This window comes from Halobacillus litoralis, from assembly GCF_009856445.1.
GTDB lineage: Bacteria > Bacillota > Bacilli > Bacillales > Halobacillaceae > Halobacillus > Halobacillus litoralis.
The window spans coordinates 115,343-230,685 of sequence record NZ_WMFA01000003.1 but is presented as its reverse complement, the minus strand read 5'-3'; the positions used below and the strand labels follow the sequence as shown (position 1 = coordinate 230,685).

At 43.9% G+C, this 115,343-nt stretch carries 111 protein-coding genes, 1 pseudogene, 3 riboswitches and 1 other annotated feature (2 of these 116 running past the window's edge); of the genes and pseudogenes, 37 read left to right on the top strand and 75 right to left on the bottom strand.

Annotated features, from left to right (window positions below; genetic code table 11):
- The 4 genes from proB to GLW00_RS11530 form a co-directional block, all read right to left on the bottom strand.
- On the bottom strand, positions 1-701 hold the 5' portion of the coding sequence (proB, locus tag GLW00_RS11545) for a glutamate 5-kinase (RefSeq protein ID WP_160914190.1). The gene continues 430 nt to the left of window position 1, outside the view; 701 of the gene's 1,131 nt are visible here — the first part of the coding sequence; its start codon is at positions 699-701; its stop codon lies off the left edge, out of view.
- Between the two features lie 39 nt (positions 702-740).
- Complete coding sequence (gene proC, locus GLW00_RS11540) at positions 741-1,583, bottom strand: pyrroline-5-carboxylate reductase (RefSeq protein ID WP_160914188.1); 843 nt, start codon at positions 1,581-1,583, stop codon at positions 741-743.
- A gap of 314 nt (positions 1,584-1,897) precedes the next feature.
- Positions 1,898-2,227: a thioredoxin family protein gene (locus GLW00_RS11535; RefSeq protein ID WP_160914187.1), complete on the bottom strand. Its 330-nt coding sequence runs from the start codon at positions 2,225-2,227 to the stop codon at positions 1,898-1,900.
- Positions 2,228-2,284: 57 nt separating this feature from the next.
- Positions 2,285-2,905, bottom strand: a complete 621-nt coding sequence (locus GLW00_RS11530) for a DUF421 domain-containing protein (RefSeq protein WP_160914186.1) — start codon at positions 2,903-2,905, stop codon at positions 2,285-2,287.
- 95 nt (positions 2,906-3,000) lie between these two features.
- Positions 3,001-3,214: a binding site (T-box leader), on the top strand.
- A 39-nt stretch (positions 3,215-3,253) separates the two neighbouring features.
- On the opposite strand from GLW00_RS11530, the gene argS reads away from it, so the two are divergent.
- The gene (gene argS / locus GLW00_RS11525) at positions 3,254-4,936 is read left to right on the top strand and encodes an arginine--tRNA ligase (protein ID WP_160914185.1); all 1,683 of its coding nucleotides are present in this window, start codon (positions 3,254-3,256) and stop codon (positions 4,934-4,936) included.
- Positions 4,937-5,008: 72 nt separating this feature from the next.
- Positions 5,009-5,239, top strand: coding sequence for a hypothetical protein (locus tag GLW00_RS11520; protein ID WP_160914184.1), 231 nt, complete (start codon positions 5,009-5,011; stop codon positions 5,237-5,239).
- A 42-nt stretch (positions 5,240-5,281) separates the two neighbouring features.
- On the opposite strand, the gene GLW00_RS11515 is transcribed toward GLW00_RS11520, so the two are convergent.
- Entirely contained in the window at positions 5,282-5,803 is a 522-nt protein-coding gene (locus GLW00_RS11515) for an AAA family ATPase (protein ID WP_160914183.1), read from the bottom strand.
- A gap of 1,025 nt (positions 5,804-6,828) precedes the next feature.
- Between GLW00_RS11515 and GLW00_RS11510 the strand changes: the two genes are divergently transcribed.
- Positions 6,829-7,311 (top strand): ribonuclease H-like YkuK family protein, encoded by a 483-nt coding sequence (locus tag GLW00_RS11510; protein WP_160914327.1) that lies wholly within the window; start codon positions 6,829-6,831, stop codon positions 7,309-7,311.
- A gap of 318 nt (positions 7,312-7,629) precedes the next feature.
- Here GLW00_RS11510 and GLW00_RS11505 read toward each other — a convergent pair whose 3' ends face one another.
- Both GLW00_RS11505 and eutH read right to left on the bottom strand, forming a co-directional pair.
- Positions 7,630-8,283, bottom strand: coding sequence for a peroxiredoxin-like family protein (locus GLW00_RS11505; protein ID WP_160914182.1), 654 nt, complete (start codon positions 8,281-8,283; stop codon positions 7,630-7,632).
- 24 nt (positions 8,284-8,307) lie between these two features.
- On the bottom strand, positions 8,308-9,420 hold the full coding sequence (eutH, locus tag GLW00_RS11500; protein ID WP_335808471.1) for an ethanolamine utilization protein EutH: 1,113 nt from the start codon (positions 9,418-9,420) through the stop codon (positions 8,308-8,310).
- A gap of 157 nt (positions 9,421-9,577) precedes the next feature.
- Between eutH and GLW00_RS11495 the strand changes: the two genes are divergently transcribed.
- Positions 9,578-9,985: an ion channel gene (locus tag GLW00_RS11495; RefSeq protein ID WP_160914181.1), complete on the top strand. Its 408-nt coding sequence runs from the start codon at positions 9,578-9,580 to the stop codon at positions 9,983-9,985.
- A 35-nt stretch (positions 9,986-10,020) separates the two neighbouring features.
- Here the strand turns inward: GLW00_RS11495 and msrA are convergent, their stop codons facing one another.
- From msrA to GLW00_RS11475, 4 genes are all read right to left on the bottom strand, one after another.
- Complete coding sequence (gene msrA / locus GLW00_RS11490) at positions 10,021-10,494, bottom strand: peptide-methionine (S)-S-oxide reductase MsrA (protein ID WP_160914180.1); 474 nt, start codon at positions 10,492-10,494, stop codon at positions 10,021-10,023.
- 121 nt (positions 10,495-10,615) lie between these two features.
- Positions 10,616-10,737, bottom strand: a riboswitch (SAM riboswitch).
- A 166-nt stretch (positions 10,738-10,903) separates the two neighbouring features.
- Complete coding sequence (locus GLW00_RS11485; protein ID WP_115824281.1) at positions 10,904-11,596, bottom strand: AIM24 family protein; 693 nt, start codon at positions 11,594-11,596, stop codon at positions 10,904-10,906.
- A 33-nt stretch (positions 11,597-11,629) separates the two neighbouring features.
- The gene (locus tag GLW00_RS11480; RefSeq protein WP_160914179.1) at positions 11,630-12,175 is read right to left on the bottom strand and encodes a DJ-1/PfpI family protein; all 546 of its coding nucleotides are present in this window, start codon (positions 12,173-12,175) and stop codon (positions 11,630-11,632) included.
- Positions 12,176-12,177: 2 nt separating this feature from the next.
- The gene (locus tag GLW00_RS11475; protein WP_160914178.1) at positions 12,178-13,053 is read right to left on the bottom strand and encodes an alpha/beta hydrolase family protein; all 876 of its coding nucleotides are present in this window, start codon (positions 13,051-13,053) and stop codon (positions 12,178-12,180) included.
- Between the two features lie 184 nt (positions 13,054-13,237).
- On the opposite strand from GLW00_RS11475, the gene GLW00_RS11470 reads away from it, so the two are divergent.
- Positions 13,238-13,726 carry a DinB family protein gene (locus GLW00_RS11470; RefSeq protein ID WP_160914177.1) on the top strand — a complete coding sequence of 163 codons (489 nt, stop codon included), beginning with the start codon at positions 13,238-13,240 and terminating at the stop codon, positions 13,724-13,726.
- Positions 13,727-13,772: 46 nt separating this feature from the next.
- On the opposite strand, the gene GLW00_RS11465 is transcribed toward GLW00_RS11470, so the two are convergent.
- The gene (locus tag GLW00_RS11465; RefSeq protein ID WP_160914176.1) at positions 13,773-15,257 is read right to left on the bottom strand and encodes a Na+/H+ antiporter NhaC family protein; all 1,485 of its coding nucleotides are present in this window, start codon (positions 15,255-15,257) and stop codon (positions 13,773-13,775) included.
- A 136-nt stretch (positions 15,258-15,393) separates the two neighbouring features.
- Here GLW00_RS11465 and GLW00_RS11460 point away from each other — a divergent pair, with 136 nt between their 5' ends.
- The 3 genes from GLW00_RS11460 (at position 15,394) to GLW00_RS11450 (ending at position 20,527) form a co-directional block, all read left to right on the top strand.
- Positions 15,394-15,891: a GNAT family N-acetyltransferase gene (locus tag GLW00_RS11460; RefSeq protein ID WP_160914175.1), complete on the top strand. Its 498-nt coding sequence runs from the start codon at positions 15,394-15,396 to the stop codon at positions 15,889-15,891.
- A 405-nt stretch (positions 15,892-16,296) separates the two neighbouring features.
- Positions 16,297-19,053 (top strand): phosphoenolpyruvate carboxylase, encoded by a 2,757-nt coding sequence (ppc, locus tag GLW00_RS11455; RefSeq protein WP_160914174.1) that lies wholly within the window; start codon positions 16,297-16,299, stop codon positions 19,051-19,053.
- 187 nt (positions 19,054-19,240) lie between these two features.
- Positions 19,241-20,527 (top strand): GntP family permease, encoded by a 1,287-nt coding sequence (locus tag GLW00_RS11450; protein WP_202412468.1) that lies wholly within the window; start codon positions 19,241-19,243, stop codon positions 20,525-20,527.
- A gap of 93 nt (positions 20,528-20,620) precedes the next feature.
- Here the strand turns inward: GLW00_RS11450 and GLW00_RS11445 are convergent, their stop codons facing one another.
- From GLW00_RS11445 to GLW00_RS11420, 6 genes are all read right to left on the bottom strand, one after another.
- A complete protein-coding gene (locus GLW00_RS11445) occupies positions 20,621-21,397 on the bottom strand; it encodes a 3-hydroxybutyrate dehydrogenase (RefSeq protein WP_160914173.1) in 777 nt (258 codons plus the stop codon).
- A gap of 100 nt (positions 21,398-21,497) precedes the next feature.
- Positions 21,498-22,874, bottom strand: a complete 1,377-nt coding sequence (locus GLW00_RS11440; protein WP_160914172.1) for a Glu/Leu/Phe/Val family dehydrogenase — start codon at positions 22,872-22,874, stop codon at positions 21,498-21,500.
- Between the two features lie 130 nt (positions 22,875-23,004).
- Positions 23,005-23,784 (bottom strand): enoyl-ACP reductase FabI, encoded by a 780-nt coding sequence (fabI, locus tag GLW00_RS11435; protein WP_160914171.1) that lies wholly within the window; start codon positions 23,782-23,784, stop codon positions 23,005-23,007.
- 53 nt (positions 23,785-23,837) lie between these two features.
- Positions 23,838-24,509 carry a Dph6-related ATP pyrophosphatase gene (locus GLW00_RS11430; protein ID WP_160914170.1) on the bottom strand — a complete coding sequence of 224 codons (672 nt, stop codon included), beginning with the start codon at positions 24,507-24,509 and terminating at the stop codon, positions 23,838-23,840.
- 13 nt (positions 24,510-24,522) lie between these two features.
- A complete protein-coding gene (locus GLW00_RS11425; RefSeq protein ID WP_160914169.1) occupies positions 24,523-25,038 on the bottom strand; it encodes a GNAT family N-acetyltransferase in 516 nt (171 codons plus the stop codon).
- A complete protein-coding gene (locus GLW00_RS11420; protein WP_160914167.1) occupies positions 25,035-26,102 on the bottom strand; it encodes a C45 family autoproteolytic acyltransferase/hydrolase in 1,068 nt (355 codons plus the stop codon). The genes GLW00_RS11425 and GLW00_RS11420 overlap by 4 nt, the downstream gene beginning before the upstream one ends.
- A 471-nt stretch (positions 26,103-26,573) precedes the next feature.
- Between GLW00_RS11420 and GLW00_RS11415 the strand changes: the two genes are divergently transcribed.
- Entirely contained in the window at positions 26,574-27,632 is a 1,059-nt protein-coding gene (locus GLW00_RS11415; RefSeq protein WP_160914165.1) for an NAD(P)/FAD-dependent oxidoreductase, read from the top strand.
- Positions 27,633-27,668: 36 nt separating this feature from the next.
- Here GLW00_RS11415 and GLW00_RS11410 read toward each other — a convergent pair whose 3' ends face one another.
- The 3 genes from GLW00_RS11410 to GLW00_RS11400 form a co-directional block, all read right to left on the bottom strand.
- Complete coding sequence (locus GLW00_RS11410; protein ID WP_160914163.1) at positions 27,669-28,613, bottom strand: ATP-grasp domain-containing protein; 945 nt, start codon at positions 28,611-28,613, stop codon at positions 27,669-27,671.
- A gap of 890 nt (positions 28,614-29,503) precedes the next feature.
- A complete protein-coding gene (locus tag GLW00_RS11405) occupies positions 29,504-30,949 on the bottom strand; it encodes a carbon starvation CstA family protein (protein WP_160914161.1) in 1,446 nt (481 codons plus the stop codon).
- Between the two features lie 364 nt (positions 30,950-31,313).
- Positions 31,314-31,481 carry an aspartyl-phosphate phosphatase Spo0E family protein gene (locus tag GLW00_RS11400; protein ID WP_160914160.1) on the bottom strand — a complete coding sequence of 56 codons (168 nt, stop codon included), beginning with the start codon at positions 31,479-31,481 and terminating at the stop codon, positions 31,314-31,316.
- A 276-nt stretch (positions 31,482-31,757) separates the two neighbouring features.
- Here GLW00_RS11400 and GLW00_RS11395 point away from each other — a divergent pair, with 276 nt between their 5' ends.
- A complete protein-coding gene (locus GLW00_RS11395; RefSeq protein ID WP_160914158.1) occupies positions 31,758-32,138 on the top strand; it encodes a RidA family protein in 381 nt (126 codons plus the stop codon).
- A 100-nt stretch (positions 32,139-32,238) separates the two neighbouring features.
- On the opposite strand, the gene GLW00_RS11390 is transcribed toward GLW00_RS11395, so the two are convergent.
- Positions 32,239-32,469 carry an excisionase family DNA-binding protein gene (locus GLW00_RS11390; RefSeq protein ID WP_160914156.1) on the bottom strand — a complete coding sequence of 77 codons (231 nt, stop codon included), beginning with the start codon at positions 32,467-32,469 and terminating at the stop codon, positions 32,239-32,241.
- Positions 32,470-32,585: 116 nt separating this feature from the next.
- On the opposite strand from GLW00_RS11390, the gene GLW00_RS11385 reads away from it, so the two are divergent.
- From GLW00_RS11385 to GLW00_RS11365, 5 genes are all read left to right on the top strand, one after another.
- On the top strand, positions 32,586-33,434 hold the full coding sequence (locus GLW00_RS11385; RefSeq protein ID WP_160914154.1) for a DUF1206 domain-containing protein: 849 nt from the start codon (positions 32,586-32,588) through the stop codon (positions 33,432-33,434).
- Positions 33,435-33,663: 229 nt separating this feature from the next.
- Positions 33,664-34,119, top strand: a complete 456-nt coding sequence (locus GLW00_RS11380) for a hypothetical protein (RefSeq protein ID WP_160914152.1) — start codon at positions 33,664-33,666, stop codon at positions 34,117-34,119.
- 98 nt (positions 34,120-34,217) lie between these two features.
- Entirely contained in the window at positions 34,218-34,967 is a 750-nt protein-coding gene (locus tag GLW00_RS11375) for a YybI family spore inner coat protein (RefSeq protein WP_160914150.1), read from the top strand.
- Between the two features lie 179 nt (positions 34,968-35,146).
- On the top strand, positions 35,147-35,968 hold the full coding sequence (locus GLW00_RS11370) for an STAS domain-containing protein (protein ID WP_160914148.1): 822 nt from the start codon (positions 35,147-35,149) through the stop codon (positions 35,966-35,968).
- Between the two features lie 12 nt (positions 35,969-35,980).
- A complete protein-coding gene (locus GLW00_RS11365) occupies positions 35,981-36,973 on the top strand; it encodes a Gfo/Idh/MocA family protein (RefSeq protein WP_160914146.1) in 993 nt (330 codons plus the stop codon).
- A 39-nt stretch (positions 36,974-37,012) separates the two neighbouring features.
- Here the strand turns inward: GLW00_RS11365 and GLW00_RS11360 are convergent, their stop codons facing one another.
- The 4 genes from GLW00_RS11360 to GLW00_RS11345 all read right to left on the bottom strand — a co-directional run bounded on the left by GLW00_RS11360 (position 37,013) and on the right by GLW00_RS11345 (position 42,080).
- Positions 37,013-37,495, bottom strand: coding sequence for a GNAT family N-acetyltransferase (locus tag GLW00_RS11360; protein WP_272482817.1), 483 nt, complete (start codon positions 37,493-37,495; stop codon positions 37,013-37,015).
- A gap of 102 nt (positions 37,496-37,597) precedes the next feature.
- On the bottom strand, positions 37,598-38,899 hold the full coding sequence (locus tag GLW00_RS11355) for a Na+/H+ antiporter NhaC family protein (RefSeq protein WP_160914142.1): 1,302 nt from the start codon (positions 38,897-38,899) through the stop codon (positions 37,598-37,600).
- 351 nt (positions 38,900-39,250) lie between these two features.
- Entirely contained in the window at positions 39,251-40,579 is a 1,329-nt protein-coding gene (locus GLW00_RS11350) for an aspartate aminotransferase family protein (protein ID WP_160914141.1), read from the bottom strand.
- Between the two features lie 118 nt (positions 40,580-40,697).
- Complete coding sequence (locus tag GLW00_RS11345; protein WP_160914139.1) at positions 40,698-42,080, bottom strand: YjiH family protein; 1,383 nt, start codon at positions 42,078-42,080, stop codon at positions 40,698-40,700.
- A gap of 188 nt (positions 42,081-42,268) precedes the next feature.
- Here GLW00_RS11345 and cypC point away from each other — a divergent pair, with 188 nt between their 5' ends.
- On the top strand, positions 42,269-43,519 hold the full coding sequence (cypC, locus tag GLW00_RS11340) for a CYP152 family fatty-acid peroxygenase CypC (protein ID WP_160914137.1): 1,251 nt from the start codon (positions 42,269-42,271) through the stop codon (positions 43,517-43,519).
- Positions 43,520-43,560: 41 nt separating this feature from the next.
- Here cypC and GLW00_RS11335 read toward each other — a convergent pair whose 3' ends face one another.
- Both GLW00_RS11335 and GLW00_RS11330 read right to left on the bottom strand, forming a co-directional pair.
- Complete coding sequence (locus GLW00_RS11335) at positions 43,561-44,622, bottom strand: AI-2E family transporter (protein WP_160914135.1); 1,062 nt, start codon at positions 44,620-44,622, stop codon at positions 43,561-43,563.
- Between the two features lie 152 nt (positions 44,623-44,774).
- Positions 44,775-45,524 carry an STAS domain-containing protein gene (locus GLW00_RS11330; protein WP_160914133.1) on the bottom strand — a complete coding sequence of 250 codons (750 nt, stop codon included), beginning with the start codon at positions 45,522-45,524 and terminating at the stop codon, positions 44,775-44,777.
- A 275-nt stretch (positions 45,525-45,799) separates the two neighbouring features.
- Here GLW00_RS11330 and GLW00_RS11325 point away from each other — a divergent pair, with 275 nt between their 5' ends.
- The 3 genes from GLW00_RS11325 to GLW00_RS11315 all read left to right on the top strand — a co-directional run bounded on the left by GLW00_RS11325 (position 45,800) and on the right by GLW00_RS11315 (position 46,969).
- A complete protein-coding gene (locus GLW00_RS11325) occupies positions 45,800-45,955 on the top strand; it encodes a Fur-regulated basic protein FbpA (RefSeq protein ID WP_160914131.1) in 156 nt (51 codons plus the stop codon).
- Between the two features lie 28 nt (positions 45,956-45,983).
- Positions 45,984-46,286 carry a MerR family transcriptional regulator gene (locus tag GLW00_RS11320; RefSeq protein WP_160914129.1) on the top strand — a complete coding sequence of 101 codons (303 nt, stop codon included), beginning with the start codon at positions 45,984-45,986 and terminating at the stop codon, positions 46,284-46,286.
- 152 nt (positions 46,287-46,438) lie between these two features.
- On the top strand, positions 46,439-46,969 hold the full coding sequence (locus GLW00_RS11315) for a YceI family protein (RefSeq protein ID WP_160914127.1): 531 nt from the start codon (positions 46,439-46,441) through the stop codon (positions 46,967-46,969).
- A 160-nt stretch (positions 46,970-47,129) separates the two neighbouring features.
- Here the strand turns inward: GLW00_RS11315 and GLW00_RS11310 are convergent, their stop codons facing one another.
- The 10 genes from GLW00_RS11310 to GLW00_RS11265 form a co-directional block, all read right to left on the bottom strand.
- Positions 47,130-47,453 carry a CHY zinc finger protein gene (locus GLW00_RS11310; protein WP_160914125.1) on the bottom strand — a complete coding sequence of 108 codons (324 nt, stop codon included), beginning with the start codon at positions 47,451-47,453 and terminating at the stop codon, positions 47,130-47,132.
- A 22-nt stretch (positions 47,454-47,475) separates the two neighbouring features.
- Positions 47,476-47,649, bottom strand: a complete 174-nt coding sequence (locus GLW00_RS11305) for a hypothetical protein (RefSeq protein WP_160914123.1) — start codon at positions 47,647-47,649, stop codon at positions 47,476-47,478.
- Positions 47,650-47,744: 95 nt separating this feature from the next.
- Positions 47,745-48,938, bottom strand: a complete 1,194-nt coding sequence (locus tag GLW00_RS11300; protein WP_160914121.1) for an MFS transporter — start codon at positions 48,936-48,938, stop codon at positions 47,745-47,747.
- Between the two features lie 15 nt (positions 48,939-48,953).
- Positions 48,954-50,600, bottom strand: a complete 1,647-nt coding sequence (locus tag GLW00_RS11295) for an SLC13 family permease (RefSeq protein ID WP_237417486.1) — start codon at positions 50,598-50,600, stop codon at positions 48,954-48,956.
- A 204-nt stretch (positions 50,601-50,804) separates the two neighbouring features.
- The gene (locus tag GLW00_RS11290) at positions 50,805-52,079 is read right to left on the bottom strand and encodes an exo-beta-N-acetylmuramidase NamZ family protein (RefSeq protein ID WP_160914120.1); all 1,275 of its coding nucleotides are present in this window, start codon (positions 52,077-52,079) and stop codon (positions 50,805-50,807) included.
- Between the two features lie 67 nt (positions 52,080-52,146).
- Entirely contained in the window at positions 52,147-54,249 is a 2,103-nt protein-coding gene (locus tag GLW00_RS11285; RefSeq protein ID WP_160914118.1) for a glycoside hydrolase family 3 protein, read from the bottom strand.
- A 330-nt stretch (positions 54,250-54,579) separates the two neighbouring features.
- Positions 54,580-55,983, bottom strand: coding sequence for a Na+/H+ antiporter NhaC family protein (locus tag GLW00_RS11280; protein ID WP_237417495.1), 1,404 nt, complete (start codon positions 55,981-55,983; stop codon positions 54,580-54,582).
- A gap of 53 nt (positions 55,984-56,036) precedes the next feature.
- Positions 56,037-56,144, bottom strand: a riboswitch (SAM riboswitch).
- Positions 56,145-56,214: 70 nt separating this feature from the next.
- Positions 56,215-57,288 carry an ABC transporter substrate-binding protein gene (locus tag GLW00_RS11275; protein ID WP_160914321.1) on the bottom strand — a complete coding sequence of 358 codons (1,074 nt, stop codon included), beginning with the start codon at positions 57,286-57,288 and terminating at the stop codon, positions 56,215-56,217.
- A 27-nt stretch (positions 57,289-57,315) separates the two neighbouring features.
- The gene (locus tag GLW00_RS11270; RefSeq protein ID WP_160914114.1) at positions 57,316-58,089 is read right to left on the bottom strand and encodes an ABC transporter ATP-binding protein; all 774 of its coding nucleotides are present in this window, start codon (positions 58,087-58,089) and stop codon (positions 57,316-57,318) included.
- Between the two features lie 22 nt (positions 58,090-58,111).
- A complete protein-coding gene (locus GLW00_RS11265; protein WP_160914113.1) occupies positions 58,112-58,933 on the bottom strand; it encodes an ABC transporter permease in 822 nt (273 codons plus the stop codon).
- Positions 58,934-59,055: 122 nt separating this feature from the next.
- Between GLW00_RS11265 and GLW00_RS11260 the strand changes: the two genes are divergently transcribed.
- Genes GLW00_RS11260 through GLW00_RS11245 form a run of 4 tightly spaced genes read left to right on the top strand, consistent with a single transcriptional unit; the run spans position 59,056 to position 61,542 of the window.
- Entirely contained in the window at positions 59,056-59,379 is a 324-nt protein-coding gene (locus GLW00_RS11260; protein WP_160914111.1) for a PadR family transcriptional regulator, read from the top strand.
- Positions 59,376-60,242, top strand: coding sequence for a permease prefix domain 1-containing protein (locus GLW00_RS11255; protein ID WP_160914109.1), 867 nt, complete (start codon positions 59,376-59,378; stop codon positions 60,240-60,242). The genes GLW00_RS11260 and GLW00_RS11255 overlap by 4 nt, the downstream gene beginning before the upstream one ends.
- 14 nt (positions 60,243-60,256) lie before the next feature.
- Positions 60,257-60,505: a hypothetical protein gene (locus GLW00_RS11250; protein WP_160914107.1), complete on the top strand. Its 249-nt coding sequence runs from the start codon at positions 60,257-60,259 to the stop codon at positions 60,503-60,505.
- 8 nt (positions 60,506-60,513) lie between these two features.
- On the top strand, positions 60,514-61,542 hold the full coding sequence (locus GLW00_RS11245; protein WP_160914105.1) for a TolB-like translocation protein: 1,029 nt from the start codon (positions 60,514-60,516) through the stop codon (positions 61,540-61,542).
- Between the two features lie 68 nt (positions 61,543-61,610).
- Here GLW00_RS11245 and GLW00_RS11240 read toward each other — a convergent pair whose 3' ends face one another.
- From GLW00_RS11240 to GLW00_RS11225, 4 genes are read right to left on the bottom strand one after another with little or no spacing between them, the layout of a single operon-like run.
- Positions 61,611-62,318, bottom strand: coding sequence for a hypothetical protein (locus tag GLW00_RS11240; RefSeq protein ID WP_160914104.1), 708 nt, complete (start codon positions 62,316-62,318; stop codon positions 61,611-61,613).
- Positions 62,315-63,064 carry a hypothetical protein gene (locus GLW00_RS11235; RefSeq protein WP_160914102.1) on the bottom strand — a complete coding sequence of 250 codons (750 nt, stop codon included), beginning with the start codon at positions 63,062-63,064 and terminating at the stop codon, positions 62,315-62,317. The genes GLW00_RS11240 and GLW00_RS11235 overlap by 4 nt, the downstream gene beginning before the upstream one ends.
- The gene (locus GLW00_RS11230; RefSeq protein WP_160914100.1) at positions 63,033-63,950 is read right to left on the bottom strand and encodes an ATP-binding cassette domain-containing protein; all 918 of its coding nucleotides are present in this window, start codon (positions 63,948-63,950) and stop codon (positions 63,033-63,035) included. Before GLW00_RS11230 ends, GLW00_RS11235 begins: the two co-directional genes overlap by 32 nt.
- The gene (locus tag GLW00_RS11225) at positions 63,947-64,324 is read right to left on the bottom strand and encodes a GntR family transcriptional regulator (protein ID WP_160914098.1); all 378 of its coding nucleotides are present in this window, start codon (positions 64,322-64,324) and stop codon (positions 63,947-63,949) included. Before GLW00_RS11225 ends, GLW00_RS11230 begins: the two co-directional genes overlap by 4 nt.
- A gap of 168 nt (positions 64,325-64,492) precedes the next feature.
- Between GLW00_RS11225 and GLW00_RS11220 the strand changes: the two genes are divergently transcribed.
- Positions 64,493-65,827 (top strand): short-chain fatty acid transporter, encoded by a 1,335-nt coding sequence (locus GLW00_RS11220; protein WP_160914096.1) that lies wholly within the window; start codon positions 64,493-64,495, stop codon positions 65,825-65,827.
- A 134-nt stretch (positions 65,828-65,961) separates the two neighbouring features.
- Here GLW00_RS11220 and GLW00_RS11215 read toward each other — a convergent pair whose 3' ends face one another.
- Positions 65,962-66,741, bottom strand: coding sequence for an ion transporter (locus GLW00_RS11215; RefSeq protein WP_160914319.1), 780 nt, complete (start codon positions 66,739-66,741; stop codon positions 65,962-65,964).
- A gap of 76 nt (positions 66,742-66,817) precedes the next feature.
- Positions 66,818-68,170: a hypothetical protein gene (locus GLW00_RS11210; RefSeq protein ID WP_160914094.1), complete on the bottom strand. Its 1,353-nt coding sequence runs from the start codon at positions 68,168-68,170 to the stop codon at positions 66,818-66,820.
- Between the two features lie 453 nt (positions 68,171-68,623).
- Between GLW00_RS11210 and GLW00_RS11205 the strand changes: the two genes are divergently transcribed.
- Positions 68,624-69,421, top strand: coding sequence for a CAP domain-containing protein (locus GLW00_RS11205; protein ID WP_160914317.1), 798 nt, complete (start codon positions 68,624-68,626; stop codon positions 69,419-69,421).
- 485 nt (positions 69,422-69,906) lie between these two features.
- A complete protein-coding gene (locus tag GLW00_RS11200) occupies positions 69,907-70,170 on the top strand; it encodes a hypothetical protein (RefSeq protein ID WP_160914093.1) in 264 nt (87 codons plus the stop codon).
- A gap of 64 nt (positions 70,171-70,234) precedes the next feature.
- Here the strand turns inward: GLW00_RS11200 and GLW00_RS11195 are convergent, their stop codons facing one another.
- Genes GLW00_RS11195 through GLW00_RS11185 form a run of 3 tightly spaced genes read right to left on the bottom strand, consistent with a single transcriptional unit; the run spans position 70,235 to position 73,838 of the window.
- Entirely contained in the window at positions 70,235-71,326 is a 1,092-nt protein-coding gene (locus GLW00_RS11195) for a Ger(x)C family spore germination protein (protein WP_160914091.1), read from the bottom strand.
- Positions 71,323-72,414: a GerAB/ArcD/ProY family transporter gene (locus GLW00_RS11190; RefSeq protein ID WP_160914089.1), complete on the bottom strand. Its 1,092-nt coding sequence runs from the start codon at positions 72,412-72,414 to the stop codon at positions 71,323-71,325. Before GLW00_RS11190 ends, GLW00_RS11195 begins: the two co-directional genes overlap by 4 nt.
- Positions 72,415-72,425: 11 nt before the next feature.
- Positions 72,426-73,838, bottom strand: a complete 1,413-nt coding sequence (locus GLW00_RS11185) for a spore germination protein (protein ID WP_160914087.1) — start codon at positions 73,836-73,838, stop codon at positions 72,426-72,428.
- A 201-nt stretch (positions 73,839-74,039) separates the two neighbouring features.
- Here GLW00_RS11185 and GLW00_RS11180 point away from each other — a divergent pair.
- Positions 74,040-75,137: pseudogene (locus tag GLW00_RS11180) on the top strand (oxidoreductase).
- Between the two features lie 58 nt (positions 75,138-75,195).
- Here the strand turns inward: GLW00_RS11180 and GLW00_RS11175 are convergent.
- A complete protein-coding gene (locus GLW00_RS11175) occupies positions 75,196-76,416 on the bottom strand; it encodes a hemolysin family protein (RefSeq protein WP_160914085.1) in 1,221 nt (406 codons plus the stop codon).
- Between the two features lie 306 nt (positions 76,417-76,722).
- On the opposite strand from GLW00_RS11175, the gene GLW00_RS11170 reads away from it, so the two are divergent.
- Both GLW00_RS11170 and GLW00_RS11165 read left to right on the top strand, forming a co-directional pair.
- A complete protein-coding gene (locus tag GLW00_RS11170) occupies positions 76,723-78,375 on the top strand; it encodes a DUF2207 domain-containing protein (protein ID WP_160914076.1) in 1,653 nt (550 codons plus the stop codon).
- 170 nt (positions 78,376-78,545) lie between these two features.
- A riboswitch (purine riboswitch) is annotated at positions 78,546-78,647 on the top strand.
- Between the two features lie 131 nt (positions 78,648-78,778).
- Positions 78,779-79,969 (top strand): NupC/NupG family nucleoside CNT transporter, encoded by a 1,191-nt coding sequence (locus GLW00_RS11165; RefSeq protein WP_160914074.1) that lies wholly within the window; start codon positions 78,779-78,781, stop codon positions 79,967-79,969.
- 161 nt (positions 79,970-80,130) lie between these two features.
- Here GLW00_RS11165 and GLW00_RS11160 read toward each other — a convergent pair whose 3' ends face one another.
- The 3 genes from GLW00_RS11160 to GLW00_RS11150 all read right to left on the bottom strand — a co-directional run bounded on the left by GLW00_RS11160 (position 80,131) and on the right by GLW00_RS11150 (position 82,611).
- Positions 80,131-80,904, bottom strand: coding sequence for a SurA N-terminal domain-containing protein (locus GLW00_RS11160; RefSeq protein WP_160914315.1), 774 nt, complete (start codon positions 80,902-80,904; stop codon positions 80,131-80,133).
- 193 nt (positions 80,905-81,097) lie between these two features.
- A complete protein-coding gene (locus tag GLW00_RS11155) occupies positions 81,098-81,568 on the bottom strand; it encodes an NUDIX hydrolase (RefSeq protein WP_160914072.1) in 471 nt (156 codons plus the stop codon).
- Entirely contained in the window at positions 81,568-82,611 is a 1,044-nt protein-coding gene (locus GLW00_RS11150; RefSeq protein WP_160914070.1) for a MerR family transcriptional regulator, read from the bottom strand. The genes GLW00_RS11155 and GLW00_RS11150 overlap by 1 nt, the downstream gene beginning before the upstream one ends.
- Before the next feature lie 256 nt (positions 82,612-82,867).
- On the opposite strand from GLW00_RS11150, the gene GLW00_RS11145 reads away from it, so the two are divergent.
- Complete coding sequence (locus GLW00_RS11145) at positions 82,868-83,125, top strand: hypothetical protein (protein WP_160914068.1); 258 nt, start codon at positions 82,868-82,870, stop codon at positions 83,123-83,125.
- A gap of 139 nt (positions 83,126-83,264) precedes the next feature.
- Here GLW00_RS11145 and GLW00_RS11140 read toward each other — a convergent pair whose 3' ends face one another.
- Together GLW00_RS11140 and GLW00_RS11135 are read right to left on the bottom strand one after the other, a co-directional pair.
- A complete protein-coding gene (locus tag GLW00_RS11140; RefSeq protein ID WP_160914066.1) occupies positions 83,265-85,460 on the bottom strand; it encodes a Z1 domain-containing protein in 2,196 nt (731 codons plus the stop codon).
- Positions 85,461-85,548: 88 nt separating this feature from the next.
- Positions 85,549-85,986 (bottom strand): YkvA family protein, encoded by a 438-nt coding sequence (locus GLW00_RS11135; RefSeq protein WP_160914064.1) that lies wholly within the window; start codon positions 85,984-85,986, stop codon positions 85,549-85,551.
- 271 nt (positions 85,987-86,257) lie between these two features.
- On the opposite strand from GLW00_RS11135, the gene GLW00_RS11130 reads away from it, so the two are divergent.
- Together GLW00_RS11130 and GLW00_RS11125 are read left to right on the top strand one after the other, a co-directional pair.
- Positions 86,258-87,517, top strand: a complete 1,260-nt coding sequence (locus GLW00_RS11130) for an ATP-grasp domain-containing protein (protein ID WP_160914062.1) — start codon at positions 86,258-86,260, stop codon at positions 87,515-87,517.
- A gap of 30 nt (positions 87,518-87,547) precedes the next feature.
- Entirely contained in the window at positions 87,548-89,509 is a 1,962-nt protein-coding gene (locus GLW00_RS11125; RefSeq protein WP_160914060.1) for a hypothetical protein, read from the top strand.
- Positions 89,510-89,824: 315 nt separating this feature from the next.
- Here GLW00_RS11125 and GLW00_RS11120 read toward each other — a convergent pair whose 3' ends face one another.
- The 3 genes from GLW00_RS11120 to GLW00_RS11110 form a co-directional block, all read right to left on the bottom strand.
- Positions 89,825-90,022, bottom strand: coding sequence for a cold-shock protein (locus GLW00_RS11120; protein WP_089651440.1), 198 nt, complete (start codon positions 90,020-90,022; stop codon positions 89,825-89,827).
- 173 nt (positions 90,023-90,195) lie between these two features.
- Positions 90,196-90,516 carry a hypothetical protein gene (locus GLW00_RS11115; protein ID WP_160914058.1) on the bottom strand — a complete coding sequence of 107 codons (321 nt, stop codon included), beginning with the start codon at positions 90,514-90,516 and terminating at the stop codon, positions 90,196-90,198.
- 51 nt (positions 90,517-90,567) lie between these two features.
- Positions 90,568-91,779 carry a GNAT family N-acetyltransferase gene (locus tag GLW00_RS11110; protein WP_160914056.1) on the bottom strand — a complete coding sequence of 404 codons (1,212 nt, stop codon included), beginning with the start codon at positions 91,777-91,779 and terminating at the stop codon, positions 90,568-90,570.
- A gap of 149 nt (positions 91,780-91,928) precedes the next feature.
- Here GLW00_RS11110 and GLW00_RS11105 point away from each other — a divergent pair, with 149 nt between their 5' ends.
- The gene (locus GLW00_RS11105) at positions 91,929-92,891 is read left to right on the top strand and encodes a sensor domain-containing diguanylate cyclase (RefSeq protein ID WP_160914038.1); all 963 of its coding nucleotides are present in this window, start codon (positions 91,929-91,931) and stop codon (positions 92,889-92,891) included.
- A gap of 17 nt (positions 92,892-92,908) precedes the next feature.
- Here GLW00_RS11105 and GLW00_RS11100 read toward each other — a convergent pair whose 3' ends face one another.
- Positions 92,909-93,772 carry a pirin family protein gene (locus GLW00_RS11100; protein WP_439108894.1) on the bottom strand — a complete coding sequence of 288 codons (864 nt, stop codon included), beginning with the start codon at positions 93,770-93,772 and terminating at the stop codon, positions 92,909-92,911.
- A gap of 48 nt (positions 93,773-93,820) precedes the next feature.
- The gene (locus GLW00_RS11095) at positions 93,821-94,249 is read right to left on the bottom strand and encodes a MarR family winged helix-turn-helix transcriptional regulator (protein ID WP_160914034.1); all 429 of its coding nucleotides are present in this window, start codon (positions 94,247-94,249) and stop codon (positions 93,821-93,823) included.
- Between the two features lie 180 nt (positions 94,250-94,429).
- Between GLW00_RS11095 and GLW00_RS20935 the strand changes: the two genes are divergently transcribed.
- A complete protein-coding gene (locus GLW00_RS20935; protein ID WP_160914032.1) occupies positions 94,430-94,540 on the top strand; it encodes a hypothetical protein in 111 nt (36 codons plus the stop codon).
- 10 nt (positions 94,541-94,550) lie between these two features.
- Here GLW00_RS20935 and GLW00_RS11085 read toward each other — a convergent pair whose 3' ends face one another.
- From GLW00_RS11085 to GLW00_RS11055, 7 genes are all read right to left on the bottom strand, one after another.
- Positions 94,551-95,999, bottom strand: coding sequence for a protein adenylyltransferase SelO (locus GLW00_RS11085; protein ID WP_160914030.1), 1,449 nt, complete (start codon positions 95,997-95,999; stop codon positions 94,551-94,553).
- Positions 96,000-96,151: 152 nt separating this feature from the next.
- Entirely contained in the window at positions 96,152-97,000 is an 849-nt protein-coding gene (locus GLW00_RS11080; protein ID WP_160914028.1) for an amidohydrolase family protein, read from the bottom strand.
- Position 97,001: 1 nt separating this feature from the next.
- Positions 97,002-100,076, bottom strand: coding sequence for a GNAT family N-acetyltransferase (locus tag GLW00_RS11075; protein WP_160914026.1), 3,075 nt, complete (start codon positions 100,074-100,076; stop codon positions 97,002-97,004).
- 252 nt (positions 100,077-100,328) lie between these two features.
- Positions 100,329-101,066, bottom strand: coding sequence for an amino acid ABC transporter ATP-binding protein (locus GLW00_RS11070; protein ID WP_160914024.1), 738 nt, complete (start codon positions 101,064-101,066; stop codon positions 100,329-100,331).
- A gap of 12 nt (positions 101,067-101,078) precedes the next feature.
- Positions 101,079-101,777, bottom strand: coding sequence for an amino acid ABC transporter permease (locus GLW00_RS11065; RefSeq protein ID WP_160914022.1), 699 nt, complete (start codon positions 101,775-101,777; stop codon positions 101,079-101,081).
- Entirely contained in the window at positions 101,764-102,585 is an 822-nt protein-coding gene (locus GLW00_RS11060; protein WP_160914020.1) for an amino acid ABC transporter substrate-binding protein, read from the bottom strand. The genes GLW00_RS11065 and GLW00_RS11060 overlap by 14 nt, the downstream gene beginning before the upstream one ends.
- A gap of 138 nt (positions 102,586-102,723) precedes the next feature.
- Complete coding sequence (locus GLW00_RS11055) at positions 102,724-103,710, bottom strand: DUF3231 family protein (protein WP_160914018.1); 987 nt, start codon at positions 103,708-103,710, stop codon at positions 102,724-102,726.
- A 168-nt stretch (positions 103,711-103,878) separates the two neighbouring features.
- On the opposite strand from GLW00_RS11055, the gene GLW00_RS11050 reads away from it, so the two are divergent.
- A complete protein-coding gene (locus GLW00_RS11050) occupies positions 103,879-104,052 on the top strand; it encodes a hypothetical protein (RefSeq protein WP_160914016.1) in 174 nt (57 codons plus the stop codon).
- A gap of 66 nt (positions 104,053-104,118) precedes the next feature.
- Here the strand turns inward: GLW00_RS11050 and GLW00_RS20505 are convergent, their stop codons facing one another.
- From GLW00_RS20505 to GLW00_RS20900, 7 genes are all read right to left on the bottom strand, one after another.
- Entirely contained in the window at positions 104,119-104,262 is a 144-nt protein-coding gene (locus GLW00_RS20505) for a hypothetical protein (RefSeq protein ID WP_202412465.1), read from the bottom strand.
- A 44-nt stretch (positions 104,263-104,306) separates the two neighbouring features.
- Positions 104,307-104,771: a divergent PAP2 family protein gene (locus GLW00_RS11045; RefSeq protein WP_160914014.1), complete on the bottom strand. Its 465-nt coding sequence runs from the start codon at positions 104,769-104,771 to the stop codon at positions 104,307-104,309.
- Positions 104,772-104,940: 169 nt separating this feature from the next.
- The gene (locus GLW00_RS11040; RefSeq protein WP_160914012.1) at positions 104,941-105,369 is read right to left on the bottom strand and encodes a cell wall hydrolase; all 429 of its coding nucleotides are present in this window, start codon (positions 105,367-105,369) and stop codon (positions 104,941-104,943) included.
- A 71-nt stretch (positions 105,370-105,440) separates the two neighbouring features.
- Positions 105,441-106,136: a phosphatase PAP2 family protein gene (locus tag GLW00_RS11035; RefSeq protein ID WP_160914010.1), complete on the bottom strand. Its 696-nt coding sequence runs from the start codon at positions 106,134-106,136 to the stop codon at positions 105,441-105,443.
- Between the two features lie 304 nt (positions 106,137-106,440).
- Positions 106,441-107,496 carry a M14 family metallopeptidase gene (locus GLW00_RS11030; protein ID WP_160914008.1) on the bottom strand — a complete coding sequence of 352 codons (1,056 nt, stop codon included), beginning with the start codon at positions 107,494-107,496 and terminating at the stop codon, positions 106,441-106,443.
- A 205-nt stretch (positions 107,497-107,701) separates the two neighbouring features.
- Complete coding sequence (locus GLW00_RS11025; protein ID WP_160914006.1) at positions 107,702-108,163, bottom strand: UPF0158 family protein; 462 nt, start codon at positions 108,161-108,163, stop codon at positions 107,702-107,704.
- A 22-nt stretch (positions 108,164-108,185) separates the two neighbouring features.
- Positions 108,186-109,376: a YecA family protein gene (locus tag GLW00_RS20900; protein ID WP_160914004.1), complete on the bottom strand. Its 1,191-nt coding sequence runs from the start codon at positions 109,374-109,376 to the stop codon at positions 108,186-108,188.
- A 272-nt stretch (positions 109,377-109,648) separates the two neighbouring features.
- On the opposite strand from GLW00_RS20900, the gene GLW00_RS11015 reads away from it, so the two are divergent.
- The gene (locus GLW00_RS11015) at positions 109,649-110,707 is read left to right on the top strand and encodes an SDR family oxidoreductase (RefSeq protein WP_160914002.1); all 1,059 of its coding nucleotides are present in this window, start codon (positions 109,649-109,651) and stop codon (positions 110,705-110,707) included.
- Positions 110,708-110,829: 122 nt separating this feature from the next.
- A complete protein-coding gene (locus tag GLW00_RS11010) occupies positions 110,830-112,614 on the top strand; it encodes a S9 family peptidase (protein WP_160914000.1) in 1,785 nt (594 codons plus the stop codon).
- 45 nt (positions 112,615-112,659) lie between these two features.
- Here GLW00_RS11010 and mmuM read toward each other — a convergent pair whose 3' ends face one another.
- The 3 genes from mmuM to GLW00_RS10995 all read right to left on the bottom strand — a co-directional run.
- Complete coding sequence (gene mmuM / locus GLW00_RS11005) at positions 112,660-113,604, bottom strand: homocysteine S-methyltransferase (protein WP_160913998.1); 945 nt, start codon at positions 113,602-113,604, stop codon at positions 112,660-112,662.
- A gap of 292 nt (positions 113,605-113,896) precedes the next feature.
- Positions 113,897-114,481, bottom strand: a complete 585-nt coding sequence (gene srtD / locus GLW00_RS11000; protein WP_160913996.1) for a class D sortase, LPxTATN-specific — start codon at positions 114,479-114,481, stop codon at positions 113,897-113,899.
- A 196-nt stretch (positions 114,482-114,677) separates the two neighbouring features.
- Positions 114,678-115,343 carry the 3' end of an ATP-dependent helicase gene (locus GLW00_RS10995; protein ID WP_160913994.1) on the bottom strand. Its footprint extends 1,524 nt past the window's final position, so the window shows 666 of its 2,190 coding nt (coding positions 1,525-2,190); its start codon lies beyond the right edge, outside the window; the stop codon is at positions 114,678-114,680.

The following is a 115,343-nucleotide window of genomic DNA, read 5'->3' as shown; positions in this document are numbered from 1 at the left end:
AAGGAAGAGATGCCCGATGCCATAGAAATTTTGAAAGCGTCAATCTTGGACTTCATACCGCCTGTGCCGACTGCACTACCAGGGTCACCAGCTGCGGCTTCAATTTCCGGGGTAATTTCGTGGACTTTATCAAGTAGTTTAGCATCCTCATTCTTTCTAGGGTCTGCATCGTAAAGTCCGTCAATATCGGATAGAATGATCAATTGATCGGCATCGACAAGGCCTGCGACTTTAGCAGAAAGTGTGTCGTTATCACCGAATTTCAAACGATCGATCGTAATCGTGTCATTTTCATTGACGATCGGAATAATGCCGCGCTCAAGCAGGACATTAATCGTGTTACGTGCATTGTTATAGCGGTCTTCATCAGAGAAGTCGCTTCGAGTAATGAGGATCTGTGAACCCATATAACCGTGGGATAGGAAAAGATCGGAATAAGATTCCATCAACAATCCTTGGCCAATGGATGCAGCTGCCTGTTTTTCAGGTAAAGAGCTTGGGCGCTCAAGACAGCCGAGTTTACGATAACCTGCGGCTACAGCTCCTGAGGATACGAGTAAAACTTCGTGGCCGTCGTCTTTCAGTTGGACGACTTCATCTACTAATTTCTCTAATTTACGACGGCTAACTTCTCCGTGCATACTAGTTAGGGAACTACTCCCTATTTTAATAACTACCCTTTTTTTATCTTGACTCAACATATCACTCCTGTTTAACATTTTCGCATCGATTTACTTCGTTTATTTACTGCCTACAAGTAGTCCTTCAAGTTCTTTGCTCAATTCTTTCGAACGACTGGCTGCTCCTTTGATCGCTTCAGAGATGGCATAACCTCCGCCAGCCTGATCAAGAGCGTTCAGCCCTGCTGCTGTCGTACCATTCGGTGAGGTCACATTTTCACGTAGTTCTGTCGGGCTTTCATCACGTTCAAGCATCATTTTTGCTGCTCCAAGCAATGTTTGTGCTCCGATTTCACGAAGAGTTTCACGATCCATGCCTTCTGCACGGCCTGTTTCTTCAATGTGTTCCATCAAGTAATAGAAGTAAGCAGGTCCGCTTCCAGCTATTCCTGTAAAGACGTCCATTTTATCTTCTTCGATGATGAAAACTTCACCAATGGATTTCATTAATTCTTTCGCGACAAGTACATTGTCCATGTCCGCGAAACGTCCTGGTGAGATAGCTGTCGCTGATTCGCGAAGCATGCTTGACGTATTCGGCATGACACGGATGACCTGTTGTCCTTCGTTCAATCGTTCTTCCATATAAGATGTTGAGATTCCCGCAAGTACAGAAACAAGCACTTGGTTTGCTGTCAATTTATCTTTCAAATCGGCAAGTACTGCATCAATATCTTTTGGCTTCATCGCCAAAATGAACTGATCGACTTCTTGAAAGTTCAATTCATCTTTTAAAACTGTGCGTACGCCGTATTTATCATTGATTGTGTTTAAACGTTCCTGATTACTTCTATTGGTCACGATGATGTTCTCAGCTGGAATATTACCGGATTCCACCATGCCTGAAATCATCGCCTCAGCCATAGAGCCTGCACCTAGAAAAGCAATCGTTTGTTTAATCATATTGGGTTAATCTCTCCCGTTCGCATTTTTTGTTCGCTTTATTTAAGACGTTTTTCATCATAACACTGGGCAAAACTTATTCAAGGGGTTTTTGGCAAGTCGGGTCTATATACGCCAATTAGTTAGTGTAAACGGTTTCATGGAGAGGTATTTCCAATTCATCGCTTCTCATCGCAAATAATCTCGTCTCAGACATGTATTTGCGGGTTGAATTTTTAAGAAAAGCCGGAGAAAGCAAAATTGAGGGAATTATCAGACTTTATTTGTTCGTATAAACATATAAAAAAACCATCTGTTGAGGGTTCAACAGATGGTCATCCTTCATTAATGAAATGATTCAGTTTGGCCAGTTGCTGATTCAGTTCCCCAATGGGGACGAAGCGGGCTTTACGGAATAGTTCTTTCCCTTCGGAGTAAATCAAAACGGCAGGCACCGTCATGACAGAAAACTCTCCGGCCACTTGTGGAACTTCATCAGCGTTTACATGTCTTGATTCAATTTCAGGGTATTCCTTCAACAGGCTTTCCACTTGCGGAAGCAAACCATGGCAGACCGAACATCCCGGCCTGGAAACATACACTATTGAAAGTGGATGTTCATGAACAAATGCCTGAAGTTCTTCAATGTTGTTTACGGATTCCACTTTTCTCACCTCTGCTCCATTATATCAAGGAATAGATCAAAACGCCTGCAAGAGAACTTAATTCAAACGATCAGGGTGGACCTGCTGATGCTGCTTAGTCTCTACTTCTTTAAATAAATCTTCTGTAGGCGGTTTTTCAGTCGGCAACTGTGTAGCCTGATCGGGATTTAACATCTTTTTTAACGAAAGGATTTCCTGATATAAATCATCAATATCCTGCTTTGTCGCTGGTTTTTTTTGATTTTTCAACTCAAACCCGACCTGCCCATTCGGTTCCAGGGTCGCCGATTTAAGGTCATCAATAGAAGTGACATTACTCTGCCTTAATTTCATTTCAAGCTGATCGACAGTAAAGCGCAGCTTCTTAATATTTTTTTCATTCAGCTGTCCGTTTTCAATAATGGAAACAGACCGTCCTGTAAGAAAACGTTCCATAAAATCAAATTTCACCTGGCTGAATTCCATCACCATCAATGTAAGCACGAGCACTCCCCCCACGCCGAACGTCACCCATATACTTTTTCCAGCCACCGGTTGAATCAGTAAGGAACCAATCGCAATCATAATGACCGTCTGCGATAACGTCATTTGTGAAATGGACTTCCTGCCAGCAACCCGTAATATGATTGTACCGACAATAATAATGAGAACGGCTTTCCAAATCCAATCCATGATCAATCACCTCTCTTCGTATAATCACCTATTTAAACCAGGATATTCTCAAAGAAGGGATTGCAAAAGGAAATGCTTTCCGCTATAATTTTTTCAAATATAGAAATTCTAGGAAAAAGAGAGTAACTGTCTGGAACAGATCAGCGACTCAGGGGTGGTGGAAGCCTGAGCAGGATTTCAGTAGTGAAACGGACTTTTGAGAAGCTTTCCTGAACCATGGAGTAGGGAAAAGCCGGGGATGCCCCCGTTAACAACATCGAGTGGCTATACGATAGCTATAAGAGTGGTACCGCGAGCACAAACCTCGTCTCTTTATTTGAGACGGGGTTTTTTATTTTTATGGAGGTGTCGTTCATGGAAAAACAAATACTTGCCCTGCAGATCGCTCATATCCTTGGGGAAGAATATCCGCGAGAGTGGGTGCAGCAACTTATTGAAGTTCCCAAACAGCAGGACCACGGTGATCTGGCTTTTCCCTGCTTTCCGCTGGCGAAGTCTTTGAAAAAGAGCCCGGGACTGATTGCTGATGAGATTTCCAGCCAAATAAAACACCCGATTTTCAAGGAAGTACAAACAGTAGGCGGCTACATCAATATATTTCTTGATCAGGTGTTTGTCGCTGACCACGCCTTGAAGCAATTCTACCAAGAGCCGGAAGCCTATGGATCACATGAATTTGGAAAAGGAAAGACAGTCGTCCTGGATATGTCAGCACCGAATATTGCCAAACCTTTTTCTATGGGACATTTAAGATCAACAGTGATTGGAAATGCTCTCTCAAACCTTGCACAAAAATGTGGGTATAAGACAGTAAAAATTAATTACATTGGAGACTACGGCACCCAGTTCGGAAAACTATTAGCCGCTTACCTTAAATGGGGGGAAGAAGAAAGTCTCAAGCAGAATCCGATTCAAGAATTGACCCGCGTGTATGTGAAGTTCCACCATGCTTCGAAAGAAGATCCAGCATTAATTGATGAAGGAAGAGAATGGTTCAAAAAATTGGAGAATAACGATGAAGAGGCCGTCACTCTCTGGAAGTGGTTCAAATCCGTATCACTTGAAGAGTTTGAAGAAATTTATAAACTTTTAGGAATCACTTTCGACTTGACCCGTGGCGAAGCCTATTACAATGACAAAATGGGTGCCACCATTGATATGTTGCAGGAAAAAGGATTGTTGGAAGAATCGGAAGGTGCGCAAGTCGTACGCCTCGATGAGGAAAAGTTACCACCGTGCCTGATTCGAAAGAGCAATGGCACGACCATTTATGCCACAAGAGATTTAACAGCTGCGATTGACCGTAAGCAAACGTATGATTTTGATGAAGCCCTCTATGTAGTTGGGCATGAGCAAACCCTTCATTTCCAACAGGTTAAACATGTGTTGAAGAAAGCCGAGTTTTCCTGGGCTGATCAATTAAAACATATCTCATTCGGAATGATGCTGCAGGATGGCAAAAAGATGTCCACTCGTCAGGGGAAGACTGTTTTACTGAAACAAGCATTACAGGAAGCTATTTCAGTGGCAGCTAAAAATATAAAAGAAAAGAACCCTGATTTGGTGAACGCTCAAGAAGTCGCGGAACAAGTGGGGGTAGGGGCCGTCATCTTTCATGATCTTAAACACGACCGACGCAATGATGTAGAATTTTCTTTAGAGAACATGCTAACCTTTGAGGGTCATACAGCGCCTTACCTGCAATATACGTATGCGCGTACCGTCTCTTTACTGGAAAGAGGGAACTTTAATCCCAAACATCCTGTAACAGACGTCCACGCAGAAACCGCTTGGCCACTGATTAAAACTTTCCGCCTTTTCCCTGAAGTCATTGAGAAGGCCTATAAAGAATATGATCCATCCAAACTTGCGAGACACCTGTTAGATGTAGCGAGTCACTTCAATAAATTTTATGCCCATACAAAAGTGTTAGGAAGTGAGGAAGAACAAGCACTCCTCTCCCTGATTTATGCCGTGAACGTTCAATTGAAAGAAGGTTTAACCATTCTTGGAATTCAGGCCCCTGAGAACATGTAGCATAGTGAACTTTAGCACTTCCACCTTACTTCTATTATAATAGAAGTAACAAATGGGAGAGGAGCGCATCCTATGTACCCGATTTATTATGGACTTGCAATCATCGCCTCGTTAGCCGCACTGATTGGCACGATCATTATAGCCCGGCAAGTAACTAGACCGGAAAACACATCTTCACCAGAAGATGATGCCAAGCAGTTGAAGAACGCTGGAAGTGACACGGGGAGTATTCCGCTACTTACGACCATATACGCCATAACGTTTGTCATTACAGCCATTCTTATGTGGATTTTTATTTTTTAACATGTTTAAGGAGAAAGGGTGCGCCTTTTCTCCTTTTCCATTTCAGGATGGGGACTTTACAATCAAATCGGCTTGTCTTTCAGGATCCACCGTTGCGATGTAATAACCTTCCGCTTTCCAGTACCGTTCTTTAAATTTAGTGATCTTCTTACGCGTTCCCTCCCCTTCCCTTGAAAATCTTAATTCTCTTGAACACTGGAGATAGACCACAAAATCAAAAAATCTCCGCCATTCTTCCCTTTGTAGAAAAACGCCTTCCAAAATAACTAATCCACTCTCTTTTTCTAGTGCTTTAAATAATCCCCCCTTCAATGCTTGAACATCCCATTGGAGAAAATAATATTCGTACCATGACTCATATCCTGTGTGATACCTCTTTTCTCTTTCCACAACATAATCATCGATATGATACGTCACAACTGGAAGAGAGGCTTTCTGTAGTTTATTTTGAATTTTCTGCGTAAGCGTCGTCTTTCCTGAGCGACTCAAGCCATCGATTCCTAATATAAATCTTTCTCCTTCATTTAATGAAGGAAGTCTTCGAAGAATTTCCTCAACCACCATCTCTCCCTCCTTTCGCTTAATCTATTCAAGAATATGGCAGGATTGTGGAAGACTCAGTTTCGAGACTTTTCGGGGGGCGTTTGCTTAGCTTAGCGTTAGGGGTGGCTGGGAAGCTACTCGCTTTCCTGTGGGGGAGTGCCGAGCTTCCTCGGGCTACGCCCTGCGGGATCTCGCCGATCTCCTTTCTCCCACGGGAGTCTCGCAGCTTCCCAACCACCCCATTCGATAAGGAGGATAACGAACCCCTTTGCCAAGTTGGAAGGTCTTCCTCTATCCCGATTGTTTTAGGAAATGCTCTGTATCAAGCTTTCAGGGTTTAATCCCCTCAGCATGGGAGTTTCATCCTTATCCTCCCATTAAACTGAAAAGCTGAAGGTTGGAAAGTGGTTTCGAGATAGTTATATAGCAAGGGGCGGAGGGGAATGGCGAGACTCCTATCTTAAGTGTGGAGGCGCCTTGATCAGCGGCGTATGGACTGGACTGAGCTGGCGGAGGTAAAGGAAACACGAAGAACGAAGTGATTCGATGTTGACTTATCGTACAGAAGCGAGGGAAGTCTCACTAGCCGCTAGGCGCCGGAACCGGATATCTAGGAGGAAAAAAGTGCTTGGTGAGACCCCACAGGACGCAGTCCGAGGAGGCTCACCGCGCTCCCGCGGAAAGCGAGTCATTCCCCGCAGCCCCCATCCACTCAACAAAAGTCTCGAAACTGAGTCTTCAACTAAAGGGAGCATTTATTGAACACTTATTTTGAAGGTTTTGTGTCCTACTCCTTCTGGATTTGTGTTGTTGATTCCTCTGTCACATGGGATCATAAGGGATTTTTTAATGAAAACGCACATAATTTTTTCAACACTGACACATACTCTCGATAAATTCATGTTATCTTTCGAGTAGGTCTATGAATATCTTAATAACAGAATGGTCACTAGCTCATTGACGTACAATCCCTTTCTTTTGAAAAATTTAAGGAGTTGGCTAATGTGAACCAATCCCATGTGTTTCAAAATCTCACCCATAAAAAAATGCCGTTCGAAGAAGTGTTTTCTCATATTTTGACCTTTATGAAGAGTGAACCCATCGGAGATTACAAGCTCATGATGGGAACCGACTCCCAAGTTCACCCCTCGCATACCCTGTTCATTACAGGCATTGTCATCCAACGTGTTGGAAAAGGTGCATGGGCCTGTTTCCGAAAAGAGATGGTACACAGACAAATGACTACTCTCCATGAACGTATTTCCTACGAAACATCGTTAACGGAACAAGTAGCTTCCTTATTTACGGAGGAAAAGAAAAATGCCCTCATCGAAGTCGTCCTTCCCTATATCTACAAAGGTGCAACGTTTACAATCGAAGGACATATTGATATCGGGAGTGGAGATCGAAACAGGACAAGAGTTTATGTCAATGAAATGATGGCAAGAATCGAATCGCTTGGAATGGAAGCAAAGATTAAACCCGATTCTATTGTCGCAAGCAGCTATGCCAATCGATATACAAAGTAGTGGGCGGTGTTTATTGATGTATCAAAAGGCCGTTACATCTTGTGTGTTAGGAATGATGTCCATCTTTCTTCCTTTTATCGGCATCCTCTTTGGATGGATCGGGCTCCTTTTTGCCAATAAAGCTCTCGTTGAACTCACCACAGATGCACCAGGATACCGTTTCGCTTTAGGAGGGAAGATATGTAGCGTTGTTGGACTTTGTTTACAGTTCTGCATTCTTATATTCATTCTTGCTGCCTATTTCTTTTTCATGAACCTAAATCTTTTTATGTAAAATAAACAAGCGTCCTCTCTTAACTAAAGAGGACGCTTGTTGTATTACGCATGTATTTTCTTTAATTCTTCTAATACGTCAGATGGCTCAGCTCGATCTTTGTAGTCCGCTTTCGTATAGTCATACACAATCGTGCCATCTGTATCAATAATATATGTTGCGGAAACAGGGAGGGTCCACGTCTCATCACCATTATGTTTATCCACGTGGAGCCCTTTGTCTTTGTACACTTCTACAAGATAATCTGGTAATTGATACACCAAATTGTATTGATTGGCTACTTCATTCCCAACATCGCTCAGTACGTGATAGTTCAGTTCGTTCTTCTCCTGCGTCGTCAGTGACTGATCAGGGGTTTGTGGACTGATGGCCATTAACTCTGCTCCCTCTCCATGGATTTCCTCAAGGATCTGCTGATAGGCTCTCAGCTCCATGTTGCAGTAAGGGCACCAGCCTCCGCGATAAAAAGTAAGGACGACCGGCCCGTTTTTCAATTGTTCATAGAGCTCGACCGTTTCTCCCTTCGCGTCAGGTAAGTTAAAGTTTGGCGCTTTCTCTCCTGCAGACAAACCTTCACCTTCATTCGAAGCTTCCAGTTCATCAATCGCATTCTTCATTTTTTCTTGTACTTCATCAGGAGTTGCTTTCTTGAATTTTTCAATATACTCATGATAATGCTTTCTCATTTCTGTCTTCATGAAAAAAACTCCTTTTCCGTGGATTCACTTTTCATTATATAGGGGGGAAACACGAGAAGAAACTGATTTGCTTTCCCTCGTCATCCATAAGGCAAGGCCCACGGCTAACCCTCCAGCTGTTAACTTACCAATGAGTACAGGAAAAATCATATCCTTGTCTACACTAGCTACAAACGCAAAGTGGCTGCCTATGACGAACGCTCCACTCACAGCAAACGCAGCATTGACCGTTTTCCCTCGTTCATCCATATCTTTCATTGTCGCTAACATAGGTAAATGATGCGCTGTAGAAGCAATCAGTCCTGTTAGAGAGGTCGGTTTCATACCTAGCTTTTCACTCAGTTGTCCAATCCATTGCTCTCCCCGCTGATTGATAAAAGCTACAAGAGGATAAGCACCTGCTAATGTAACGGTGATCCTTCCAACAATGACCACACCTTCGGATAAGGGAGCCATTCCAGGAAGAACAATGAAGCCGGTCAAAGTTTCAATAATAATGAGAGTGAGGCCCGTGATAATCACGATTTCAATGGTTTTTCCGAAATAAGAAAATAACCGGATGGTGGCGTTCGTAAACAGCCATAAACCTACTCCGATACAGGCAGAAAGCAAAATAGCCGGTGTTAAATTACGCAACATCCACACAGCTTCATACCCTGCTAGAGCACCACCGACAAAACATCCGATCGGAACCGTAACTAAACCAGCTAAAATGCCTTTTGAAAAGTAAGGACGATCTTCTTTTTTTACAATTGTTAGCGCAACAGGAATAGTAAAAACAAGCGTTGGCCCCATCATCGTACCAAGAAGTGCCCAGGAAAAGGTGGCCGCTTCTTCCTCAAGGGCTAAGGATTCCGCCAAAGGATAGGCTCCCATATCAATAGCAAGCATCATTGATGCAAACATCGATGGGTCCGCTCCGAACCATAAAAACAATGGAGTGATGACAGGCGCAAGCCACTGGGAGAGTACGGGGGCAAGAGAAATGATCCCTACCATCGAAAGAGCAAGCGGACCCATCATCATAAACGCTTCGTAAAACCGCCATCCCAGAGATAGGCGGTGATTAAGCACATAATAATCCAGTGCTCCCAATACCATGAAGATACACATAACAATTAAAATGGCGTCATTCACCCACAAAAGCCCAGCCCCTTCCTCATATTTCTCTCTTCATTCATGTTTATAGGAACTACTACTCAGGGTAGGAGATTTTCTATAATGGCTTGCTCATCTTTACACGATGGACGCTGACTTAGCCTTTCCATATTTTTTTAAAAAAGGAGAAGAAAAAATGGTACAAGCTCTATTCATCGTTGTGGTTATTTTCATTGCAGCGAACCTCGTGTATTTTTTCACGAATAAATCCTACAGAAAAAGCTACTTCAGCACGGCCCTTTTCTTTCAATTATTTTTTGTACTCACAGGTGTGCTTATTGGATTTACGTTCCTCTACTCTTTGCTATCTTTAAACGGAGTCATTCTTGTTACTAGTTTATCATCAAGGGACCCTGTCGACCCAAACTTTTTGGACTTGCTTTATTTTAGTGGGGAAACGTTGTTGAGCGTGGGTTATGGTGACATGCTGCCTGTCGGGGCAGCCCGTTTCTTTGCCTTACTTGAATCAGGAATCGGCATCCTTCTCCCTACAGCTTATTTCTTAAAAGCTATGGATGCATCCAGGCAAAAAGAAGATTCATAAATATAAAAAGGACCCTTGTGAAAGGGTCCTTTCTATTATCCAATGGAGCATGCAGCAGAGCCATGCTTTTGTAAATATTTCTGGTGATGTTCTTCCGCTTCATAAAAAGTTGTTGCCTCTTCAACTTCTGTAACAATCGGGCGTTTGAAGACCCCTTTACCTTCCCATTCTTTAATTTTCTCTTCAGCAATATATTTCTGACTTGCATCCGAATGGAAAATAACAGAACGGTATTGATGACCAACGTCGATTCCCTGCTTATTGCGGGATGTCGGATCGTGAGCTTCAAAAAAGATATTCACTAGTTCTGCATAAGTGATGACCGTTGGATCGTAGTTCACTTTAACAGATTCCGCGTGTCCACTCTTTCCTGCTTTGACCTGTTCATATGTCGGGTTCTCCAGATGGCCGCCAATATAACCGACCTTCGTTTCTGTCACCCCTTCGAATTTTTCAAAAAATGCTTCTACTCCCCAAAAACATCCTGCACCGAAAATAGCGGTTGCCATTTAACATCTTTCCTTTCCCTTAACGCAACTTCTATCGAGAGCCTTGACGGTTATGGTGCTTACACGAAAAGACCCCTTTTCTTATCCAGTAAGAAAAGGGGTCGCTAATATCCGCACGATCCTCTCATCTCTTAGAATGTTCATACATTCTACAGGAATTGGCACCGTTCTCGTCAATCCGTAGATTGATTCGATGGTTGCCGGGCATCAAAGGGCCAGTCCCTCCGCCTCTCTGGATAAGAAGTTTCCGTTATTTATTTTTGTTAGTACCCATCCTACTACGTTTTTGTAACGAAGTAAAGGATAACAGATTAAAAATTTTCAATAAATGCACATCAAGTTTCTCTTGCTGTCATTGTATTCACAGCATACCATGCTCATGCCTGTCTGTAAAAAAATCCGCTTCTGCTCAGCTCTGCCCTGTTGTATAAACTTCCTCAAACGGCTGGACAATAACGAATCCATCTCCTTCGAACTCCATTTGTATGGATTCTCCGCTTCCCCGTCCAATCAATGTTTTAAAACTGATGTCTGTTCGGAAATTCGGCTCCAAATGTCCGGACCAGGCAACAGTAGCATGCGGGTCAGTAATCACAGGTTCCCCTGGACGGACCAACAATGTCAATGGTTCATAGTGCGACGTTATCGCCACACGCCCACTTCCACTAAGGGTTACGTTGAACAAACCACCAGAAACCATCCCCGCTACTTTCTTCATCAGTTTGATATCCCAGTCAATGCTCGGTTCAAAGGCAAGTAGATCATTTCCATTAACCGTGATGGTCTCATTATCCAGGTCGAAAATAGTAATCTTCTTGCCCTGATCGGCAAGGTAAAGGCGACCTCGACCAGTGGCTTTCATTAGAGAACTTCCTTCTCCGGTCATCGCTTTTTTAAATAAACGACCGACACCATGCTCGAGAATGCCCTCTCTTTCAAATTTAATGTTTCCATTATAGGAAATCATCGCTCCCGCCTTGGCCCACACTTGATCGAGAAGATTCACTTCGAGAATCCGCGGAGTCTCCAATTCAAAGTAGTCGTTTTCTGATTCATCCTGCTTTGTCTTTCTAATAAATTCATCAATAGAGTAGTCGCTCATTATCTGTTCCTCCTTATCGTATTCTAAGAGTATCTATGCTTCTAATTGACTATACCACGATGGATCAAAATCGAGTCCTAAAGTTCTCCCAAGCCTCAAGCCAAACTCTACAAAAGCGGATCCCTTGGCAGTGATCAGGCTTTTTGAAACAACCACCGTTTCATCCATATACGTATTCTCATTGAACACATTTAAGAAGACTCTCTGCTCTTTTGTAAGGCCTGTTGTATAGGATTGATGATTAAGGACTCCTGACATGGCAAGGAAATATGGGGCACTTGATATAGCACCGATGAGAACATCTTCTTCACTGGTTTTTTGTATGAAATTAATGAGCGTTACATGATCAACAAGATGTTTGAAATCATCGACCCCGGGCAGAAGTATGCAATCATAACCGCCAGGGCTGACCTTTTCCACTGTTTCATTTACTACACATTCAAGTCCTGATTCACCAGTGACTCTTTCCTCATCCAAACCTATATAGGTAACCTTTTGCTCTGCCTGTTTAAAGACTGAAAGAGCTACAGTGATTTCATATTCACTAAATCCAGGGTATAGCACTACGCCGATGGGCATGATTATCCTCCCTCCAGATGCTTTTCAAACCATTCCAACACCTCAGGTGCATACGCTTTAAAATGCAATCTCAAACCGTGATCCCCATTCTCATATTCAATATATCGATGGAGGTTATGCTCACGTTCCATCAAGCTTGCAAAGTATCTTGCCTTTTCCACAGGTACGGTCCGATCTCTTCCTCCGTGAAGCATTAATGTAGGGATTCCCACTTCCTCCACCCATTGAATGGGAGAAAGCTCACGATACCAACTATGTTCTCCTCCAGGTGGCCCCATTAATTGTTCGATTTGTTTTTGAACAGATGCAGGTTGGCTGGTGTAAAGATGCTCCAAGTCAGTAATGGCACCAATGACAGCGACAGCATCGACATCCATTTCCTGTTGAACCGCGAGCAGACTCATCCACCCTCCACGGGAATATCCGAGCATCACGGTACGATCTTCATCCACATGGTCCAACTCTGCCCCAACCTTCTTTAAATCCAGCACATCTTGGACAAAGTCTTCTTTTTTGTTTACCTTAACGTTCTCCTCTGCATTCTCCCTGTAGTGTGTCGCTAAAACAACATATCCCTGCTCTGCCCAGTAGGATAGATTTTTAAGTTCTTGCGCATCTGTCAGCGAACTTTCTCCCACCCCTCCTCGGTTATGAATAAGTAAAGGCAGGCTCTCCTCAATATTCTCCGGCTCAATCCAAAGACCCGGAATATTGGTACCCCCGCTTTCATATGTAATGGAATATCCTGTAACACCTGGTACACCAATTTCTACCTCTTTCTTACTCTGCAGGACAGGATCTTCGCTGTCCCCAACAAAGAACACAACGGCTCCCATAAAACTAAGGAAAACCAAAAAAGCTCCCAGCAGCTTCTTCACCTTATCCCTCCTCAATAGTCAATTGGAATAATCTGTATGACCTGGTCATGAAATATTTCCCATTTACTATCATTACATACGGAAGGGCTTTGGAAAGGTTTCATTTTTAGAGGGGCTGGGGAAAGAAACATCTATAGGAATTGTGATAGACTCTAGGTAACTTCAATTGAAAGGGAGATTTTGTATGTATGGCTTAGATGAAAAGAGAAAAGAATTGCTCGATTTTGTAGACCAAGTGCCAGAGCAACAAGCATCAGTTAAGCCTGAAGAAGATCGTTGGTCCATCCTTGAAGTTTTAGAACATTTATACTTAATGGAACAATTAATCGTTTATCAGATTAACCAGGCCCTTAAGCAGGGAGACACTCAGCAGGCAACCGAAAAACCGATTCATAAGACGACCAACCGTGATTATAAAGTCGAAGCGCCGGAGGCCGTTCGCCCGAAAGGGGAATTTACGACTTTGGATCAAGCAAAAGAGGGTTTGAAAAAGACGCGGGAAGCAACTTTATTCCTTATTCACAATAAGGAGCAGGAAACATTGCAAAACCGTGTATTCCCCCATCCCGCTTTCGGAGATATGAATCTGGAACAGTGGGTAGAGTTTATCGGTTGGCACGAACTACGCCACCTCGATCAAATGAAAGAAGTAAAAGCTCACATTCATACGTAAGACAAAAACCCCCTGAGTTTATTACTCAGGGGGTTTGGCATACGACTTATTTTTTATAATCCTGTGGTTTAACTTCCTCACCATCTTTACCAGTGTAACGAAGTCCCCAGCCTGTCCATGCCGCAACAAACATAACAATCAATAGCAACCAGCCCTGAAAGACGAACGGAAAAACTTCTCCCGGTCCGACAACAGGTAAGAAGTCGTATTGATCAGCAGCTCCCTGGACGGTAGCCCATGCGAGCAAAACCCCGCCACTCCAAGGGAAAATGTAGCCAAGTGAAGAGGTGACGGTATCCAGGAAGTTCGCTCTACGATACGGATGGATGTTCATTTCTGTCCCTAATTTCCGGACAAACGGTGCTGCAGCTATCTCAGCAGCTGTATTAATCGTAATAAATACATTTAAAAAAGCGACAATTCCGAAAATAGAAAGTTCAGCTCGGCGCACGACATTATTAATTAACTTCAAAAAGAAGTTTTTAATAACATCCATGGTACCCGCAACTTCCAACAGATAGGCGGCTGCTAAAATGAATAAAATCAAAATCGCCATATTGAAGTAGCCACTTATTCCATCAATCAATGCCCCTTCAATTACGGCTTCCCCGGCATCGTTCTTATGGATATACAGGACTTCTTTCAAAGAATGACCAGTAAAGAAGATGAACACGCCTGCTGCCAGAATTCCGTAAGACAATGAAGTCAAAAGGTGATGACCACTTAGGGCTAAATATAAAACTAATGCAAATGGAGCTAACATGAGCAGGCCTTCAGGTGAAACTTCATTTTGAAGCTCACTGACCACTTGCTGACTTCCCATCTCTCCACCACCGCCGAAAATTACAAATAAAATAAGAGCTGGAATGGCTGCTGTGATGGAATATTTAAAGCGGGAACGCACAACTCCTGGTACGTCAGCATCCTGAGTTGTTGCAGATACAATCGTCGTGTCTGATACAGGTGCCAGATTATCTCCAAAAACAGCTCCACTTAAAATCGCAGCGAGGAGAATAACAGGATCCGCTCCCAGGATGACCCCTGCCGGATACATTAGAACACCAAAAGTCGCTACTGTACCATAGCCGGTACCGACAGCTGTTGAAAACAATCCTGCCAGAAGGAAAGTGATGCCAACAAAGGCTCCCCCTTCAAGCCCGGATTGAAACCCGAACCAAATCAGGCCGTCTACTAATCCACCTGCGGATAACATGTTTGCAAACATCCCTGCCCAAAACCAGGCAATGATCGCAACGACCCCTACTGGCTGGGCCATTCCTGAAATCAAGCTCTGTGCATAATCTGACCATTCAGACTTACACAAGAATAGTCCGATGGCAATTCCAATAACCATTCCTAATACTAACGCTTGTTCTGTCACAAGACCTGTGACACTTAATACAACTGCCCATATGATGAAAAACACCAAGGGAATGGTAGCAGCAAAAACGCCGCCGCGAAACTCTAGCTTCCGTACTTCTTTTTCTCCTACCGCTTCATCAATGACTTGATCTTTTTTTTTATCTGCCACTAGTTTCCCTCCTCTACCAACGTTAACTGTACAATAGTTTATCATCCCATGTGTATAGATGTAATGTCACGAATTTTTTCATAATTTTTCAAAAGTAGTGTATCATCGGAAAAAAAGCAAAGTTAGGAGAAAGACCATGCTGCAATTGATCCCTTTTGAAGAAAAAGACTTTCCAACCATATTAGGGTGGGTCGAATCCCCCAGATTTCTGATGCAATGGGGAGGTCCGATGTTTAGTTTTCCATTAACCCACCAGCAGCTGATGGATTACAAAAATACACAAGACCGACGAACCTTCCAAGTCTATGATCCATCAGTAGAAAAAATAATCGGGCACATTTCCATAGGACGTATAGATGAAGATAAAAAACAAGCACGTATTGGAAAGGTACTCGTTTCTCCCGTACACAGAGGGAAAGGATATGGAAAACAGATGATCCAGCTGATATCCACGTATGCCTTTCAGCACCTCGAACTAGAGAAAGTGACCTTAGGTGTTTTTGATTTCAATAAAAGTGCCATCCGGTGTTACGAGAATGCTGGTTTCACCAAAGACCGCTACCTCAAAAACCATCGCCCTTTCGAAGACGAGTATTGGAGTCTTTATGAAATGAGTCTCCATAAATATACATAAACCATAAGAGGAGAACATCACGCGTTCTCTCCTCTTACTTTTTCATACTGCCCTCATTCCTATACACCCCCACCCACACGTAAGCTCCTACAGACCTTTTTTTCTGTAAATGATTGGGTGACCAGGTCATACATATTTTCCCAAAAAGCGCATCTAGGTTTTTCATTTTGTGTTTTATGGGGAAAGAATTTAAAATAAGAGAAGTATGTTTATGCATGATTATAAGTTAACGCTTACATTCATTGTCATTCTTATGTTTACCATTTTTTTCTGTTGACTGTTTTCGGGTAACCATTGATGATACCACGGTTCAAAGTGTTTGACTATGCAAATTATTCTGATAACATTATGAAACACATAGGCAATTTTATCTTACTTAAATTGATCTGACAGGAAGGTGAAAGTATGACTACTGTAAAAAATACTAACGATCATACAACTCCCTTACGCCGGGACATCCATGCATTAGGAAATATGCTAGGTGATATTCTCGTCCACCACGGCGGGGAGGAACTACTAAATAAAGTAGAAACGATCCGACAATTAACGAAAGACTTGAGGAAGAACCCAGATACCTCAACATACAACCAACTGAAAAATGAGATTCAAAACCTCGAACCACCGATGCGCTCCCAAGTCATCCGCGCATTCTCAATTTATTTCCACCTCGTAAATATCGCTGAACAAAACCATCGTATTCGCCGTCGCCGCGAATACCAACTGCGCGAAGATCATGGTGCACAACCATTCTCGCTCGAAAGCGCTGTTCAGAACTTGAAAAAAAATGACTTTTCCAAGGGTGCAATTCAAGAGGTCCTGGATAAGCTCTCTTTGGAATTAATCATTACGGCCCACCCTACTGAAGCTACGAAGCGGACTGTACTTGAAATTCAGAAACGTATTGCAACACTCCTTAAAAAGCTGGACCATCCACAATTGACGAAGAGCGAACGTGAAAGCATTCAGGACAGCCTGCAGAATGAAGTGACCGTACTTTGGCAGACCGATGAATTGCGCGAACGGAAGCCAACGGTTATGGATGAAGTGCGCAACGGCCTTTATTATTTTGACGAGACTTTGTTTGATGTACTGCCGGATATCCACCAGGAGCTCGAAGCTCGGTTGGAAGATCACTATCCAGGTGAAGATTGGAACGTTCCGAACTTCCTTCGTTTTGGTTCTTGGATCGGCGGTGACCGCGACGGTAACCCAAACGTAACCCCTGACATCACATGGCAGACCCTTCAGAAACAACGAAAACTTGTTTTGAAGAAATATGACGCCGTTCTTGTAGAGTTGATGAAAAGATTCAGTCACTCTTCTACTCAAGTGACCGTCACCGATGAGTTGAAAAATGCGATTGAAAAAGAAGAACCTATGCTTCCAAAAGGTAAGAAATGGCGTGTGGACCGCGAAATTTACCGCCGCAAATTCGCCATTATCCTAGAGCGCCTGCGTCAAGTAGGTAAGTCTGATATCGGTTACGGCTATGCAGACGAGCTTATCGAAGACCTGCGTCAAATTCGTGACAGTGCCCAAACGCACCAGCCGAATAAACGTGAGCTGAAAAAATTACGCAAATTGATTCGCCAAGTGGAACTATTCGGTTTCCACCTCGCAACACTCGATATTCGTAACCATAGTGGCGAACATGAATCAGCAGTCTCCGAACTTCTACAAAAAGTAGGAATTGTCGAGGACTACGCTTCCATGAAGGAGAAAGAGAAGCTTGATATCCTGCAAGACGTCTTAAAAGATCCACGTCCGATTTCATTACTGAACGAAGACTATTCTGAAGAGACACAAAAAATGCTGAATGTTTTCCAAATGATCCGTAAAGCTCACAAAGAATTCGGTGAGCGTTCGATTGAAGTTTACTTGATTAGTATGACGGAATCTGCAAGTGACCTTTTAGAAGTCTTAGTATTAGCGAAAGAAGCCGGCATTTACCGTCTGCATGCGGATGGCACAGTGGAAAGCAACTTGAACGTCGCACCACTTCTTGAAACCGTCGACGACCTTGTAGCAGGCCCTGACATTTTGAAAACTCTATTTGAAATGGATGTCTACAGCAAACACTTGGACAAGCATGGAAATCATCAGGAAATTATGCTTGGCTATTCTGATGGAAGTAAAGATGGCGGAACACTCACAGCCAACTGGAGACTTTACAAAGCCCAGCAGGAGATTCACGATATGGCTCACGAATACAATGTTGGATTGAAGTTCTTCCATGGTCGTGGAGGTTCCCTTGGCCGTGGTGGCGGACCGTTGAACCGGAGTTTGCTTTCTCAACCAGTGGAAACTCTTGGCGAAGGTGTAAAAATCACCGAACAAGGAGAAGTCCTCTCTTCCCGTTACCTGCTGAGAGACATCGCTTACCGAAGCCTTGAGCAAGGCGCTTCTACCCTTCTGGAGGGCGCAATGAATATATCGAAAGAGTCCGAACAAGGTCACCATCGTGAAGAGCTATGGGAGCAAGCCCTTGAGGATATTTCTGAAGTATCTTTGAAAAAATATCAATCACTTGTATTCGGTGATTCCGATTTCTTGACTTATTTCAACGAAGCAACCCCGTTACAAGAGATCAGTGAACTGAACATCGGCTCACGTCCAATGAAGCGTAAAGACAGTTCCAAATTTGAAAACTTAAGAGCCATCCCTTGGGTTTTCGCCTGGACGCAAAACCGTCAGCTTATCCCTGCATGGTACGCTGCAGGTACAGGACTTGCGAGTTATGTTGAAAATAGTGAAGATAACCTTGCTGTTCTTAAGCAAATGTATGAGAACTGGCCGTTCTTCCGCTCTACCATCAACAATTTACAGATGGCTCTGACTAAAGCGGATATTCAAACAGCTAAAGAATATAAAGCGTTGGTCAATGATCAAGAACTCGGGGAACGGATCTTCCAAAACATTGTGGAAGAATATGACCGTACCAAAGACATCTTGCTTCAAATCACAGGAGATGCCGAACTTCTTGATCATCAACCGACAATCAAAGAATCTGTACGACTTCGTAACCCTTATGTGGATCCATTGAACTTCCTTCAAGTGGAGCTTATTAAAGAATTACGTCAAGTCGACGATCATGAAGATATCTTGACTGAAGTTCTTCTCACCATCAGTGGAATTGCAGCCGGTCTTCGTAACACAGGCTGATTACCAAAAAGGAGTATAACCCCCCCGAGGGGTTATACTCCTTTTTTCATTCAACAAAATGGGAGAGTTATTGAAGATTCACGAACGCTAAATTCCTTTTAATCATTTGAATTCATATACAATCCCTCATTTATTTTTCAGTTTTGGACAAAGTAAAACTGATATTAAACAAAGTGAGGGATTCATCATGATCAGTATCCTAATTGGACTCGTATTACTTATGCTGTTGGCTTATCTCGGATGGTCCATCATCTGGATTGCGCCACTTGTATCAGGCATTGTCGCGATTTTAAGTGGTATGGATATCCTACCCGCTTATACAGATACCTACATGCAGGGATTTGTAGACTTTGCCAAAGACTATTTTCCGATTTTCCTTTTCGGTGCGATCTTTGGTAAATTGATGGAAGATACAGGAGCTGCACAGTCGGTTGCCCATAAGATTTCGAGCATCATTGGTAAAAAACGCGCCATTCTTGGAATGCTTTTATCGGCTGCAATTCTTACGTATGGCGGAGTTAGTTTGTTTGTTGTGGTCTTTGCTGTGTATCCATTGGCTGTAGCGATGTTTCGCGAGGCGAATGTTTCAAGAAAGTTGATTCCATCAACGTTCGTACTTGGTGCTTTTACTTTTACAATGACAGCACTTCCTGGTACACCTCAAATTCAGAACATCATTCCGATCAACACCTTTAAGACAGACACGATGGCTGCACCCATACTAGGTATTGTTGCTGCATTGATCATGGCTGTCGGTGGATATTTTTATTTGAAATTCCGTGAAAAACAACTGATTAAGAAAGATGAAAAATTCACGGAGCCTGAAGGCGATAACCAAGTAAAAAGTGTAAACGAAGAGGAACTCCCAAACTGGATTCTTTCCACCATTCCGCTGATTGCTGTTGTATTGACACTGAACGCATTTGACATCAGTATTCTAGCCGCCTTGCTCATCGGGATCATTTTAATCATGATCTTTAACTGGAAAGATTATAAAGATTTCATTAAAGCAATCAATGGAGGGGCTTCCGGTTCGGTTATGGCTACCATTAACACGAGTGCGGCTGTCGGGTTTGGTACTGTAGTTACCGCTTCACCTGGTTTTGACTCGGTAAAGGATTTGATTTTCAGTATCCCTTTGAGTCCGTTTTTCTCAGAAGCCTTTGCCGTCAGTCTCCTTGCTATGATCACAGGATCCGCATCCGGTGGTATGGGGATTGCCCTCGAAGCACTCGGACAGGAATATTACAATATTGCTGTCAATCAAGGGTTGAGTCTTGAAGCTTTTCACCGTATAACATCAGTAGCATCCGGAGCTTCCATACTTCCTCATAACGGGGCATTATTGACGTTATTTACGGTTACAGGGCTGACTCACAAAGATTCTTACAAGGATGTTTTCGTTGTCGGTCTTCTCATTCCGATGATTGCCACCATCGCGATTATTTTCCTTGCCATGATGGGAATCAACTAACTAACAAAAGCTTCCCTCCTTAGGAGGGAAGCTTTTTATTTGATAGAGGAAATAAGAAAACGTCCCTTTTATTATAAAGGGACGTTTTTTTGTTTATTGTACTGTATATCCGCCATCGATGACCGCTGCTTGGCCTGTGATGCTTTTCGCTTTTTCACTGACCAGAAATATCGCATAGTCTGCAATTTCCTGGACTTTCAACAACCGATTTTGTGGTACGAGTGGATAAATAACCTCTTCCAATGCCTTTTCCTTATCGATATTTCTCGACTTTGCAAGGTCTTCTAACTGGTTTTGGACAAGTGGAGTATCCACATATCCCGGGCAGATTGCGTTTACCGTGATCCCGTGGTCCGCGGCCTCTAGAGCGGCTACCTTCGTTAAACCGATCACTCCGTGTTTGGCACTGTTGTACCCGGCTTTCCCTGCGAAACCGATAAGTCCATTGATGGAAGCCATGTTCAAAATACGGCCATAACCTTGTTCCTTCATGTGTGGGAACGCATACTTCGTCCCATAGAACGGTCCTTTAAGCATAATATCCAGGATTAATGAATATTTTTCACTTGGGAATTCCTCAATTGGGGCGACATGCTGAATCCCTGCATTATTGACTAAGATGTCAATTTTCCCGAATTTACGAACCGTTTCTTCAATTGCATTTTTTACATCTTCTTCTTTTGCTACGTTCGCGACGACCCCTTCAACCGTATGTCCTTGGGATCGTAGTTGTTCTACTGATTTGTTGAGGGTCTCTTCATTGATATCATTAAGCATGACCTTCGCGCCTGCTTTTGCAAATTCTGTTGCGATCTCAAGTCCGATTCCCTGTCCCGAACCAGTAATTAAAGCTGATCTACCTTCAAGCATTCCAACTCCTCCTTTAAAATAAGCACTCTTCCTTTAATTTTCCCTTTTCTACGAAAATATGTACAAAAAAACTCAGCCTATGGAAGGCTGAGTTTTTAACTTAATAAAGTTTTCCTTGGCGGTACATAATCGTAGAAAGTTTTGTGACAGAATGGATGTAACAATTCTGTCTCAATGGGAACGGATCTCCAAAAAATTGAGGCAGTATCGTATCCATGGTACCTTTCAGCTTATCAAAAAGTCTTTCGAACACCTGATCCTCCGTCATGAACTGTGCCTCTCTTCCCTGAACCCACTCGTAGTAGGAAACGATGACACCACCCGCATTAGCTAATATATCAGGGACGATCAATACACCTTTATCCGCAAGGTATCGATCTGCTTCTTCTGTAATTGGTCCATTAGCACCTTCGACAATGATTTTCGCTTGAATGTTCTTCATATTATCTTTATGGATTTGATCTTCCAACGCTGCTAAAATCAGAACATCAACATCCATTTCCAGTAAATCATCTCTGTTTTTAATCTCTGCTACAAGCTCATGTTCGTTCAAGTCCTCTTCAGTTGAAGGCAGGTCGCCATCATGCTCTTTCGCAAACTGAACAAGTCCCGGGATATCCAGGCCATCTGAATGATAAAGCATTACATTTGCATCGCTCACTGCCACTACCCGGTTTTGCACATGATTACATTGGTAGGCCTCAAGAGCAGCAACTGAACCAAGGTTACCAAAGCCTTGAACCGCTACTTTTAACTTTTTGCCGGCATGATCAAGAGCCGTATGAGCAAAAGTATTTTCCGTATCGCCCAACCATTTTTTATGTTCATTGACGAAATCATGCAACATGTAACGGAACGTATAGTAAACCCCTTTTCCGGTTGCCTCTCTTCTTCCGAGAGATCCGCCATTTACGATGCTTTTCCCAGTGAAACTGTTGCGATAGGGCTCTCCGGGATGGATGTTTTTGAACTCTCCCATCATCCAATCCATTTCCCGCTCTCCAGTACCAACATCCGGAGCGGGAATATCCTTGTCCGGCCCTAGAATATCATTAAAATATTGAACGTATTTCTTACAAATTAAATTCAGTTCTTTTATGCTGTACTCTTTAGGATTGATGACCACTCCACCCTTACCTCCACCAAAAGGAAGTTCATGCAGAGCATTTTTCAAAGTCATCAGTTTCGCTAAATTAGAGACCTCATCTTCATCGACCGATTCATGAAAACGAATCCCGCCTTTATAAGGCCCGACAGTATCACTATGTTGGACACGGAATGACGGAATCCTTACGATCGTTCCATTTTCAGTAGTGATGCGTAGAAAAGATTTGTGGATATGATTCGGAGTTGATAGAAGCGCGACCAGTGAGTTATAGGCTTGCTCCCGCGTTTGTGCTTTCAAGTCCGGGAGAAAATCTTCATCCTCCATGATGGCCTTTAATGACTCTTCGATAATGGTTTGTTGTCTTTGCATAATCCGATAGCCTCCGTTCTAATAAATTGGTCCTGTGTGGATTTCCTTATCTAAGAGTCCATTCCCCAAACAGAAGCTGTAAAACGTTTTCAGCAAAGAAAAAAGCCCCCTGCTTGAGGGGACCTATCCATTAACCTAAAATATTGTAACCTGAGTCAACATAGACAATTTCTCCTGTCACTCCACGAGATAAGTGGCTCATCATTGCCAGGGTCATGTCTCCGACTTCTTCTTGTGTCACGTTCTTTTTCAGTGGAGCTGTTTCTTCAATTTTGTGTAAAATCTCATTGAAACTTGGTACCCCTTTAGCAGCGAGTGTACGTACCGCACCAGCCGAAATGGCATTGACTCTGATTTGATTTTCACCTAAATCGGACGCCAAGTAACGAACCGTGGCTTCAAGAGACGCCTTCGCCACACCCATGACGTTATAGCCTTCAACCACACGTTCAGCCCCAAGGTAACTCATAGCAATCATCGATCCGCCTTCTGTCATATAAGGCTGACTGGCTTTCGCTACCGCAATAAGTGAATAAGCACTTGTATCCTGTGCAAAAGCGAACCCTTCACGTGAAGTATCCACAAAATCCCCTTTCAAATCCTCCGCATGAGCAAAAGCGATGGAATGACAAACCCCATGAATCACACCGACTTTCTCACCAATTTCCGCAAAAGCCTGTTGAATACTTTCATCACTGTTTACATCACATTGAACGATGGCTTTCGCCTCTAATCCACCGTCCGCAAGCAACTTCTCAAGTTTCTTATAACTTCTGTCTTTTCGATATGTAAAAATAACGTTGGCGCCTGCCTGATAGAGGGATTTAGCCACACCCCAGGCAAGGCTTCGCTGGTTCGCCACACCCATGACAACGATGTTTTTATCTTTCATTTGTAAAATATCTTCCATAGTAACCTCCAACATGTGTTTTCTTAGTTATACCTTATTCCGAAGAGGGTTGTCTACTTCTCCTTCATTTCTACGTGGGAAAACCTTCCCCTCCATGTCTCAAATCGCTTCCCTTGCTGAATGCTCAAAGGTGCGTCAAACAGAGGACCACCCCAAACGAAAGTGTGAAACTCCCCGTTTTCTCCGCAAGGATCAACTTCAGGGGACAAGGAATGCAGAAATTCCTGATTATAGAGAACCCCGGGTAAGCTTTTATCCAACTTCTTCGTATCAACGGTTGTGACCACTGCCTGAAATCCCTTTTCAATGATTTCATCTGCTACCTGGTGAGAACTTATTCCCCATAATGGGTAGGTCCCTGTCATTTCATTCTTCCTCAATAAAGCATCGCGAAACGCTCGGATATCTTCAAGGAAAAGATCGGCGTAAACCACTTTGTGAATGTTTCTGTCTTTAAAGTCCTGGAACATCCTTTGCATTACCTTCTCATAAACCTTATTTGATGCATTCTCCGGAACCGGGACAATTTCAAGTGGGAGTCCCAGGGCCTCCGCCTGCTTCATCAGCAGATTCTCCCCGACTTCATGGACAGGTAATCGCAAAGACTGCTCAGAAATGGTTGAAAACAGACCCTCGACCTCGTACTTCTCATCTTCCATCATCTTTTGTAAAGCAAGGGCGGAATCCTTGCCACCACTCCAAGAGACTATGACTTTCTCAGGCACTCATCATCACTCCCTATTTAGAACGTAAATGCAGAGCCATATGAATCAGGTTTTCACTCCTGCCGTTCTTCCGAATATAATCTTTGAAGCGTCCTTCCTTTTGAAAACCGAGATCCTCATAAAGGTGGATGGCTCGTGCATTGGACTCCATTACATGCAGCCGGATAATATCAATGCCTTCTATTCGCAGACATCTAGCAGTCATCGCCTTCACAAGTTCCCGGCCAATCCCTTTGTTTCTTGCATCCCTTTTCACATTAACACCGAATGTGCCCTGATGTCTTGTAGAAGAAAGAGCACCCAAATCAAAGTTTAAAAAGCCGACCACCTCATCTTCCATTTCGGCTACGAGAAAAAACTCAGGGTCTTCATAACGGCTGATCCATGATTTTTCTTTTTCCAAGGAATCATGGAACTCAGACAGGTGTTTCAACCCATAGCCCTCCGCTAACATTTCCTTAGCCAACGCCATCGTATGAGGCGCATCTTCTGGTTTCCCCTTACGAATCACACATTTCTTCGGGGTCATTTTTTCCCACTCCAATAGGCGCCGTCCTCCATGTGAGCAAAAGGAATATCAGTATCTACTTCCCCGTGTACCTTTTCTTCTTCAAGATCCTCTCCATTCAACCATTGAGAGAAATCAAATTCCACAGGTTTCTGATCTCCACCTAAAGCAAACCATGCCTTGTTTTCTTTTGGTAAATACCCGGAGGTGTGAATCGTTCCGGCCCAGTTGCTGTACAGCTTAGAAAACACACCACGATCGGTTTCGTTCATTAAACGGAAGGCATCATATGCATTCTCAATCTTTTCACGACTCGATTGGATCGCATCCATACGCTTCATAGAATCCACGAGGTGATTCCGATTTTCCTTTTTCATGATTTCAAAATGGTTTGTACAAACATCTGATTCCCTTACCTCTACCCCACGGGGAGAGGCTTCCACTACATAGGTCATATTGCTTTTATCGAAGACGGTGTAACTGAATGAATGGCGATGGGGGATGTCACGGAGCATTTGAACAGCTTCCGTTACATTCGCGCAAGACTCAAGCACAAGGCGGCCAATCATACAGCAAATAAACCCGTCCCCCGGGCGCTTGCGGTGCATGAAGTTATATCCCATCACCAGACCCTTTTCATTCATCCCATCCATACGGCCCGTAATACGCTGCGTCGGTCCTATAATGCTGTATCCTTGGTCGGTGGGCTGAAAAAGGCTGTAACGCCCCTCGTATGTCTTTGGCATGTAATCGTAATTTCGAATAAAATAACCGTCTCCAGTCATAATCGAACATCCACTTCTTTTGTAGTCGATTCGATATCCACCGAATTCCATCATCACTTTTTCCATCGGCCATTCCAAAGCATCTCTCAAACCAAGAAGCTCCTCCCATACACCTGGGGAAAAACGTGTAATCGCTTCTTTCACTTCCTGTTCTTCTACAATAAAACGAGGCTTCCTCACCCGCCATTGTTTTTCTCTATTCTTTACTGTCCACGAGTCTTTCAGCCGCTGTCCTTGATCAAACCCAAAATCATAATGCGTGCCTCTAAATTGCAATATTTCGCTATGTATTTTTTTCATCATCGTTTCCTTTCTAACCATTTCTGCCTTCAATGTACCAGATTCCAGTTCAAAATTGAACTATCCCTTCCTGTTATTAAACATAATGGCAGGATTGTGGAAGACTCAGTTTCGAGATTCTAGGGTTCGTTGCCAGGGTTGAGCGTCAGGGGTGGCTGGGAAGCTACTCGCTTTCCTGTGGGAGAGCGCCGAGCTTCCGCGGAAAGCGAGCTATTCCCCGCAGCCCCCATCCACTCAACAAAAGTCTCGAAACTGAGTCTTCAACTAAAGGGAGCTTATGTGAATGAATTTGTTAGGAAAGTTTACATTTAGACTTTTAAATATTTATGGAGAGGGAATCGAATAATAAGGAAAGATGAGAGAATTTGCTCAATCATTCTAGTTTTTCGCCAGTAATTTTGGTACTCTAAAGGTTGTAACAATCAGAAAGCGTTTTCGAACAGGGGATTAAGAAAAGGTGGTGGAACAAAGATGAAAGAAGTCGTTATTTTGGGGGGCGGCTATGGGGGTATGAACACTTTGCACGGGTTGCTCGATCAAATCCCAGAAGATGTACATATCACGGTCGTCGACAGGAATCCTTACCATTCATTAAAAACTGAATTTTACACCATAGCAGCAGGAACGGAGTCTGACCGTCACGCGCGCGTTGATTTTCCTGAACACGAGCAAGTCACTTATGTCTTCAATGAAGTTGAGAAAATCGACACAGAAAATGAAACCATAGTAATTAAAGGCGGGGAAAAAAACCTTCCCTACGATTACTTATTGATTGGTCTTGGCTGTGAGGATAACTACCACGGCATAGAAGGCGCACGAGAATTCACCGAAAGTGTACAGACGTTCTCGAAAGCAAGGAGTGCAGGCTTTGCCATTAACAACCTAGGAGCGTACGGAAAGGTAACCGTTGTCGGTGCCGGACTAAGCGGGATTGAGGTCGCTTCAGAAGTCAGGGAAAGCAGGCCGGACTTGAACATTCGCTTGTTGGACCGTGGAGAAACGGTTTTGAAAGCCTTCGATTCCAAAATCCAGGATTATGTGGAGAAGTGGTTTAAGGATAATGAAGTGGAAGTCATCCACGGCGCAAACGTAGAGTACGTTGAAAAAGACGGTGTATGCAACAATGGTGTTTGTTATTTGAACGATGTCACTGTATGGACCGCCGGGGTCCGCCCGAATTTCCTTGTCAGAGAGCTTCCTTTTGAAAAGGATGACCAGGAAAAAGTGATCGTCAATGATTTTTACCAGGTACCCTCCCATCAAAATGTCTACGTTGTAGGTGATTGCGCAGCCTCTGAACATTCTCCCAGTGCACAGCTTGCCGGTCAGCAAGGTGAGAAGGTAGCCGCTGTACTTAATGCCATACTTAGAGACCGTGTCCCTGAGCGTCCATCTGAGGTGAAGTTAAAAGGTGCACTCGGTTCTCTTGGAAAGAATGACGGATTTGGCAACATGCTTCAAAAACCAATGACAGGGGTCCTCCCCCGCCTAGCTAAATCAGGGGTTCTTTGGTTGAGCAAACGTCACTAAAAAAGATCGATCACATGGATGTGATCGATCTTTTTATTATACGAGTGACTTTTGTAAAAGACCTCCAAGGTATTTCGCCAGCTCGAGCATACCATATATCCCTGCTTTTGCTTCAGCATCCGAATTGTAATTAGTATTCGTGTTCACATCATAGGTGTAAAACCGACCTTCTCTATCCTGAATGGCTTCTATTCCGGCTACGTCAATGTGGTTTTGCTGTAAGAACTTTTCATAATCATTCACGATGGGTGGCCGGTAATTTTCAAGAACTTCAAACTTCGCTTTTGGTGTTTGCGCTCCTGCGTCCGTCGGGCAATACAAATCTTCAATCGAGCAAGCGTCTGCCGGACACAGTTCAAAACCTTCAGACGTATCGACCTTTACTCCATATACAAACTTTCCGCCTACAAATTCATGTCGTACAATATAGGGCTCCGGTGCTTCAATGTATTGTTGAATGAGTGTAATCCCATCAACCGGCTCCTCGAAAGCGTCACTATCCAAGTATTCACGCAACGCTTCTGTGGAATGGAAAAGCTGAACTCCCTGCCCTTTTCCAGCACGGTTGTGTTTCGTTATGAACGATTCCATGTCCATTTGCCGCGCAGCCTCAAGAATATTCTCTTTCCCCGCAACAGTGATCGTTTTTGGTGTGTGAATGCCAGCTTGATTGAGTGCCATATATTGATTGACCTTGCTTACTTCAAGTCTTAAAGCCCGGCTGCCATTTACTATGGTCCGTTCATGACGTTCGAGCCATGCAAGGACAGCTTCAGTAAACTCAGGGGCGTAACGGTGGTTTCTTGTATGAGAAGATGCACTGATACGGTTGTAAAAAATTCCTTCCGGTGGCTCGCTTGTCAAATCAAGCGTCCCCTGATCTAAATGCCAGAGCTCATACGGAAGATTGAGCTCTTCTAAACGCTCCGTCAAATGATCGGTCCATTCATCGTTCTCATGCAGAATATAAATTTTGCTCATCGAACCGACTCCTTTCCATTTCTTCTTGTTATTTATCATATCATAAAAAACCGATAAGGTTACTAGGAATAAGCTCACCATAATCAATTAACCATTTCCACTAACGCTCCCGTTTGTGGAAGACTCAGTTTCGAGATGTTCGTGTCATTCTAGGGGCTCCGGGAAAAGGTTCGCTTTCCATGGGGCGGGCGGTAAGCCTCCTCAGGCTCCGCCTTCCGGGGTCTCACCTGCCCACACGTCCTTTTGGTTATCCGGTTCCGGCGCCTAGCGGCTAGTGAGACTTCCCTCGCTTCTGTACGATAAGTCAACATCGAATCGCTACGCTCTCCGTGTTTCCTTTATCTCCGCCAGCTCAGTCCAGTCCATACGCCGCTGACCAAGGCACCTCCACACTAAAGGATAGGAGTCTCACCGTTTCCCTCCGCCCCTTTACCTTATAAGTGTCTCGAAACTACTTCTAAAATGGTCAGCTTGAATGATTGAGGGAAGTGGATGATTCGAACAGCTGTATTCATAAGTAATGTTCCAATTCTTCTCCCCTAGGCGGCCATATAGTGCGTTGTATCAAGCATTTGCGTACAATAGGGTAGAGTTTATATCATTTCACCTCTCATAACTATACAAGCTGAATTTTTAAGAAGTGGTTTCGAGAACCATACTTGGTTAAGGGGCGGAGGGGAATGGCGAGACTCCTGCGGGAAAAAAGTGCAGGGTGAGACCCCACAGGACGCAGTCCGAGGAGGCTCACCGCGCTCCCGCGGAAAGCGAGCTATTCCCCGTAGCCCCCACCCACTCAATAAAAGTCTCGAAACTGAGTCTTCAACAATCCTGCCATTATCTCTAATAAATATTTAAAAGCCGCTTAACCATGGGGTTAAGCGGCTTTTGGATTATCCTGCTTTTGATGTAATGATTGGATCTTCTTTTCTTACTTTTTGTTTAATGACTTGCCATACAAACCATGTTGCGACAACAATCCAGATGATGGAACCTAAGATCATGGACGTAGAATACTCCAATCCAAAACCTTCAGGAGCGTAGAAAATATAAGAACTTACTACAGCTGTCATGAAAAGAGCGGGGACACTGCAGATCCAGTGGAACTTGTGGTTCTTCAATAAATACATAGCTCCTGTCCAAAGCATGACTGTCGCTACCACCTGATTGGACCAACCTACATATCTCCAAAGGAAGCTGTAATCCATTTGTGTTAACAGGAATGTTGGAATCGCAACAGGGATCGCGAAGAATAGCGGTGTCCACTTTCCTTCAAATTTCTTTTTACTGACCTGACGCGCAAAGTCCACAAGCATCATACGCGAAGATCGCAATGCCGTATCGCCCGTAGTAATAGGCAGGATAATGACACCTAGAACGGCCAGAATACCACCAAGCGTGCCCAGGGTAGTACTGCTGATTTCATTGATAACCCCGGCTGGCCCTCCTTCAGCTAGTGCTGTTTGAAGTCCACCTGTATTACCGAAGAACGTCATGCCGGCAGCTGCCCAGATCAAGGCGATAATTCCTTCAGCAATCATCGCACCATAGAATACTTTTCTTCCTTCACTCTCTTTTTTCAGCGTTCGAGCAAGAATTGGACTTTGAGTACTGTGGAAGCCGGATATAGCTCCGCAGGAAATTGTCACCATCAGCATCGGCCAGATCGGTAGTTCATCTGGATGGAGGTTGCTGACCGTCAGATTAGGAATCGGATGCTCAAAGAAGAACATTCCTACTCCGATGGAGACAGCCATGAAGATTAAGATTGCCCCAAAAAACGGGTACACTTTCCCAATAATTTTGTTTATGGGTAAAAGGGTTGCCACAAGAAAATATGAAAAAATAATTAAAACAGATGTAAAAAATCCCAGGGGCGTGATTTCTGCCATTAATTGAGCCGGGCCGGCTGTGAATGCTGCGGCAACCAAGACCATAAGACCAATAGATAGAAGATTGATCACCGACCGGGCAGGGCGGCCTAAGTATTTTCCGACAAGCGTCGGGTATTGGGCACCATCGTGACGAAGGGAAAGCATTCCTGAGAAATAGTCATGGACAGCTCCTGCAAAAATGGAGCCCACAACGATCCAGATAAAAGCTACGGGACCGTATAACGCTCCCATCACGGCTCCGAATATAGGTCCAAGCCCAGCGATATTTAATAGCTGGATAAGACTCGCTTTCCACCAGCTCATAGGCACATAGTCAAAACCATCGTTCTTTTCATATGCAGGTGTGTTTTTTTGATCATTGATCCCAAAAATTCGTTCAACCACCTTTGCATAAAAAAGATATCCGACGACAAGTAAAACAATAGATGCGATAAATGTGATCATCGCTGAGCCTCCTTTCAAAATTGAATGTAAGGAGTATTCTAGCGATGATTATGTCGAATCACAACCCTTTTTCTGAATATTTATATTTTTATCTTTTTTTTCTTAAATATAAAGCGATTCCATGAAAATTCCCTTACTTATAGGAATCATCCTGATTCCAATGCGATGCATGGCAAGGTTAATTGAGCACAAAAAAACTCCTGCGATTTAACGCAGAAGTTTTCAGGTTTGTTATGTAACCTGCCACCCTATAGAAATGGTTAAGTTTCCCGCAGTCGTTTCGATTGCAAGGGTGGCATTGTTTTAAAGATACCATAGTGACTGCAGCGTTTCAAACACCTAAGGCCCTATGTATTCATATCATTTAATTAGAGCATTGGTATTGTCTATGTTCACTAAAACGATTCAGTAGATCATCTAACTCTTGTGAAATTCTCAATAGTTCAGCATCCGTTGGATTATTGTTATAAATCTCATACATGCGCGTTCTTAATTCTTCTATTTGCTTTTCTAAACGTTCTTTATAAGGCATGATCTCAGCTCCTTCACTCGTACCTTACCCTAAATAAACCACTCTAAACTACTATTTAAAAATATTTTCCAAAAATAATTATTCTTCCTATTAATTACCTTTTTCTCTACATATAATATCGGACAAAAATATTCCTGTATAAGTCTTTTTCGCCATTTTTCAGTACTTTCATAGAGATTACAAAAAAATTGTCGACATTTCCCGGGGAATGATTCTATTTCTCTATCACAAAAATCATGATAGGATGAATAAAACCTACATAAAGGAGTGGCATTCATGTTTAAAGCTGTTTCTACAAATCAAGCACCAAGTGCGATTGGTCCATATTCTCAAGCCACAGACCTTGGACATATCGTATTTATTTCTGGTATGATCCCTCTAGATCCTGAGACAATGGAATTTGTTTCTAGTGATATTACAGAACAGACACACCAGGTTATGAAAAACATTCGTGCAATACTGGAAGAAGCAGACCTCTCTTTCAAAAATGTTGTAAAAATGAACATATACTTGGACTCCATGGATGATTTTGCAGTGGTCAACGATGTGTATGCGAGTTATTTGGCTGAACCGTATCCTGCCCGTGCAGCTGTAGAAGTTAGCAAACTCCCTAAAGGAGCAAAAGTGGAAATAGAAGCGATTGCTACGCGAGAGTGAATCTGCATTCATAATATTCGAACATCAACGTGTTTTTGTGTCCACTTTATTCCAAAAGAAGCAGAGCTCATCAGGCTCTGCTTCTTTTTTGTTTTAATCATTAATCTTCATCTTTAACATCCGGATCCTCAGGGAGTGGTTCACTCAAATATTCTTGAATCATTTTCCGGTAGTTCTCTATCTGTTCCAGATGATTGTGGAATTGGTTCTTATTGATTAAATACTGCCTTCCATCATGGATGGCTTTAATTTTATGATTCAAAATCAAATGCCTGAGGTAGTCTTCAGGAAGATCGAGATATTCTGCTGTTTCTTCAACTGTTAAATACATAACCTGTCACCCTTCTTTCCCTTGCATTATATCATTTCTTTTTTTACGGAAAGTTTCTTTTTCTATAAATGTGGGAATTACATTAGAAAATATATCAACGAAATGAGAGGGATACTATGGCTTCTACGATGGCCACAAACAAAAGTAAGCGTTCAGAAGCAAGTGAAGAAATCAAACCTTGGGTAAGGAGGTTCGGAAGAATCGGGTACATGGCCAAGGGGATTGTTTATGCCCTGATTGGGATATTAACTCTGATGGCCGCTATTGGCGTGGGCGGAAAAACTACCGGAACGAACGGATTGTTCCGCTCCCTTGCCGGTGTCGCTTTTGGAGAAATATTACTTTGGATTATTGGTATTGGTTTGGTCGGATATATTTCCTGGCTCGCTACAAAATCCATCATGGACCCCAACAACGAAGGAACAGATGGGAAAGGATTGATTACTCGGTTCGGGTACATTGTTGGTGCTGTCATTTACGGTTCCCTGGCTTTTAATGCCATTAAAATCGCACTCAATGCTGGTTCCAGCAGCGGTAACTCAGAGCAGACGCTCTCAGCTAAACTCTTATCCCAGCCTTTTGGCCAGTGGCTTGTCGGACTTCTTGGAGCTATTGTTATCGGGTATGGTCTTTATGAAATTTATCAAGGCAGCACAGGGAAATTTATGAAAAAAATGAATACAGGTGAAATGGACCGTCATAAAAGGAATGTAGCCGAAAAATCCGGAAAATTCGGATTATCCGCACGGGGCATCGTACTCGGGCTCATCGGATTCTTTTTCATTCAAACCGCCTTGACTGCAAACCCTGATGAGGCCAAAGGGCTGGACGGGGCACTTTCTGAAATTGCCCAACAGCCTTTCGGGCAAATATTACTGGGAATAGCTGCGGTTGGATTAGTTTTATATGGCGTCTACCAAATGGTGCGTGGACGTTACGCACGCATGAACTTCGGAAAAAAATAAATCCCATTAGAAAAAGCCTTTCCTCAGTGAGGAAAGGCTTTTGATTTTTGTCGCGAATATACCGACGACCACATTCGTCGTTTAGCTTTATAAAAAGCATGTACTTCGTCTTACACAAACAGCTCATCGCTCAAATAATATACCATAATTATTATCTGAAAGCAACAAAGCGTTTACGCCTCTCCTTATGCTATACTAGGGCTACTAAAAAACACCTCAGGAGGAGCTTATGCTTACATTTGAAGAAAAACTGAACATCATTGAGGAATTTCCTGAACTTGATAAGAAAGAGATTTCTCTCGAAAGAGTGAATTTCCATTATGAAGAGAGCGTCTATGATAAAAAAATTGTGGTCTACCGCCTCCACCCGAATGGCAACGGTTTTGTTTATGCCGGGGAAATGGATGGTTATAATACAGACGACAAAGGGATGGTCAATATAAAGGAGATCGGCCGTGATGAACTCCGCACGTTGATCCGGGATGCGATCGAATCCTTGTCCCTCTCCCCTGCTGAAAAAAATCCAGTCATGGAGGAATGGCTGAACGACAACGACCAGTCCCTGGTTCTTATGCGTGAAGAAGATGGCTTTCATGTGTACGCGGAAGAACAGCTGGAAGGCACGTTCAATTCCTACGAAGAAGCAGTAAACTTCCTTGAGCAGGAAGGCTTCAACCGCCTTTAATGATTCCTGAGCCGTTATATACGGCTCTTTTTTATATCTTGCATAATTGTCACGTCACGCCCATTTTGCATAAAGTATTAAAAAAAGGTGGTAGTCTCATGTACACGTACCCCTATTTTTACAGGCAGCAGCAACCCTCAGCAACTTCAAACATTCTTTCCTATGCTAAGGGTGATGTAAATGGAGACTTTATCGAAGATCAAGTTTATCTAGTCGGTGAAAAAACACCGGACAGTCCTTATATTATAAACATCACTCTGATCATTCAGGATGGCCATACAAACCTTTTTTATAGCGTCCCGTTAAAAACGAACACGGCTTATCAACCACGACTTTTTCTTGGGGACTTCACAGGGAATGGCGTCGATGACATTTTGATTAGCATGGACTCTGGCGGTAGCGGCGGTTATGGATTCTATTATTTGTATTCTTTTTTAAACAACCAAGCACAAGTCCTCTTCGACTACGAAACATTTGATGAAACATACGAATATGAAGTCAACTATCAAGACCAGTATAAAGTCGAAGTCCTGAACAAGACTCTTGGTCTAACTTTTATTATCAACCTTAGCAACAGAGACTCAGACTATCTATCAGAACTTTATAATAAGGATGGGACATTAAAAGCACCGCTCCAGGGCTCCGTCTCCGGATTGAATACCCTTTACCCTGTTGATTTTGACGGTGACGGGGTTTATGAGTTGTTCGCTTTCCAGCGAATTATCGGACAATATAATGCAGATGGACTGGGTTTGGTTCAAACCCCGCTGACGTGGAAAGACAGTGGTTTTGTCCCTTTTTTTGATAATCAATATGTGGCAGTTTTAGGAATGAGCACGGACGTGTAAACCTGGCACTAATCCCCCTTGTACCTGGTCCTTTATTCAATCTTTCTGGTACCAGGTACATGATTGATTCCCTGGCACTTCAATTACTGAAGAAATTCATGATGAAAATTTCACATTCATCGTTATACTAAGATAAAATGGGGTATAAGAAAAACTAACGTTAATGGAAGGAGAACGATATGGAACGATTAAATGAACGTTTAGCCCAATATTTTAATGATAACCAAACCACATTGGTGAACGAATTACTCCCAAAAACCTTGGACAAGCTTCAAATCAACTATACAGATCAAGATCTGAATTACCATTTTGAAATGCTTCGTCTACTTCTTGACCGCGTAGCCAAAAGTCTTCTGCAGCACCCGGATGAAGCGAATGCAGCTGCCATTGGTTACGACACCGAAAATTACCTCTACTCTAAAGGGGTCCTTTTAAAACAAACCGTAGATGTGCTGAGTGTTTTCCGTCTTTCTCTTATGAAGCACATGAGGAGTTCCAACCTCATTCAGGAGGCAAAAATAGAAGAAGGCTTTGTCGTGGCGGAAGAAGTTGTGAACGCCTTTGATGCTGCGATTCGAGCTACGACAGACAGTTATAATAAAACAAAAGAAAGAGAACATGAAGAAATGGAAAAGCATTTGAATTCCGTTTCCACCCCTGTCGTTCTAATCGATGAATTTCAAGCCGTCCTTCCATTAGTTGGAGAATTTTCCACGGAACGTTTTGATGTGGTCAAGGATCATACGCTACATAAAATCAAAGAGCATGGATTAAGGCTGCTTTTCATTGATTTTTCAGGAATCGCTACGTTCAATGAAGTTTTCATAAATGATTTGTTCAATTTGACAAAAACCATTAAATTACTGGGAACGAGAACGGTGTTGACCGGGATAAGAACAGAAATGGCGATTGCAGCTATCCAGTCTGAAATGAACTTCGAGGAACTTGAGACCTTTAATGATCTTAAGCAGGCTTTAATTACCATTAATGATAACGATTAAGGAGCTGAACCGATGATTCGCGTAGCTTTATTAAGCAAGTGGCACGTGCATGCGGTTGATTATGCACGTGAAGCCTCCGAAAATCCTTCTGTTTCCATTTCGAAAGTTTGGGATGAAGATGTAGAGCGGGGGAAAATCTGGGCAGAAGAACTCGGAGTACCTTTTGATGACCAACTGGAACGCGTACTTTCAGATCCAGAAATTGATGGTGTCATTGTCACAAGTCCAACAAACGCCCATAAGGAAATCATCACGGCCGCCGCAAACCACGGAAAGCATATTTACACAGAGAAAGTCCTCTCCTTCAATAGAACGGATGATGAAGAAATTTTCTCTACTATTGAAAATGCTGGCGTGAAATTTATGATCTCCTTACCGAGATTAACTTCCCGTTATTATCTTTATGCTCAAAAAATCATCAATGACGGTACACTGGGAACTGTCAATATGATCCGCTGCCGTGTGGCCCATAATGGAGCGGTACCCAATGAAGACCATAAAAACGGCTGGCTCCCAGAACGTTTTTTTGACAAGGACCAATGTGGAGGCGGTACATTAATCGACCTTGGAGCCCACCCGATTTATTTAGCAAATCGCCTTGCCGGAGAACCCAAGGCTGTGTCTGCCCAGCTGCATTCACTCATGGGGCGCGGTGTGGATGACCACTCTATCGCCACGGTAGAATATGAATCTGGTATCCTGGCAGTATTGGAATCAAGTTTTGTATCATCCGGAAGCCCTTTCCAGCTCGAAATTTACGGAACGAACGGGACACTTATGGTGGAGGGAAGCGAAGTGCGGATCAAAAGCCGTACCCACGGAATGGATGAGTGGACGTCCCCTGACCTCCCTCCCGCCACGCGCTCTCCTATGCAGCAATGGGTGGATGATATCCTCCTTCAAAAGAACCCGGACATTACGAAAGAAGATGCTCTTCGCTTGACCTCCGTCAATGAAGCAGCCGCTCTTTCACACAAAAATGATAAGAGAATAATCATTGAATAAAAAAACGCCTGACCCATCATGTACATGATGGATCAGGTGTTATTTCAGCTCTTTTTTTAATGTTACTAATGGCCTTTTCTTACCTCGAAACCATTCCTCTATCATTTCCCCAGTGGGTCTAAATCCATTCTTTTCAAAAAAGCGTAAGCTTCCCTGATTATCCTCATAAACTTCAGCGAAAACGTTCTCCATGCCAAAAAGAGTCTGAATCTCTTCAAGAAATAAATGCAAGGCCTCAGTTCCAACCCCACAGTTCCTCTTTTCTGCGATCACCATACCGATAAAATCCCTCTCTGGCGTTCGAAACAATTCCACTTTTCCAATTAAGCGTTCACCCAAAACCACAGCTTTCATGTACAAATTCGGTTTTTCACCATTGAAGTAGGCTTCATAAGCATTAAGAAATTGCTCATATGTACGTGGAACATCCACACCTGTCTGCACTTGTAATTTTTCATCCATTTCCCACTTATGCAACACTTCAACGTGACTGTGGTTAATGTCTTCAATGGAAACTTCCATAAATCAATCTCCTCTTTAAGAATAAACCCGGAACACATAAATTCAGTACCAGACGGAACGCCTGGTACTGTGATTATTCCCTATTCTTTTATTTTGAACCCATTAATTTCGGACTGTAAATTTAGGAAAACGAAACACGATAGCCAGAAGCCCGGATATTGCAAGCAGGATAGGATAAAAACAGTAAGGGACAATACTGACAGGTGATAGGCTGGCTACTCCTGCTACGGACAAGATTTGAGCACCATAAGGGAGCAATCCTTGAACAGAACTTGAGAAGATATCCAGTAAACTCGCTGACCTCTTCGAGTCAATCTCAAACCTTTCTGAGATTTGTTTAGCAAGCGGCCCAGCTGTCATGATCGAGATCGTATTGTTGGCCGTCGATACGTTCACGGCACTTACCAACCCTGCAATGCTGAATTCTCCACCTCGATTCGAATGAGCACCTCGACTTATCTTTTGAAGAAGAAAATCAATGCCCCCGTTTTGACGAATCAATTCCACAAGGCCGCCCAGCAGAATCACCAGCAAAGCTAATTCCTGCATGCCTGCAAAACCATCTCCTACAAGGGTCACAAATTCCATCACTGAAAAGTCTCCCATAATGAGGCCGATCAAGCCTGCAAAGCCGATACCTCCCATAAGGACATAGATGACATTGATTCCCATAATGGCAAAAATAAGAACTCCAAGATACGGCAGTACTTTTACAATGTTGAACGGGTGGTCCTCCTGAAGCGTGGACGCTGCATCCGTTGTCAACACACCAAAAATAACAGCCGTCACAATCGCGGCAGGAAGCACGATAAAGAAGTTTGCTTTGAACTTGTCCTTCATTTCTGTTCCCTGGGTACGGACGGCGGCAATCGTCGTATCAGAAATAATGGAAAGGTTGTCACCAAACATCGCTCCACTGACAATCGCTCCCATCGTCAGTGCCACCGCAACATCTGTCTGCTCTGCAATCCCCATGCCAACAGGGGCAAGAGCAACTATTGTCCCCACAGAAGTCCCCATGGAGATAGAGATGAAACAGGCGATAATAAACAAGCCAACGATAAGCAAGTTGCCTGGCAGTACACTCAAACCTAAATTGACAGTTGAATCAACAGCTCCCATCCCTTCAGCGACTGTAGAAAAGGCGCCGGCCAATAAGAAGATGATCACCATCAAAATGATATTGGAATGCCCTCCGCCTTCCGTCAATTGTTGCAGCTTCGTTTGAAAAGCTGTTTTTCTATTCATGAAAAGGGCAACGAGAATAGCAGCAAAAACAGCCACCAAAACAGGCATTTTATAAAAGTCACCGGTCAATATTCCTGACCCGATGAACAACAGGATGAATACCCCGAACGGAATCAATGCCCATCCATTCCCCTTATTCAAATCTTTCTTTTCCATAAAAATCCTCCTTTGTCAGGATTCGTTCATAATATCCACTTAAGAAGCAAAATGACCTTGATAAGCTCTTTCATACTCTACAACACGAGAAGATGAGATATCAAGTCTGAGAAGCTTTCCCAGCCTACAGATTCACGATTCTATCCGAGTACAGGGTACATCTTCCACTATCCCTCCCCTCCCATGTCAGCCGCTCCGATCTTCCATGTTTTTTTGATCGATACATTAAACAACGTTAAGGACTATCCAAAACCCCCAAAAAGATGAAGGAATGAGCGAAACTTATGCATGTAATGACCTCCCCTATTGTAAATAAATGAGGCGTAGCTGAATGTTCAGCTACGCCTTTTTTTATCTTACAGTTATAGAGGAATGTCCTATCTCTATTTCGTAGGCAATCAATGCTTCTTCAAACATCTTCAACCCTTCGTCAATTTGCTCCGCTGTTACAGTTAATGGCGGGATCATCCTGATGATTTCCGTTTTATTGCCACCAAAATAAAACAGGACCCCATGTTCCAGTGCTTGATCCAAAATTTTAAAAAGCCCTTCACTGTCGGGTTTCTTCGTTAAAGGATCAATAATTTCAATCCCGATCATCAACCCAATCGCTCGAACATTTCCAATTACGGGATGGTTGGCCTGCAGCTCTCTTAGCTTATTTGCTGCATGCGCTCCCTGCTTTTTTGCATTTTCCAGCAGGCTCTCTTCTTCCATTACATCGAGAACGGCATTGGCAGCAGAACAAGCGATGGGGTTCCCGCCGAAAGTCGTAGCATGACTTCCAAGGGGCCATTGATGCATCAACTCTTTGGAGGCCACCGTTGCACTCAAAGGCAGTCCATTCGCAATTCCTTTAGCAATAGCCATGATATCCGGAACCACACCGAATGTATCAGCTGCGAACCATTCACCTGTTCTCCCAAAACCTGTCTGAACTTCGTCAAAAATGAGTAAAAGATCATAGGTATCGCATAGTTCTCTCAGCTTTTGCAGCCACGCTTTCGGAGGTACAACATACCCCCCTTCGCCGAGTACAGGCTCTACGATGACCGCGGCGACCTCCTCAGGGGTTACCTGATGGTCAAACAACCGTTGAAAGTCCCGCTCTAACTGACGGACTACATAGACTTCCGGATCTTCTCCATTCGGACAATCTTCAACCCTTGCAAAAGGAATAGAATAGGAGCCTTGAGGTTGCAGAAACTGACGGTATTTACTCTTTGAACTTGTTACACTTAAAGCTCCCATTGACCTTCCATGGAACCCTCCGATGAAAGAAACGATATAAGGCCGTTTTGTTACATGTTTAGCTAATTTGATAGCTCCCTCTACTGCTTCCGTTCCGCTATTCCCAAAAAAGAAACAGTCCAGGTTTCCAGGCATAATTTTAGCAAGGCGATCAGCCAACTTAAGGATAGATTCATAGATAATGACGCCTGAAGGTCCATGCGCAAGATTGTCTGCTCCCTCTTTAATGGCTTCCACTACCTTCGGATGACGATGACCGACATTTGTCGTAGCGATTCCAGACGTAAAATCCAAGTACTTCTTCCCGTCTACCCCATAATAGTAACAACCTTCTTCTTTTACTACTGGTAAATTAGGATGATCTTTAGCCATACTTGGTGCGAGCCTCTCCGACATCCGTTCTAATCGATGTGTCCAATGCTGTGTCATAATGTTCCTCCTGATGTTAAATGAAAATTTCATGGTGTTTTACGTAATTCTCATTAGGAATGGTTTCTAGAATGTTTGTTTTAGGGTTAAGACATTCTATCCTTTCCCTGGAAAATTGTTAAAAGAATAATAGATGAGCTAACAGAGCAGCAATTGGTAGTGTAATGACCGTACGCTGCAGGAAAATCACAAAAAGCTCGAAGAAGTTGATTGGAATTTTGGACTTAATCAATAGAATTCCGATTTCAGACATGTAAATCAACTGCGTTAGTGACATGACTCCAATAATGAAACGGGTAAGTTCTGATTCAATTCCACTCCCTACCACAGCAGGCAGGAACATATCTGCAAATCCAACGATCATCGCTGGTGCTGCCTCCGCGGCTTCTGGAATTTGCAACAGATTCAAAAATGGAACGAATGGGTAGGAAAGCCATGTGAATACAGGTGTGAATTCGGCAATGACCAGGGCAATGGTTCCAAGAGCCATCACCAGCGGGATGAGACCGAACCAAATGTCCGCTACATTGAAAATCCCTTTTCTCACGATTGATCCAGCGCTTTTCACTTGATCCGCTTTAGCTACCGCCTGGTCAAGACCGAATTTAAATGTCGACGTCCCTTCTGGCACGATTTCATCAATCTGTTTTCCGACCGGCTCATGGTAGGTTTCTTTTTTCAAGGAAAGCGGCGGGATTCTTGGACAAACGACTGCAGCGACAATTCCACAAATCACTACGGTAAAGTAAAAAGATACAAACATATGGTCAATGGATAAAAACTTAGCAATCACCAGACTGAACGCAATGGACGCAATGGAGAAATTACTAGCCACGACTGCCGCTTCACGTTTGGAATAGTAACCATTCTCGTACTGCTGAGTGGTCAACAGCACACCTACCGTCCCGCTTCCCATCCAGGAAGCCATCGCATCTACAGATGAACGACCAGGCAATTTGAAAAGGGGATGCATCACTTTTCTTACGACCGTGCCGATCAGGTCCATCAAACCGAACTCCAGCAGCAACGGCATAAATAAACTCGCAAAAAGAAACCAAACCATAAGCACAGGAATTAGATCATAGAGGACAACGCCCCCTGTCAGTTCGGAACCGATAAAAGAAGGTCCTGCCTCTGTAAGCGTAAGGATAGCAAAAGCTGCTCCCAGGAAACGCAAAATCATCCAGAACGGTCCAACATCAAAAACATTCGCAATGAATGGATGATTTCTTATTGTATTGTTGGCGCCCTTAATTGCAAGACTACCAATGGCAGAAATAGAGATGACAATGGTCATAAACAAAGGAATCCAGGTACCGATCGCTGCTTGAAGTCCATCTGCCATTAAACCGAGTCCGATCGTCACTCGTCCATCAACAGAGATGGGGACGAGGAATAATAAGACCCCGACCAAAGATGGTAGAAGAAATTTCATCCATTGCTTCATTGTATAGGATGTGGATGTTGGAATAGTGCTTACTTTTGATTGTTGAATAGCCATGATTCGTCCTCCTCTGTCATTTTTATGCAAAATAAAGTATAAATACACAACTCATGATAGTTAGTAACTATACATTTTCATGCATGAAAATTCAATAGGTTTTATCAAGTTTTTTAAGACGGTTTATTCTGGTAAAGAAAAAGGAATAAAGACAATTAGAAGATTGCTAGTATAGGAGGCGTTACATAATGACGGTTAAGGTACCGAAAGACAAGACGATCGATAATACACTCGCCATTTTTAAAGAGGGCTACAACTTCATACCAAAACGCGTGCAAAATCACCATTTGGATGTATATGAAACGAGGGTACTTGGAGAAAAAGTGGCTCTACTGAGCGGAATCGAGGGGGCGAAACTTTTTTACGACACCAGTCTTATGAATCGAAAGAATGCACTCCCTAAAAGAGTATTGAAAACTTTATTCGGTGAAGATGCGATTCAGACGATGGATGGCGAGGCGCACACTCACCGCAAATTGCTGTTCATGTCACTGATGACTCCTGAGGCTCTACAGGAACTGTATGAAATCACAACGAAAAACTGGGCACGTTTCACTAAAAAATGGAGCGGCATGAAAAAAGTGACGCTTTACGACGAGTCCCGTGAATTGTTGTGCCGGACTGCGTGCGAATGGGCCGGCATTCCATTAGAAGAAAAAGAGGTAAAGAAAAGAACCAGAGATTTGAGTAACATGATCGATGGATTCAGTGCGGTCGGCCCGAAACACATCGAAAGCAGAAGAGCGAGAAAACGGTCGGAAGATTGGATAGAAGGCCTCATCTTACAAACGCGACAAGGGGATCTTCATGCAGAAAAAGGAAAAGCTATATATGAAATGGCTATGCATAAAGATTTGGAAGGTCAGCCGTTAGACGCTAGAATGGCAGCCATTGAAGTGTTGAATGTGATCCGCCCACTTGTAGCCATATCCAAATTCATCGCTTTCGGCGGTGTCGCTCTTCATGAACATCCAGAAATTCAGACACGCGTTTCCCTGGATGACGAATATTTATTCCGATTCGCGCAGGAAGTACGGCGCTACTTTCCTTTTGTTCCTTTTCTCGGAGCAAGAGTGGACCATGATTTCACATGGCAGCAGTATCCGTTTAAAAAAGACCAGCTCGTCTTGATCGACATTTATGGAATCAACCATGATCCTAAAGTGTGGGAAAACCCGGATCAGTTCAACCCTGAAAGATTCATCGACTGGGATGGAGGATTGTTCGACTTGATCCCTCAAGGTGGAGGCGGATATTATACAGGGCACCGCTGCCCAGGGGAATGGCCGACCATTGAAGTTCTGCAAGCCAGTTTCCGGTACATGACTAAACACTTAGGGTATGAAGTACCAAAACAAGACTACAGCTATAATTTGAAAAAGATTCCGACTCTACCGAAGAGCGGGTTTACGATAAGCAATGTTCACTTTAAGAATTGATGAACGAAAAAACCGTCCAGGAGATTTCCTGGACGGTTTTTTCAGGGGTGATAAAGACGGTAAAAATCATACCCGTGTTTCAGTAATACTTTTATTACAGAATACGTAGGAACAGCGATGATCATCCCCACCACACCATATAAAGGGGCCGCCACTACCAGTAACAGAATGACTGTTAATGGGTGGATATCCAAACGTTCTCCGAAGATTAAAGGGGCCACTAAATTCCCCTCTAATTGTTGAACGACAATGAACGTGATAATGACATAAATGGCCATGGAGGGTTCCTGCATAAGGGCAACCACAATCGCCGGAATCGCTCCTATGACAGGACCCACAAAAGGAATTACACACGTCAGCATCACAAATATCCCTAATATCAATGCATAATCAAGTCCAATAATCACGTAACCGATATAGGTCAAAACACCATCCACAGCTGCAATTGTCGCTTGTCCGATAATATAGGATGAGACCGTATAATCTAAATCCTTAAGCAGCTTCTCTCCGCGTGGTTTATGTTTCTCAGGCAGGGCCCTTTCTAAAAAAGGAACCAGTTTATGGCCATCCTTCAAAAAGAAAAACAAGACGAAGGGAACGATAATCAGGACCGTAGTCGCTCCTGCAATAGTGGAAAAAACACTCATCATGTGTTCCCCGATTTGTTGAGTCAACCCACCGAAATATTCAGTGACCCGCTGTTTAATCGAAACAACGGAGACCATTCCCATATCGTTTTCCTCAAGTTTCTGTCCTGCTTCTTCCGCCGTCTGTCTTAGTTTTTCAGGCAGTTCCGATATATCCGTAATCTGCTTTTTTATCGTACCTGCCAAAAAACGGATGCCCCCGTAAATCATCCCCCCAATTCCTGCAAAAACGAGCAGAATAGCCACAGGCAGAGGAAAGAATTTTGATTTCGCCATAGCATTCACGAGAGGCCTCAGGATATAAAAAAGGAACCCGGCAATCAGCATCGGATAAAATAAAGTTCCAAAGATCGTCTTGACCGGATTCAATAGCTCTAGCTTTTCTAAGAAATAATACAAGATAAGTATAAGTATAGCTGCTGTGATGTACTTAAAGAATGAGTGTTTGATCCACATGTTCCTCACCGTCCTTTTACCTCAATAATTCACTAAATGGACGGATCGTAAACTCCATGATCAGAGGCACTTAATAAAATTCTTCCATTTTTGATAACTCCCTCAAATTTAATACACATCACAAAAAAAGACCTGCCCATGAGCAAGTCTTTTCAAGAATCATGTTGGATGATATATCGTAATCCTGCATACGTATTCTTGAATGTTTTCAGGCCTTTGTCAAAGTATTGAAACGAAAGAGCCAGCCTTGGTGTGATCCCAACCACGAGACATTCAGTCCCTACTAGTTGAAGCGACTGATTCAGCTGCTTTAAGTGTCTGCTGAACTGGTCATTGAACTTATGGATACCGCTCAAATCTAATAAAGCGTATTGTATATCACCCTCTGTACATTTTTTCAGTAAAGAAGAAATCAGGTGATCCACTCTTTTTTCATCCAAATCACCAATGAGCGGTACAGCCACAGCATGGTCCCACACTTTTAAAATAGGAATGGAAAGCGATTCAATAAGATGGTCCTTCCGCTCCTCTTCTTCAGTCTTTGTCGTTACATCCATTAACATGATGGTATAGTAACTTGTTTCTCCCTCTGCATTTTTCATTGGAGTGATCACGGTATCTGCGACAAATCTATTCTTGATGTTGATTCTCACTTGGTGTTTCTTACTCAGCCCTTCCATAAGTCCCCGTTGTTTAAACGGATAAGAATGGAACTTATCCATATTTACACCAATTAAATCATCAGGACTCTTGTATCCGAATAACGGAGCGATATCTGAGAAAAGATCACGGGCCGCATCATTCATCCACACCAGATCATAATTGTGGTCTGCAAGCAAGATACTCTCTCCTATGCTATTAAGCGCATCTGTCATCGTGAGATCTGAAGTCATTATAGCCATCGTTGCTCCCACCTTATCCAATTAATTTCCTTTATTATAATCTCTTTTCCTTTTCTGAGGTAGAGGTGAAAAAAGTCGAATGTGTTCATGTTAATAAATATAACAACCGAATTATTTTATGTTAGATTTTCTAACATATTAAGTGACATATAGATTTTTTTCAGCTATTCTATATTCATCAGATACGAATAGGAGGAGATCATGGTCCCTTTTGCAACCCGACGATCCATTGCGCCAGAGAATGAAAGATTCTACACATACGGGAGTGAACCTTAATGAAAAACCATTTGAGGACCGCCGTTGAAAGTATGAAAGAACATTACATCCAAAAACTTATTGATGCAGGGATGTATCAAGCCTCTGATGAAATGCTCCAGTCGTTGACATTAACGGAGCTCGAAGCTCTTGCTTCAAGGATTGAACGGCCATAAGGAGGCGCAACATCGAGGAGGAGAAGTGATGTCATCTTACAAGCACAAAAAGGTCATTTCGATTGGTACAGTCAATGAACTCACAGGCCTTTCCCTCAGGCAAATACGATATTATGAAGAGAGGGAATTGATTTATCCAGAACGTACCAAGAGAGGAACACGAAAGTATTCCTTTTCTGATGTTGAAACCCTCTTGCAAATTGCTGACAAACGGGAAGAAGGTGTACAAACCTACGAGATCCGAAAAGATTTACAGTCTTCCCACAAAGGAAAGATGATGGAGCGCATGCTTCGCGGGCAACTGAATGCCCATTTTCGAATGAATAAATGAATTCACTTACAGGCAGCCCGGACACCCCTAGGTCCAGGGCTTTTTTTTGCACACTTTAAATATCTCGACATAAAATATCTTGACTTCAAAATAAATAGAGCGTATAGTTTTATTTAGAATTCAAACTATTTTATTTCAAAGGGGAATATAAAATGACTAAATTAACGTTAGATCAAGTCCACAGCAGCTTGAACTTCCAAATTAAACATATGATGGTATCCAAAGCGAAGGGTGAATTTGAAACATTCGACGTGGAATTTTCCGGTGATCTCAATGATTTATCCTCTGCCGAAGTGACCGTTACCATTCCAGTGACTTCTATTAATACTGGAAACGAACAGCGCGACGGTCACCTTCGTTCCGGTGACTTTTTCGAAGCCGATCAATATCCGAACCTTGTGTTCCGCAGCACTTCCATCAAGAAAATATCAGATGATGAATTTGAAGTTACCGGTGATTTCACAATCAAAGAAATGACTCACACGGAAACCTTCACCGTTGAATATAACGGAACTTCCAAGAGTCCACTGGATGGCAGCACAATCGCTGGTTTCGATGTGAGCGGGAAAATCGATCGGGAAGCATATGGCTTAACCTATAATGCGGCCCTTGAAACTGGCGGAGTTCTGTTAGGGAAAGATGTTAAATTCGAAGGGAACTTTGAGTTTGTTGTAGGAGAATAACGTGAAAAAAAGCTGAGTCCGGTTACAGACTCAGCTTTTTCATGTTTTCAATTTCTTTAATCAAAAAGGTTAAGGGCATAAAGTCCCTTGGATTTAAAACCAGGACCCTCCCCCTGCTGCCTTGCCGAAGATATGAAAACTCCGCCATCAAGATCTAAAGCTACATATCAAAATATAGAGGATAATGCAGTTGGCAGCCTTCATTAAAACCATGCTGACAGACAGGACATTGAGACGATTTCATATATTCATCAATGGTCAACTCATGGTCACAGCTGCCACAGAGAATCGCCCGCTCCTCCCAGGAGCTCTTCGGCCAGCGCTGCGGTTCATGACCCGCCTCTTCCTGATGACAGGAATAACACGCATAATATTCCCCGCAACAGTAAAAACGGATGGCAATTACATCCACCTCACTGTGATAGTGCGCACACCTGGTCTCGGTATCTACTTGATTTCCTTTCACGAGAGGTGCGTCTCTCATTCTATTCTCTCCTTTAAATCTTTTATCTATCTTCATGACGGGAAGCTTGATCCATTTTTTCATGAAGTCGTTCTAAGGATACTTTCATTTCTTGATGATCATACTCCTGCTTTTCGATCATCCCCTCAAGATTTCTTACTTTAAAAAATAAGTAAAGCATAATAGCAAACTCAGCCACATAGATGATCCACCCCACACGAATCCTCCTACTATATCCATCTTCACTCGATTATAACACGATTAATTACCAAAATAAGGTGTACCAGGCCATCCATAAAATGGATAAATCTATCAATCGTTCTGATAATAGGGCAGAAAGATAAATAGAAGGATGAGCAGGAGAGTTACACTTAAAACACCTAGCCAGTGATAGTTCTCCCATAGGGTGCCGATGGCGGTACTGCCGATAGCTACGCCGAGGTAATAGCTGATCAAGTAGAAGCCTGATGCCCCGCTTTTATGATGGATGGCGGATTTACTGACAAGAGCGGCAGCCATGGAATGAGCAACAAAGAATCCCATGCAAATGAGAGACAATCCCAAGAGCACAAACGTTCCAGATGGAAGCGCGGTTAGACTCGCCCCAACAAGGAGGACAGTCACCCCAGTGAACATGACTTTTTTCAGACCAATTACATCAGAGACCCGTCCTGCAAGAGGAGGCGCGAGAACCCCGAAAATATAGGCAAAGTAAGTGAAGGCAATCCATTTCAAGGACCAGTTGAACGGCTCTCCCTGCAAATGAAAAGGGAGATAAGTCCAAATGGCCGTAAAGACGATTTGAAGCAGCACCCCCATCAAGAACAAAGCAAGCATGGAACGACTTTTCAAGTGGACAAGCATCCCTTTCAAATCATCACCGATGGACTGATCTGTTTTTTCGAAAAAGCGTTCTTTCGGAAAAAGGATGAAAAACAGAAGAGCAGAAAGCAGCCCGAAACCCGCAAAGATATACAATGTCGACTGCCAGTTAAGCAAATCCGTCACGTATCCTCCAACTACTCTCCCTCCCATTCCACCGAGGGCATTGCTGGATATGTATAAGGTCATAGCTAGTCCCAGGTGTTTATGAGCTACCTCATCTCCCAAATACCCCATTGCTGCAGCCGGGATGCCCGCTAAAAAGAACCCCTGGATCAACCTAAGCAACACCATCCATCCGAATGTCGGAGTCAATGGCAAGAGGATGAGGGTTCCAGCTGTGATAAACAAAGAAGCTTTCATGACAACAGCACGGCCATATCGATCGGCAGAAAAGCCTAAAACAAAAAGGCCGACAACCATAGCCATAACACAGGAAGACATGAGAAAACTGGACTCCGTAGCCGATACTTGGAATTGATCTGTAAACACAGGGAGTAGTGGCTGGAAAACATACAACGTGGAGAATATGGATAAGGAAGCTAACATCAAAGCGATGGTCACCCGCCAAAATTCACTCTGTTCAGGTGTGTACGGTTGTCTGTTTGGTTGTGCAGCTTCCATATCCATCATCCTTTGTTATGAATTAAAACGGTCTGGGAATGTCGTTAAATCGATTCCCCAAACGAACGGCAGGTAAAAGTAAATGGCGATGGTAATCAACACGACCGCGACAATATTCAACCAGAGTCCGGCCTTAGCCATGTCCGGAATTCTCAAATATCCACTTCCGAAAACGACGGCGTTCGGAGGTGTCGCAACCGGCAGCATGAAAGCACAACTTGCTGCTACACCCGCCGCAATCATTAAACTGTATGGGTGAACCGAAATGGCGCTGGCCAAAGAGGCCATAATGGGGAACATCATCGTCGCTGTCGCTGTATTCGATGTGATTTCCGTTAAGAAGATGACTAGCGCTGCAACGATAACAACGATCAGGATCAGACTGACACCCTCTAAAATCGTCAATTGCGTACCAATCCATTCAGCTAGCCCCGTTTCCTGGAATCCTGCGGCAATAGCCAGACCCGCTCCAAACAGAAGCAGGATTCCCCACGGCAGCCCTTTCGCTGTCTCCCAGTCCAGGAGGTAATCCCCTTTCTTGTTCTTGGAAGGAATGAGAAAAAGGAGAATGGATGCGCTCATGGCGATCATCGTATCGTTAATATTTTCGTTGATATTTACGAGTAAAAATGACCGGGAAATCCAAGCCACTGCTGTCACAGCGAACACCGTCATGACGATTTTTTCTTCTACACTCATGACCCCGAGCGCACGCCTCTCTTCCCCGATGACTTTCCTGCCCCCAGGCAATTCTTTAATTTTCATAGGGTACGCAATTTTCACTAAATAGAACCATGCGAGTGCCAGGAATAGAATCGTCAACGGAACACCGAAAGCCATCCAGCCAGCAAAGCTGATTTCTATTCCGTACGTTTGTTCAACGACAGCTTTGAAAATCGTATTCGGCGGCGTTCCTATCAGAGTAGCTAGTCCCCCAATAGAAGCACTATAAGCGACCCCGAGCATAACTGCTTTTCCGAAATTGAAGTTTTCATGGTCCACGGCTTCCCCTTTTTTCTTCAATTGTTCAGAAGCTTGATAGATGACCGCCATGCCGATCGGGACCATCATCATGGCCGTCGCTGTATTGGAAATCCACATCGACAATGTGCCTGTTGCGACCATAAAACCAAGGACGATTTGTTCTGTGCTTGTTCCTACGGATGCGATAATGAACAAAGCCATTCGCTTATGCAGGTTCCACTTTTGCATCGCAAGGGCAATGAGAAAACCTCCCATAAAGAGGAAGATCGTATTATCTCCATAGGAAGATGCTGTCATCCCCCCGTCCAATCCTCCAGTGAGAGGAAAAAGAATCAACGGCAGAAGAGAAGTCGCAGGGATCGGAATCGCTTCCGTAATCCACCATGTAGCAATCCACACCGTACTTGCCAACACAGCTACGGCGCTTTGCGACAACCCGTCCGCTTCTAAAAACAAAAGTGTAAGCGCAAACAAAATCGGCCCTAAAAAAAGCCCTACTTTTTGACGTGTATCAAAGGACGGACCCGGGTCCTGACCTTCCGTCTTTTGGTTCGTTTCCTTCGCTGCTGATGAACCGTTGGAATTTCCAGTGACTGTAAACCTCAATAAATCCTTCGCTTCGTCGTGCATGGACCAAAGGCGGCTCCATACACCACTTATCAATGACTGCGCACCCATCCAAGTTCCCTCACTTTCTATTAGTCAAATATGTATGAATATTTCCAAATTTTATCATAAAATGTCCCCTCTTGTAACAAATCTGCCTCCACTTAAGACTCCGGAATCAGCACCTGCCGATTAATGGTAAAAATACACACACCAGGTCATCCATATTATGGATGACCTGGTGTGCCAAATTATTCCTTATAGCTTTATTACTTCTTAATATAAGAGGTAGTGTTTTCTTACTTTATTGAATTCTTTCAGTCCATCTTCCCATTGGTCCTTCATGTCTTCTACGGACTCTCCATTTTCAATAGCTTCACGGACCCATCCGTTTCCAATAAGATAATCGAAGAAGGAGACGCCTGCTGAGTTTTCCGCACGGAATTGGAAGTCTTCCGGATACATATCATGAATCGTCTTCACAAGATATACGCCCGTCTCTACCGCGTTGAATTCTTCACGATCGATCACATGGATCTGCACGCCATGCGTCAACTCCCCTGCATGCTTCGAGAAGGATGGTGTAAAGGATGCTGCTCTGAACCTTACCCCTGGCAGGTTGTAGGCGTTCATCTCTGCAGCTAAATCCGTACTATTGATGAAAGGAGCACCAATCAATTCGAACGGTCGTGTGGTGCCGCGCCCTTCAGAAACATTCGTCCCTTCGATCAGCGCCGCTCCCGGATAAACGAAAGCTGTATCCACAGTCGGCATATTCGGTGAAGGAGCGACAAATTCAAGTCCTGTTTCATCATAGTCCATGCTCCGCTTCCATCCTTGCATTTCCACAACCGTCAAATCTGCGCCAATATCAAACTCGTTATTGAATAACTTCGCAAGCTCCCCGACCGTCATGCCATGGCGAAGCGGAATCGGATAGTTTCCGACGAAGGACTTGTAATCTTCATCCAATACCGGACCCTCCACTTTTTCTCCACCCAGCGGGTTCGGACGATCAAGCACGATGAATGGAATATCATTTTCCTGAGCTGCTTCCATCGCATAAGCCATCGTGTAAATGTACGTGTAAAAACGTGTCCCTACATCCTGGATATCAAACAGGAGCACATCAATGTCTTCTAACATTTCCGGAGTCGGCTTGCGCGTCTTTCCGTAGAGACTGTACACAGGAAGTCCTGTCTCTTCATCTGTGTAAAACTCCACATATTCACCAGCCTGAGCACTGCCTCTGACACCATGCTCCGGTCCGTACAAAGCCGTTAGATTTACATCTTCATCATTGTGAAGCAGGTCTACGATACTGTTCAAATTTTGATCAACACCGGTAGGATTTGTAATCAACCCTACATTCTTGCCTTCAATCAAATCTTTTTCTTCATCTAAGAGGACTTCCACTCCAAGCTTGAAAGACTCTGTTTTTTTATCGTGCCCTTTGTGTTTCCCAGGATTGCCGTTATGATCTGCGAAAACAACGGAGAATGTCGACCATGTCATCATCAATACCAAGGCAAGCATCAACCACTTTTTCAAAATAAACCTCTCCCTTTTGATTATATTGAAGAAGGGCGTGAAGCCCCTCTTCCTAAAAAGTCATGTACTAGTAACTCAACCCCGTACCATATTCAAACAAAGTGCCTCCATCAGCTCCTGGAATCGTCACAGGGAGCTGTCCAGTCGGGTTGTTTGCACCGAAAATGGTAGCAGCCGTTGCTTCAAAGCTTGCATCTCTGAATCCGTACTGAGCGATATAAGCATCCACTCCTGGATAAGCCATGACGTCATAAGGGTTTCGAATGCCGACTCCGATTACTTCTGCATTCGTATTTGCCATCACATCCTGCATGAGCTGCATTTGAGGATGAGTGGCTGAACGCGTGTACACATTGTACGTGTACGTACCGAAGATAACCTTGTCTGCTTCTGCCACCGTTTGCTTTTGCTCAGCTGTTAATTCACGTTCCCCTGTTTTGATTAAGGTCGTATTTGAATGATGAGCAGATACAGCCTTTTCAAGATCACCAATAAAGGAGTTTCCAATCACCACGATCTGCTTATCACCCGATGCGTCTGCAGGCAGAACCCCATCATTTTTCACTAGTGTAATGGAACGCTCCGCCGCCTCTTTTTCAACCGCTTTATGGGCTTCTGACCCGACGACTTCCTCCGCTTCTGTAATTTTCTCATCAATCGGCTGAGGCGTTTCTTCTTTAATGATGCCTCGATTCAACTTCAATGTAAGGATTCGTTCAACAGAATCTTCAATCGTAGCCATCGGGATTTCGCCAGACTCGACAGCTTCATAGACACCTGAAGCCACTTCTTCGAGACCTACAGGCATAAGCGCAATATCTGTCCCGGCATTGATTGCACGAATAACAGCATCCACCGGTCCGAAATGGTCAGCGATTGCTTTCATATTCAAAGCATCAGTAACGACGACTCCTTCGTAATTCATCTCTTCACGCATCAAACCTGTCAGTACTTTTTTAGAAAGAGTGGCTGGAAGCGCAATTTCGGAACCATCCTTCTGAGAGATTACTTTCGTATCATCGATTTTCGGGAACGTAATATGCGCAGTCATGATCGCATCAATGCCCGCATCCATTGCTTGTTGGAAGGGATACAGTTCAACTTCCTTCAGCCGCTCAAGGTCATATGGGACTTCAGGAAGACCGAGGTGGGAATCTGTCGCTGTATCCCCATGGCCCGGAAAGTGTTTTGCCGTTGCGGCTACTCCATGTTGCTGCAGCCCTTTCGTATACGCCACGCCCATTTTCCCAACAAGTTCAGGATCTTCTCCGAAAGAACGAACACCGATCACAGGGTTGTCAGGATTATTGTTCACATCCATGACAGGGGCAAAGTTCATGTTGATACCAAGAGAGGAAAGTTCAGCCCCGATCACAGATCCTACATCTTCCGCGATTTCTTCCGAACGAGTAGCACCCAGAGCCATGTTTCCAGGCATGTCCGTTCCTGACTGAAGACGAGTCACAATCCCGCCTTCCTGGTCAATCGTCATAAGCAGTCCATATTTTTCAGAGGCTGCTTGATAATCAGAAACAAGCTTCGCTGTTTGTTCCGTTGTCACAACGTTTTCACGAAATAAAATGACACCACCCAGATGATATTCCTGTACCATTTCTTCGATTTCAGGAAGCATTTCCGTCACGTTTTCACCTTTCCATTTCCTGAAATCAGGCATGAGCATCTGGCCGACTTTTTCCTCCATTGTCATGTTGGAAAGAGCATGTTGGACGAGGTCGTAACGATCACCATCCTGCTTTTTGATGGTCGGTTTAAATTCCGGCTTCCCTTTTTTGGAGTGGTCCGGTTTAAAATCAAGGGCAATCCGATCTTTAAAATCACCGTTCGATACCGTCACCCATGTACGTCCAGGTTTTCCTGTAAAGGTGACTGTACCGTCATCCTCCACAGTGGCAACGTTCGAATTCTTCGATTTCCAAACGAGTCCTTCCTCCACTTTTGTAAAATGTCCGTCTTCATACACATTCAGTGCGGAAAGAGTAAACTCATCCCCTTCCATCGTTAGATCTGCCTGTGGTACGTTCTCAAAGATGATTAAATCCGATAATCCTCCATCTTCAGCCGCTTCCACCTTTGTACCCATCAACCACGACGGCAGCATCATCCCAAGGGTCAGTGTAAAGATAAACATCCATTTCCCCGCCATTCTCATTCACCATTCCTCCTTGATTTATCTATTTGTAAAAGGTGCCTTTCTATCCAAAAAGACCCTTTCGCAAAACATTTTCTAAAAAGCAGTTCTTCTATAAAGTCGGTATAGGAGAAATATTGTTGTAAACGTTTACATTTTGTAATAAAAGCGTAACGGAAATAGATATAGTCGTCTATACCACTTAAGGCCCGAATCGTCCTTTTTCCCTTCGTTTTCCAAAGCTTTCCTACTATTCCAATCGACTCATTTTAAAATAATATGTCAACTTTTCTTAAAATTAATGTAAAAAAAGTACATAAAAAAGGTACCTGGATCAGGTACCTTTCTCTCTTAAGAAGCACTTCTCATTACGGCTTTTCTTTTTTCTACGGTGAATTTTGGGTATCTGAAAGCGATCGCTAAAAGTCCGGCTGCGGCTGTGAGTAAAGGATAAATGCAAAACGGAACAATCGCGACAGGAGAAATACCGGCCACACCTGCCACTGCTAAAATCTGTCCACCATAAGGAATGATTCCCTGAACGGAACTGGCAAAGATATCGAGGATACTTGCGGATCGGCGCCCTTCGATACCGTATTCATCAGAAATCTGCTTCGCCAGCGGGCCCGCTGTAATGATGGAAATCGTGTTGTTCGCAGTAGAAAAATTGACGGCCGTCACAATCCCTGCAATCCCAAGCTCCCCGCCACGGTTCGAGTTCACTTTCCGACTCACGGCTTGTAATAGAAACTCGATCCCTCCATTTGCACGGATCAATTCCACAAGACCGCCGAGCAAAATCGCTATCATTGCGAGCGTCTGCATATTCGTAAATCCATCCCCTACCAAAGTGACGAACTCCATTCCGGAAAACTTACCAAGCAGGAGGCCGACACCTCCGGCGAAAACAATGCCACCAATCAAAACATAAATGACATTCACTCCGGCAATCGCAAAGCCCAGCACGCCTAAGTAAGGTAAAATTTCTACAATGTTGTACGCATAGTTTTCATCCAGGCTTGCCGAGGCATCCGCTGTCATTACAGCAAAAATAACGGCCGTGATGATGGCTGCCGGTAAAACGATAAAGAAATTTGCTTTGAACTTCTCTTTCATTTCCGTGCCTTGCGTACGGACAGCTGCAATGGTCGTATCTGAAATAACGGAAAGGTTGTCCCCAAACATTGCACCACTGACAATGGCACCCATGACCAGGGCAAGGCCAATGTCCGTCTGTTCTGCCACGCCTACGCCGATAGGGGCGAGGGCAACCACCGTACCTGTTGAGGTCCCCATGGAAATCGAGATGAAGCAGCCGATGACAAACAAACCGACGACCATCCAGCCTCCAGGGAGATAAGTCAAGCCGAGATTGACGGTGGATTCAACTGCACCCATTCCGGATGCTACGGCAGCAAATGCGCCCGCCAGCAGGAAGATGACCACCATTAAAATGATGTTCGGGTGCCCTCCTCCTTTCGTCAACTGGGAAATTTTCGTTTGGAAATCCGTTTTCCGGTTCATGGCTAAGGCGAAGAGAATAGCTGCGAATAGGGCAACTAGAACGGGCATTTTATAAAAATCACCCGTGATGACCCCTGATCCGATGAAAAGTAAAATAAAGACCACAAATGGGATGAGTGCGAAAGCATTGCTGCTTGGTTTTGTCATGATTTGACCTCCTTTTTTATATATCTCATCAGAATAGTTGGTTTTATCCCGAGAAAAGTTCCTGATCCAAAAGAAGGAGGCCAACAAAAAAGAGCCTTCTTACATAAGAAGGCTCTTGAAACGTATCCGTTCATTCCTTCTTATCTCTCAAGTGATCATCACTTGCTGGACTTAGCACCGGCCAACCGATGTTGGTGGTTGCTGAAGCTTCACAGGACCAGTTCCTCAGCTTCTCTTGATAAGAAATATTCGATTGAGTTAATGGTAACTTTACAATAAAAAAGATCCGCTGACAAGAGATTTCCAGAAAAAGTGTTATCGATCGTAGCGCCCGATCATTTCCATCGCTTCTTCAGAAAGAGACGTGTCGATGGCATCATTGAAGTTAATATCTCCACTGATAGCACCGTTCGCATCATACATCTCGAACTGTTTCTTAATATCGTCAATAAACATTTCTCCGTTAGGGTCAAGCCCCGTCACACCGACTTTCTTCCAAACTTCTGCGTCCTTAAGCGCCGTATGTTTGGTCATGATATCAATCACTTCATCAAGACCTTCATCATGAAGGAACGCATCATTATAATCACGGACACCCTTCAGATAGGCAGCCATAAAACGGACAGAAACGTCGGTTTCTTTTTCGATGAAATCAGGGGATCCCAGCACCATCGCAATCTGTGCATCCGGAGCGAAATCTGTAGCGTCACCGAAACGAACGTGCAGGTTCTGTGCTTCTCCCTGAGTGATCAGTGGCTCGATCTGAAGAGCGGCATCAATCGATTTGTTCCCCATGGCCGCAAGCATGTTTCCAAAGTCAGACATGAGAACAAATTCGACATCGTCTTCTGTCAGACCGGCATGTTCAAGCATGCGCTGAAAAATATAATCATCCACAGCATTTCTCGATGAAACGGCAATCCGCTTTCCTTTCAAGTCGCTGTACTCTTTGATTTCATCCTGCAGATCTTCACGAATCACAAAACTGAAATAGGAGCTGCCATCGAAATAATGCCCTTTATCGGCAATGATCTTCACGTCAATCCCCTGGGCGATAGCATTGAAGAAGGAAGCCGTGGAAACACCACCGGCAATATCCACTTCCCCTGCTGCCAGAGCTGGAAGCATATCGTCACTATTGGCGAACGTTGTGAACTTGATATCAATGTTGTAATCGTCAAAGTACCCTTTTTCTTCAGCAATATAAAAGCCGGCCCCTGAAGCTGCTCCATCTTCAGCTATTACTACCGTCGCCTTCTTATCTAATGGAGCAAAATCACCGTCTGTGAGGCCACCGCTGCCTGTATCTCCCCCGTCATCACTGGAGGAACACCCGAACAGCACAAAGATAATCAACAAAAAAGAAAACAGATGACATACTTTTTTCATCATGGGATTCCAATCCCCTCTCTTCCTCTATTTACGCGAACGCTGTACTTCTTCCTGAAGATGATTCCAAATCTCCACAAAATGCTCCGCCATCAAAGGGTCCGCCCGTACCTGCTCCATATTTCTCGGGCGCGGCAGATCAATCCGCTTTTCATCGATAATCGTGCCGGGCTGCGAGCTCATTAACAAAATCCGGTCGCTAAGTAGGAGCGCTTCATCTATGCTATGGGTAATAAATAAGACCGTTTTCTTCGTTTCTGACCATATATTTAAAAGTTCTTCCTGCAATATGAATTTATTCTGCTCATCGAGCGCAGCAAAAGGTTCATCCATAAGAAGGATTTCCGGATCGTTCGCAAATGCTCTCGCAATGCTGACGCGCTGCTTCATCCCACCGGAAAGCTCTTTTGGATAGAGCTTGGCGAATTTCTCGAGCCCTACTTTATTCAAATAATAAGCGGTCCGCTCCTTGATTACATCTGCAGGCATGTGTCTCATCTTTAACCCGAAACTCACATTCCCTTCCACGGTCAACCATGGAATGACTCCTCTTTCCTGAAAAACCATCGACTGCAGCGGCCGTTCTTTTTTACTCTTTGCAATCGTGAAGGAGCCACCACTTGGTTTTTCTAACTCCGCCAGAATCCTTAACAGCGTCGTTTTCCCACAGCCGCTCGGCCCGACGAGACAGACAAATTCACCATCCGCAATATCAAGAGAAATCCCCTCTAAGGCCGTCACGCGGGTCTCTTTTTTATAAAAAACCTTTGTTAAATCCTGAATCGATATTTTAGCCTCCATCCCCTGTCGCTCCTTTCATCAGTTAGCGCCATGGCAGCAATTTGGCCTGCAGGCCCCGGAGAATGATCGAAAACAAATAGCCGAAGAACGAAATGAGCACAAGCCCTACAAACATTTCTTTCAACAAAAAGGCTTTATACGACGTCCAGATCAAATACCCGATCCCTGAATTGGCTCCCATCATTTCCGCTGCGACAATCGTAAGCAGCGCGATCGCCTGCCCCATCTGAATCCCTTCGAGCATGACCGGAAGCGAACCCGGCAATGCAATCTTGAAAAAGAACTGCTTCGAATCGGCCCCATAATTCTTTGCCACATCCAAATATATGCGGTCAATGTTTACAACGCCCGCTACTGTGTTTATGACGACAGGAAAAAACACACTCCCCGCAATCGTCACCACTTTGGAAACTTCACCGACACCGAATAAGATGATAATGATCGGCAGGAGCGCAAGGGTCGGGATCGGCATGAGTGCCATGATAAGAGGTGAAAGGAAATGGCGGATGGGTCCATAAAGTCCCATCAAAAGACCGATCACAATCGCCGGTATCACCCCAAGCAGGAACCCGGCAAAAATACGAAATAAAGAAATCCCGACATGATGGAACAGCTCCCCGCTCATCCCCATCGTCCAGAACGTCCCGACGATCTCTGTCGGAGGCGGAAAGAAACGGGCATCAATCAGTCCCGTTCGCGATAAAAACTCCCATAGCAATACAATGAAAATCGGCGAGGATATGGTCAGTATCTGCTTCAGACGGTGCTGCATCTGCCGCTTTTTCCACTCTTGTTTTTCCATTTGTAAAGGGTCTGTCACAGATTCCCTTTGATCATCTTTCATTCTCACCACCTCTACAGCTAATTTATGTGCGGGTGCCCAATTGTGTGAAAAATTAGGACCTTGCTTTACGATGTACATCGTATTACAATTTTTATAGAAATTAATGGAAAAGGAGTGTGAATATGGATAGGGAAATCATGAAAGGGAGCATAGACATTCTCATGCTCAATCTTGTCAACAAGCGGGATATGTACGGATATGAAATCGTCAAACACTTAAAAGAAGAAAGCAATCAATTGTACAACATGAGTGAAGGAACCCTTTACCCTGCTCTCAAGCGTTTGGAGAAAAAGGAGTGGATGACATCCTACTGGTCAGAAACTGACTATGGACGGAGGAAATATTACAGGATTACCGATGAAGGTCGTACGGTCCTCCTGCAAAAGCTTGAGGAATGGAAGAGTGTCAATGACCTCATCACCAAAACGACAGGGGAACTTCCATGAAGAAATTAGAAAAACATGTCAATCAGATCCTGAATCAGATGCAGAGTACTGACGACGAGCGGGATGAAATTAAAGAAGAATTATTGACACACCTAAAAGCTTCTAAGCAAGACTACATAAACAACGGGGAAACAGAGAAAAGAGCTGAAAGACTGGCAATCAACGATTTCGGTGCTCCTGGACTGATCGGAGATGGTTTACAGGAAACCCTCTACCCGTTTCAGCGTGGACTGCTTTATGGAATTGGAGTGGCTACTCTGCTATTAGGCGTGTTCATACACCTGATTATGACCTTTTCATTCGGGGATCCTGAACCAGTCTGGCTCTTCATTCAGCTCGTTTTTGGCAGTTTGGTCACACTAGTAGCGATGAACATCTCCTGGGTCGGAAAATATTTCTGGTCTGTCAATACTGTCGTCTTCCTTTCAGCATTATGGAACGGATTCAACCTTGTCATCATTACACAATTTTATTCACTTCAAGTCATCCTGTTCATGACCTACATTTTCACTCTTGTCCTCTTGTGTCTGATTTTTATCGTTCGTAATTCATACTTCGCTTCCTTAAAAACGAACAACGATCCCAAAGCAAAAACGGTAACGAAAATCAGTCATATCATGAATATTATTTTTGGTGTGATCATCAGCACAGCAGCGTTATTTATGGTCTGGGGAATGCTTGTTTTCACAGGCTTTACGTGGAGAGGTCTCCTTCCAATCGGTTTCATAGTTGCCTGGCTTGGTTTTTATAAGTTCCAGATGTATTTGATTGGAAAGCGTCCGGTTTTAGCGATTTTTACCGGTTTATTATTTATGGCCGCCGCAACCGTCTCTCCTTTCACCATTCTGTCAACATTTATGTAAAGGAGGATATTGGGATGGAAGAATTACTAAACAGTGTTGGCTGGCCTGTTCTTCTAGGTTTTGTGATGATCCATATCCTTCTGTTGTTATTCAAACGCAGAAAGGTTGTCCTGTTCATCAGCCAAGTGATGGCTGGAGCGGGGGCTCTCTTAATGGTTATAGGACTGATTGAGCACCTGCTCCTGGGTGTTTATGGTGCTATCGTTCTGCTCTCAGGGATAGTTTTCCACTTTATGACAAAAGATCAAATGGAAAGTAGGTGAATGGAGCATTGTCTTTAAAAAAGAAAAACTTACTCTTTATAAGTGGCGTGTTCATTCTATACTTATGTCTTTATTGGACAGGGACTTTTGCGGCTACTCCGACCGGCTACACAGGAATTGGCAAGGAACCTGCCCTCTCTCCAAACGACGAGGAACTGACCTTCACTTATTTTCAAAATGATCATGGCGCTCTTTACTCAGCACCAATAGAAGGCGGCATGGCTAAACTTCTATTAAAACCAGAAGAAGGTAAAGATGACTTGCAGCCTGCTTACTCTCCAGACGGCGAGTCATTGCTCTTTCTACGTGAATGGGAAGGCGAAGAGCACATGCACAAACAGCTGATGCTTTATAAAGATGGGGGTTTACGCCCTCTCCTTGGTGAGGAGGAATACGTCCCTTACGCTGCATTCGCTCCTGACGGCGAACACGTATATTTTGTGAAAAACAGCAAGTACACAGAAACATATAATAACCGGACCCAGCCCAACGGCTTTGACATCTACAAAATGAACCTGAATACAGAAGAAATTGAACAGATAACCAACATGAATACAGTCTCGATCTCTTCCCTGCAAATCATCGAAGGCGGAAAAAAACTGATGTACAGCAAAAGCTACGAAACATCCAGCATAAAAATACTCGACCTGGAATCCGGAAAGACTAAAACCATCCTTCCTGTGTCGTCGGATTATTCAAAAGCTCAAAGTCCAACGCTGTCTTCACCAACACGATCACCAGAAGGAAAAGTGATTGCCTTTGCGGATGTTGCATCAAAATCGAGCAACGGTACGTTTCAGTACGAAATTTTCACGATGGATACAAAGGGGGAAAACATTAAACAAATCACTAATTTCTCTGACTACGCCGGCCATCCACGTTTTTTCCAACATTCCAATCATCTGCTCGTAACGGTAGACCGTAACTTTGCCGGCAGGGAACCAGATTATGAGTATTGGGTTGTTGAAAGAGATGGCAGCAATAGAAAAGAAATTCATATTAATATCCCTGAAAAAGAAACAGAACCCCCGTCATAAAAGGAGTTCTGTTTCTTTTATTCTTCAATATTATGAAAAACATACCCTCTCAAGGAGAAGCTGTTTTTCTATGATGGGTCCACTTCGGTATAGTTACTCTGATCAGCAAATACCTCCAGTCCTTCAGGGACACGGATATAAAGCGCAGAGCCGTTCCAGTGCGAAACAATTGAATCCATCCACATCGTCCCTTCCTCTCTGTTAAACATGCGGAAAGGAAACTCAGAACCAAACATTTTATATTTCAGATCCTTTGTCTCTCCTGGATAAATTGTGAGGGTTGTCATGTCCATATGAACCGCCGGTGTGTACTTTTCTTCCACTTCGAACCCGTCAATCATCAACGGTGTCTGATAATAAGAAGCTTCTATAGTATCTGTAAGTCCATCCGTATGTTCGACAAAAATATTGATGCTGTTCACATCATTTGCCCCTACTTGAAGAATCAATTGTTCTTCATTAAAAGGAAACGACCATTCATGGATGAGCCATTTTTCCATTTCGTTTATCTTCCCTTGAAGAACGGCATCATAAAACGCCTGAGACGTTTGTTCTTCCTTTCGCTCGCTCTCCTTTCCTTGCAAATCCGTGTTACCAATAGGAAGCGCAAGGAAAACAACTGCTGACACCACTAACAGGCACGAATAACCGATCAGCATCCAGAGTCCTGCTCTACCTCTTCCAAAACTGAATCGGGAACTTTTATTAATGAGGAGAATCAAACCAATAATAACTGCCAACAATAGAAAAATTGGCAGGAACGCTTCAACAATCATCGTTTCACCTCCAGACGATTAGAAACGAGGACAGCCAGTGCGTAAAAAATGGTGGTCACAGCAATCGTTTTCAGAGTAAAAAGCCATGCCTGGTTTTCTTCAAAAATGAATTGAAAAAAATACTCCTCCACTTGAAAGCCGCCTCTGGATAACAAAATCATCAACCCTACCACAACGACAGGCAGAACGATGACAAGCATTTTGTTTAACTGAATGATCATGCCAGCCAAGTAGCCTAAGCTGCTGAACATAAAAACGATAAGAATGGTAGCAAATATTCCTTGCAGCCAAGTGCCCACATCCCCCATCCCTTGAATGAGAAGCATCTCTTCCCCCGGCAGGATGACATACGCAAGCAGTTTTAAAGCAAAACTGGAGAGCAAAGCCGTCAGCGCGCCGATGACACAAATCATAAACAAGAAAGCAATCGTAGACAGTGTACTCGTTTTCCTGTTTGTTACAAATGCGAAGTCATCTTCTCGATAAGCTTTCGTCGTTAACAGAAAGGCCGTTAGAAATCCCCAGAAAATCGTGAAGCCTACAATGATATCTGCAGTAAAATAGGTGATTTTAACATCGTATCCTGTTCTCCCGCTACCCATCTGTCCTGTTCCGTTCAGGGAAAATAATAAGCCGAGAAGCTGGATAACGACAAGAGATGTGAATACGCCTGTATAAGCCCTCCATTTATATCCGATCTGCCGCTTGACGATTTCAGACGTCTGCACTTCGATCAAAGACATCATCCACACTCCCCTTTCCATTTTGAGATTCAGTCAGGTAGATACATAGATCATTCGCTTTAACGGGGGAAACTTGAACCCCCGATTCCTTCAGGCGCTGATAGTCATCACCCGTAAGATCATTTTTGATCACGGCATAGCATGTATCAAAGGTCTGTTCTTTTTTCCACAGCATCTCTTTTTCTTTCAGAAATGAATCAACCGCATCCTTCTTTCCTGTGAGCCCCACTCCATACTCCTTCAATTCATCCATCGATATGTGCAGACTCAAAGCTCCCTCATGAATCACGAGTACTTCTTCAAGTAAATCTTCCATTTCCTCCAAATGGTGCGTCGATAATAGAATCGTTCTAGGATGCGCCAAATAATCCTTCAGTAACGCACGGTAAAAGTCTTTTCGTACCGCTGCATCCATCCCTGTCGTTGGTTCATCAAAGATGGTAAGCGGCGATCTTGACGCAAGACCTACGATCATATTGAACGTGCTTTCCTTCCCTTTGGATAGTTCATTGTGACGCTGTTTCGGTTCAAACTCGAAAAAATGGAACAAACGGAGGGCCAGTTCATGATCCCAATGATGATAAAAGCGTCTAGCCTCCTCAAGTATTTCTTTTAAGGTGAGCGCTGTAGGGAAATTCATAGCATCATCAATATAAATGGTATTCGCAGACACGAATAAATTGTTAAACGGCCTTCTGCCGAAAACTTCGATGACTCCTGACTTTTCCTTTAATAACCCCGCTAGGATTTTCAAAAGTGTCGTTTTCCCAGCTCCATTTCTGCCGATCACACCGACAATTTTATTCTCATCCACAGAAAAAGAAAGATCATTCAACGCACGCTTCCGATAGAATTGTTTGTTTACATCCTTACATTTAATGGCCTTCATCCTTGTTCCCCTTTCCAAGCATCCCTGACGAGCTTTAAGATGTGTTCCTCAGAAAGCTCCAGTCTTCCGGCTTCTGTGACGAGATCCTCGACTAATTTTTTCAGCGTCTGATTTTTACGCTTTTCGACAATAATCGCTTTAGCGTTGGTCGAGACAAATTTACCAAGTCCTCGTTTGTCATAGAGGACCCCTTCTTCTGCAAGCTTCGTCAGACCTTTGGCGGCTGTTGCCGGGTTGATGTTATATAAGTCGGCCAGTTTATATTGAGAATACACTTTTTCGTCTGCCTGGAAATTCCCATGCAGAATTTCGCTTTCCAGCCACTCAGCAATTTGAATATAGATTGGTTTTAAGCCATCGGTATCGAGAATCAATGAATCACCTTCTCTCTGAATGGGTGCATTAGTGTTGTAATGTAGTATATGTCTTTTTCTAACTTTTGACAAGGAAAAATTTATCTCGGACCTTGAAATTTCCTCCTCACTAAAGGACACTTAACAAGGAGGGTTGAAAGCGATTACATAATTAGGAGGTTGTTTAGGATGCTTCGAGGAATCACAAACTTTTTTGACCGGATGGTGCAGCGTTTCTTACCCGATGCGTTTTTGTTTGCCATCATTCTGACACTCGTCGTTTTTGGATTAGGGATTTTCTTCACAGGCAGCTCACCAGGACAGATGGTGCAATTTTGGGGAGATGGCTTCTGGAACCTGCTCGCATTTGCCATGCAGATGTCATTGATCGTTGTGACGGGATACATACTTGCAAATACCCCTTTAGTTAAAGCTGCTTTATCTAAAATAAGTACGCTTGCGAAAACTCCGGGACAGGCCATTGTATTAGTTACTTTCGTAGCTGGAGTCGCTTGTGTGATCAACTATGGTTTCGGCCTTGTAGCCGGAGCACTCCTTGCCGTTCATGTAGCGAGACGTGTACCGAATGTGGACTATCGTTTATTGATGGCCAGTGCTTACAGTGGATTCATCCTATGGCACGGAGGGTTTTCAGGATCCATTCCATTGACCATTGCAACAGAAGACCATTTTTTATCTGATTCAATAGGTTCCATCGCTATTACGGAGACATTGTTCAGCAGCATGAATATCTTCATCATTGTGACTTTACTTCTCTCACTTCCTCTACTTAACTTGTGGTTACTGAAATCCAGTGGAGACCTCAGTAAAAACAACCTGGACTTCTTAGAAAACGAAGATAAGGCGGAGCAGCAAATGGCCGCAACAACTGCCGACCTGACCCCAGCCGAAAGGATGGAAAACAGCAGGATCATCTCTTATTTAATTGGGGCGCTTGGCATGGCCTTCATCGTGTATCACTTTATTAGGAACGGGTTTGACCTCAATATTAATATTGTGAACTTTATCTTCTTATTCCTCGGAATCCTTTTTCACCAGACACCAAGAAGATTTCTGAACAGCGTAAATGATGGAGTGAAAAATGCCGGCGGAATCATCATTCAATTCCCTTTCTATGCAGGAATCATGGGCATGATGGTTGCTTCCGGTTTATCTGAACAGATGTCGAACTGGTTTGTGAGCATTTCAACGGAATTCACGTTTCCCGTGCTCGCCTTCATCAGTGCCGGCATCGTCAACTTCTTCGTTCCATCCGGTGGCGGACAGTGGGCCGTTCAGGCACCGATTATGATTCCAGCTGCCATGGATCTTGGCGTAAGCACAGCCAAAACGGCGATGGCTGTGGCCTGGGGGGATGCGTGGACGAACATGATCCAGCCATTCTGGGCATTGCCACTTTTAGCTATTGCCGGGTTGAAAGTTAAAGACATTATGGGCTTCTGTGTCATCATTCTGATTTGGAGCTTCATCCCAATCTCTATTGCCCTTTTATTTTTTAACTAAATATACACTGTCCCTTCCCTCCTTACAGAGGAAGGGATTATATTAGTCTCAGGAAAAAAATCAGTGGTTAGAAACGTTTATCAGGAATTAAAAAAGGGTCGCTGTCCAATTACTGGACAGCGGCCCTTTTGGGTTTAACCTGTTTTATTATTCTTATGATCTTGTTCACGTATCATTTGCTTAAGCTCATCAAGGTCATTCATAATCTTCGCCATATCTTTACTTTCTTCCTCCGCATGTTCAGATAGCTGCTGGGCATTGTTAACAATTTCACCAATAATCAGATTTAAAATGATAAAGGCAGAAATAACAATGAAGGACACGAAATAAACCCAGGACCATGTGATTTCAGCAAAAATCGGTCTAAAAACACCACTCGCCCAACTTTCCAGCGTAAACACTTGGAATAATGTCAAAGTACTAAGGCCGACGTTTCCAAAGTATTCAGGAGCGATATCTCCAAAAAAAGTGACTCCGATAATCGCATAAACATAAAAGATGATGGCCATTAGGATCATGACGGACCCGATGGCGGGAATCGCAAGGAACAAAGCGCTTGTCAACCTTCTCAAGGAAGGTACCACTGATATCGTCCTCAATACTCGGAGCACACGCAAAATTCGTAAAACACCAACGAAATGAGTGTTATAGAGCACGAGACTTCCAAATACGATAACAAAGTCGAAGATGTTCCAGCCATCTTTAAAAAAGTGACGGCGATAAACGACAAGCTTTAAAATAATTTCAACCGTAAAGATGGATAAAACTAAAATGTCTAGAAATATGAATAACGACTGATAGTTTTGATAAATGCTGTCATCCGTAGAGATCCCGATAATGACAGCATTGATCAAGATAACCGTTAATATAAAACGTGAAAAACTTTTATGTTCAATAAAATGGCGTAACTTGATTCTCTTCTCCCCACTTTCTTCCCAATATGACTCTCTCGTCTTTTATATAGGATTTACGCCCCGCCGTCAATCACCTTTATGCCCACTTTTGTACATCGACACACAGTTGCTGGTAGGCCTTTGATTCATCCATCATTTGTTTATCCGCATACACTTTCGACAACCACCTCAACGGCTCTGGTGTACTCGGCTTCAGCTCCATCTCCATTTGAAAACATTCGATAGATTTCTCAAGCTGATGAAATTCATAGTACAGTTCTCCGAGCTCCTGCATACAATCGAGGTCTTCGCAAATGTCGTTCATCCGCTCCACTTTTTTCATAAGGGAACTCTTATTCGGAAAAGACTTTAAAGATTCATGGACTTGGACAAGTTCCTGCGTTTGCAGAAGCCTTATAACAAAAGCGTCCAACAGGTCTTTCGATTGCCCCGGCTGTTCGTCTGTGATTCGTTTCATTAAAGGAAGAAGGTTCTCAGGATCCTCTGCAAACCGGTTCTTCTCTAGCAGGGCTTTCAACTGGTTGAATTGTACTTCATCGAGCTGCAGGTCTCGTTCTATATAGAGTTGTGCTGCTGCATGGATATTTTCATTGACTAGATAGTGTTGGAAAAGATCTTCAGTCACTGATTCAAAGGATGGAACAGCTTGAGCCATCTGCTCAAGTAAGAAGGTTCGGCTATCGTTATCGAAATACCTGGAGAATGAGGATCGACACAATTGATAGCTTTCAGAGGTCGGTTGGTTATAAAAATCAGCGAACAGATAAGAAGTCGCTTCAACCCAACGGTTTTCTTTTTCCAAGAGACGTTGGTGGTCTTCGAATGAGGCACACGTTTCCTTAAACAAAGGATCGCGTTCCATGAGTTCATGCGATTGTTCTAAGTGTTGATTGGCATGCTCTCGATAAGAAAGATCATTAGCCATTTCTTTTACGAACCGATTATTAGGCGCGAAGTCACGCATCACGCGGATGACCCGATAGGCACCGGACATGTTTCCTTCCCGACGGTATTGATAAAAAAGAGATTTTATATCTTGGAATAGTTGTTTTTTAGGAATGAATGATTCAAAAAAGGTGAGGATTTTCGCTTGTTCCTGCCTGGAATACGGTCGTGCAATGTTCTTTTTCAGCTGAGGATAGCTGATTTTTTGTAGGGGATGATTCATTTCTATCAGAGCATGTAAAAAAGGATGCGGAGATTCATATATTGTACCTTCCTTGAATGCACGGGCCACATAGGAATGGAGCTTAAGCCGCGTCGTCTTGACGGCTGTTAGATATTTTTGTTTATAAAAGAAAAGCATGTGACATTCAGATTGATCATTGAAGGTTTCAACGAGTTGCATTTGCTCGTAAAAGACAACCCGGGATGGAAGAAGCGCTACATCTTTCTTTTGCTGCTTGACGTGAATGGTCATTGGGTTCATTAACATCCGCCTCCTTCTTTCCTTCACTATACCACAACGAACGTCCGTGTTAAAAATATGCCTCCGGTTCTTCAGCTGTTCGGCTCCGGTCTTAAGTCTTTCCTGAAGCTAGCCTCGGTTGTAAAGAAGCATAACGACGCTTTTCTGCAGTCCTTAATGTCCCACTAATCTTTGTAAAGGTGTTGTCATAATCGTAAAAAACAAACCTTTCTCAAAAGTCTGTCAACCCTGGTAAACTAGTAAAATATAAGTGAACAGGATTTATATTCCAACATGGCTTCTATCATCGAATTTTAAAAATCCTTGAATGCATAGGAAAAAGGCTTCACCTTTGAATCTATTTCTCTTTTCTTTTAATTATATGGAAAGATCCTCCTCCTATATTACAAAAGTTCGATGGTACGATAGAGTCGTTCCAAAAAACAAAGGTTTCAAGGAGGAATTTTCAACATGATGAAAAAGTCATTGATTGTAACAGGAGCACTTGCTCTATCCTTACTAGCATCACCAGCTACTTCCCTTGCATCCACAGGTGAAGTACAGCAAAACGTACAAGTAGAAACAAAGACCATTCAAATAGATCGAGGTCAATTAAACAACTGGATCACTGAAAATGAAGAAGCTTTAAAGAATAACAACCTTCAACAGGTAGATTTCCAATCTTTCTTTGATCAGTTCGCGCAAAAATATCAACAAGTTCCAACCGAACAACCGAAGCAGGAAGAGCCAAAAGCAGAAGCACCTGTAAAAGAAGAACCTAAACAAGAAGCACCTGCTCCACAACCTGAAGCTGAACCAGCTCCAGCACCAGAGCAGCCTGCTGAAGAAGAAGTTCAAAAAGAAGAAAACACACAGGACGAAGCAACATCTGAAGTATCCGCTTTTGAAAAGCAAGTCGTTGAATTGACGAACCAGGAACGTGAAAAACAAGGACTCGCTCCACTGAAACTAGACACGGAGCTAAGTGCCGTAGCTAAAGACAAGTCACTTGATATGCAGCAAAACAACTATTTCTCTCACAACAGTCCGAACTACGGTTCCCCATTTGACATGATGAAGTCATATGGCATTGACTACCGTACAGCCGGCGAGAACATTGCTATGGGACAAACAACTCCAGAACAAGTTGTCCAGGGCTGGATGAACAGTCAAGGTCACCGTGAAAACATCATGAATCCTGACTTCACACACATCGGAGTAGGTCATGCAGAAGACGGGAACTACTGGACACAAATGTTCATCGGTAAGTAATAGAATATAGGGCAGTCGCCACCGGGATGGATCTCCCGGTGGCTTTTTTGTGCGACCCGACCTCTCTTTGGCGCGACCCGACCTCTCTTTGGCGCGACCCGACCTCTCTTTGGCGCGACTCGACCTCTCTTTGGCGCGACTCGACCTCTCTTTGGCGCGACTCGACCTCTCTTTGGCGCGACTCGACCTCTCTTTGGCGCGACTCGACCTCTCTTTGGCGCGACTCGACCTCTCTTTGGCGCGAAAGGCCATCCTCAAATCGGATGACCTTTCGCTTTCTTTGCTACAGAAAAGTTTGGCGAGGATGTTCATCTCACAGCAGCTTTGACATATCTATGATCTATAGAAACATAGGCGTTTTTCACAAATCTGTGAACGAATGACTTTTTTTCTTTTTTATTTGTCCAAAACCTATTGCAATTAGTCTGAATATTCCATAAAATCAATCATAATTTAACTATATCAAATCAGAAGGAAGTGTTCTTTTGAATACAAAAACGGTGAGTCATCTTTACAACGTCTGCCCCCTCTGCCACGGAACCGGGACTTATAAGGAATATGATGACAGCAAAGCAAACATGATCATGGACCACTACAGCCGCGTGAATCATGCCAGTGAAAAGACAGCATGGAAAATGGCGGTGGAAGAAACCAGTTACAGCACGGAATGCGGACGGTGCCATGGAAATGGTCATGTGCTGAACGATGAAGGCGAAGAAATGTACCAGGCCTTAAAACAGTTTGCTTAAACTAAGCTCCAAACCACAAAATAAGGAAATCCTGTGTGTTGCCAACTACACAGGATTTTCCTGTTTAAAACAGCCCCCCTGTCTTTTCAATATCTACTTTCACATCCAACTGAATCTCAACATTTTTATATTCACTCTCCCAGTTGATCCGTTTCCATTCCTCCGGATACTTCGTTGCTACGTCCATCCCGATTCCTAAAGGGTCACTATGGGCTTCCTGAAGGATCGCTACAACTTCCTCCATTCTTTTTGTCATCACCTTTTCGGCTTGGGCTGCCATACTTTTAAGATCTGAACCCCCAAGTGGATTCGCGTTCAGTTCTGTTTTAACTTTTAAACGAAGTGTGCTTGTAATGGAATCGTCCTTTGAGACTTTGGTATCAAGCTCCCTTTTCAATCCCATGATGGATAATCGATACTTTTTCTCTGGATTTTGCTCATAAGGGATAAAGACATCTGCGATATAGCCCAGATCATCCCGCATAATAAGCAAAAGTGTCGACTGCTCGGTGTCCAAATTTTTCCCTGTATATTTGTCTTGATCAAAAAGGGCCAAACCTGCTACTTCCGGCTTGTCATTTGTTTTCTCAAGTAATGGGAGGACCGTGTCTATTCTCTCATCCCCTATCTTATTCCATATCGTGAATAGATTCAGTTCCGGGATAAGTGTGTTCGATTCTGCCGCACGGATCCCGTTCAATACGCGAAAAGCGATTGGACTGTCCTCCTCATTGATACTGAGAATGTCTATGGCTTTCCCTTTGACTATGGCCGCTTTTGAAGGCATATAGCCGAGATTTCCTCGATAAAAGGTCTCCAATAATGGGTCGATACCTTCTTTTGCCAATTCATCCCCTATAAAGATAATGAATGTTTTCGTGACATCCAGACGGCCGGGCAGATTCTTCTTGATCTCATGACCTATTTCTCCTATCGTTGGTTCTTCCGAAGTTAACAACTCATCTTTCACTTCAATACTCCCACCGCCCTGGGACTTTATGTTAAGCGCACGTACGCCCCCTTGAATGAGGTTGGGGTCATCATCAGAGAGATCAAAACTAATGCCATTAATCAGTCTCCGATCACTTAAGTTTTCCTGGTCCCAGCACCCGGTAAGCAGCATCAGCGATAAGAAGAGAAACATCGACTTTATCATGTGTTCACCTTCTTCTTTTTCAAAAGATAAGATAAGAGGAGGAGCATAGTTGGAAAGAAAAATACAACCGTATAAATCACATACTTCAAAATTTGTCCATACAACTGTAAAGCTTCTTCACTATACGATGAGAAAATAGTGGCGATATAAATGATCACACCGCTTAATAGAACGGTTGTTTGAAAAGACTTCCCCTCCCCCATCAAACTTTTACTGGCAATCAACAAGTAAATCATGATAGACGCGGTCATAGGACTGAGCCAAATGAACACAAATAAGAGATCGATACGGTCAACAGCTTTAAATGAAAGGGAACGGATCATATAGAGGACAGGTTCTCTCACTTGCTTTAAAACATCCGGGCTGAATACCATTATACAAAGCACAACGACCACGATGTACAGTAATGCGATCGTAGCGTTTGCTAGGGAAAACGTACGTAACAGCTTTGAATTTTTCATATGTACGTACGGTCCGATAAACAAGAGGATTTCAAACCCTAAGACAGCGAATAAAGCTCCTTCGCTGGCTCGAATGATGGACAAGACCCCTTCTCCACCCACTGGTCTTAAATTACGCGGTTCTAAAGGTATTTGGAACAAAGCAATGATAATTAAAAGAAAGACAGGAATGAGAACCACGGATAAGACGACTAAATACCTTGCAAACACTGCATAATCCTGAACGACCAAATACATGCTGAGTACGATAATTAATAAGGCAATTGCCCAGACAGGCGTAAAAGGGAGAAGCCAGTCATTCACTAACTGAACAAGAAGAATCATAGTATAGGTCCCGATGATCATGTACCCAGCATAGTTGACTATATTAATCGTCTTTCCTAAAAAGGGGCCGGTGATTATTTGCGTAAGTTCATGGTAAGAGCATCCCGGAAAACGTTTAAGTAAAAGCCAATAGATGACTAAAGTCATTTGAACTAAAACGCTGGCTACGAGGACAGAAATCCATGCGTCCTGGTTCACTTGTTTTTCCAGAATATTAGGAAGCGAAAGCATCCCCAACCCTAACTGGGCCTGAATGATCATCAGATAGATTTGCAGTTTTGTGAGCAGCCGCCCGTTTTTCAATGGACTCCCTCCTAGTTTGGAGATGTTCCGTTTTTATTTGGTTTCCTAAGAATAAAATCTCCCATTTCATTTGATCTAAGCGGGGCCAAGGGGGCGAAATAGGGTTCTCCGAACGACTCGAGCTTGCACAGGTGGATGATAATAGCCATTAATATGATGGCTATCCCGAACAAACCGAATAAAAAAGCCGCAATCATTGATACAAAACCAAGCAGACGAGAGATGACAGCCATCTGATTAAATGGAGCAGCAAATGAAGCAATTGCTGTAAGGCCGATAATGACGATCATCGTGTTGGATACAAGGCCTGCCTCCACCACAGCGGTTCCGATCACGAGTCCTCCGACAATCCCGATCGTCTGGGCAATAGGGGATGGCAAGCGAATGGCCGCTTCTTTTAAAATCTCCAAAATGAACTGCATCAATAAGGCTTCTAATATTGGTGGAAAAGGAACATATTCAATAGACGTCCGAATACTGTACAAAAGCCCGAGTGGCAGAATTTCAGGATGAAAACTGACAATCGCAATATACATAGCTGGAAGCGTCACCGCTATCAAAAAGGAGATCAAACGAATAATACGGAAAAACGACCCTACAAGCCAGTGCATGGAATAGTCATCAACCGATTGATAGAAAGCAAAAAAAGTGGTGGGTAACACAAGCACTTCAGGTGTACCGTCAACAATTAAAACTGCTTTTCCCTCGAGCAGATAAGAGGCTGCACGATCCGGCCGTTCTGTACTTAAAGCCTGAGGAAAAGGGGAATGAGTGTTATCCTGAATCACTTCCAGGAGGCCTGTAGATGTCTGCAGGTCCTGAAGGTGGACACCATCTAACTTTTCTTCAATATGATGCAGTACCTTCTGATCAATAACTTCGTCAATGTACATGAGAGCCACGTTTGTATCAGTCAACTCGCCGAACACATATTTTTTCATTTTAAAAGAAGGGGCTTTGATTCTTTTCCTCAAAAGCATCATATTTGTAACCATCGATTCTCCGAAGCCATCGTGCGGGCCGCTGATGATGTGCTCGGAATCAGGTTCTTTGATGGCCCTTTTCTCTTCCACAGGTACTGAAGCTAAAATGGCTGTTTCCTGCCCTTCTAACAAGAAAGCACAGCTTCCACTTAGGAGTTCGGATACAAGTGTATGAACTGTCCCTGTCTGCTTGTCCTCAGAAACTTGAAGAGCTTCCAGAGCATTTTTGACTTTGCTTGATTTTAGAGGTCGAATGATAAACTCCATGACTTTATCTTTATCGACAAGTGAATCGATATAAAGGATTTGTCCCTCTTCGCCCCCAAAGGTGACGGATTCCACAACTAAATCTTCGGTGTGGAAAAAAGCTTGTTGAATAAGCTGCACATTCTGATTCAAATTATCTGTAAGGGTCCTTTCTTCACTCTTGCCTTGAGACATAGTTTCCCCCTCCCTTATAAGATTCACTACTTTTAGCTTGTAACGCGGAAGCAAATTTATGCGATAGTCAGCCGGCTAGTAGTTTATTTATGACTCATAGGACGGAGTACCTGAATCTGGGGAAGCTGAGCATTTATTTTGAAGCTGAGATAAAAATCAAGTAACCTTTAAAACAATGATCAGAAGAAAGGTGGATGTTCCATGTTATTTGATTCATATAAACTAGACAGCAAAAGATTAGACAACCGATATGTGGTAGCACCAATGACTCGCATCAGTGCCGAAGCAGACGGCCGCGCGAATGACCGTATGAAAAAATATTATCAACGATTCGCTAAGGGTGGATTCAGTACCATCATTACGGAAGGCATCTATCCAGACAGGACCTTCAGTCAGGGGTACAACAATCAACCCGGAATGGCTACAGATATCCACGCAGATGCATGGAAACCAATTGTGGACACTGTCCACGAGGAAGGCAGTATCCTGATTGCTCAACTGATGCATGCCGGTGGACAAAGCCAGGGGAATGCATATACGGATGAAACCATCGCCCCTTCTGCCATCCCTCCAAAAGGAGAACAGCTGGGCTTTTATGGAGGATCAGGCACATTCCAGACACCTCGTGCCATGGATGACCAGGACTTTTTAGAAGTGAAAGAGGATTTTGTTGCAGCTGCGCGCCGCGCAAAGGCAGCCGGTTTTGATGGAGTGGAAATTCACGGAGCTAACGGCTATCTTCTGGATCAATTTTTAACAGATTATTTGAATAAGCGAGAGGATGAATACGGGGGGTCTGTCGATAACCGCCTCCGTTTTGTATTGGAAGTCGTGGATGAAGTGCTAGCAGAAGTCGGAGAAGACTTCATCATCGGAATCCGAATCTCTCAAGGTAAAGTTGCTGACCAATCACACTAATGGGCAGGCGGTGAAAAAGAAGCCGAGCAAATCTTCGGTGCATTAGGAAAGACAGGACTGGATTACATCCACGTCACAGATGGGGATGCGACAGCCCCTTCTTTCGGTGAAGGATCCAAGACGCTTGCCGGTGCAGCTAAGACTTACGGCGGCATCACAGTTATTGCAAACGGCCAGCTCCAGGAACAGGAGCGTGCGGAAAGTCTTCTACAATCAGGAGAAGCCGACCTTGTTTCGATAGGTACCGGAGCGCTTGCCAACCCTGATTTACCAAACAAAGTGAGAGACAATGATGAACTGAATGCTTTCGATTTCGAAAAAATCCTGCTCCCACAGGCTGAAGTCAAAGACCACGAACTCGAGGCACCAATTAAAGAATAAACTTCAAAAAAGACCCGGTCACATACGACCGGGTCTTCTCTATTTCCTGCACTCGACATCATTTAATAATCTGCACTTTCCGCACCATACGTCCCTCGATTTCCAACACTTTGAACGTTAGATTGTTTTGTTCCAATATATCCCCTTCATTAGGAAAATCATTGAATTCCTTGATCAGATAACCAGCAAGGACATCTTCCTCTTCTGGAATTTCCGTGTCAAAAATAGAGTTCAGGCGACGCAGTGTAATTTTCCCATCACAGATCAACTCTGTTTCTGAAATTTTTTCAATGATGGAGTCACTCTCTACGTCCATTTCATCTTCTATTTCCAAACCAATCATCGCTTCAATGACATCTTCATGGGTTAGAACCCCCTCGGTTCCCCCATACTCATCCAAAACGATCGCCATGTGCTTCTTCTCTTTCGTCATTTTCCTAAACACCCATTCGATCTTATGGAACTCATAGACGACCAGAGGATCTTTATACGTATAGTCCATAAACGGTTTTTCAGGTTCCATCGCCCACGAAATTAAATACTTCGAGTGGAAAACGCCGATGATGTCATCAATGTCCTCCCCATAGACCGGGTACCTGGTGAACGGGTGTTGCACGACCATGTCCCGGACTTCCTCGAAGGAAGCTTCCTGGTCAATGGCAATCATGTCGACACGTGGTGTTTTCAAAACATCTTTTACGTTCAGATTATAAAAATCAAGCACACCTTTAATCCGGTGGGATTCCGCTTCATTGAAAGTCCCCTCGGAGTCCGCGATGTCCACCATTGTACGCAGCTCTTCTTTTGAAATGGAAGATTCATTCACCTCCCCTTTCGATAAAGCATTTGTAATAAATCCTGTTAACCGATTCAGGACAATGGTGATGGGTTTGAAAAGGATCACAAAAAAACGAATGACTGGATAAACAGTCAAAGCGATGCGATCCGGAAAAGCAGCAGCCACTGATTTCGGAATGACCTCTGAGAAAATAATAATGGTCACCGTCAGGATGGCAGAGGCCAGCCCAACACTGAACCCATATTGGATAGCTAGTGTAGTCACAAGTGTAGGAAGCAGGATATTAGCAATATTATTCCCAATTAAAATTGTAGTGATGAACTCACTGGGGTGTGAGAGTAAATCCAGTAATTTCCCTGCTTTTTTATCGTCTTTCTTTGCTCTCGATTGGAGCTTCATTTTGTTAGCTGCCGTAAGGGCCGTTTCACTTCCTGAGAAGAAAAGCGAAACGAACAGCAAAAAGATGATCGCAATGATCACGGGGCTATTCCTCCTTGAATAATGGACGCATTTTTAAGTGAAGAGGGATGAAAAATAGATTCTCTCCTCTTGTTCACGTGAATTTTTTTGATACTCAAAAAAATTCACACGAAACTTCAGTCTTACCTATTGTACACTACCTCCTTTTCCCTTAGAAGAAATATGAAAACTATCTCTTGCTTCTACTGTGAAAATCATTTTATGAAAGGAAGATCTTTCAAGAAAGAAACTTCTTCATGCGTAAAGTTTTATATGAAACCTTTGACTGTAATGACACGTAAAAGTTAAGGAAAGCAGGTGACGCAAATGAAGAAACTATTGTGGAGTGTGTTTTTGTTTACTCTTCTCGTATTCATCCCCACCCAAGTTTTTGCGGTTGAATTTACGATCGAAGAATCAAACATCCATGCGACTCTAAAATCAGATGGCTCCGTGGAGGTGAAAGAGACACACACGTATGATTTCAGCGACGAGTTTAACGGGATCACCCGTACGCTCATTCCGAAAAAGACCTCCACCATCACAAGTGTAAGGGCTACGGAAAATGGGTCAGAGCTTACGGTTGAACAAGAGGAAAACCTGTATAAAATCCACAGGAAAGGCTCTGACGAAACCATCACGATTGATCTTTTTTACACCATTAATGATGGCGTAGAAGTGTTTACTGATGTCGCTCAATTTTATTGGCCGTTCTTTGATAAAAGTAATGAATCGACTTATGAGGACTTGACGATTACCGTTGAACCTCCGGTACCTACGGAAGTTTTGTCGGCATACGGATTTGATGCTGCTTACGGTACAGCCTCCCCTTCATCTGACGGGAAAGTCGTTTTTCATTTAGGTGAAGTCAGTGATGGAATAAATGGAGATATACGCGTGGCTTATGAAGCCGCCATCTTCTCTGATGCTCCTGTCACGAGTTTTGAACCCATGTTAGAAGAAATACAAGCGGATCAAGCACAATTGGACGAAAAAGTAGCAGCACGAGCAGAGTCGAAGAAGTGGTGGGGAAATTTCGCTGTTTATTTCAGTAGTGGTCTCGCTCTCGTTGCAGTGGGGCTTTTCATCTACGCCCTCCGGAAAAGAAACGAAACAGGTCGAGAAGTAGAAAGGCAAAAAAGCAGTACGGGGAGCTTTCCTAAAGAAAAAATGAGTCTGCCTGCGTTGATGCTTTTTACCAATCATGGACAATTACCCATATCTGCATTGACAGCTGCTCTGTTGGACCTGGTGCGTAAGGGGAATATCCAAAAGATATCGGATCAAGAGTTTAAACTGAGTCATCGGCATACCGATTATCCACACGAACATCGATTGATACAATGGCTATTTGATGACATCGCTGATTCAGATCACCTTCATCTGGAAGACGTTGAAGCCTATGCGGAAGAAAAGAAGAACCATGAGAAGTATCAAATGAGTATTCAAGCCTGGCAGGAACATGTGAAACAAGAATTCCGGCAATATGAGCTTAAGCAAAAAGCACCCGTCCCACGCTGGATTGCAGGTATCGCATCCTTTGTGACGCTTCCATTCATAGGGTTGTTTCCTTTATATGACCACTTCCTATGGATGTTTGTTTCTATAATGTTTTTCACCTTTTTCCTGAGCTTCAGCATCGCTTACCGACCTCTGAACGTGGAAGGACGCAAACTGAAAGAAGAATTAAAACCATTAAAAATCAGTGATCAGTGGAAAGAATGGGAAAAAGAAGACCAGACCCTCGCCCTCCTTTACCAGGTCGGAATGGGAAAACGCAAGCTGACCCATCACTCCCCTGCTCCCCTATCGAACTCCAGCGATGACTGGATCATGTTTCTGGCACTCAGCGCAGCGGTACAAACAAGCTTCGAAAGAGCTAGTGGGCACGCTTCCGTTTCCGCCTCTACAGGCGGGATCAGCGCCGGCGGTGGAGGCGCTGGAGTCGGTGGCGGTGGTGGTGGTTCCGGTGGTTTTTGAACTAGAAATGTCTCTACTTTTTCAAGTAGGGACACCTTTTTATATAGACCAATAGATGGTGTAACCTTTTCAGTTACACCGGCATTTATATTCATTTAGAATATTCCGTATTTTACAACAATACACCATTGTCTTGTCACGCTCTGTTTCGTCTGCTAGAATTTCAAACTATCAACTTCATACGGATTCCTTATATAAATGTGGAAATATGGTCCACAAGTCTCTACCCGGCTACCGTAAATGACCGGACTATAAGGAAAGATACACACAGGCTGTTTATATTATAACCTGTTCTACCTCTTTCCTTTTTTCTATGGAAAGAGGTTTTTTATTTATCATAGGTTGTCAGACATCCTACCTCCAATGAAAGGAATCCGTATACTATTCCAAGGAGGAACACATCATGAACATTCTTACAGGACTACTCTCTTTACTCGTCATCGTTGCTTTAGCCTGGCTGCTTAGCAGCAACCGAAAGATGGTGAAATGGCATACCATTCTTGTCGGTTTAGCTTTGGAAGGGATCTTTGTGTACACCATGCTCAATGTTTCTATCGGACAAAAGCTGTTAAAGCAAGCGGCCCTCTTCATACAAAGCGTGATTGATTACAGCACTGCAGGGATTGAATTTGTTTTTGGTCCACTATTTACTCAAACAGATATCAACTTTTTGTTTGCAATCAACGTGTTAGGCGCACTAATTTTTATATCGGCCCTGATTTCTGCTCTTTATCACATCCGCCTGCTCCCTTTGATTGTGAAATTCTTAGGAACTGTAATTGGAAAGTTGCTGAAAACATCCAAAGTTGAGTCCTTCAGCGCAGTCGGAAATACGTTTCTTGGAGTGGCAGAGGCACCATTGCTCGTGAAGCCTTATTTGGCCCGAATGACTCGTTCTGAAACCTTTGCGATTATGGTTGGAGGAACAGCCTCAGCCAGTGGAGCCATCTTAGTTGGTTATGTGGGAATGGGAATTGATTTGAAATATCTATTAATCTCTATTTTCAGTGTACCTTTCGTATCTTTGGTCATAGCCAAACTGCTTGAGCCGGAAGTGGAAGAATCTGAACTTAATGAGGAAATACAGATGTCAGAATCTGGTCACGCCAATGTATTTGAAGCAATTTCTGATGGAGCCGTTAGTGGAGTGAAACTCGCCTTAAATATCGGTGGACTTTTGATTGCTTTCATCAGTATGATTGCCCTTGTCAACGGACTCTTAGGCTTCATCAACACTGACCTATCGACCATTTTCGGATTCTTATTTTATCCTTTCGCCATTCTCATTGGAATTCCGATCACAGATGCTTTCCAGGCCGCTTCGATCATCGGAACGAAACTAGCAGCGAATGAATTCATCGCATATGGAAATCTGACAGAGATGGTGGATCAATTGTCTCCGAAGACAGTCGCCATCATGTCTGTGGCTCTATGCAACTTTGCGAATCTCTCATCCATCGGCCAATTGATTGTGGGTCTAGGTTCGCTGGCACCTAATAAACAATCCCAAGTAGCCAAGCTCGGCCTAAAAGCCATTATCGGAGGAACACTTGCAAGCTTTATCACCGCCATCTTTGTATCGATGTTTATTTAAAGAGCACAAGTGATCATATGTAATAATATGTAAGACCTGGTCGCCCATAAAATGGGTGACCAGGTCTTACAATTTAAACCAATTTCATCTAATCTCACCTTTGCACTATTGAATACATCAAAAAAACCAGACCTCATGAGGTCTGGTTTTTGTGCTTATTATTAAAGATTAACTGTAACTTCTGCTTCTTCGCGAAGTTTATCGACAAGTTTTTGAGTGGCTTGTCCTTCTTTTTGACGAGTCAACTGCTGCTCGATGGTTGGTTTTGCTTCTTCAAAGGATGGTACTTCTTGTTCGGTATCCATGCTCTCTTGTTGTTCTTTCATTTTGTCATAAGCTTCCTTGACTTCTTCTTCGGAAGGCTTCACATCTCCTGCTTCCTCAGCAATCAGCTTATCAATTTTAACTTGTGTCTGAATTTGAGACCTTACTTCCTTCTCACTCATTCCCTGCTCTTCTAGCGCAGCAAGAAATTCATCAGCGGAACCCACTTGCTGTTGCTTAGCCAATTCCTCAAGTGTCTGGTTTACTTCTTTTTCAGACGCTGAAAATTCACGATTGTTTGCTTCCTGCATCAACAGTTCTTGTCCTACAAGGCTTTCGGCTACCTGCTTCTTCAATTGATCCTGATCAAGTTCCTGCCCTGTCATTTGAGACTGCATCGCTGCTTGTTGGAACTGTCCTTTATAAGTCATTTCAAATTCTTCTTTTTTAATTTCCGTACCATTTACACTAGCAACAACTTCCGGTACACCTTCAAGATCCGGTTCAGGAGCTTCAGGCTGTTCACCAGATTCTGCTTGTTCGGTTTTCTCTTCTTTTTCTTTCTCATTTTCCTTATCATCAGAAGCGCCTTCATCGTTACCGCAGGCGGCAAGTAGAGAAACGAACGCTACAAATAGTAAACTCAATAACCACTTTTTATTCAATGTCATTACTCCTTTATTCATCGTTGTGATAGCCATTGTAACACGGAACTACTTTCTGTAAACACACCCATATCTCCGTTCCCCACTACCCGGCTGCACTCAACCACTTCAAAACCCTGTCATGCCAAGGCTTTTTCAAGGAATATTTTGTCTTTCTTACAAATGTGGAAAATTTGTGGAAAGAATGAAAGGGAATTCATCAGCGGATTACCGGGACGCTTCTCCCTTTTATCCAATCACGTATAAAGGGTGCCTGATGAGGATTTAAAAGATCTTCCTGGATTTCTTCAGCATAGAAAAATTCTTGCCTCTTACTTTCGGAGTTAAGCGATAGCGTTCCCACATAGCACGTACTTCTAAAAACAATTTGCACACTAAATACTTTGTCACCATTCTCATAAGTAGCAAAACCATTTTCACCAGAATAGATGCCGTACAGTTCCAACTCTTCCAAATCGAAGCCCGTTTCTTCCTTCACTTCCCTTTTGACTGACGCCTCGAAAGTCTCCCCGATCTCAAGCAGTCCACCTGGAATTCCCCACAATCCATGATCCGAACGTTTTTGCAGCAGAATACGACCATGGACATCTTCAATGATTGCCCCACAGCCAACAGTCAGCAATGTTTCTTGACCGATCATTTGGCGCATCGTCTGAATATAGTCATTCATTAACTCACTCCCCTTTCCATCTTTTGAGCATAGAGCAAGTGGAGAATGGGATGGAACTGATGAACCTTCACTTCATATCCATGCTCTTCCCACCACCTGATCAAACGTGAACGATCAGCATAGTACTCATCTTCAATCGCTTCTACCGCTTCGTCGTTCCCTTCTTCCTGATAGCTTTCCAGGGTGCTTTTTCTATTTGATTCATCTTTGAACATTAAATCGGCGATCACTACCCGCCCATAGTCACTCAGGACCCGGTCAATCTCTTGAAGCGCAAGCTCCTTATCCTCATCCGGTAAATGATGAAGTGCGTAGCTCGAAACGACGAAGTCCACCTCTTGATCATTCAATGGAAGAGAAAGAAAGTGACCAAGACGTGTCTCCACCCCGGGATGTTTCTCTCCACACACCTTCAGCATCTCTTTTGACTGATCCACGACAGCCATAGAAATACCCTGCTGCAAAAATAGCCGTGTCAAGTTACCGGTACCTGCCCCAATATCTACCCCTCTTTCTTCGTGTGATGCATCCACCCATGTATGTACCTTTTCCAGAGCCTCTTCATAATCCTGATGAACGTTGAAACGATACCCCGTGGTTTTAATGTTGTCATCGTAATCTCTCGCTTGGTGATCAAAATTCCACCGATCGTGCCAGTGGGTCCGTTTCTCTTTCAATCCCTTTAACTCTCGTGCCATATCCATCATCTGTTCCTCCTTTCCTGCCTTCCCACTCACCTCAATCATACGGTCTACCGTTGCCATCATGTCTCTGATTTGAAGCATTTCCTCATTAAGCATTGAACGCTGGGTATGTAGGTATTCCGTAAAATCGTCATTCTGTTCCAATGCCTTCTTAATTTCTTTCGTAGATAAGCCAACCTCTCTCAAAGCAAGGATGGTTCGCAAATCCCTGACCTCTTCTTCTGCGTAGATCCGGTATCCATTGCTCGCTTTTTTCGGTGCAATCAATCCTTTCTCTTCATAAAAACGAATCGTTCTTGGCGTTGTTTCTAACTTTTTTGCCGCTTCGGCAATTTTCATGTAGGAATCCCCCTTTTCAAACCCCACTATAAAGGGTAACGTTACGTAAAGGTAAAGTGTATTTTCAAAAAACATCCTTTAAAAATGACACTTTCTCAAAAACGACTAATAATCTAGTACACATGCTCATAAGCTTTTAAGGTTTAGGGAGAGAGTGTCATAATTTTCGGATAGTAGTTGAAAATCACTGTGAGCTTTTATAGTATAATGGTAACAAACAGTTTCATAGCTTTGATTTCCTTAGAGGAGTGAGCAAATGTTAAAAGAATCTGACTTTCCAACAGAAGAATTAAGAGACCAATGGATCAAGGTACGGAATAAGAAACTGGAGGAAATGGCCCAGTTCATCCAAAGATACTTCCATCTCACAAAAGTCAGAGAAAACCCGGGCAGTTATGAAGTTCAGGGGTATTTCTATCAACCTGGATTTGGTGAGGTCCGTATGGCGTTCGAATTCAGTTACGAGAACGTCGCCAAGTTCACGGATTTATTTGATGAACCCATTGAAAAATAAGAAATATAAAAGAGACCCTTTCACTGGGTCTTTTTTTCTACACTAAAATCAAAAAGTCAACCAAAGCACTATTTTGGAAGACTCCGTTCAATATGTAGAAAAGCCTGTACCTTTTGTCTCTCGGGTACAGGCTTTTCTACTAGTTCTGGATAGTCTTATTCGCATACACAGTTGGAGCTGTCTCGGCCTGGGCAACGAGGACAGGCCACCAGAATGGTGTCCCGCGCCAACCATGTTCTTTCTTTCCTTCCTGACGAAGCATAAGGAAAGCCGGGTGTTGTTGAGCGACCTTCCTTGCCACAGTGAGTTCCCCTGTCCCTTTCCCCGGTGTATCAGGGGAGTTTTCGAACTTTCCATCCTGTTTGAAACGGCGAATGTGCCTGTTCGCTCTTGTAAGCAGCCAGACGAAAGCCTCATCCTGCGCATCAGAACCCAAGTAATCGAGGATTCCTTCATACTCTTCTAAATGAAACTCATGACCGTTTTCCATTTCCAGCGTCTCATGAATCAGACGAAGGATCTCCTTCGCCCTCGTTACCGGTATAAGATACGCCCCATCTTTAGTGGCACGAGCATTATTCTTAGCGTTTTCGACTAGCTGATCGATCTTGCGTACCGTTTTTTCGATATGCGTTTTATATCCCGTTTGGAAACCGACAGGCAGTATACGCTTGTGTGGTTTAATCATCGTGAGGCTGGATAATAAAATTTTATTAGGATTGCATGGCATGATCGTGTCTTTGAGATCTCTTTGAATGAAAACAACACCTTTATGATGGCCGCCGCGTTCGAAAGCGTTCCTCAGTTCCCTGTCGAACTCGTGGATTCGTTTCATGACGGCGTAAATCTTTTGTGTCGTGTAAAAACGAGTGACGGCAAGGTCTGCGGCTGGTCTTGCTCCATACATTCGGGAGTGCTGCAAGACCGTATCCTGTTGAAAAGATTTCGGGTTTCTTCCATAGAAAAAGCCGATGAGGTTGTGAATCGTCACTCCACGGTCAAGGATTTGCCCGCCGATGAAAATATTCATGGGGGCTCTAAGCTTCAACTCTCCCTTATGATCGAGCAGTTCGGTCACATCTTTTTCCGAGTTGACCACACTGCTAACCAAATATTCTTCATCCAAAGAATGCCGGACTTCTTCGTACACATCGTCAAAAGTAGGAGCCGGAGTCTTTTTCAAAGTATTCACTGAACGGATAAGGTCGTCATAAGACTCACGAACAAGCCTTTGAAACTCTTCCGATTCCGACCGGGCGCCTTCGATAAGCAATGTTTCAAAACCCTGGATCAGTTCAGCCTGCCAGGCATGTGCATTTTTCCCGCGCTCTGTGTGAATGATAAAAGAATACTTTTGTTGTCTTCGGCCTTTCATCCGTTGCTGAAAACGACGGATGCTCGTGCCTACAATGAAGTTCACAACCGCCCTCCGAATGTTTGCAATATTTTTCTGACTCAGCAAACGATCCATCTTCACACGACGGCCATCCATCTTTTTCATGACCTCCAACTCTTTTTCCTCGACTTCATGGTAAAGGTAGGAAGCAAGGTGACCGTCCTTCTCACTTTTGTCAAAATAAACATTCCCACCGATATAGCGATCATGTACAGGCACAAGTTCTGTGAACGCCGGGCGGATCGGTTCGAACACCTTCCCTTCATGGACTTTCATTTCTTCCGGCTGCAAATAAAGGGAATAAGGAGTCGCAGTGACTTGTAAAAACGCTGGGCGGTTCAGTGCTTTTCTAAGCTTATTAATTTTTGATGCAATCACGCGCATTTGTTTGATATTCTGCTCCCGCTTGTATTCGTAAGCGACACTTGCAAAGTCTGCTTCGTCATCGATGAAAAGCACGCGTTTATTCTGCAGGGATGGATATTTTTCCATCACCGCCTGCTGCAGCCGATCGAGATTATGAGTTTCCTTTTTGACGATAAGAGCCAGCTTTTGTGATAATTCATATTTTCGTAGATTATCAGGCATGTTCATAATATCAAAAACCTGCAGGGCATCGTGTTCGATTGCCCCTTCGAACTCTTCGTGCAGACGGGCATACGTCTGTTTAACAAGCGCATTCGTCCCTTTCGTCAAAAGGATAACGAGATCAAAACCATGATCATACGCGAGTCCCATCAAACCGATAAACGTACGTGTCTTCCCGGATTGGATTTTCCCAAGAAGCATGCCGGGTCGGTGCTCGGTCGTAGTTGTATCTTGAAGTTTTGCCATCGTCCGCAGCATACACTCCCGGACAGGCTGTTTATATTGATTCTTTTTATTTAAATACTTGAAAAAATCTCCATTCGTTTTCAAGTGTTGGAATGTAGCTGTCATTGTATCTTCTCCCTTTTACAAAACACGCTTATTATACATGATTGTGAAACATGAAAAAAGCAAGGAAACCTGGAAATGGTCTCCTTGCTTACTCTTTTTTCTGTACGGGGTCTTCCAAGTCATCAACGTCCACTTGACCGTTAAAGATTTTTAAGAGTCTTGTTTTCGCCTGTTCCCTCACCTGATCATCTATATGGGAAATTACTTGATAGACAGCATAGATGATGACGGCACTATCATCCGTAAAACCAACGACCGGAATGAAGTCCGGAATGACATCAACGGGTAAGATTAAATACCCTAATGCGCCTGCGATCGTCAGCTTGGCTTTCTTGGGTGTATCAGGGCTTTTGAAGGCATAATACAGAAGCAGGCTGTAATAGACGATTTTAGTCCCGATTCGACTGCTGTACGTACGAAGCTTTTCCCCATATTCTTTCTCAGAGAAATAGGCTCGTCCCCGCTCCACCGCTTTACGTGGATCAAGGTTCTTCAAACGATCCTGATAGGTCTTTTGTTTTGTCATAGGCACCTTCCTTTTTTTCAGTACTATACTTTTTACGTAAATCCCTTTATCTAAACTTCTTGAACGATGATTCGCTTTATTTCCTGGGAAATCGACTTCCCCAGGTTGGGACTTTCTATGACTTCTCCCCTTGTAATCATTGTAGAAGGAACACTAGTTTTGTCGAATACGCGGATAAAGCTTACAGTTTTTGGCCTATTCTGATACTTTAAGAGTAACAGTGTCAAAGTTTCCTATACTTATATTTTCACTGACAAAGGAGAGGTTCGTAATGGATTTAGATCAACTTGAATTGAATGCGACTGTAGATGAGACGGTTCAAACAAAACCGTATTACACGGCTTTAGTCGGCTGGAGTGTGCAGGCCATCGAGGCTGCAGCTCGCATGAACCGTCCATTCGTCGTTGTCGGACCTGCAGAATTTGAGACGTATGCAGAAAAGCACGACATTCCGTTTGTAGGATGGGACTTTAACAAGCTCAATGAAAGCTCTGATCATTTGTATAAGCAATTGAAGGACATGGGTGTAGAGCTTGCTGTTCCTTTATATGAAGAATGTGTGGAATGGGCGGGCGCACTCAATGCTCGTTTCCGTGAAGACCCTCGTGTATTCAACCGTTCCCTATTGCTTCGTGATAAAGGAATGATGAAGCGGAAAGCACAAATTTCCGGCATCAAGGTCGGCGTTTTTGAAGAGGCCCGCGATAAAGATGACGTCCAGCGTTTCTTGAAGCGTGTCAACGAAGCTTTGTTGAAACTTGAAGGAGATCACCTCGATCCGATCCACGTCAAACCATTGGACAAGGCGGGTTCTGTCGGTCACCTGGCCATCTATAATAATGAGGATATTGAACGAATTCAGGATGTTGACTTCCCATTATTGATGGAAAGTCACCTGGATGGACAGGAATTCTCCTGCGAAGCATTCATTCATAAAGGCAAGGTTCGTTTTCTCAATATTACGGAGTATGTGAAGCTTGGCTATTCCAACTTCGTTCCGGCTTCTCCGAGCTTAGAGGAAAAGCGCCCGCTCATTGAACGTGCTGTCCAGCAACTGGTCGACGCTTTTGAAATCGAATACGGTGTCATTCATCCCGAATACTTTATCACCCAGGACGGCACGCTTCACTTTGGAGAAGTAGCGGCCCGTGTACCTGGAGGTCATATTTTCGAGTTGATTGAGCGCGCTTATGGATTCAGTGCCTATGAAGCTCAAATCCTTTGCAGTGATCCGAATACAACAGAAGAGGAAATCCGTGAATTTTTCCCAGATCCTTACGATTACCAAAATTATGCCGGTTGCCTAATGGTTCACCCGAATGTGGATTATGTTGAAGACTTGAAGATTCCTGAAGAACTTGAAGACCATCCGTACTTTGAGAAGCACGATATGTTCACCCCTCCTCAAGGAAAAGTAGCTGAACGTGTCGGTTTCGGAAACCACTATGGAACGATCTTTTTCTATGGCCGTGACAGTGAAGAAATGACCGATTTGCTGAAGTCATACGAGCAATACAACTTTTACGTATAATCGCATGCGATAGAGAAAGGAGAGGTTTTTATGCCTCAAACGACGAGTGCCCTTGTCGAACGTTTCATCTATGCTTTAGATCAATTAGATAAAGCTCCATCCTTTGCCAAATCCAAATACCAGACAGATGTCTATCAGGAAGCGAACCGGCTGATTGAAGCAGAAGATGGCTTTGATAATTTATATCAGCATGCCGGCCGATTGGAAGAAGCGGGTGTATTTCAGGATGGACCTTGGGAAGCAGCGGAGAAGCTACAGCCCCCTCTTGTCGCAGGTTCCCTGAAAGCGAAAGGTCTGCCTATGATCATTGAAGTTCTAAGTGAAATGCGCATGCTCGCTTTAGCTAAAGGAAAAGCGACCAATCCGAATGTTCCTCCTGAAATGGCTGAAGAATTTTTGAATGAAGTGATGGTCCTGAATCTGAACCTCTTGTTCCCGGATGCCAGTGAAAGTTCCCGGATTGAAAAGCATGAGAATGATGAAAAAGCGGGTAAGTTATTCCAATTTTTATCTACTCACCTTTCGTCAACCGCTCTGATCCAAACCCTTATCAATGAAATTAAACGACTCACAGCGCAACGTCCTATTATGGTGAAGCGCATCTTATCCATGATTAGAATGGCTAAGGAAATGCTCGACCACGATTCAGATGAACACGGGAAGGCTGAACTAAAACAATTCATTGCAGCCATCGAAGGTCCTTCTAAACTGAGTGCCCAATTCAACGACGTCCATGCATACCGTTCCCAGTTGAAAACACTCACGCGTACCGACCTTATTTCTGAAAGCGTTGCACTCGCTCAATCCATGCGTGAAACAGGACTTGTCGCCCCTCATCACGCAACCTTAATCCGTTTTTTGAGCAAAAGAAACCCTGCCCTTCTCGTCTATGCCCTAAACCTAAATAGTAAAGGCAGTGCGAACCTTGAAGAGCACCGGGAACTCGTCATCCAGTTGATCCGGGCTTCCATTTTCCCCGGAACCCGCCAGGCGATTTATGGTCTATCCATGTTACTTGAGCGTGGGGTATTGTCACACTCCCCTGTCGCACCGGGCCTAAGGCGATTGGTGGAACTTGATATCCGCCCGGATGTCCGAAATGCACTATACTCAACGACGAATACGGGTGAAGGTGTCACAGCAAACAGTATACTTGTCGCGGGGACGATCCAAGTGCTCGGTCAACCCCTCGGCGTTGGTCAAGGGTTCAATCCGACCTGTCAGGCTGCCCGTGGCATTAGCTTATGGGCACAGCACGCACCGGGATTCCTGCTTGAAATCATTCCGCGTGCGGCACGTGACGGCGACCTTGACTTTACGTTTGAAGGAACACCGATTCATTCCAAAGAGCTAACAGGTGGACTTGCTCCAGATCTTGATAAAGAGCTCGATCCTGTATCCCTTGTCCTCGTTCCACACTTGGACAAGATCTATAGTGAAATGATGACGCGTGTCGCTTTGCGAGGAGAAGACGGTCACCGCTGGGTTAACCCGGCGTTTTATGGAAACTGGGTCCAGAAAGGTTTCAGTTCCGTCTTCGATCCGATTACCGGATACGTGTTGGATTACCCTGGATTCGTTAAACTTTTCTACGCTACCCATCATACAGAATACAATGATGATTATGAATTGATTTATCCAAACCCTGTCGGCATTTTCATTACCAACGTGCACGGCAAACTGCTCGGCCTCCATGCTGTATCAATTACAAGGATAACGAAAGACCCGAGCGGCGAGGAAAGAATCTACTTTTATAACCCGAACAATGACGGTTCCCAGAACTGGGGGCAGAACATTGAACCAAGCGTCATCGGGAATGGCGAAATGGAAGGCGAAAGCTCTCTTCCTTTCCACCAATTTGTTTCCCGGTTATACGCCTTCCACTATAACCCTTACGAACAAGGGGATGCCTATGCAGTGGAAAATTCCATTGTTGATGGCATCCGCCAGCTTGCTCAGGAGAGCTGGGGCAAAGATTATACGTGGGTGTAATTGTCAAAAGCCAGACTCCTTATGGGAGTCTGGCTTTTTTGTTGGAGCTATAGGGCTGTAGGTTTTATTAGCAGGTTTGCGCAAAATATTAGTAGCTTTTGCCCTTTTTTAGCGATTCCCAACCAGATATTATCAATTTCTGATTCTTTCAGTGACTTTTGGCCGTTTATCGGTAGGTTTTCGTCATTTATCAGTTGGTTTGGCGTATTTATCGGTGGGTTTTGCGCTTTTATCAGTGACTTTCACAATTACATCAGTATTTTGCAAAAAAAAAAAAAAAGACTTCCGAACGAGTCGGAAGTCTTTTTTACTTACTTATTTTTGAACGTTAGCCGCTTGTGGGCCACGGTCGCCTTCAACGATTTCGAAAGAAACTTGTTCGTTCTCTTCTAGAGTTTTGAAACCTTCGCCTTGAATAGCAGAGAAGTGTACGAATACGTCGTCTTGACCTTCTACTTCAATAAATCCGAAACCTTTTTCTGCGTTGAACCATTTAACTGTACCTTGTAACATGTTGTTACCTCCTGCGTGGATGAAAGATCCACATTGTATTACTATAATTGCTCTGCCTATTCATTCAAGACGAAAGTCACTTTCAAGTTCCTTTAGCTTTCATTCCTAACCGAACAAGAATAATTAACTTTATTATATACCCATATCCACCACGCGTCAACCTTCTGGCAACACTATTTTTTATCCATTAGCGGAACGGTCTCCTTACCATAGTACGCGCTCAGCAGCTGTTGAAGCTTCACTCCGGGGTATTTCGCCTGTAATTTCCCTTCAAAATTCTTTAAAGAAAGTTTCCTTTGTAAGTCCAAAGCGTACACACTCACATCCATAAAGTCAGCGAGTGCGGCAAGCTCTTCATAGGAAAGTGGAGTCGTATAAATGGTCCCTGCTGGCTCCCCTATCCTTTCATAACGCACCCGGAAAGCCTCTAGCACGTTTGCAAAAGGACCACTTTCAAAGTGCTTTACAGCTGCGTATACCTTTTTCTGTCTCATCGTTCCCTCTCCCTACACCTGAATCTCCATGTTATATAGGTATGGTTTCAGTTAGAAAAATGTCCAGCTTTTCGGCTGAACCGGATGGTGAAACAGGTTCACAGCTCGTCCATCCCTGACAGCCGCTCCACACCTCAACAAACTCGAAAGCGACACGCAGCCCATCATTAAGGAAGAAAAATGGGCGATGTCTACTTCAATGATCACTTCAGCCTCTTCATCGGTGGCTTCCGGTTTTCCATTCGTAAACTGCCAGACCGACTCGTACGTTTCATTCAGGAAAGAGTCGCTCACTTTCCATCCAACCTTGACCGTATCGTTTCCAAAGCTGACCTCTCCCAATTTCTCAAGGAAAGCAGGAATGTCCAGGATGCGATACATCAACCCCCGGCCTTCTTCACTGACTTTATGGTAGATGGAAAAGATGAGCTGTTCATCTAAATGGACAGGATCATTCAGTGAATAAGCAAATTCCTGATCAAACGTCGGGAAATAGATGGAGCGCACTTGATCTTTTTGATTATGTAGATATTGAATAAGTGTCCGATAGGCTTTTGTCGACGTGTAGAAAAAGTTTTTGACATGAACATCGTTTTGCAAAAAGTGATCGCCTTCCCTGAATTCAAGCGTCACATATCCCGTAAGCCTCCCCTGTTCTCTTACGCCAAAAGTGTGAAGCTCTTCTTTCTCAAGGAAAGCGAATCCATACCGAGGAATGGCTGTTGCCCCGTGGTTCTCCCTTGCCCATGTGTCATAACAGGCTTTCACTTCATCCTGATGATGCGTATGCAACACTTCCACCTTCTCTCCTTCATCATAGGCAGGGAGCTGAGAAGGATGGAAATGGTAGGTCGACAACCGCGGGCCCAGTCCAAACCCCATCCGCTTATAAAACGACGGTTGGAACGGATACAGATGGGCGATGACCTGCCCTTTATCCCTAGCCTCTGAGATGAAATGTTCAATGATCCGTTTGGCATGCCCTTGTTTCTTATAAGGAAGATCAACCGCTACGGTCCCAATTCCTGCAGCATCTACTTGCTGACCATATACATTCATGAGGTGATCATAAGCGATGTATCCACCGACAAGCTGTTCATCTTCATAAAGACCGATGGTGTGTATCTCATTCTTCTGAGCCATTTTCCTCCGGTGCTCGGTGTACCTTTCCTGCTCTTCCCGAGTATTTAATTTCATCCCCGGGTAACAGCGTCTCGATAAGTTTGTGAATGCGTAGAAATCTTTTAATTTTTGAAAGCCCATACCTTTTCCTCCTTGGTGAACATTTCTATTCCTCAAGCCTAGCATTTTCCAAATATTTCATCTATTCTATTATAAAGAACATTCTATAGTATTTTTGCTTGAGTCTGAAGACCTCAGAAGTAAAATTCCCTTTCAGGCAGGTGAAGAAAATGGAAGGTCCCATCCCCTGGGCCATGTTAGAACACACGTATGCTCAAGCTTTACAAGCGATCATCCCGGAAGCTGTTGAAGATCATCTACTGGATATGAGCCACATAAGAGAATTTATAGCCTATGTGGAGCATTACCCTGAGTACTCCAGTCACTTGATTCAGACCTTACGGAGATCCTGTGATGCCTTGTTTCTACCAGAAAAAGAATATGACATGTATATAAAGAAAGATTATAAGGAAGGAGTCAGCGTGGGTGCTGCTTTTGCTGAACGCGATTTTTTTACGATTGATTTGATGCTCCAGCTGACACACAGCACCAGAATGTCCAGCATCCAAAGCGTATTGAGAGCCATCACAGCCGTGCAGGCTGACATTGATTCCTCTCCCATTATTGAACGTTTTTTTGACATTACGAATAAGAGGCAGAATTCATTTTTTCAAGGATACATAGAGGAGCAAAACAAAAAGCTAAAGCACCAAATCATGAGAGATCCACTAACCTCGCTGTATAACCGCAGGTATTTTTATCCCTATGTAAAAGAAGAACTGATAAGAGCGCAGAAAGAAGCCTTCCCTGTCACCCTGATCCTTGTTGATTTTAACAATTTTAAAGAAATCAATGATCGCCGAGGCCACCAGGAAGGGGATCGTGTGTTGAAAAAATTCGCGGAATGTCTTTCCAACATCCACGAAGATTTTGACGGAGCTTTCCGGTTCGGAGGCGATGAATTTGTCCTCGTCCTGTCAGGGTACAGGGAAAATGATGCAGAAAAAATAGCTCAGGCCCTTAATGAAACGATTAAACAGGTCGAGGAAGGAGCTTCTATTTCCTACGGCTTGATCCAACTCCCAACGGAAGCTTTCATTGAGGATTTAAATTTGGATTTGTATCTTAATCTGGCTGATGAGCGAATGTATGAACATAAAACAATACGCAAAAAAATAAAGACTCCTGAATAAGCAGGAGTCTTTATTGATCAGACCGCAGGAGGCCCAAATTTCCCTTTACGGAAGTCGTCATAAGCCTGTTTGATCTCTTCCATTGAATTCATGACAAACGGGCCATGTGGGACAATTTCTTCTCTGATTGGTTCACCGGAATAGACAAGCACCTTCGTCCGTCGCTTCTTAGAGATGAGCTTTAATTCACTCGTTCCTTCCCCATCTTCATGAAAAGAAAGGGTACCGACGCCATGCTTCTTAACATTCACTTCATTTTCACCTGCTACCACATCACCAGCAAGGACATAGAGGAAAGCATTGTGGTTGTCAGGCAGTTCAAGGGTGAATGCCGCACCTTCAGATAAAGTGATTTCGCTGAGCGTAATGGGAACAATGGAGTCCAGGGGTCCTTCCACTCCGGCAACATTGCCGGAAAACACTTTCACTGCTCCCCCGTCAAAAGGAACGACAGGAGCTTCTTCTCCATATACATTTTGATAGATGGTTTCAGAGTTCTTCTTATCTTTCGGAAGGTTCAGCCATAGCTGCAGCGTATGCGCGACATCATCTTCCACTCCGTCTTCGGCGTGTCTTGCTGCCCAGCCGGCATTCATGTACTGCACGTCCCCAGGCTCAAGAATATCGCGGCCGCCTGCATTGTCAATGTGCTCCAATCGTCCATCAACGACATACGTGACGGTCTGGAATCCACGGTGCGGGTGATCCGGAAACGTTCCTTTCTTAAACCAATCCTCAGCCATCAGTATAAATGGGTCGAAGTCGCGCCACCTGTCAGCGGGGAGAACCCACCCTTTTTGAATAGCCGGAAACCCCATCTCTTGATATTGAACGTACCAATGATCTTTCACTTCTCTTTGGAAGTTTGCCATTTCAACCATCCTTTCAATTAGTTGCTATAACTACTATATGATGAAAAAAAGGGCTCCTCACCCTTCAATGTTGTTTTGCATTTTCGTAAGGAGCCGGTCCAATTCCTGCAGTTCTTCTTTTGAAATCCCTTCAGTCACCGCGTCATTAAAGGCTTCTGCGACAGGTACCACTTGTTCCTTCAAGTCTCTTCCTTCTTCCGTCAAATAAAGTTCCAAGGAACGTCGATCTTCTGTACAAAAATTCCGTTTGATAAACCCTTTTTTCTCAAGATTCGAAGCCATCCGGGCAATATTCGTCTTATCTTTTTTCAAATGATGAGCCAGCTGATTCTGCGTCATCCCGTCTTTTTCCCAAAGCAGCATCATAATCAAGTTCTGCTCAGGCGCAAGATTGTAAGGTTGAAGCTGTGCTTTCACATAACTTGTCAACTTTAAATCCGTTTGGTGCAGCTTAATGCTGATATAATCTTGAAAACTTAAATTCATAGGCAGTCTCCCTAAATAGTTGCTATACATACTATTATAATCAGACCAAAGTCCTCTGTCAAAAGTTCCGACCATAGATGACCAGAACATCGCTCATTCTCTCCTTGAATGTCAGAAAGACACTTTGTCATTTGAGTTAAGTCACTTTCGCTTCGAGTTCGGGCACTTTCATCTCGGGTTATGTCACTTTCGTCCGGAGTAAGGACACTTTCATCTGGGGTTATGTCACTTTCGTCTGGAGTAAGGACACTTTCAACTCAAATCAGGAGATTTTTGTCTTTCCGCCTATGATGTCATCCACTCAAGTCCCACAGAATGTCCGATAAGGCTGATCGCCTGAATCAGGTAATTCGGTATAAGCTTCCTGTGCTTCCGTATAAGCATAAGGATCCTCCAAGACAGAAAGCAATTGCTTCACAACACTGAGATCTCCCTCTTCCACTGCGGCTTCAAGAGCTTCTTCCACCCGATGGTTACGCGGAATAATGGAAGGGTTCGATTTTTTCATTAATACCTGAACCTCATGGTCACTGGTCTCCTGACGCCCCAAACGCGCCTGCCACTGCTTATACCAGTTGGTAAATGCCGGCTTCCCATACAGAGATGTTTCATCAGGGCGACCAAGCGTCAGGGCACGGAAAGTGTTCGTATAGTCCGCTTCATTTTTCTCCATCATTTCCAATAAGTCTTCAATCAAAGGCTGGTCCTGCTCTTCCGCTGTCACCATCCCCAATTTAGCCCGCATCCCGTTAAGCCAGTAGGCGTGATAAGATTTTTCATAATTGGCATGAGCTTCCTGTGCCCTTTCAACAGCGGCCTCCTGATTTTCATGAAAAAGCGGGAGGAGGGTTTCTGCCAAACGAGCCAGGTTCCAGGCTCCAATCGGGGGTTGGTTCATATAGGCATATCGGCCCTGGCGATCTATGGAGCTGAAGACGGTTTTCGGGTTGTACATGTCCATAAACGCACACGGTCCGTAATCAATCGTCTCTCCGCTGATCGTCATATTATCTGTATTCATCACACCATGAATAAAGCCGACGAGCTGCCACTGAGCAATGAGAGATGCCTGACGATCGATCACTTTTTCAAAAAAGGATAAATAAGGATTTTCAGCATGAAGAAGCTCCGGAGCATGGCGTTCGATGGCATAATCAGCTAGGGCTTTCAACTGGTCGTGGTGGTCTTGAAGACCCGCCGCATATTGAAAAGTTCCGATACGCAAATGACTGGAAGCTGCCCGGGTCAGGACGGCACCAGGAAGCAAGTCTTCCCTCTGCACGTATTCTCCTGTCGTTACAACGGCAAGACTTCGATTAGTCGGAATTCCTAATCCGTGCATTGCTTCACTAATGATGTATTCCCTGAGCATCGGTCCAAGCGTCGCCCGTCCGTCACCCCCGCGGGAAAACGGGGTACGGCCTGATCCTTTCAACTGGATATCAAAGCGCTCATCTTCAGGTGTGATTTGTTCGCCAAGCAATACAGCTCTTCCGTCACCAAGCATCGTCAATTGTCCAAACTGATGCCCGGCGTATGCCTGGGCGATCGGTACGGATCCTTCCGGTACTGCATTCCCTCCAAAAATGGCGGAATCCGGTTTAGTAGGTAAACCCAGCTTTCCTGCAAGATCTTCATTATAAAGAACGAGTTCAGGATTCTCGACTTCTGAAGGTGCCGTTTTTGTGTAAAAAGCATCAGGGAGTTCCGTATAACTCTGCTGCAAATTCCATCCTTTATGTGCGTCCATAACAATCTCCTTTATCGCTTTCGTCGTTTCCTCTACCATATCATAAGTGTTCCCACGTTTCCTTTCACCTAGTATGCAGACTCTACTCTAAGACCACAGCTTTTTTTATTCGCATAAAAAAAAGCCTGCCCCTGCGGAGGGACAGACTTTTCCTACATCATTTTTTCAATTTTAGAGAAAACCCGGCAGGCATTCTGATAAAAAACATCTTCTACATGCTTCGAAGGAATAAGTGCACCGATAAAGTCTGCATAGGCCTTGATCGGAACGAGCGGCCAATCAGAACCGAAGAGCAGCTTCTCGTAATGGTCACAATAGGTCAACGCATGGCGGACATGATCGAAATGATTGTCCACTAGACGAGCATCCAGTTCTTTTTTTGTTCCAACGAGCCAGCCGGATAAATCGGCAAACATGTTCCTGTTCTTATAAACGACTTCCGCTCCTGTCAGCACCCAGGGATCCCCAAGGTGAGCCATGACGAAGTTGACATCCCTTCTCGCGACGGCAACTTCATCCAGCGTCAACGGATGAGAATACTTTAATAACCCTCGTTCCGAATACGTGTCTCCTGTATGAAAAACAACAGGGACGCCGTAGGCAGCAGCAAGATCATATACGGGCTGATAGATATCGTCATAAGCGTAAAACGGATAGTAGCCGAGGTAGATTTTGACCCCGACGGTCTCCGGCTTTTGAAGCGCCGTTTCTAATCGGTCCAGTGCGTCCTGATCCAGGCAGAAAGGGTTGATCCCTGGACAGACACCCAATCGTGACGGTAAATCTTCAGCCAAATCAAGCCCCATCGGAGTCTGAACGTAGCGGTCCGGAAAGCCCTCTCTCCCTTCCGTCACGCCCATTCCAATGGCAAAAGCAATATCACCCGTTTCCATCTCTTTACGTAGTCCTGCTTTTGTATAATCGACACGGGAAAGGTCCTGCCCCGTGTCTTTAAAACTTTGGATGCTGGAAAAATGGATGTGTGCATCGATGATTTTCATTTTATATTCCTTTGAAAGAAATCCGGTGGAACGGGTGCTGCTTCCATGATTCTTCATGTTCACCGATGATGAAGAAGGTTGGCTCAACCGCCGCTACCTTCTGTGAGGAAGCGGACCATTCGTGAACGGATTCCACGAGAAAAACGTCCTGGTTCATATACATTTCTGCCTGCTTCCGCGTTTGGGGGTGGACCATCATCAGGTGATCTTTCTCCCCATCCGATCCAATGACAACAGAGGGACCGGATTCAAGATCATATTCTTCTACCCCGGCATTATACGTATGAAAAACACCATCTGTCGAGACTCTGGCAAAGCTTGAGGATAAGTGTTCACCCGGTTTAAAAAAGGCTTCCAATGCTATTTTCTCAGCAGCAAAGGTACGAGGGGCTCCCTGTTCAATTTCTGCATAGACGGCTACGATCGGCACTTCAGGTAATGTCAGCGCATATTGTTTCAAGGTCAAACCTTTCATTTTTTCGTGCTCATGGAAAGTTGTAGTGAGACAAATTCCCGTCCAATCATTCCCATCCTGGTCTTCCTTCGAAATGGCTTCTACTTTCGTTTCTTCTTTCATCATCGAAAAAGGACTCACACCGTCCAAAACATAACGCAGTCCTCCACCCCATGGATTCCACCAGCTTCTCGGACCTGCTTCCGGATATTGATGATGAAGGAACTCACGTCCTTGATGACAGAGAGAATAGAAACCAGGAAAATAAGAGGCCGAGGCTGAATACGTCAAGACACCGTTATCGACCGTCCAACAATCATCTTTTTGGCTGACGTCCACCTTCTGATCTCCCTGGACGAGCTGATAAGACTTGAACTCCGCGTTTCTTCCTTCAGAACGGAAAGTACCAGACAAATCAGCGAAACCCGGACGTTCATGGACGATCGGCACATCGATAGCGGTGACGCCGTCCTCCCGTTTCACTTCTTTTCTATAAGAATTGCCTTCATATCCAACCGTCAACGTTCCATACACATGCGGAGTCAGTAAAGAACGGAATGAGTGGGTCACTTCATGCCCTGCTTTTGAAACAATCCCTTCTTTCGGTACCATCTCAAACACTGGTTTCTCCGGAAGTGGATCAGCCTCACCGATGACCATTTCACGCCAGGCAGACCAGTCACCCGCAGCATTTACACCGATTTGAAGGGGACCCATACACCTTTTTTCTCCTGAGGAAAGTTGGTCAAGCTGATATTCAAAAGCGAACCGCCAGTCGTCTTTTCTTCCCGTCGCTTCTTCCGGCCACGCCATACCGAACGTATCCCCAGCACGATTCGTCGTGTAGAGCCACCGTTCAGAGAGATCTTTTTCGCGTAAGTATTCCGTAAAGGGAATCAAGGCTTCTGTACCAATGACAACACCATCTTCATTCGGAAGAGCCAAGGCCTTATATTTCGGAAAGACAGGCTGCAGCAAATGAAGATCTTTATAATTATCCTCCCCGTTATTGATGAGTTCGTGATGGACCTCGACAAGTCCATCACCATAGATTTTGTAATAATTGTTCAACAAAATCCCCGGGAACGCTTCCGACTCAAGAGAGGTTTTCACTACAAACGCTTCGGCCAGCTCCACATACTCGATCGTCGCCATCTTTTTCGAAAACTCTTCACTGAATGGCTGGCCAAGCTTTGGTGTCATGAGGAGCAGCGGGTCTTCTTTCGACCGGACTGATCCCACAAACACCATGTGATTTCTTTTTTCAACCTTCACAAAAAAAGGTCCGTTATATCCATACCAATCTGTATCGGTGTCTCCTCCAAATTTCCCACCGTATCCCGGAAAAGCGAGCGCAATCTTTGTACGGAAGGAAAAAGAATGACCAGTGTCCGTACGTCCATCTACCTGCACTTCCTCATGTAAAAAGCCATTCTTCAACAATTCAACAGAAACCGGAATGGTCGCGCGTCCTTTGCCTTCCACCTCCACTTGAACCGATGATGCCGACCACTCAACCACTTCCTGGTGTGGCAACTTGACTGTCAACACCGCCTTGTCTGCCATACGACTTTCTACATCCAGATAAAGCGTACCTTTTTGCCGGGGCCGCCAATATTTTTGGACCGTCCGAATATCCACCTTCCCTGCCTGCAGCGGGAAAACACCCGATCTCAATGGAATACGATCGCCGTTGATTGTGATGACTGCTCCGATGACGGGATGCGTTTTCCATGCGCTCGGTTCCTGGTCCGGTACTTGAACTTGCACGTTAGATACCGCACTCCATTCGGACTCCACTTCTGTTTCTTCATTCAGGTCCTCTTTGACAAGTGCCGAAGAATCTCCTGACATAGAAACTTCCATTGGCTTTTCTGTGAAGTTCTTTACGCGATAGCTCACAGGATAGTCCGTCTTTTCCAACAGTTTAAAGTCCGGGACCTCCATCTCTACCCGCCAGTCATTCGTTTCGATGAGAGTCATTCCACGTCCTGTGCGTTCAACTTGGATCCGGACAAATTCGTCTCCTGCTTCCCAATGATATTCATAGAACGTGAACCCTTTTTCCTTCGTTCCATCAGGTTTGATCTCCATCGGTCTCACGCTCGTGGAGTACCAGTCGTGCTTTTTGAAAAAGGGTTTCAAGGCTTCGATTTGGAGAACTTGTGGCATGAAATTCATCAAATGAGTCGCATCATCACGATCCTCCCAGAAAAAGCCGCATTTTTTATAAAGCGGTACCGCTTTCGTATTCCCCGGCCATGTAAAAAGATCAAGCCGCGGCCACCCGTATTCGACGGTTTTATCTATGGCTTGAAGCAGTAATTTTTTACCGATCTTCAACCCTTGATACCCGGGATGGACATTCAAAAGAGGGATATAAAGGGCGCCTGTATCTTCCTTATATTCGGAAAGCCCGCAATAACCGACCACTTCATCTTCTACTACAGCAAGAAACAAATGAAGATTCGTAGATTTCGATTCTTTTTCCAAGACGTCCTCGGCCGTTGTGACAACCGCATCGCCGCCCCAGTTATCACGGCTCTCATTCCACATTTTTGCAACGGATGCTGCATACTTGTCTTCGTATTCTACAATGCTTACGCGCTCTAATGTCTTCATAGCATTTCCTCCAACGTATGTAATGGAAAATACTTGCTCACTCACAGTTTATGAGTTTATGACCAGGAAGTAAAGAATATTCAAACAAATCTACGTGTAGTGGTGACCTGGCTTTTTATGATGTCATCCTAACGCCGGTGGATAAGGGTTTAACGATCGAAAATAGCGTCCGTCTTAAGGCAAACAGCGTCCTAATGTTGAAAAGTAACGACCTGACTTGCATATAAAAAAGCCAGGCAGAAACGCCTGACTTCATTTCCGTATCCGGTTTAAGAACTGCTGGGTACGTGGTTCTTTCGTTTGTTGGAAAATTTGCTCCGGGGTTCCCTGTTCGACAACAGCCCCCTGGTCCATAAAGATGACACGGTCGGCCACCTCTTCCGCAAAGCTCATTTCGTGGGTGACGACAACCATCGTCATCCCTTCTTCCGCAAGTTCTTTCATAACATCAAGAACATCACCGACAAGCTCAGGGTCGAGAGCCGAAGTCGGTTCATCGAACAAGATGACTTCCACTCCGGTCGCAAGAGCACGGGCAATGCCGACGCGCTGCTGCTGCCCCCCGGAGAGTTGATGGGGATAAACATCCAGCTTCTCTCCAAGGCCGACCTTCGTTAAGATATCCGCCGCTCGCTCGCGTGCTTTCGCTTTGGATACTTTTTGTACAGTCACTGGCCCTTCCATTACATTTTCGAGTGCGGTGAGATGAGGGAAGAGATTATGGTTTTGAAAGACCATCCCGGTTTGTTTTCTGAATTCGACGACCTGTTTTTTCTTTGAAGGCTTGGAAAAATCCATCGACTGATCTCCAATCGTGATTTCTCCTTCTTCCGGTGTCTCAAGAATGTTCAAAGAACGGAGCAGCGTCGTTTTCCCAGAACCCGAGGGGCCGATGACAACAACCACTTCTCCTCGGTCGACATCCATATTGATATTCTTCAGTACATGCAAATCTCCAAAAGATTTGTTGAGGTCTTTGACAATAATCATAGCAGCACCCTCCTATTTTGCGACATATTGATCCAACCTGTTCTCTACACGGTCCTGAACGAAGGAAAGACCGATACATATGATCCAGTAAATGACGGCAGCTTCGGTATAGACGAGCAGGAAATGATAGTTCGTTGCTGCGATTTCCTGTGCTTTTCGGAACATTTCCGTATACGTAATTGTCGATGCCAGCGAGGTATCCTTAATCAAGCCGATAAAGGAGTTCGATAATGGTGGGATCGATACTCTCGTCGCTTGAGGGAGTACAACACGTCGGAGAGCCTGAAAATTGGTCATCCCGATTGAATGAGCGGCTTCCCACTGCCCTTTTGGGATCGACAAAATGGCCGCACGAATAATCTCAGAATTGTAAGCTCCCATATTCAAGGAAAAGCCGATGATGGCAGAATACAACGGGTTAATCGTTACGCCCACAGACGGGAGTCCGAAGAAAATGATGAACAATTGCACAAGCAAAGGTGTCCCGCGAATAATCGACACATAGGTCCTGGCGATCCACTGAAGAACTTTCATGTTGGAAAGCCTCATGAGTGCAGTAATCACAGCCAACACTAATCCGATGGCAAATGTAATCAATGTGAGCGGAATTGTATAATACAAAGCCCCTTTCACCAAAGGGAGAAAAGAGCTTACGATAATATCGATATACTTTTCCATTTCAGGGTCTGTGAAGATGTTACTTAGATACATCTTCACCAAACCACTTCTCGGAAATTTCAAGGTATGTCCCGTCGTCTTTCATTTCCTGGAGTGCTTCGTTGACCGCTTTTACAAGATCTTCATTGCCTTGTCGGAAAAGCAAGCCGCTTTGAGAAGCATCGTCCTGACGAGCAGCGATTTTCACCGGTGCATCCTCACGGTTGTTCAAATAATCAAGCACAGACAAACGATCGTTGACAGTCGCTTCCACGCGTTTCGTTGCAAGCAGCTGCATCGATTCGTTGAATCCTTCTACACTTGTGATTTCCGCGCCATTATCGCGGGCAATGTCTGCATAATTACTCGTCATCGACTGAGCCGCATTGACACCTTCCAAATCCTCGAAGTTCTGAATGGATTCATTGTCTTTATGTGTGACAATGACCGCTGAAGACTGGATGTAAGGATCAGAAAAGGAATACTCTTCCTGGCGTTCTTCCGTAATTCCTACCTGGTTGGCAACCATATCGAAACGTTCCGCATTGAGACCCGCGAACATGGAATCCCATTTCGTTTCGTTGAATACAGGTTTGACTCCAAGACGATCCGCTACTTCTCGCGCAATCTCTACATCAAAACCCGTCAGTTTATCATTTTCATCGTGGAAGGTGTATGGACGATACGTACCTTCTGTACCAATCACCAATTCTCCACTTTCCTGAATTTGTTCAAGTAAAGTCTGATCAGTGGACTCATTTCCTTCACTGGAAGAAACCTGATCGCCTTCCTCACTGCTTCCGCAAGCGACGAGAACTGTCGCTAGAAAACCTATGGATAAAAACAAAACGAATTTTTTCATATAAGAATCCTCCCTTAAAACCAAGTAAGTTGATATGTTTTAATGACTTTTACGATGTTAAACGATTAAGGGGAGGATGTCAATATGGAAATCTTGACATAGAAAAACCTGACGAGAGATCGTCAGGTTTCTTTTCTTTCAATGCTTAATGGTTTGTGGCGGTTCTTCCATCCAGCCATGCTCGATCATGAGTTTCGCACCTTTATGAGCATACTCGAAAATATCTTTCATAAAGATGGTCAACTTCGCAGGCAGGTCATTCCGTAAACTGAACGCAGTTCCTAAAGAATTGCCTCCTAGTGAAAAACTGCAGAATAAACTCACACAATACATCATGATCTTATCGGAAAATGGCGGCACTTTCGAAGTGGTGATATTTCCACCCGCGGTTGTAGGGAACTGAATGTCGTTCTGCAATAGGACTTCACTCATTTCTTTGATTACGCCTTTCGCTAATTCTCCGCCTCTATAAAAATAATCACTGGCATCTTTATGGGTAGCACATTGAGCAAAACCAAATATCATGTGCATCCCCGTTACGTTTGATTCGATAGAATGGTGGATATGAGCGATTTCGACCGTGTTTAACGCCCGCTTCCCTTTTAACGGATTGATCATCCCTAAATAATTCGTCCCTTTCGCATGCTCCACCTGCTTTTGAACAGAAACATAAGGAGATTTAGGTAGATAACCTTTGGTCAGTAAGAATTGTGTACAATCGTCATAACACTTTTGAGTGATCTGGGTCAGCTCCTGATACAACAATGTGACATCCGGACGATAAGACATGGTTAAATTCAATGTGTGCATGCCCATGCTTATCTCTTTCACCAAACGCAAAAACATAATATCAAAACCGTTATCATAAAGCTTCGGTACCCCTTTATTGACATCGTCATGTGTAAAGCCGATGGGAACAGGAATATCTTCTGCTCGAAACATCGATTCAATTTTCCCAACATAGGGCTGGATCGTTGATCTCAAATTCGTCATGATTTGTTTGGCTTCAGGGTCATCCGCTTGTTCTATAAAATACTCAAGCATGGTAAGAATCATGGTTTTCTGCTGATAAGTCATCCATAAAGTTCCGATTTCGGATGAGGATAAACGAGGGCTTTCTGGCATATGAACTCCTCCAATTTGGATTGCATTCAGTTATTCACTGCAATATCCGTGCTTTTTTCTTAGTCTTTTCAAACTGATCGTATTCATTCACGAATAACGACGAAAAGTAGGACATAGGGAATGAATTCTTGGAGAAATTAATAAGGAACCACCAGGAGGAGGATGACGATGAGTAAAAATAGCGAAAGCAGAAAGAAAAACAATCCGAAAGGCAGAGACCGCGGATCTGCTAACCAGAAGTTGCAGGCAGCTCTCGAGGGACACAACAAAGAAAAGGATCACTTATCCGCTGCCTATATGAACAACAATACAGCAGCAGTAGATGTGAATGAAGAACAATAGCACCAATGGTAACACTTCCTTACGAGGAAAAGGCCTGTCCCTTTATCGGACAGGCCTTTGTTATCATCATTTTTGATTTTGTTTATGAGCGAGCATCTCTTTCACTTGATTGTAGGAAAGCCCGGATTGTTCATTCCGACGTTTCACTTCACTCACATTCGTTCCCGATTTTGCAAACACATCTTGTCCAGGATTGTTCGATTGGTTCATTCGAATTCACCTCCTGGATTTACTTTTCGCCCGATTGGATTCCTTTATCCTTCGAGTTTTGCAGAAAAGTACCCAAGAGCAGCTCCCAGAATAGCTCCGCCCAGAACTTCAATGGGCTGATGACCAAGAAGCTCCTTCAGTTCCTTATCCCGTTCTACGAAATCAGAACTCGGAAAGTCAACAGAAATCGCGGCAAAGTTATCTTCCAGATCGTTGACCAGTTGAGCGATTTCACCGGTATGACGTCTGATCCCTTGAGCATCATACATAACGATCACACCAAAAATCGTAGCGAGAGCTGTTTCCGTATGACGTGAGCCTTTGTTAGCAGCGATATATGTGGCAAGGGCCGAGACACCAGCAGAGTGGGAACTCGGCTGGCCCCCTGTAGTCGCGATCTGCTTCAAATCCCATTCTCCGGTCACTGTTTTATGAGTGACAATCTTTAGTGCTTGAGCAATTCCAATTGCCGATAAGGCTGTAATAATCCCTCGGTTCATCTTCTCCATTCTTGACCCTCCAGTTCATGAACATCTATATATGTTCATACCCTTTGTGTTTCGTTTTATTCAGTCGTATGCAAGAATCTCGTAGCTTTTTCTTCCCTTATCAGGAATTTCAAATGGGTTCATCTATAAAAATAAAGCTGACAGGCGGGACTTCCACCTGTCAGCTTTATTAAAATGTATTGTAAATCACATCGCATTCACCCGCTACAGGTTCATAAAAACAATGGGATTTGTATCTTCCGACCTGACTCTGACCATACCACGTCGGCGGGCAGTCTCCGTCCGGCCTGAAGTACCACAAACTGTACTTCGCCGGCCAGGATCGATACCCTTTCACATTTTTGCGCGCCAGACGTCTTTCACTTTCCCGCGCTCTCTGGTAGTACATGCCGTGCTGCAGGGCTTCAAAGGCTTTCGGTTGATTGATCACCTCCGGCAGTGTACTTACCCCTTTGAAATCCGAACAATTCACTCTTGCCCGGTTCACAGCCACAGCTCCTACATGCAGCATGCCCTGCTTTCCTTCTCCGACAGCTTCCGCTCGCAGCAATCGTGCCAACATGTCGATATGTTTACTTGGAGCTTTAATAACAGCCACGATGTCATCCCCCTTTTAGCTCACTCTTTTATATTTATTCAAAAAAAGAGGGAGCATGAAAAAAGAAGGGATTATGACAATCTTTGTCTCCTCCGTTGATGCCATAGGGTCACTTCAAGAGCAGTGAGGCACAGAAGCAGCCAGGCGATTCCAAATAAATAACCGGCAACCACGTCTGTAAAGAAATGAACCCCTAAATAAACACGGCTGACCCCGATAAAGAGAGCAATAAGAGCCAAAACTGTATTGATTGTCCATTTCCATTTCTGTTCAAGTTGACTGATTACGAAAAGATAGATAATAAAACCATAAAAAACGAGGGCCCCGGACGCATGTCCACTCGGAAAACTGGATGTAGCCCCATGATAATCGCCTTTAAACGCTGGTCTGTCGCGACTGGAGAATGATTTCAAACCTGCCGTGAGACCACTGACTCCTCCCATAGCCAGAATGAAATACACACCTACCCAGCGACTGAAGGGGGAGAAGAACAACAAATAGACAGCAAGAATAAGGGAAATGATCACCATGAAGATCACCGATCCCGCCTTAGAAATTCCTTTTGCCAATGCTTCTGCTCCCCCAAAGGAAGCCGCCTGCGCCAAATCGAACGCCTGCTGGTCAATCGCGAACTTTTCTTCTTGTAAGATACTGTTGGTCAAATCAATAAAGAAATAAATGCTCACCCCAAGTGAAATAAATCCGATCAGAATAAGTAATACAGAGGTGATGGATAAATCCGATAATTTCGTTCCAGAAAATAGCATACCTTCTCCACCTTCTTTTTTCTTTCGTGAGAAACCATTCCCTTACCTGCTGAAAATAAACGGCTCATCGCAGAATTTCTCTGGTTTTCTCCGTATTTTAAAGATATAAGAGAGGAGAAGTATTTTAGTACGGTGTTCTGTATAGTCCGTGTACTCGAAACATGTGTGGGGAGACTGAGGCGCGCGCTGGACCAACGGAACGCGCGCTGGATCAGCGGAACGCGCACTGGATTAGCGGAACGCGCGCTGGATCAACGAAAAACTGGTAAAAAAAGAACTCCCCGCTAAGGAAGTTCCCCTTTTATTATTCACCATCATAGTTGCTTTCCGGCAGTGCATCCCAAAAGGAAGGATCTGCAGATTCAAGCGACCCATCCGCCAAAGCATTCAGTGTAGCTTTCATAGCTGTTACCGCTTGTTGGATCAAGTATCCATTACTCTTCTGTCCAAGGACATAATCTTCGCGGTAGTGATCGGCCATGCCTCGCATTTCGAATAGTAAGGTAGAGATGCCGTATTCGACAGCCAGGCCATTACGGCTGATCGTTTGTGCCGTTCCTCCTGGATATTTGGAAAGGAGGCCATAACCTTTGGACTCTACGGCGTTATAGACGACCGCTCCCAATTTTTTCGACTGTTCACGGACTTCTGGATCCACTTCTGAATTGGTTGGATACAAAATAGATCCAGAAACAAGTTCACCCGTATCCCCAAGCGTCGTTTGTGTTCCCTGATGGTGTAAATCGATCATATAGTCAGGGCTGTATTTTTGCAGCACTTCCTCATGCAGAGCCTTCGTTTCAGGCTGTTCACGGTCAACGTGGTCACGGTTCAAGTCTACCCCGTTCGCATTGTAGCGCGTGTGTGTGCCTGATACGTAATCATCCAAAGAGAAGTTTACATCTCCCTCTGCTCCATCCACATTCAATCGTGGAGCTATGAGAATATTCACATTTTCTAGGATGTTTTCTACGCTCTTACCATTAGAAGTCAAATACTTGATGACTTGCAAGGCTCCTTCTGTTGTCAAAGTTTCATTCCCATGCTGCTGCGTAAGGAAAAGGACCGTTGGCTTGTCTTCGTCCATCGTGCCGAATTTCGCTAAATACAAATCTCTTCCTTTTACAGACTGGCCATAGACTTCAAGCTCAAGCGCTTCTGAACGCTGATCCAGCTTATGTAAGAAAGCAGCCATTTCTTCATAAGAGTGCAACCGTTCATTTTTAATGGTTTCATTTCCGTTATAATTTGGTCCATTTGGTCCGTTTTCTCCTGCCAGGACCGTGCCGCTTCCTGGAATTAACCCGCCTGTTGTCAAAAGCGCTCCTGTGACCGCTACTGTTAAAAGTTTCTTTTTCATCAAATACCTCCCAATTAATAGATTAATTTCCAAATACTTCATCCTTTCCGCAAAAACCTGCTTGAGCAGACAAAATGAACAAAAGTGACTAACCGTTTTTACGACAAAGTCCCATATGTATACATTCCGAACTAGGACCTCCCACCTTTTTTTTACAAAATAAAAAGGATCAGACCCTCTTCGGGAATCCTGATCCTTCCTTCACCTATTCTTCATAAGGAATGTCATTCTCTTCGCACCATTCTTTTGCGATTTCCATGTAACGACCTGTCTTGTACTTGTACCAATCATCCAACAAACCGTGATATTCTACATGCTCCCGGAAGCGGCGGAAAGCCCCGCGTCCACGGATGGCATGGAGAACCTGTTTCCTGACTTGTTCATCTTCTATTAAATAAGAGAAATCTTCTATGATTTCATAATCATCAATGTCCCATTTGCTGGGCAGTTTCACAAACCTCTCTTCATTATGGACCACCATCTCCGCACTTTTCCAGTCCTCTTCTATCCAATCAATACGTGTCTCGTATGGCTCACCCATTTCGACTTCGTCATACATCCCCGGAGGAAAATGAACGACAGCAAACGTTTCGCGATCAAAAAAAGTCATATATTCTTCCATAAGAATTTCCAACTCACCAGCAATGCTTCTCAGCTTTACCGGCATAAGCATTCCTCCTCACCCCATGCTATTTTGGTAATCCGCAACATTTTTTATATTTCATTCCACTTCCACACGGACAAGGTTCGTTTCTCCCGATTTTCCTGTCCTGTTTAAAAGGGACGACCTTTCCTCGAGTTTCTTCTTTAAATGCAGCTTGCTTTTGCCGCGACAATTCTACAGGCTTATGCCCTTTCAACATCCACAACCGGGTATGATTATTGGCGTAAACAAGTGTGTCTGCTACTTGCTGCATGACCCGTTGATCAGGAATTTCAAATACTTCTTGAAAAACCTCAAGCAGCTCATTGATATCCATTCCTTCTTTGAGAAGCCCTTCCAACAAACTGGCATGATCCAAAATCTCTTCTTGTTCCAAATCATACGAGGTTTTGACCATTTCTATCAAAGGCTTCATCGACTCCGACGGTTCGATCCCTCCACCTGGCGCTGCTTCCATTAACTGTTTCTTGGAAAATGGATAATACGGGATTTCAGGGCGAGTTTCGTGATGGGTAATCAGTTTTTCTTTTTCTTCAAAATCTAGACCAGCGCTCACAAATCCTCCCGTAACCATATTTAATTCATAATAAGAACAAAGCCGCATCACTTCAAAATAACGCCGGATATCTACTTCTGGCCCGCTAAGTCGTTCTAATGTTGAAATGGCGGCACCATGTTCGATATACCCATAATTATGGAGCATCCCTTTGGTCAGAAGAATCCACTCCGTATTTTCACGGACCTGCTGTTGAAGCTTTTGCCCATCGGCTTCACGGAACGCTCCTCTTAGTTCTTTCGGAAGGATCCATATCCGTCTTCCATCCTGAATGATTGGAAACGCCCAGGCCCGACTTACAATTTTACTAGCATATGAAAAAGAGTGGTCTTCCCCGCATACCCCCTCCTTCCCATCAGCCAACTTTTTCACAAGCTCATAGGCATCTTCATTCAAATAAGATAAAGTCCGATGCAAATGTACGGGAAGAAGTTCTTTGAGGTGATCGATTAGGTCCCTCTTATTCATCGAACTCATTCCTTGGAACCCGAAATTCTTTCTCATCTTATCCAGTTCCAACTTCGTCCGTTGTTTCAATACACCCTCGAGATCATCAATATCAGGGGAATGATTCCAAAATTTTTGTTCCTGCTTTCTTTGCCTCATCGCTTCACGCTCTTGTCCTTCTCTCAAGTTCTGAATCATCTGTTCATGATTCACAGATAGCACCTCCATGGACGACCTTTGGATGTGTTCATTCTAACATGTTAGTCCCTCATATTCAGAGACAATACAAGGGAGAACGACCCTAGGCTTTTTCCAATCTTTTCTCATACTTTTTTCACAACATTCCGTTTGCTATATGTTATCCTTGTATCCACTACGAATGATAGCGAAAACTTGCCATGGATATAGATTTGGAAATCTTTCATTCTATTATGAGCGACACAGCTGTTAGATAGACTCATGAATGAAACATCGGAGGAGCTAACATGAACATTTTAATCACAGGAGCTACAGGCTTTTTGGGAAAACAACTGACATTGAAACTACTGAAAGAGGGCCATGACGTTTATGCTTTAGTAAGGAATAAACGGAAAGCGGAAAACCTCAGTCAGGAAGTTCCGGTGGACACCAAAGAAAACCTCCACATCATCGAAGGCGATCTATCTCTTAAAGATGCGGGAGTCAGTGAAGAACAACTCTTTCTATTGAAAGATAAGATTGACACGGTTTACCATAGTGCTGCATTCCTTTCTTTTGATGAAGAAGAACGCGATAAAACATTTAAAGTCAATCTGGACGGGACAAAAAACGTACTTCATCTGGCTGAGGACATTCATGCTAAAAACTTCTACTATGTAAGCACGGCCTATACACTCGGAATGAAGCGCCATGCCACGGAGCAGTTACACGAAAAAGACCAGACATTTGTGAACGCTTATGAAGAAAGCAAATGTCATGCCGAACACCTCGTGCTCAGCTATGGTCATACGTTAAACATTAAAATCTTCCGTCCTTCGATCATTATCGGAGATTCGCAAACCGGAGAAGCAGACACAAGTTTTGCCTTGTATGGAGTCATTCGCGGCCTGGAAATCCTCAAGAAACGGACAGCACGAAAAAAAGAACTTCAGAACCAAACATTTAAGTTTTTGTGTAATGGAGAGACGAGTCAAAACTTCGTGCCCGTCGACTATGTAGTGGATGTACTCCACGCAGCCCTGATCACGGATCACCCAAAGGACATCTATCACATTACCAATCCTCATCCACCAACGAATCGGTTGTTGTTTGAAATGGTCAAGGAGAAACTTGACTTTCATAATATCGAGATGGTCCCATCCGATTACGATGGTGAATTAACGAAAGAAGAACAAGGATTTAATGCTCCGATGCAGGTGTTCCGTCCTTATTGGAATAAAAACATTGATTTTGATGATACAAACACCCGGGAACTCCTTCATAAGAATGGAATGAATCATTTGAATATGGACAAGGCGATGATTGAACGGATCCTTTATGGAAACAGGACGCCGGTCAAGCCCTAAAACCAAGAATGACCGAAGAAGTGATTGCTTTTCTTCGGTCATTTTTTTAAGAAAAAAGGGATATTCAGGAAAAGATCGAATGGTATAAAAGGTACATTACAAAAGACCAGGAGGAATCAATCATGTTAGACTTCCCACAACCCGATGTGGAGCAATTTTTTCAAACCTATGGAATAGAGACGTTTGCCATAAGTCCGGATGAGTCCCAGCTTGTCTTCAGTACAAACTTGAATGGCAAATACAATCTATGGGCGATGGACCTGCCACATACATTCCCCTATCCACTCACGTTTCATAATCAAAGCTGTGAGCACATCACCTACGATCCTAAAGGTGAATTCATAATAGTTGTAGTGGATGAAGATGGTGATGAAAATGGCCAGATTTATGCGGTCCCGCCTCAGGGGGGAACCCTTCAACCTGTTAGGAAAAAAGAAGGCGCGCGCCACATCCTCCCCTTTATATCCGATAACGGGAAACAGTTGTATTATACATCAACAAAAGATGATGAAACGTTCATGAAAGGCTACCGCTACAACTTAGACACTGATGAGGAAGAAGTCATTGTCCACGGCGAAGGTGGGATGACGATTCTCGTCGACAAAAGCCCTGAGGAGAAAAGCTTTCTCTATATGAAAGGTTTTTCGAATACATACCAGTTGTTTTATGTAAAGACAGAAGAGGAAGAGCTTCTTCTTACTCCTTCACCTGAGCCTCAGCACACGGTGACCGAAGCCGTTTTCGTTTCCGAACAGGAGATTTATTTGCTCACCAATTACGAAAGTGACTTCTCCTACCTCGCCCGCTTCAATCTAGAAACCAAGGACTTTGAAAAAGTCGCTCATGTAGAGTCAGAGGACTTCAAGCAAATAAAGTATGATCAAACAACCGAATCTCTCTACATCATCAGTGAAAAAGGAGTACGCGATCAGCTTTATCGTTTTAAGCTCGACGGGGACAAACTCGAGGAGCTGGAGTCACCAGTTGGCGTCATCGATCAACTTGTCATTGCTGCGTCTGGAACGGTTTACCTTCGGGGAGACTCTGAAACAGTACCTGCCAATCTATATAAACAGTCGGAAAAAGGCTGGGAACCGTTAACGAAATACGGGGTCCCGGGCGTGAAAGATGAGTATTTGATAGCGCCTGATTATGTTACCTATGAATCTTTTGACGGCTTGGAAATTGAAGCTCTCCTCTACCGTCCAAAGCCTGAACGAGATAACGGCCATATGATCCTTTGGCCGCATGGCGGACCACAAGCGGCGGAACGCGCTTCCTTCCGCTCTCTTTTCCTGTTCCTCGTCCATGAAGGATACAGCCTTTTCGCACCCAACTTCCGGGGATCGACAGGATATGGTCAGAAGTTCGCAAAAATGATCGAAGGCGATTGGGGACATGCTCCAAGGATCGATAATGTCGCTGGTCTCGACTGGTTGATTGATGAGGGATATGCAACGAAGGATCGCATTCTGCTGATGGGTGGGAGTTACGGAGGTTACATGGCACTCCTTCTTCACGGCAGGCATCCGGAATATTTCAAAGCGGTCGTCGATATCTTCGGTCCGTGCAACCTGTTCAGCTTCATAGATTCCGTTCCTGAACACTGGAAGCCGGCCATCGCCCAATTCGTCGGTGACCCTGAAAAGGATAAAGAAAAGCTCGAAGAAGATTCTCCGATCAACTACCTAGATACCATGACGAAACCGATGCTTGTCATCCAGGGGGCAAAGGATCCCCGCGTAGTCAAAGCCGAATCCGATCAAGTTGTTGAGGCTTTGAAAAAGAAGGGAAGAGACGTGGATTACATTGTCCTGGAGGATGAAGGGCATGGGTTTTCCAAGAAAGAAAACGAAATCCTCGTGTATAGGAAAGTCCTCGACTTCCTTCAAAGATACACGCAATAAAGATGAAAAAGAAGGGCTGACTTTACCGTCAGCCTTCTTTTTTCTTTACCCTTTACATTTCCACTTCTCCGCCAACCTGCGAATATGGTCAGGAGTCGTCCGGCAGCATCCTCCAACGATTGATGCCCCTTTATCAATCCAACGCTCGGATGCGTCATCAAAGCACACCGCGGAACCCTCTCCGTGCCACGTATTGGAATCAGGATCATACGTTTCGCCGGAGTTCGGATATATAAGTACGGGCTTGTCTGTATGTTCTTTCAGGAGAGCCACTGCATCTGCAGCTATCTCCATTGGTGCACAATTCACTCCAACTGCAGCGATTTGCCCATGATCATCCAGCTCTTTCACACACGTTTGAAGATCCGTACCGTCACTGATTTTACCTCCATCTCTTAAAGTAAAAGACATCCAGGCAAATGACTTAGGAAATTCTTTTAATAAGGAAGCCAACACTCTCCCCTCTTGAAAAGAAGGGATCGTTTCCATCGCTAAAAGATCTGCACCTGCTTCAACCACTGCTTTCATTCTTGGACGGTGGAAATCAATCAACTGTTGATCCGTTACCCCGTAATTTCCTATGTATTCCGACCCGTCTGCCAGATAAGCTCCATAAGGTCCGATTGAAGCGGCCACTAACGGCTTCACTTTGTTCACAGCATCTGTTTCTTCCCAATATTCGTCTCTTGCGCTCCTGGCAAGCTCCACCGTTTTTTTAATCAACGATATCGCTTGCTCTTTGGAAAAGCCCCGCTCGGCAAAACCAGGAAGCGTTGCCTGATAACTGGCAGTAATCGCACAATCCGCTCCCGCTTTGAAATATTCTTTATGTACAGACTCTATAGCTTCTGGCTTTTCCAGTAGTACTTTCGCTGACCACAAAGGATCATCCAGGTCACATCCATGTGCTTCAAGTTCTGTCGCTAATGCCCCATCCAGGACCATAATGGAATCCTGCCTTAGTATTTGTTTGATTGGATCAATATTCATCCGTGGCTCCCCCTTCTAACTAATCTTTTTTGCTTTAAGGACCTTTCGACAGTAAAGAGCTGCATTCCTGCAAGAGCAATAGACTACTTCTTCTTTAAAGAGAGGGCAGCCTCATTGTTCTTAAGCAGGACTTCAATATTTTCTGGAACTTCCCCCATTGATTTCATAAAAAGTATGCCAGTCGTACATTTATTCTAAAGATCAGCCCCCTATAATATCTCCCCCACCGTCCATCACGTAATGAAAGTAAACGAAAACCCCCTCCTTTCATCACGAAAAGGGGGGGCGGTCTTTATTGTATTTCCTGCTGTTTCACTAAATCCGCTTGTACGATAAAACGCTCAGGGGCAGAACCTGTAAAGTCGAACGGATAACAGGTGGTGAACGTTAAAGTTGGAGATGATGTAGGAACAAGAAATGATGTATCCTCCGAGTCCGCCACCCATATTTTATTAATTTGGTATTCATATTCGATATTGTTCTCTGTGAGATAGATAAAATCCCCTTCTACTAAACCATTTAGACCGGCAAACGTCGTCTCACTGTGACCAGCAAGAACCGTGTGCCCACCTTCAGAAGGAGATGATGCAAAGGATGTATCTAACATCCCGATTCCTTTCTTTAAAGTGTCTGGATCAGAATCGTAATCCACAGGATACTTTTTTCCAAGTTTAGGAACTGTCAGCTCTCCGTCCCCTTCATACGTGTCAGCATACACATAATCCATTGGATTGGAAGAGTCACTCAACTGTTCAGAAACCATAGTATTTCCGGGTCCCTCCGTAACGACCTGACTTTGCATCCACCATGGGTAACCGTTCCACAAAACCACCAAGAGTCCCATTGTTATGAAGATGATGCTAAGTTTTCGGATCATCAGACTTCATCTCCTTTGCGATTCAGTAAACTTCGCTTCTAGGACCTATGTTAAATACTTTTTATTAAGTAAACGATAAGAAGAGATGAAAGGGTTGTAAAAGAATGTAAATGCCTTACTGAATGGAATGAAAAAGGTGCCAGGATCCTAAAGACCCGGCACCTTCCTGGTGGTTTTATTTACATTCTATTTCTTTTCATCCCTTACTCAATAACCCATTATCCAAACAAACTTCTAACAACAGTTCCTTGTAACCGGCGTCTTCAAATTGGATGCCGATCTGGTCACGATCAAATTCCTTAATCATTCCCTGACCAAACTTCCGGTGAGTGATGCGTTTGCCAATCTCCACATCATCCATTCGGAGCAGATTTTCGTCTGATAAATCAGGAGCCTGCCGCTTCCTTTTTTTCAGCGTCTTCTTCTCCCCTTCCGGCTGAAGGATCCTTCTCACGTTCATCAGGAAAATCGACTCCGTTACGCGTTCACTACCTTTGTAGTTGTACGTCAGTAACTCAAGGTTTGTTCGTGCGCGCGTCATGCCGACATAGAAAAGGCGGACGGCTTCTTCCATCGGTCCAGCCTCCTTATTGCGGTACGTTTCCATATCATCCTTCGATGGAATGACTCCATTGACGAGGTCGATCATATACACTTTGTCATATTCAAGACCTTTAGCACTGTGGAACGTCGTCAGCGTCAAGGTGCTTTGATTTTTATTGTATTTCGAAGTTTGAAGGAGCTTCTCCAACTCCTTCAAGCGGTCAGCAAATCCTTTCAGTGACCCTAACCCCTCAGCGATCTTTTCCAGAGTGTTCAAGATATTCATCAAGTGTTCAGCATTGAATCCAAACTTCTCGGA

Excerpts from the sequence above, each read along its gene's own strand:
- proC (WP_160914188.1), bottom strand. The coding sequence starts at position 1,583 with ATGATTAAACAAACGATTGCTTTTCTAGGTGCAGGCTCTATGGCTGAG.
- argS (WP_160914185.1), top strand. The coding sequence starts at position 3,254 with ATGGAAAAACAAATACTTGCCCTGCAGATCGCTCATATCCTTGGGGAA.
- GLW00_RS11520 (WP_160914184.1), top strand. The coding sequence starts at position 5,009 with ATGTACCCGATTTATTATGGACTTGCAATCATCGCCTCGTTAGCCGCA.
- GLW00_RS11515 (WP_160914183.1), bottom strand. The coding sequence starts at position 5,803 with ATGGTGGTTGAGGAAATTCTTCGAAGACTTCCTTCATTAAATGAAGGA.
- GLW00_RS11510 (WP_160914327.1), top strand. The coding sequence starts at position 6,829 with ATGCCGTTCGAAGAAGTGTTTTCTCATATTTTGACCTTTATGAAGAGT.
- GLW00_RS11505 (WP_160914182.1), bottom strand. The coding sequence starts at position 8,283 with ATGAAGACAGAAATGAGAAAGCATTATCATGAGTATATTGAAAAATTC.
- GLW00_RS11495 (WP_160914181.1), top strand. The coding sequence starts at position 9,578 with ATGGTACAAGCTCTATTCATCGTTGTGGTTATTTTCATTGCAGCGAAC.
- msrA (WP_160914180.1), bottom strand. The coding sequence starts at position 10,494 with ATGGCAACCGCTATTTTCGGTGCAGGATGTTTTTGGGGAGTAGAAGCA.
- GLW00_RS11485 (WP_115824281.1), bottom strand. The coding sequence starts at position 11,596 with ATGAGCGACTACTCTATTGATGAATTTATTAGAAAGACAAAGCAGGAT.
- GLW00_RS11480 (WP_160914179.1), bottom strand. The coding sequence starts at position 12,175 with ATGCCCATCGGCGTAGTGCTATACCCTGGATTTAGTGAATATGAAATC.
- GLW00_RS11470 (WP_160914177.1), top strand. The coding sequence starts at position 13,238 with ATGTATGGCTTAGATGAAAAGAGAAAAGAATTGCTCGATTTTGTAGAC.
- GLW00_RS11460 (WP_160914175.1), top strand. The coding sequence starts at position 15,394 with ATGCTGCAATTGATCCCTTTTGAAGAAAAAGACTTTCCAACCATATTA.
- ppc (WP_160914174.1), top strand. The coding sequence starts at position 16,297 with ATGACTACTGTAAAAAATACTAACGATCATACAACTCCCTTACGCCGG.
- GLW00_RS11450 (WP_202412468.1), top strand. The coding sequence starts at position 19,241 with ATGATCAGTATCCTAATTGGACTCGTATTACTTATGCTGTTGGCTTAT.
- GLW00_RS11445 (WP_160914173.1), bottom strand. The coding sequence starts at position 21,397 with ATGCTTGAAGGTAGATCAGCTTTAATTACTGGTTCGGGACAGGGAATC.
- GLW00_RS11440 (WP_160914172.1), bottom strand. The coding sequence starts at position 22,874 with ATGCAAAGACAACAAACCATTATCGAAGAGTCATTAAAGGCCATCATG.
- fabI (WP_160914171.1), bottom strand. The coding sequence starts at position 23,784 with ATGGAAGATATTTTACAAATGAAAGATAAAAACATCGTTGTCATGGGT.
- GLW00_RS11425 (WP_160914169.1), bottom strand. The coding sequence starts at position 25,038 with ATGACCCCGAAGAAATGTGTGATTCGTAAGGGGAAACCAGAAGATGCG.
- GLW00_RS11420 (WP_160914167.1), bottom strand. The coding sequence starts at position 26,102 with ATGAAAAAAATACATAGCGAAATATTGCAATTTAGAGGCACGCATTAT.
- GLW00_RS11415 (WP_160914165.1), top strand. The coding sequence starts at position 26,574 with ATGAAAGAAGTCGTTATTTTGGGGGGCGGCTATGGGGGTATGAACACT.
- GLW00_RS11410 (WP_160914163.1), bottom strand. The coding sequence starts at position 28,613 with ATGAGCAAAATTTATATTCTGCATGAGAACGATGAATGGACCGATCAT.
- GLW00_RS11405 (WP_160914161.1), bottom strand. The coding sequence starts at position 30,949 with ATGATCACATTTATCGCATCTATTGTTTTACTTGTCGTCGGATATCTT.
- GLW00_RS11400 (WP_160914160.1), bottom strand. The coding sequence starts at position 31,481 with ATGCCTTATAAAGAACGTTTAGAAAAGCAAATAGAAGAATTAAGAACG.
- GLW00_RS11395 (WP_160914158.1), top strand. The coding sequence starts at position 31,758 with ATGTTTAAAGCTGTTTCTACAAATCAAGCACCAAGTGCGATTGGTCCA.
- GLW00_RS11390 (WP_160914156.1), bottom strand. The coding sequence starts at position 32,469 with ATGTATTTAACAGTTGAAGAAACAGCAGAATATCTCGATCTTCCTGAA.
- GLW00_RS11385 (WP_160914154.1), top strand. The coding sequence starts at position 32,586 with ATGGCTTCTACGATGGCCACAAACAAAAGTAAGCGTTCAGAAGCAAGT.
- GLW00_RS11380 (WP_160914152.1), top strand. The coding sequence starts at position 33,664 with ATGCTTACATTTGAAGAAAAACTGAACATCATTGAGGAATTTCCTGAA.
- GLW00_RS11375 (WP_160914150.1), top strand. The coding sequence starts at position 34,218 with ATGTACACGTACCCCTATTTTTACAGGCAGCAGCAACCCTCAGCAACT.
- GLW00_RS11370 (WP_160914148.1), top strand. The coding sequence starts at position 35,147 with ATGGAACGATTAAATGAACGTTTAGCCCAATATTTTAATGATAACCAA.
- GLW00_RS11365 (WP_160914146.1), top strand. The coding sequence starts at position 35,981 with ATGATTCGCGTAGCTTTATTAAGCAAGTGGCACGTGCATGCGGTTGAT.
- GLW00_RS11360 (WP_272482817.1), bottom strand. The coding sequence starts at position 37,495 with ATGGAAGTTTCCATTGAAGACATTAACCACAGTCACGTTGAAGTGTTG.
- GLW00_RS11355 (WP_160914142.1), bottom strand. The coding sequence starts at position 38,899 with ATGGAAAAGAAAGATTTGAATAAGGGGAATGGATGGGCATTGATTCCG.
- GLW00_RS11350 (WP_160914141.1), bottom strand. The coding sequence starts at position 40,579 with ATGACACAGCATTGGACACATCGATTAGAACGGATGTCGGAGAGGCTC.
- GLW00_RS11345 (WP_160914139.1), bottom strand. The coding sequence starts at position 42,080 with ATGGCTATTCAACAATCAAAAGTAAGCACTATTCCAACATCCACATCC.
- cypC (WP_160914137.1), top strand. The coding sequence starts at position 42,269 with ATGACGGTTAAGGTACCGAAAGACAAGACGATCGATAATACACTCGCC.
- GLW00_RS11335 (WP_160914135.1), bottom strand. The coding sequence starts at position 44,622 with ATGTGGATCAAACACTCATTCTTTAAGTACATCACAGCAGCTATACTT.
- GLW00_RS11330 (WP_160914133.1), bottom strand. The coding sequence starts at position 45,524 with ATGGCTATAATGACTTCAGATCTCACGATGACAGATGCGCTTAATAGC.
- GLW00_RS11325 (WP_160914131.1), top strand. The coding sequence starts at position 45,800 with ATGAAAAACCATTTGAGGACCGCCGTTGAAAGTATGAAAGAACATTAC.
- GLW00_RS11320 (WP_160914129.1), top strand. The coding sequence starts at position 45,984 with ATGTCATCTTACAAGCACAAAAAGGTCATTTCGATTGGTACAGTCAAT.
- GLW00_RS11315 (WP_160914127.1), top strand. The coding sequence starts at position 46,439 with ATGACTAAATTAACGTTAGATCAAGTCCACAGCAGCTTGAACTTCCAA.
- GLW00_RS11310 (WP_160914125.1), bottom strand. The coding sequence starts at position 47,453 with ATGAGAGACGCACCTCTCGTGAAAGGAAATCAAGTAGATACCGAGACC.
- GLW00_RS11300 (WP_160914121.1), bottom strand. The coding sequence starts at position 48,938 with ATGGAAGCTGCACAACCAAACAGACAACCGTACACACCTGAACAGAGT.
- GLW00_RS11295 (WP_237417486.1), bottom strand. The coding sequence starts at position 50,600 with ATGGGTGCGCAGTCATTGATAAGTGGTGTATGGAGCCGCCTTTGGTCC.
- GLW00_RS11285 (WP_160914118.1), bottom strand. The coding sequence starts at position 54,249 with ATGAGAATGGCGGGGAAATGGATGTTTATCTTTACACTGACCCTTGGG.
- GLW00_RS11275 (WP_160914321.1), bottom strand. The coding sequence starts at position 57,288 with ATGAAAAAAGTATGTCATCTGTTTTCTTTTTTGTTGATTATCTTTGTG.
- GLW00_RS11270 (WP_160914114.1), bottom strand. The coding sequence starts at position 58,089 with ATGGAGGCTAAAATATCGATTCAGGATTTAACAAAGGTTTTTTATAAA.
- GLW00_RS11265 (WP_160914113.1), bottom strand. The coding sequence starts at position 58,933 with ATGAAAGATGATCAAAGGGAATCTGTGACAGACCCTTTACAAATGGAA.
- GLW00_RS11260 (WP_160914111.1), top strand. The coding sequence starts at position 59,056 with ATGGATAGGGAAATCATGAAAGGGAGCATAGACATTCTCATGCTCAAT.
- GLW00_RS11255 (WP_160914109.1), top strand. The coding sequence starts at position 59,376 with ATGAAGAAATTAGAAAAACATGTCAATCAGATCCTGAATCAGATGCAG.
- GLW00_RS11250 (WP_160914107.1), top strand. The coding sequence starts at position 60,257 with ATGGAAGAATTACTAAACAGTGTTGGCTGGCCTGTTCTTCTAGGTTTT.
- GLW00_RS11240 (WP_160914104.1), bottom strand. The coding sequence starts at position 62,318 with ATGATTGTTGAAGCGTTCCTGCCAATTTTTCTATTGTTGGCAGTTATT.
- GLW00_RS11235 (WP_160914102.1), bottom strand. The coding sequence starts at position 63,064 with ATGATGTCTTTGATCGAAGTGCAGACGTCTGAAATCGTCAAGCGGCAG.
- GLW00_RS11230 (WP_160914100.1), bottom strand. The coding sequence starts at position 63,950 with ATGAAGGCCATTAAATGTAAGGATGTAAACAAACAATTCTATCGGAAG.
- GLW00_RS11220 (WP_160914096.1), top strand. The coding sequence starts at position 64,493 with ATGCTTCGAGGAATCACAAACTTTTTTGACCGGATGGTGCAGCGTTTC.
- GLW00_RS11210 (WP_160914094.1), bottom strand. The coding sequence starts at position 68,170 with ATGAACCCAATGACCATTCACGTCAAGCAGCAAAAGAAAGATGTAGCG.
- GLW00_RS11205 (WP_160914317.1), top strand. The coding sequence starts at position 68,624 with ATGAAAAAGTCATTGATTGTAACAGGAGCACTTGCTCTATCCTTACTA.
- GLW00_RS11195 (WP_160914091.1), bottom strand. The coding sequence starts at position 71,326 with ATGATAAAGTCGATGTTTCTCTTCTTATCGCTGATGCTGCTTACCGGG.
- GLW00_RS11185 (WP_160914087.1), bottom strand. The coding sequence starts at position 73,838 with ATGTCTCAAGGCAAGAGTGAAGAAAGGACCCTTACAGATAATTTGAAT.
- GLW00_RS11170 (WP_160914076.1), top strand. The coding sequence starts at position 76,723 with ATGAAGAAACTATTGTGGAGTGTGTTTTTGTTTACTCTTCTCGTATTC.
- GLW00_RS11165 (WP_160914074.1), top strand. The coding sequence starts at position 78,779 with ATGAACATTCTTACAGGACTACTCTCTTTACTCGTCATCGTTGCTTTA.
- GLW00_RS11160 (WP_160914315.1), bottom strand. The coding sequence starts at position 80,904 with ATGACATTGAATAAAAAGTGGTTATTGAGTTTACTATTTGTAGCGTTC.
- GLW00_RS11155 (WP_160914072.1), bottom strand. The coding sequence starts at position 81,568 with ATGAATGACTATATTCAGACGATGCGCCAAATGATCGGTCAAGAAACA.
- GLW00_RS11150 (WP_160914070.1), bottom strand. The coding sequence starts at position 82,611 with ATGAAAATTGCCGAAGCGGCAAAAAAGTTAGAAACAACGCCAAGAACG.
- GLW00_RS11145 (WP_160914068.1), top strand. The coding sequence starts at position 82,868 with ATGTTAAAAGAATCTGACTTTCCAACAGAAGAATTAAGAGACCAATGG.
- GLW00_RS11140 (WP_160914066.1), bottom strand. The coding sequence starts at position 85,460 with ATGACAGCTACATTCCAACACTTGAAAACGAATGGAGATTTTTTCAAG.
- GLW00_RS11135 (WP_160914064.1), bottom strand. The coding sequence starts at position 85,986 with ATGACAAAACAAAAGACCTATCAGGATCGTTTGAAGAACCTTGATCCA.
- GLW00_RS11130 (WP_160914062.1), top strand. The coding sequence starts at position 86,258 with ATGGATTTAGATCAACTTGAATTGAATGCGACTGTAGATGAGACGGTT.
- GLW00_RS11125 (WP_160914060.1), top strand. The coding sequence starts at position 87,548 with ATGCCTCAAACGACGAGTGCCCTTGTCGAACGTTTCATCTATGCTTTA.
- GLW00_RS11120 (WP_089651440.1), bottom strand. The coding sequence starts at position 90,022 with ATGTTACAAGGTACAGTTAAATGGTTCAACGCAGAAAAAGGTTTCGGA.
- GLW00_RS11115 (WP_160914058.1), bottom strand. The coding sequence starts at position 90,516 with ATGAGACAGAAAAAGGTATACGCAGCTGTAAAGCACTTTGAAAGTGGT.
- GLW00_RS11110 (WP_160914056.1), bottom strand. The coding sequence starts at position 91,779 with ATGGGCTTTCAAAAATTAAAAGATTTCTACGCATTCACAAACTTATCG.
- GLW00_RS11105 (WP_160914038.1), top strand. The coding sequence starts at position 91,929 with ATGGAAGGTCCCATCCCCTGGGCCATGTTAGAACACACGTATGCTCAA.
- GLW00_RS11100 (WP_439108894.1), bottom strand. The coding sequence starts at position 93,772 with ATGGTTGAAATGGCAAACTTCCAAAGAGAAGTGAAAGATCATTGGTAC.
- GLW00_RS11095 (WP_160914034.1), bottom strand. The coding sequence starts at position 94,249 with ATGAATTTAAGTTTTCAAGATTATATCAGCATTAAGCTGCACCAAACG.
- GLW00_RS20935 (WP_160914032.1), top strand. The coding sequence starts at position 94,430 with ATGTCACTTTCGTCCGGAGTAAGGACACTTTCATCTGGGGTTATGTCA.
- GLW00_RS11085 (WP_160914030.1), bottom strand. The coding sequence starts at position 95,999 with ATGGACGCACATAAAGGATGGAATTTGCAGCAGAGTTATACGGAACTC.
- GLW00_RS11080 (WP_160914028.1), bottom strand. The coding sequence starts at position 97,000 with ATGAAAATCATCGATGCACACATCCATTTTTCCAGCATCCAAAGTTTT.
- GLW00_RS11075 (WP_160914026.1), bottom strand. The coding sequence starts at position 100,076 with ATGAAGACATTAGAGCGCGTAAGCATTGTAGAATACGAAGACAAGTAT.
- GLW00_RS11070 (WP_160914024.1), bottom strand. The coding sequence starts at position 101,066 with ATGATTATTGTCAAAGACCTCAACAAATCTTTTGGAGATTTGCATGTA.
- GLW00_RS11065 (WP_160914022.1), bottom strand. The coding sequence starts at position 101,777 with ATGTATCTAAGTAACATCTTCACAGACCCTGAAATGGAAAAGTATATC.
- GLW00_RS11060 (WP_160914020.1), bottom strand. The coding sequence starts at position 102,585 with ATGAAAAAATTCGTTTTGTTTTTATCCATAGGTTTTCTAGCGACAGTT.
- GLW00_RS11055 (WP_160914018.1), bottom strand. The coding sequence starts at position 103,710 with ATGCCAGAAAGCCCTCGTTTATCCTCATCCGAAATCGGAACTTTATGG.
- GLW00_RS11050 (WP_160914016.1), top strand. The coding sequence starts at position 103,879 with ATGAGTAAAAATAGCGAAAGCAGAAAGAAAAACAATCCGAAAGGCAGA.
- GLW00_RS20505 (WP_202412465.1), bottom strand. The coding sequence starts at position 104,262 with ATGAACCAATCGAACAATCCTGGACAAGATGTGTTTGCAAAATCGGGA.
- GLW00_RS11045 (WP_160914014.1), bottom strand. The coding sequence starts at position 104,771 with ATGGAGAAGATGAACCGAGGGATTATTACAGCCTTATCGGCAATTGGA.
- GLW00_RS11035 (WP_160914010.1), bottom strand. The coding sequence starts at position 106,136 with ATGCTATTTTCTGGAACGAAATTATCGGATTTATCCATCACCTCTGTA.
- GLW00_RS11030 (WP_160914008.1), bottom strand. The coding sequence starts at position 107,496 with ATGAAAAAGAAACTTTTAACAGTAGCGGTCACAGGAGCGCTTTTGACA.
- GLW00_RS11025 (WP_160914006.1), bottom strand. The coding sequence starts at position 108,163 with ATGCCGGTAAAGCTGAGAAGCATTGCTGGTGAGTTGGAAATTCTTATG.
- GLW00_RS11015 (WP_160914002.1), top strand. The coding sequence starts at position 109,649 with ATGAACATTTTAATCACAGGAGCTACAGGCTTTTTGGGAAAACAACTG.
- GLW00_RS11010 (WP_160914000.1), top strand. The coding sequence starts at position 110,830 with ATGTTAGACTTCCCACAACCCGATGTGGAGCAATTTTTTCAAACCTAT.
- mmuM (WP_160913998.1), bottom strand. The coding sequence starts at position 113,604 with ATGAATATTGATCCAATCAAACAAATACTAAGGCAGGATTCCATTATG.
- srtD (WP_160913996.1), bottom strand. The coding sequence starts at position 114,481 with ATGATCCGAAAACTTAGCATCATCTTCATAACAATGGGACTCTTGGTG.